The following is a 115343-nucleotide window of genomic DNA, read 5'->3' on the forward strand; positions in this document are numbered from 1 at the left end:
TATCCAAAAAGTGGAGCCGGCTTGGTCAGCTCCGGAGGACGGAAGTTCTTCACTCAAAAAGGCGCTTTTCGCCTTGAAGAGTGAAGGTTTTCCGACCGGAAGGAGCTAGCCGGCGGAACTAGATTCCTTACCGTAGGGTAAGGGAAGATTACATACTTTACACCCTGTTACCTAGTTTTGAAGGAACTTGCCTTCTAATAGGTCTAGTGATGATGGCGAAGAGGTCACACCCGTTCCCATACCGAACACGGAAGTTAAGCTCTTCAGCGCCGATGGTAGTTGGGACTTTGTCCCTGTGAGAGTAGGACGTCGCTAGGCTATTTATTTTATTGGGCTATAGCCAAGCGGTAAGGCAACGGACTTTGACTCCGTCATGCGTTGGTTCGAATCCAGCTAGCCCAGCCATTCTTTTATATTACAATGTTACATCTATTTAGTTATGGAGGAATACCCAAGTCTGGCTGAAGGGATCGGTCTTGAAAACCGACAGGTGGCGAGAGCTGCGCGGGGGTTCGAATCCCTCTTCCTCCTCCATTTTTACTACAAACAGAATTATAGTTTTTGATACTATAATTACATAATTATCATCTATAGGCTTATCCAAAGGTTGAATGGCCATTTTTTTATTTTCTTAGCTAATTGGTCTCGTGGTGTAGCGGTTAACATGCCTGCCTGTCACGCAGGAGATCGCCGGTTCGATCCCGGTCGGGACCGCCATTTGGCTCGGTAGCTCAGTCGGTAGAGCAGAGGACTGAAAATCCTCGTGTCGGCGGTTCGATTCCGTCCCGAGCCACCTTTATACGATAGAATTCATTTTATTATTCCGCAGTAGCTCAGTGGTAGAGCAATCGGCTGTTAACCGATTGGTCGTAGGTTCGAGTCCTACCTGCGGAGCCATGACTCGTTCGTCTAACGGTTAAGACACCTCTTATTTAATAGCGGTATCACGGGTTCAATTCCCGTACGAATCATCTTGGAAAATCAGCGTACAATTCTACGCTGATTTTTTTGTATATATAAAATTGAAATGATACAAAATGTAAAATATTTTTGTTTTGTGATAGCAAAAATATGAAATGAAATACATTCTTCCGGATATACTACTAAATGCAAGGAGGGATGTTTTTGTGACAACCATCAAAGATGTAATGAGTACAAATATCGCATACTGCACGCCTGTAGATAATGTATTTGAAGCAGCAACTAAAATGAAGCAAGAGGATGTAGGGATTATACCAGTTGTCAATAATAATCGTTTAATGGGACTGGTAACTGATCGTGATATTGTCTTACGAGGGATTGCTGAAAAGCATCCTGGATCTGAAAGCATTACATCGGTAATGAGTACAGATATTGTTAGTGTATCTCCTGATGACCCTGTTGAGAAGGCAGCTGAACTGATGTCACGTTATCAAATTAGACGTCTGCCTGTAGTTGAACATAATGAGCTAGTCGGCATGGTTTCCCTTGGCGATTTAGCTGTAGAACAATTTACAGATGATCAAGCGCAATTTGCTCTAAGTGAAATTTCGGAGGATCATCATCAAGGCTAACGAAAGAAAATAACTCATAGGATACTCTATCCTATGAGTTATTTTTCTATTTGAAATAGAAAAAAATAAAAAAATATTATGTGATATAGTAATATTTATAGAAAAGGCTGCGTAATGCTTGTATTATTAAATTATAGGAATATACAGTTACTAATAAATTTATACATATTGTATAAGAAATATATGGGCAGTATTTAAGGAGGGCCACTATGAATATAGTTGAAAATGAACCTAACTGGCTGTTGGTTACAGAAAATTATGAACCACCTTCGTCATTTTCAGATTTACTTTATTTGCTTATTCCTAATCGTACTGAAACGGGCAGATTGGATGGCCAAGTTTTATCTTGGAAGGAAAAGGAATTTTATAAAAAAGAAACAATTATTCCCTTTATACAGTTTGCTTTTAAAAAAATGATACATTTACCTAAATTCAATAAGGATGAAATGCCTACCGTACTTCGAATTGTTCGTTTATGCCAGGAAACAGGGTGGTATGGAAAAGCGTATGAGCTACTGAAGGAACAAAAAATTATCTCATTTATCTTTAATTCTTTAGACATGAATCCTTGGGATAACTTTACGAAGGCTGCTGCATGGAATTATATTATTGTAAAGCAAAAAGCACATCAATTAGAAAAATCAGATGAATTGATATGGGAAAAAATAAAATATGATTTGAGTTGGAAAACTTCCTACGATTACTTAGCATCAGAAAAGGAAATAATAGAATGTAAGCTTCTATATGTGTGCCGTAGAGCAAAAGAAATGGAACAGAGCAAGTTTGAAGAAATAGTAATGGAGCTAGCGATGTATTGTAATTCTAAAATTGCTACTTTATATACATTGGATCTTGTCGATACCTATAAAAAATGCATGAATTATTTTATTAAATACATAAAAAACCAAACGATTATAGATTGTCATTATGCAATCCTTGCACAGTTAGCTGAATTTTTCTATGAGCCTTATCAACTTATTATGGATGATTATATGGAAATCATGAAAGATATCATGACTCATATTGATTATTCTTTTTATTATAAATATAAGGAATTTATAGGAATGTTATTATCCTATATTCCATTTTTCCAAATGATTCATGTTCGAAAACAAACTGAATATTTTCAAGAAGTACTGAATGTAAGCAAAGGAGTTTCATATAAAGAAGAAATTCTACGTGAATATGTATTTTCACAAGTTATGGATGAGAAAGGTGGTTTTTTAAATACTTTTTATTACCATAATTGCAAAAGTATAATTGAGGAAATCCTTACCTATTGGTGTACGCCTGAGCAAAGAAATGCCCTTTAATCTATCATATTTTCATGTAAAGTAAAAACTCATCTGTATACGGATGAGTTTTTACTTTCATATTCCCTATTTGTCGCCAAGAATGTAGAATTATGCGGGATGATCAGAAGTACTGCAATAAAGAAGATTGCAAACATGGAAGACAAATGCATTCCATTTTCCATAAGAGCAACGGTGCTAACTGCTATAAAAAAAGATAACTTGTATGTAATGGCTAACCAAGATGCAAGTTTTACTTGAAGCCATTCCAATAAAATTTCGCATAACACAAATAAAACTAAAATAATTAAGAAAGCAAGACTCGCATTAAAAATAAATAGACAACAAATCAGTCCTACTAATGACAACGATTCTAAAAATATAGGTGTATCTTTCATTCGAGCTTCCTCCACATTACCTGACGTTATTTTTTTAAATATTGGAGAGGATCAAGGGCATTAGATTTTGCATAATTCCATTCGCCTTTATGAAGCTCAAAGTGTAAATGTTGTCCAGTAGCTTCGCCTGTACTTCCCATGTATCCGAGAACTTGTCCTTGGTTGACAGTATCTCCTTCACTAACGTAACGATTCTTCATGTGAGCATATACGGTCTCATATTGTTGTCCATTAATATTATGTTTAATAAATACAACATTTCCATAACTAGAAGAATAGTAAGAGCGAGAAACTTTACCAGAAGCAGCCGCAAGAATTTGAACATTTCCAGGTGCTGCAATATCAACTCCGTAGTGAAAACTTCCCCATCTAGGACCAAATGTACTGGTCACGGTACCGCTAGAAGCTGGCCATTTAAAAATGGATGCGCTTTGTGAAGGAGAATTGCTAGGTGGATTGGATGAAGAAGGCTTTGATGTAGAAAGATAATCTTTCGAAACATATCCTTCAGACCCATTGTATTGAATTTTATACCAATTTCCAGACTGTCCGGTTACTGCTACTTTCTCCCCGTTAGATAAAACATTAATAATGCTATAGTTCGATCCAGGACCTGATCGAAAACGTAGTGCATCTGCATTTACATAGTAGGTAGTAGTTCCTTGAATAGAGGAAGAGCCATTAGAATTAGAAGATGGAGTAAGATAAGCTTTGCTAACATAAGCTGTTTGATTGTTGTATGTAATTTTACACCAACCATTGTTCTCTGCTTCTACGGTAACCTCTTCCCCGCTACTTAATATACCTATAATAGAAGAGCTAGTGTTTGCCTCGCTGCGAACACGAAGTGCATCAGCCGTCACTTTTTGCTTGGAAGAAGATGAAGAAGATACGGTTACGAAATCTTTACTAACATATGCGTCTCGACTATTATATGAAATTTTGTACCAATTACCGCTTTCCCCAATAATGCTAATCTTAGTTTGGTTTGGAAGTGCCCCTAATCTGTCATAAGAAGTACCAGGACCGGTTCGTACATTTAAATATGTTGCATTCACAGTTCCTGTAGTATTTGCACTAGCATGCACGGAATCTGCAACAAAAGGTAACGCAGCTAATGCAACGGATGAAACAAAAAAAGTACGAGCTTTCATAGTTATTCCTCCTATTAGAAAAATAGCAAATTAAAAAACTATATATGAAAATATCATAGTTTAATTAATAAAAAAGATATATCCATATATATTATTATATTTATTGGATTATTTTTCAATGTAATTATAATAGTTTTTGTTATTTTTACTATTTTTCTGTTATTGTTTATATAAAAAACAAAAAAATATCAAAAAAATGTAACAAAACATGGTTGACAATTAACAATTGTTAACCAATAAAATAGTTTAATCGTGAATTGTAAGATTATCATCGATATGTGTAATGTTTTTCAAATAATGTTTCAAAAAATAGTGAAGCAGTTGCAGAAATGACAACATGGTGTTACAATATGGTCACAATTTAATGAAATTGCTAGGGGAGCTGGTGTAACCGGCTGAGAGGAGACCGTAAGTCTTGACCCTTTACCTGATCTAGATAATTCTAGCGTAGGAAAGCAGACTGACTTATACAAGCCTACTTTTCTATCTAGAAAATAGGCTTTTTAATTTTTATATTGTGAATCCACTAGGGGTGCGAAGAAGCTGAGAGAGGCGAAGACCTTAACCCTTATAACCTGATGTAGGTAATACTAACGAAGGGAAGTGGCGTAGAATGACAAATGATATTTGTTGTTATGCAGCCGCTTCCATTTGAGAAAGCGGTTTTTTTCATTTCGCAAAGCAGGATGCGATAAGAGCCGTATTCTTACATATGGGGTTATGCGGAAATAGGTAAGCGCTTAAGTAAAATTTCAGGGAGTGCTGATCATCCCTACTTCTGGAAAGTTTCACTTTATGAATAGCCGTTTTGAATATTTGGTTGGGATATGGCATATCGCAAGGAGATGCAGGGATTTGAAGAGCATGATTCAATTTCATAATGTAACGTTTGCGTATGAGGGAGAAAAACAGAACATACTGCAACATGTAGATTTGGATATAAAGGCAGGTGAATTTATCAGCATTATTGGACCAAGCGGATGTGGAAAAAGTACTATTTTTCGGTTATTAACTGGTCTAGAGGAGGCAACTGAAGGAGAGATTATCATCCAAGACAGTAAGGTACAGCGTGGAAGCCGTACCGTTGGTTATATGCCGCAGACCGATTTATTGCTGCCATGGCGGAATATTTTAGAAAATGCCGCTCTCTCGATTGAGTGTCAAGGAATAAAAAAGAAGGAAGCAGAAGTGAAAGCATTTGAATATTTAGAGAAGTTTGGCTTACAAGGATACGAGCAGAAGTATCCAAAGGATTTATCAGGAGGTATGCGGCAACGTGTATCCTTTCTGCGAACATTTCTAACAGGCAGTGACATTTTGCTGCTTGATGAGCCGTTCAGCGCATTGGATGCGATTACGAAAGTAAGCATGCAAGAATGGCTATACGAGCAATGGATAAAGTGGAACAAAACGATTGTATTCATTACACACGATGTAGAAGAAGCTTTGTTTTTATCACAACGTGTATTTGCAGTAACGGAAAAGCCTATTTCCTCCATACGGGAGTTTACCGTACCTTTACCTAAAGAGCGAAGCAGACATGATCTAAGCAGAATGGATATTGTTCAAATGAAGGATGCATTACTCGATCTGTTGCAAGGGAAGGTAAAACAATGAAAAAGTTAAACTATTATTTGCCTTCTATCATAATTGTGACGCTATTTTTAGTAGTTTGGGAAATTGGAGCAAGAATGGTTAATATCATGTATATATTGCCATCGCCAAGTTCTATTTTTCAGAAAATATGGGATCTTCGCTCTATTTTGTTCACGGTTCATTTAACTGCAACGTTAACTGTCGTGCTAATTGGTCTAGCCATATCGATTGTACTGGGAGTTGGTCTTGCTGTTTCGATGAGCTTACACCCTTTTGTAGAGCGGGCCTTTTATCCATTGCTAATGGCATCGCAAACAATACCTATCACTGCGCTTGCTCCGTTGTTTGTGCTCTGGTTTGGCTATTCTATTTGGAGCAAGGTAGTGGTAACGGTACTTATCACTTTTTTCCCGATTGCTGTGAATACCTTCGATGGACTCCGTTCTACAAAGCGAGAATGGGAGGAATTACTTACAACGTTCGGGGCATCCCGTGTAGATATCTTTTTAAAATTGAAATTACCGGCAGCTATGCCATACTTTTTTTCAGCCTTAAAGATAGCTGTTCCATTTAGTATTATTGGAGCGGCGATGGGGGAATGGTTAGGTGCACAGGCTGGCCTCGGCTATTTTAGTAAACGTATGATGACACAGCTTGATGGTGCAGGTGTATTTGCTCCAATTTTTATTTTATCTTTATTAGCTATTATTTTTGTATGTATTGTTTCATTACTTGAGAAGAAATTTGTAGGTTGGAGGAAAGATTCTTGAAACGATTAATGTTTGTTTTCATGATTGCTGTTGTATTTGTGGGACTCGTAGGGTGTTCGAGTGGGGCACCGAAGAAAGAGAAAGAAGTTACGATTATGCTAGATTGGTATCCGAATGCTGTTCATAGCTTTATTTATGCAGCCATTGATAAAGGGTACTTCAAGGAAGAAGGTGTGAAGGTGAATGTGAAATATCCTTCGAATCCAACTGATCCTTTAACGTTAGCAGCTGCAAACCAAGTTACACTAGGAATCTATTATCAACCAGATGTTATTATGGCAAGAGCAAATGAAGGAATTCCTGTAAAGTCTGTTGGAGCTATTGTTCAATCTCCTTTAAATAATGTTGTTTCGTTAAAAGAAGCTGGAATTCATTCTCCAAAGGATTTAGAAGGAAAAACCGTCGGGTACAATGGTACTCCTTTAAGTGAACAGTATTTGAAAACGATGGTAACACAAGCGGGCGGTAATCCCGATAAAGTAAAGATGGTAGATGTAGGGTTTGATTTAGTATCTGCTCTTGTTACCAAAAAAACAGATGCAGTCATAGGTGCGTATATTAACCATGAAGTACCGTTGCTTCGTCATCAAGGCTACACACCAGAATACTTTAGTCCTGAACAGTATGGTGTACCAAATTATTATGAGCTTGTTTTTGTAACGAGTGATCAAACGTTAAATAAAGACAGAGATGCAATCGAAGCATTCTTACGCGGTGCTAAAAAAGGATACGAATTTACGAAGAAAAATCCAGATGAAGCCTTACAAATTCTATTAAATCATCAAGAAAAGGAGAATTCTCCTTTAGTTCCTGAAGTAGAAAAAGAAAGCATGAAAGTTTTACTACCGAAAATGGAAAGCAGTAATCAACCATTTCTATCACAAACAGAAGCGTCATGGACGGAACAAAGTAAATGGTTACATGAACAAGGAATAACAAAGAGTATCGTTCCTGCAAATGAATTATTTGAAAATGTTATAAGGTAGGCGATTTCGTTGAAAAAGGATGTACATCTTATTTCGAATGGTAAGCTTTCAGCTTTAGAATTTTCACACGTACTTTCTAGCGTTAAAGATGATGTAGATTATTTTCACATACGTGAACGTGGCCGAACGTCCAGAGAATGGTATGAATTTGTAGAGTACCTGCTATCGAAAGGTATTCCGGCAGAAAAATTGGTCATTCATGACCGGATTGATATTGCTCTTCTACTTGGCATTTCACATGTGCAGCTTGGCTATAACAGCATAGATGTAGAAGTAGTAAAGAATGCATATCCATCTCTACATGTTGGATGTTCGGTGCATTCCTTTGCAGAAGCCTTTGAGGCGAAGAGAAAAGGAGCTGATTCTATCCTGTATGGTCATATTTACGAGACAAAGTCGAAGGAAAGGCTTCCTCCAAGAGGATTAGAGGAACTAACCAGAATTGTGAATGAAATAGGGATTAAGACAGTTGCGATTGGGGGTATTCTTCCCAAGAATGTAGAAGCTGTTTTAGATTCAGGGGTCAAGGGAATTGCCGTTATGTCTGGAATTATTGAGGCGAAAGATCCGATGCTTACAGCACATGCTTATCAAAACTCTATTCGAAAGTGGGAGAAACGAATATGAACCAAATGTATGACATGATCATTGTTGGCGGTGGGATTATTGGTAATGCCATTGCACATTTTCTTTCCGAAAGAGGCTATAAGATTGCAGTAGTGGAAAAAGGAAAAATCGCTTCAGAAGCGTCCTACGCAGCAGCAGGATTGCTAGGCGTTCAAGCAGAGTGGGATGAATATGATCCTCTATTTGATTTAGCAAGAAAAAGTAGAGCGATGTTTAAACCGTTATCCAATCAGCTTCGCGAAAAAACAGGCATTGACATTGGATATGAGGAAAAGGGGATTTATCGTATTGCCCAAAGTGATGAAGCAGCAGAAAAACTAATGGAAATTATGAAATGGCAGAATGAAACCGGTGAAGAATCTCATTTTCTATCAGGAGCTGAGCTCAGGGAAAGAGAGCCATTGATTTCGGAAGCAGTCGTTGCAGCCGTATATCATCCGAATGATGGACATGTTATTGCACCAGAGCTAGCAAAAGCCTTCGCACATTCTGCTGCTAGATCAGGCGCAGACATTTTTGAAGAAACAGAAGTTGTAGACATCATCATTTCAAATCATCGTGTGACAGGGGTTGTTACCTCAAATGGCGTAATGGAAAGCGAAAACATTATTATTGCTTCTGGAGCTTGGAGTACAAAGCTTCTTGGACATTTTGACAAAACGTGGGGCACGTATCCTGTCAAAGGAGAGATGATTGCTGTTACAAGCTTTAAGCCATTATTGAAGATTCCTGTGTTTGAAGATGGATTTTACATTGCTCCAAAGCGAGGGGGCCGTTATTTGATTGGTGCAACGGTTGTCCCTCATACGTATGACAAGGCAGTACATGTACAAAGTATTCAAACATCACTAGAGCGTGCTATCCACATTTTACCTGAGTTAAAGGATGCAACTTGGGATACGACATGGGCTGGACTTAGACCACAGTCAAATCACGGTATGCCGTATATAGGAAAGCATCCAGAAATTGAAGGGTTGTATACGTGTACCGGTCATTTCCGTAATGGCATTTTGTTAAGTGCAATTTCAGGTAAATATATGGCTGATTTAATTGAAGGAAAGCAATCCAATGATTTGCTCTCTTCCTTCATTCTGGAGGGAAGCAAGTGAAGCTAAAGATAAATGGAAAAGAACTGAGTGTCCCAGACGATGTAACTTCGGTTGAAAAACTGCTAACCCATTTAGGGTTAGAGAAGAAGATTGTTGTAGTTGAAAAAAATGGAGTCATCATCGAAAAGGAAAAGCATGTAGAAGAAAGCGTGAATGATTCAGATCAAATTGAAATTATTACATTTGTTGGAGGCGGTTAATATGTTACAAATTGGACCTTTTACATTTCAATCTCGGTTGCTATTAGGAACAGGAAAATTCAAAGACTTTGATGTACAACGTGAAGCGATTCAAGCTTCAGAAACGGAAATACTCACCTTTGCTGTTCGCCGTATGAATATTTTTGACAACAATCAGCCGAATTTATTGGAGAAAATTGATGTTACAAACTATACACTCCTGCCAAATACTGCAGGAGCTACGACTGCAGAAGAAGCAATTCGGATTGCAAAGCTTGCAAAAGCGTCTGGTCTTTGTCAAATGGTAAAGGTTGAGGTTATTGGAGATAGCAAGACATTGCTGCCTGATCCAATTGAAACATTAAAGGCATGTGAAGCGTTATTAGAGGAAGGGTTTATTGTTCTTCCATACGTATCTGACGATGTAATTTTGGCGAAACGACTCCAAGAAATGGGCGTTCATGCAATTATGCCGGGAGCAGCACCAATCGGTTCTGGTCTTGGTATTATCAATCCGCTTAATATCCAATTTATTATTGAACAGGCAACCATTCCAGTTATCGTTGATGCAGGCATCGGCGGACCAGCAGATGCAGCCTTTGCGATGGAACTTGGAGCAGATGGAGTTCTTCTCAATACTGCTGTTTCAGGAGCAAACGATCCAGTAAAAATGGCGGATGCTATGAAATTAGCTATCCGGGCTGGGCGACTTGGCTATGAAGCAGGAAGAATAGCTCGTAAGCGGTATGCAACAGCAAGTAGTCCAATTGAAGGAATGAGCATTCTTGAATAGCAGATATTCTCGCCAAATTTTATTTCCTCCGATTGGCGATAAAGGACAGAAGCAGCTTCATGAGAAACATGTACTAATCATTGGGGCAGGGGCGCTAGGCAGCGGTAATGCCGAAATGCTAGCAAGAGCAGGTGTTGGAAAGCTTACCATTGTAGACCGTGATTATATCGATTGGAGTAATTTACAGCGGCAGCAGTTATATGCAGAACAAGATGCCATCTTTCATATACCAAAAGCAATTGCGGCCAAAAAACGGCTAGCTGAAATCAATCATGAAATTGAAGTACAGGCACTCGTAACGGATGTAACTGCTGCAGCTTTAGAAGAATATATCCAGGGTGTGGATCTAATCATAGATGCAACTGATAATTTTGAGATTCGTTTTCTTATAAATGATATATCTCAAAAATATGGCATTCCATGGATTTATGGTGCATGTGTAGGAAGCTACGGATTGTCGTATACGTTTTTGCCAGGAGAAACGCCATGCTTGTATTGTTTGTTGCAATCAATCCCGTTAGGCGGAGCAACCTGTGATACGAACGGAATTATTGCACCGGCCGTAATGCAGGTCGTGTCTTATCAAGTGACAGAAGCGTTAAAGCTACTTGTAGGTGATCAGAAAGCGCTGCGCCGTACTCTTGTTTCCTTTGATATTTGGAACAATGAGCATACTTCCGTAAATGTACAGTCGCTAAAAAAGAAAGACTGTCCATGCTGCGGAGAGCAAGCAAGCTATCCGTATTTAAACGGAGCACATGAATCGAAAACGACTGTTTTGTGCGGGCGGGATACGGTTCAAATCCGTGATCCGCACAGAAAAGATGTGGACTTGCAAGAGTATAAGAAAACGTTACAAGAATCGGTACAGGATTTATTATGTAACGAATATGTGTTAGCTTTTTCTGCGGAAGATAAGCGACTTGTCATGTTTCGGGATGGACGAGTAATGGTGCATGGTACAAAGGATATAGCAGAAGCTCGAAGTATCTATCACCGCTATTTCGGGTGATACCTCCTATAAACAATTCTTTCCTAATTTCCTAACACATTGTTATACTAAATGTAGTGTTAATGAAGTTAAGGAGATGAACGTATGCAAGAGAATATGGGTCTCGTGCTCGAAGGCGGTGGAATGCGCGGTGTATACACAGCTGGAGTGCTTGAATGGTTTATGGAACGCAATCTGTTTTTTCCTTATGTAATAGGTGTTTCAGCCGGTGCGTGCAATGCAGCATCCTACATATCTCGTCAGCCTGGGCGGAATAAAAAAGTAAACATTGGCTATATGAATCATCCCAGATATTTATCCTATCGGAATCTATTACGTAAAGGGCAGCTGTTTGATATGGATTTCATTTTTGATGAAATACCTACGAAGCATGTGCCATTTGATTTTGCTAGCTATTTTGCAGCAAATGAGCGTTTTATTATAGGAGCAACAGATGCACAAACAGGTCGTCCGGTCTATTTTGAGAAGGGTGGAACAAAAGAAGAGGCAATGACAATGCTTCGTGCTTCTAGTTCATTGCCTTTCATCGCCCCTGTCGTTTCATTTCGAGAGAAAAAGCTTATGGATGGAGGAATTTCAGATCCTATTCCGATTCGAAAAGCAATGCAAGACGGAGCTGAAAAAGCCGTACTTGTATTAACTCGAAACGAAGGCTATGAAAAAAAACCTTCGAAATTTGGATGGATTACGAAACGGACCTATCGTAAATATCCGAAACTCGTAGAAGGCATGCTAACTCGTTATCAAATCTATAATGAAACCTTACGATATGTAGAACAGCTAGAAAAAGAAGGAAAAGTATTTATCATCCGTCCCGTTGAAACACTTCAAGTAGGACGGATGGAAAAAGATACACAAAAGTTAGAACAACTGTATAAGCAAGGATATCATGACGCAGAACATCAATCTGAAAAACTAATAGAGTTTCTCAAATAATGTGAAACTATGATTTCAAAATATAGTATGTAAAGAAGAAAACCCTTCAGAATGCTAGGTCTGAAGGGTTTTTTATACTATTTAAGATTCATTGACTGTCGATGATAAGAAGCTCATTAAATTTCTCTTCAAGTGCCTTTTCGAAGCCTTTTAGCGCTCCATGTTTTGCTTCTCTTAGTAAAGTGAGTCCTAGAATATTAACTGCTTCGTTAGCTCTTTCTATATCAAAAAGAATTAAACCATAAAAACAATCTATCGTTGCGTTGTTAGGATATTTCTCTCGTACTTGTTCAATAATCGATAAAGCTTTTTTAACTTTTCCTATGTTCCTATATGACGATGCTAAACATGTAAGTGCTATCCATTCTTTGTCATTATGTAAACCAAGTCCTACAGCTTTTTCATAAATTGGAATTGCTTTTTCTTCTTTTGAAAGTCCATCCAAAGATAAAGCGTATTCCATCCATATCTCACTATCATCTGGATTTTGATTACAAATTTCATGCATCTTCTCTAAGCCAATATCCTCTTGTCCTTTGTTTATTAACTCGCGTGCTTTGTTAATACCTAATAGTATTTTCTCGTTCACTAAAATGCACCTCCTATGTTAATCTCACATGACTATAATATGCAATATCCTAAGAGGAATTTTGGTTTATATGTGTAAGGTTTATTTATAAAAGATGGAAGGAGAGAGTAACAATGGAATTAATTTGTGAGTCATTGAATCTAGAGGAATATCTGAAGGAATTACCAGAGGTGGACTTTCGACATCCTCTTATTCAACAAAAATCAAATGAACTCTATACTAATTCAAATGCTCAACAATTGGAATATATAAAGATAGCATATGAGTTTGTTAGAGATGAGGTTTGTCATTCATGGGATATACAAAGTACAAAAATAACAAAGAAGGCTTCCGAAGTCCTACTAGAAGGGGAAGGCATATGTTATGCCAAGTCTAATTTATTAGCAGCCTTATTACGTTCTAAGGGTATTCCTACAGGGTTTTGCTATCAAAGACTTGTATTAGGGGATACACCTGATACAGGATACTGCATTCATGCTCTCAACGCTGTACATATTTCCTCTAAAAATAAATGGATCCGGTTAGATGCAAGAGGAAACAAACCTGGAGTAAATGCTGAGTTTTCGTTATACAAAGAGAAACTAGCATTTCCAGTTCATCCTGAGTTTGATGAAATTGACTATCCTGTTATTTATTCAATTCCTAATGAGAAGACCATGAAGGTATTATCTGAGCACGCAGATTGTTTAAATATGTGTTTGAATTTCTTACCAGAACGGATTGGGTAAGAGGGACTTATGATGCTATGGTCATTCAAACGTTTGATTAATTTGTAGATGGGCTTTAAATCACTAGACTTTTATCAGAATCTAGAACAAGGACAAGCCTTGTTCTGCTAGTAAAATTGAGTGAGTCATTACATCGAAACTTTTCATGTTAGACACTTCAAAAAGACAACATAAGAGAAAACCGCATTCAAATGAATTTCAAAACTATGTATAAATCTTTAAACAGAAAGACGAGATCCTGTTCGAATCTCGTCTAGTTCACATAAAATTATTGAAAGTTTATTAATTACAAATTAAGCTCATTGAAATCTGCCGATCTACAAAGCCTAATTCTTTATACAGTTTTCTTGCAAAGTTGTCTGCATGAACATTTAATCGTATTTCTTTATGTCCTTTTAAAGACAATTCGGCTATTCCTGCCTTCATTAATTTCTTTGAAAGTTTTTGACCACGATACTCGGGTAAAACGTATAATTCGTAAATGAATCCTACACTCTTTTTTGAAAAATAATCTTTAGCACTACCAATTAGAGTCCATCCCTTTAAGTTGTCATCATCTTTAAGTACTAGGTAGTATGCTCCTTGTTTTAATGCTGTTTGTACAATCTCTTTTACACGTTCTTGTGTAGGCTTAAAGGTCTTGGCTGTTCCTTCGTATAGAGCATTATCTGATTTTGCTAGAATTTCATTCAGATCACTTTTACTAGCTTGTTTAATCATATTTATCCCCCTTTTTATAGGTCTGTCTATTCAGTGATTATGTAAATGAATTTTGATATCCCCATTTTATTACATTAGCTATAAAAGTAATTAAAATATGACAATAAAAAAGATAAGAGTTCAGTATATTATTCCATCATTCGTGTTAGTAAATGTTAATGGAATCGTAAGAATAATTGTCAAATACAAAAAAAGAGCATTGGCAACTAGCCAATGCTCTTTCATTATTTTCCTTAGTGAGATAAAAACAAGAGTTGATACAAGAATAGTACAGCAAATAAGTAGATGAGCGGATGTACATCACGAAGCTTGCCCTTCGCTATTTTCATAAGCGGGTACGTAATGAATCCAAGAGATATGCCAGTTGAAATACTTGATGTAAGCGGCATACTTAAGATTACAAGAAAGGCTGGGAAGGCTTCATCAAATTCGTCCCAGCGAATATAACGAACAGAGCCCATCATCAAGCTTCCAACAATAATAAGAGAAGGTGATGTAATGGCAGCAACACCAGAAACAGCACCTACGAGCGGACTGAAGAATGCAGATAAAGCAAAAAGAATGGCAATGACAAGTGCTGTTAATCCCGTACGACCGCCTGCTCCAACGCCGGCAGATGATTCAATGAATGCGGTTGTAGGGCTTGTCCCGAATATGGCACCGATCATTGTTGAAATACTATCAGATAGCAGAGCACGTCCTCCATTAGGAAGCTTGCCATTCTTTAATAGCCCAGCTTGTTCGGATACACCAAGTAATGTACCAGTTGTATCAAATAAAGTAACGAGTAAAAATGAAAAAACAACGCCGTATAAACCGTAATGAATTACATCTGAAACAGCTGTCACAGGATTTGCGACGATTATTCCATTTGGAAGGGATGGAACAGAAATAATCCCTTTCTGAAATGATAGTTGTCCGGTAATGAGTGCGAGAATTCCTGTGAGTAACATCCCAAGGAATAAACCCCCTTTAACATTTCGGGCTAGTAAGATCAGTGTAATTGCTAAACCTGCTAGGGCGAGTAAAACGGAAGGGGAATGTAAATCACCAAGTCCTACTAAATTCGTAGGATTTTTAGTAATGATTCCCGTTAATCGTAATCCAATAAATGCAATAAATAACCCAATCCCTGCGGTAATGGCATGTTTAAGGTTTTCAGGAATTACTTCCATTAGTTTCGTACGAAATGTCGTAAGTGATAGCAGGAGAAAGATAAGTCCTGTAACAAATACTGCTGAAAATGCGATTGCATAGGTAACGCCAGCATGCGCTTTTACAACGGAATAGGCGAAATATGCATTAAGACCCATACCCGGAGCGATTGCAATCGGCAGATTTGCAAAAAGTGCCATACATAATGTTCCAGCAAAGGCAGCAATAATTGTCGCTGTAAATCCTTGTTGGAATGGAACGCCAGCATCCGCTAGAATAACTGGATTGACAACAATAATATAGGCCATGGTTAAAAATGTCGTAATACCAGCCATAATTTCAGTTTTTATATTCGTGTTATGCTTTGAGAGATTAAACATCATGAGATCCTTTCTTTTTACGAATGATACTGACAACAGTATTATATAATATTCGTCATTTTATAATTTTGCAAGTAATATTTTTGTGAAATAAATTGTACTAATTTGCTACCTCTTTTTACTATAATGGAGCCTTTGTGGTCATGCTAATGGAGAAGAACATGTAAGGAGGCTTCCAAATGAAAACGCAGACGAAGCAAGTTTTACCACCACAGCATCAAGAGAATCAACCAGGAATTGAATCCGTAATGAATCCCAAACCTATATTTGATAATTCCTTGTATAAGGGTTCAGGAAAGCTTAGCGGGAAATGCGCCCTTATAACGGGGGGAGATAGCGGTATTGGCAAAGCCGTTGCGATTGCCTTTGCAAAGGAAGGTGCTCATGTAAGCATTAGCTATTACAATGAGCATGAAGATGCAAAGGCGACAAAACAGCTCATCGAAGCGTATGGTGTCAAGTGCACACTATTTGCAGGTGATTTAAGTGATGAAATGAACTGTATCCAAGCTGTCAAGAGCACAGTTGAACAATTAGGAAATCTAAATATTATTGTGAATAATCTAGCTGTACAATATCCACAAAATAGTTTATTGGATATTACCGCGAGCCAATTAGAAAAAACATTTCGTGTTAATTTGTTTTCTTATTTTTATGTATCAAAAGCAGCGCTTCCGTATTTAAAGAAGGATGATTGTATCATTAATACTGCTTCCATTACCGCTTATGAAGGAAATGAAGGGCTAATCGATTATGCATCTACAAAGGGAGCCATTGTTTCGTTTACGCGCTCATTATCAAAATCACTTGTGAAACAAGGAATTCGTGTGAATGGGGTGGCACCTGGCCCGATTTGGACACCACTTATTCCATCGAGTTTTGATTCACAAAAAGTAGCTGAGTTTGGGAGCGATGTGCCGATGGGACGACCAGGGCAGCCGTGGGAGTTAGCTGGGTCCTATGTGTATCTTGCCTCGCAGGATTCCACCTACGTTACCGGACAAATGCTTCATGTAAATGGCGGAGTCGTAAACAATGGGTAGCATACAAGAAATGTATTTCTTACAAGCCCGATTTGTACGGGAGGAATAACTGTGCGAGTACTTATTTTAGTATGGTGTATGCTTATGATAAGCGATTTGAATGTACAAGGTGCTGACAAAAATGATCGCTTTATTTTAATAAATCTTACCAATAATCAATTATCCTATTTTGAAAATGGAATATATATAAGGAGCTTTCCTGTTACTACTGGAACTAAAAATACTCCAACACCAGAGGGACGTTTTTTCATTAGAGATAAATATAAAAATAAAGAATATCACCGTAAACAAATTGCAGGGGGAGCACCGAACAATCCGTTAGGGACAAGGTGGATGGGATTAAGCTATAAGCAATACGGGATTCACGGAACAAATAAGGAGTACTCGATTGGAAACCGAGAGTCCAATGGCTGCATCCGAATGAATGATCGCAATATACAGTGGTTGTATGATCGAGTACCATTGAATACGAGTGTAGTCATTGCCAAATTCAATGAATCGATTGAGAGGGCTGCCCACCGATTTGGGTATAATGTTATAAGTTGGAACGGAGAAGGCGTACATCCCCATCAAGTAGGGCGTTTACGTACGGTAGTGCCGACTACAGTATATTGGCAGGATTTTAACGGACAATTCATACCCGTTAGAACTGTAGGAAAAAATCAATATTTCCCTGTGTATTCTTATTCTCAGGGTAAATACGATATAGGAAATCGTACCTATATTATAGATCCTACCAATAAGGGAATATCCTATGAACAAATACCGGATTATATTATCATAAATGAATATCAACGAAGCAGAAAGTAACAAAAGCGAAATAGACCGTTATAGAGACAGATGATATGCCTCTTAACGATCTATTTTCGCAAAGATTCATTACTTTTTGTTATTCATGTGAAACTATACGTTTGGGCGAAATGTTTGGCAGCTTGTTTCTGCGCTGGTTGAGCTTGCGCTTTCCAGCTTCATGCCATCTAGAATTGAATTTTCCATCTGGTTTTGTTCCGTTGCATAGGATGTTGAATCTGGCATGACAAGAATAGAATTAGCCTGACAATAATTTTCTTGTCCCCAATAATGACAATTGGAAACGGCACAACGTATTTCTGGCATTGTATTCACCTCACTTAGAATGGATCCTCACGAGAATAATCGTGGATGTCTTGAACAAGGATGTACTCATTTTTGCTTGTTCACTATATTGTAAACATTTTAAAATTTATGTATGCATTCGTTCCCACATCGCAAAAAACCTTGGATTATTAGGGAAAGGAGCATAGTATAAAAAAATCAGAAAATAGAAACATATTACTGTCATCTTCTAGCTATAAGAAATCAATGGTATGATAAGACTACTTATTGTTCCTGTTTACATATTCTTAACGAACACAATCGAAGGATTGTCTCTTTTTTTGCAGGAAATGTATGCGCTACAAAGAAGTATTATTGTAGAAGAATGACAATTTTTGTTGTGTATCTTGAAACTTTTCACATAGGAGAGGATAAAAGGATGAGTTGGAAGCAAACATTTGAACGTTGGATGAATTCAGAAGTAATCGACGTACATATGAAACAAGAACTAGAAAAAATGAAAGATAATGAAAAGGCTTTAGAAGAATGCTTCTACAAAAATTTAGAATTCGGTACAGGTGGTATGCGGGGAGAAATTGGACCTGGTACCAACCGTATGAACATATATACTGTACGTAAAGCATCAGAAGGATTAGCACGTTTTATTGAATCATTTGGCGATGAAGCAAAAAAACGCGGGGTTGTAATTGCATATGATTCTCGTCGTATGTCGCCTGAGTTTGCTATGGAAGCAGCTAAAACTCTTGCAACGCATGCGATACAAACGTATGTATTTGCTGAACTTCGACCAACTCCTGAGCTATCTTTTGCTGTTCGTGATCTAAATGCTTTTTCAGGAATTGTAGTTACAGCAAGTCACAATCCACCAGAATATAATGGATATAAAGTATATGGTGAGGATGGCGGACAGCTTCCACCGAAAGAAGCTGATATCGTCATTGAAAAAGTAAATGAAATTGAAAATGAATTAGAAATTCATGTAGAGTCTGAAGAAGAATTAAAGGAAAAAGGGCTTATTAAAATAATTGGCGAAGAAATGGATGATAAGTATGTTGCAAAAATTAAAACGATCTCTGTTCATCCAGAGCTAGCTGAAGAAATTGGAAAAGACTTAAAAATTGTATTCACGCCGTTACACGGTACATCAAACAAACCAGTTCGTAAAGCGTTAGCTGCACTAGGATATACAAATGTAACGATTGTAAAAGAACAAGAGCTTCCTGATGGTAATTTCCCTACTGTGAAGTCTCCTAATCCTGAAGAGCATGCTGCCTTTAAGCTTGCTATTGAATATGGAACAAAGATTGATGCAGATGTACTTGTAGCAACAGATCCAGATTCAGACAGACTTGGCGTCGCTGTGAAAAATAGCGATGGGGAATATACAGTCCTAACAGGTAACCAAACAGGTGCGATTTTATTAGAATACTTACTATCGCAAAAGAAAGAAAACGGCACTCTTCCTGAAAACGGTATCGTGTTAAAGACCATCGTTACATCTGAAATTGGTCGTGCCATTGCAAAGGCTTATGGACTCGAAGTAATTGATACATTAACTGGCTTTAAATTTATCGGTGAAAAAATTAAGCAATTTGAACAATCTGGTGAATATACATTCCAGTTTGGCTACGAAGAAAGCTATGGATACTTAATCGGTGACTTTGTTCGTGACAAAGATGCTGTACAAGCTACAGTTTTTGCTATTGAAGTAGCTGCCTATTATAAAAAACGCGGTATGACATTGTATGATGGCTTGCTTGAAATCTTTAGTAAATACGGATTTTATCGTGAAGGCTTGAAATCCATCACGTTAAAAGGAAAAGATGGAGCAGAGCAAATTGCAAACCTTCTTGCAACATTCCGCAAAGAAGCGCCAACTGAATTTGCTGGCATAAACGTAAGCATTGTCGAAGATTACAAAACAAGCATGAAAACATTTTCTAATGGAAATGAAGAAACCATTCACTTACCAAAGTCTAACGTCTTAAAATATGTGTTAGAGGATGGCACCTGGGTTTGCTTACGTCCATCTGGAACGGAACCAAAGGTAAAATTCTACTTTGGAGTAAAAGGTACAAGCCTAGAACATAGTACAGCGAAGCTCCAAGAAGTATCAACAGCATTTATGGATAAAATAAATGAGGCTTTATCGAAGAAAGCGTAAAAAGTAATTATTGTTATAAAAAAGCATTCGCATTAGTGCGAATGCTTTTTTTTTATAAAGGAAAAACTACATATGCTGTTCGATTTGCTCCGTATATAATTTTTGGGAAGCATGATCGATATATTGAAACATGAGCTGCAGGTGTTTATCAACAACACGCAAATCCTTTGCGTATTTATATGCATGGAGAAAATGCTCGATTCGTTTGGAAAAAAGCTCATCCTTCGTTCGTACCATTAGAACGAGAAGATCATCCCAATCACAATTGTACGTATAAAATAACGCTTTGTCATAATCGGACTCTGTGAACATTTCATCCCTCCTTAATTTGAGGAGTTGTTACTAGTGTACGTTACCTTATGAAAAAGTAAGCATGAAAGAATTTACTAGGAGTAGATATACAATTTTCTTTTGTTACATGGTGCGCTCGTACTATTGAGTAATTTGAATAACCATGCTTCCGATACTCTCATGAAATGTCCTTTTCTCTCATACATTGTGATAAGGGGAGTAAAAGGAGGGGCATATGTTGAAGAGTGACGATTATAAAGCATTAGAATACGCAATTGATGAAATTACAGAAATCGCTAAAGGGTTTGGACTAGACTTTTACCCAATGCGTTACGAAATTTGTCCTGCAGACATTATTTATACATTTGGGGCATACGGCATGCCAACGCGATTTTCGCACTGGAGCTTTGGTAAGCAGTTTTACAAAATGAAAATTCATTATGATTTAGGTTTAAGTAAAATTTACGAGTTGGTTATTAATTCGAATCCTTGCTATGCGTTTTTACTTGAAACCAATTCGCTTATTCAAAATAAGCTAATTGTTGCCCATGTGCTTGCACATTGTGATTTTTTTAAAAATAACGTTCGCTTTATGAATACGAAACGAGATATGGTCGAAAGTATGGCAGCAACTGCAGAGCGCATTAAGCAATACGAACATCAATATGGTAAGAAAGAGGTTGAAACCTTTTTAGATGCAGTGTTAGCCATTCAAGAGCATATTGACCCTTCTTTAATGCGTGCAAAGTTATCATGGACAATGGACGAAAAGGAAGAAGAGATTGTAAAACCGGTAACACCGTATGATGATTTATGGAATTTAGATAAACGAAAAAACAAACCAGAGCTTTCTCGTCCCAAAAAGAAATTTCCACCTCAACCGGAAAAGGATCTCCTTCTTTTCATTGAGGAGTATAGTCGTGAATTGGACCCGTGGCAACGCGATATTTTAACGATGATGCGTGAGGAAATGCTGTATTTCTGGCCTCAGCTGGAAACGAAAATCATGAATGAAGGCTGGGCGTCTTATTGGCATCAACGTATTATTCGTGAAATGGATTTATCAAGTGAGGAAGCCATTGAATTTGCCAAGCTGAATGCGGGTGTGGTTCAGCCGTCTAAAACAAGCATTAATCCTTATTATTTGGGATTAAAGGTCTTTGAGGATATTGAAGAACGGTATAACGATCCGACAGAAGAAATGAAGCGTGATGGTGTGTTACCAAATACAGGACGTGAAAAAATATTTGAAGTAAGAGAAATTGAATCGGATACTTCTTTTTTACGTAATTATTTAAATAAAGAACTTGTACATCGTGAGGACATGTATCTATTTCAAAAGCAAGGGAAAGATTATAAAATAACGGATAAAGACTGGACTGAGGTTCGTGATCAGCTAGTGAATATGCGCGTAAATGGTGGATTTCCCTATCTTTCCGTATACGATGGAGACTATGCTAAAAACGGAGAGCTGTATATAAAGCATCATTTTGAAGGAATTGAGCTAGATGTAAAATATTTAGAGAAGGTGTTGCCTTACATCTATCAGCTATGGGGACGATCCGTATATTTAGAAACAACCATTGAAAATAAGGATGTGTTATTTTATTATGATGGGAAGATGACACATCGAAAATATTTATAATCCTGTTAAAACATATTGACAAGACGTAGAAGTCTAGGTAAGATGTACTTACAATTATATACCACCCTAAAGGGGAGTAGCTTTAACAGCAAAGTCGTCAGTTCAGGGAATTCACCCTCGGCTTTGTTGGCAACTTTATTTCGTTGTTAGCAAGACCTTTACCTTCTAATGGTAGAGGTCTTTTCGTTTTATGAGACCTAAACCATTTCGGTTTAGGTCTTTTTTTTCGTATCCCATAAGATTATGGCGTTATTCAGGAAAGATAGCTTTTATCCTTCCTTTTCTATAGATTGAATCACTAGTAAGAGAAAAATAGTAGGGGGCGATTACATGAATTTCTTTCAAGCAGATGTTTTTACTGCGTTGTTGTCGATTGTGCTTATTGATTTAGTATTAGCTGGAGATAATGCAATTGTTATTGGTCTAGCTGCTCGAAATTTACCGAAACAAGATCGAAAGAAAACAATCTTTTGGGGGACACTTGGTGCCATTCTCATTCGTGCAATCGCCACAATGGCAGTTGTATGGCTGTTAAAAATACCTGGATTGCTTCTTATAGGTGGTGTATTGCTCGCTAGGATTGCCTATACATTACTTGTAGATGAGAAGCAGTATAACGTAAAAGCAGGACAAAGCGTATGGGCTGCTATTCGAATGATTATTGTTGCAGATGCACTTATGGGGATTGATAATATTCTTGCAGTTGCCGGAGCTGCTAAAAGCGATCCGTTATTGGTTATAATCGGCTTATCCATTTCTGTTCCATTTGTCGTTTGGGGAAGTACGATGATATTAAAACTTGTTGATCGCTTTCCAATCATCATCATATTTGGGGCGGGAGTACTGGCTTGGACTTCTGCGAAAATGATTGTAGATGAGCCGCTTCTTTCAAATTATTTTAGCAATTCAATATGGAAGTATGGGTTTGAAGTGATTTTTGTACTTGCTATTGTTGCCTTTGGTATGTGGAAAAAGAATGCTAATAAGGGAGTTACCCAAGTGGGTAAGCAGCATTCCCTTTAGCTTATAATAAAAAACGAAGCGCTGCTGCGCTTCATTTTTTGTATTTATTCCGTAATATTAACAACGGTAACTTTTTCACGTGTCATAGAAAGAATGCTCTTCTGAATGCCTTGTACACCCATCCCAGAAGATTTCACACCTAGGAATGGGAAGTGATCGGGACCTCTTTCTGTACGTCCATTGACTTGGACAGAACCGGCTTCTATGCTATTTGCCATAGAAAATGCTCGGTTAATATCTTTCGTGAAGATACTAGCTTGTAATCCGTATTCCGATTCGTTTGCAATCCGGATGGCTTCGTCATCTGACGAGACACGAATGATTGGAAGTACAGGTCCAAATGGTTCTTCCCATGCAATACTCATTTCTTCTGTAACATGATCAAGAAGGGTCGGATAAATTAAGTTTTCTTCACGTTTGTTTCCCATAAGGACGGTTGCACCCTTAGCAACTGCATCGTCAATAAGTCCTTGTACAAAATCAGCGGATTTGTCGTCAATGAGCGGAACAATAACGCTGTTTTGCTCAGGCGAACCAACGGATAGTTTACTGATTTCTTCGTGTAAAAGCGAAACGAGTGTATCAGCAACCTTCTCATGGACTAATACGCGTTTAATCGCTGTACAACGCTGACCGGAGTAAGAAAATGCTCCACTGCAAATATGTTTTGCTGCAGCTAGTAAGTCTGCATCCTCGCGTACGATACCAGGATCTTTTCCACCTAATTCGAGTACGAGCGGGATCATTTTTACTTTTTGTGCAATGTGTTGACCCGTTACCGTACCTCCTGTGAACGATACCATATCAATCCCGTTATGCTCGACTAAATAGTCGCCAATTACAGAACCGCGACCTGTCACTAAGTTTAGTAGGCCGTTTGGAATTCCTGCTTTGTCTAATGCTTCAATCATTTTAATTCCACTAATTGCACCTTGGGTAGCCGGCTTGAAAATGACAGCATTTCCTGCCATTAGTGCAGGTGCAATCTTAGCAGCAGCTAGATTAACAGGGTAGTTAAATGGAGCAATAGCCAGCACAACGCCGAGTGGAACGCGCTGAACGACTGCTAGTTTAGATTGAGATCCTCCAGGAAAACTATCGCCCATCATACTTTCACCATTCATATGAAGAGCTTCACCAATTGTATATCGTATGAAATCAGCTGTACGGACAGCTTCTTTCTTCGCATCATTGTAGCCTTTGCCAACTTCTTTCATAATAACCGTTGCAATTTCGTCTTGCATGTTGACTAATTCATTCGCCCATTTATACAATACAGCAGCGCGTTCTTGCAAAGAAGTTTTCGCCCATTCTTTTTGGGCATGGCGAGCTGCTTGGATTGCCTCGTCAACCTCATCCTGAGTAATGGCTTGAACACGTCCAATGGTTTTATGAAGATATGGTGATCTGATGTCTATCGTCTGACGTGATTGACTTTCACGCCATTGACCATTTACATAAAACTTATACGTTTCCATATAAACCCTCCCTAAATGTAATTGTAGAAACAGTAGATATAAGTGATTGTAGTAGTCTATCAGAAATATTTCAAATGATTTCACTATATGTTGATAAATTGGCACAAACTTTACATATTTATGTGAATATATAGTGTCATTGCTATATACTATAATAGACTTACTTTAAATAAAATTTGTTAACAATCCTATTGACAGGAAAGTTTAGGAAGATATACAATTAAAAATGTTAAAAATTAGTGAAAAGGAGGTTACGTGATATGATTCGTAAGTTGATTGTTGTGAATAAAGTCCGAATTCAAGTAAAACATCATATGTTACACGTAACCGCTATTATATCATGACTAGGTAAACTGTCAAATTCCTTGTTTACTTATACAAAGCGCTCGTTTCGTGTATGAAAACGAGCGCTTTTTTATGCTTTCCTACAGCATATCGCACAAAGCTGCGATATGCTTTTTTTCGCTTTGAAACCGTTTTGTGGTTTTAAAAATATACGTTCGTTTAAGGAGAGGGAGATGTGATGATGAAAGTGTTTATTTGCATAAATGAGGATCGAGATAGTAGCAGCGATTAGACCAAGATTTTTAGGAGGGAATGGTAAGTATGTTTTCAGTATTACAAAAGTTATCTTGGTTTTTTAAACAAAATTGGAAGCGCTACACGCTGGCAATAGCCTTACTGCTTCTAATAAATATAATTGAAATGATTCCACCAAAGGCAATTGGCTTTGCTATTGATGATATAAAAACAGGTACCTTAACAATGAAAGGAATCCTTTCCTACATTGAATTATTATTTGCCGTTACAATAACGGGATATATCGTATCTTATTTTTGGCAATATTATTTATTCGGCGGTGCTTTCTTGCTAGAAAAAACGATGCGAGAAAAATTAATGAATCATCTCGTAAAAATGACCCCTACATTTTATCAACGTAATCGAACGGGTGATTTAATGGCACGGGCAACAAATGACTTAAAAGCGATCTCTGTTACAGCAGGATTTGGAATTTTAACATTAGTTGATTCAAGCATGTATATGTTAACGATTTTATTTATGATGGGGTTTACTATTAATTGGAAACTTACGATTGCTGCCATTTTGCCGCTTCCTATTATGGCTTATGCGATGAATGTATTTGGTAATAAGCTTCATAAGCGTTTTACAATTGCACAGGATGCTTTCGGGGATATGAATGATAAAGTATTGGAATCCATTGCCGGCGTTCGTACCATTCGTGCTTATGTACAGGAAAAAGCAGATGAAAGACGATTTCATGCACTCGCTACTGATATTTATGAGAAAAATATAGAGGTTGCAAAAATTGATGCATTATTTGAGCCCACTGTTAAGATGCTTGTAGGGTTAAGTTACTTAATTGGTCTCGTGTACGGAGCCATTCTAGTGTTTCAAAATGAAGTTACACTTGGGGAACTCGTTTCCTTTAATGTATATCTCGGTATGTTAATATGGCCTATGTTTGCAATCGGAGAATTAATTAATGTCATGCAGCGCGGAAATGCTTCTATTGATCGTGTTAATGAAACATTATCGTATAAATCGGATGTAGTCGACGATCAGGAGCCTATACATGTAGCTAAACCATCCATCATTACATTTGAGAATGTTTCATTTTCCTATCCTTTCTCAAATTTAGATAGCCTTAAGAATGTTACATTTTCACTAAAAGGTGGGCAAACATTAGGTATTGTAGGAAAAACGGGGAGTGGGAAGACTACGCTCATCCGTCAGCTTTTAAGACAATATCCTACTGGTAAAGGGAGTATTTCCATTTCTGGTATACCTATTGAGAAAATGAAAACGGAAGATGTTCTAAGTTGGATAGGATATGTTCCTCAGGAGCATATATTATTTTCAAAAACTGTGAAGGAAAATATACTCTTTGGTTCTCAGCATGCAGGTGAGGCAGATCTTTCTCATGCTATTCAACTGGCGGCTTTGGAAAAAGATATTGTTTTTTTACCGCAAGGGTTGGAAACGATTGTAGGAGAAAAGGGAGTTTCATTGTCAGGAGGACAAAAACAAAGAATTTCCATAGCAAGGGCAATGATTGGTCATCCTGAAATTTTAATATTAGATGATTCCCTCTCAGCCGTTGATGCACGTACAGAAGCTGCCATTCTTGAAGGAATGAAAAGAGAACGGAAAGGGAAGACAACCATCATCACGACTCATCGATTATCGGCGGTTCGACATGCTGATTTAATTCTCGTGATGGATGAAGGGCAGATTGTAGAGAAAGGAACACATGCTACATTAGTAGCGGAAAATGGATGGTACAAAGAGCAATATGAACGACAACAATTGCATGGAAGCGAACGGGAGGGGAGCCTATGAATACAGGACGGCGTCTTATTCAATATACGATGATATATAAAGGAATTGTCCTCACAGCTTTACTTATGCTAAGCATTTCAGTTGCCGCAGAGCTAGCGGGTCCGTTTATTGCCAAGCAGATTATTGATCAGCATGTTGTTGGGATTGAAAAACCATGGTTTCAAACAGAGCAAACGAAAGATGCAGTATATTTTAATGGAAAGTACTACAAGCGTAGTGACCGGTTTTTACCAGGTGAGCCAAAAGGAAAGGAAATGCATATCCTACAGGTGAAACGAGACTTCTATATAATTAATGGTCAGCTTTTATTTGAAGGAACTCGCACTGCCTCGAATCAAGAGGTTACAATCCAAAATGGAAATGCTATTCAATCCTATTCTGCGCAAAAATTATCAGCAAATGAGCTATATTCTTTTTATAAGCCAGAAATAACAAGTATTCTGCTATTTGGAGTAGGCTATCTGGGACTTATTATTATTTCAGCTTTATTTGCTTACGGACAAAAGCTCTATATGCAGAAGGCCGCGAATCTCATTATTCAAAAAATGAGGGAAGATGTGTTTGCTCATATTCAAAGGCTTCCCATTTCCTATTTTGATCGTCTTCCTGCTGGGAAAATTGTGTCGCGAGTTACCAATGATACGGAAACGATTCGTGAGTTGTATGTAACCGTGGTAGCTACTTTTTTCTCAAGCAGCATTTATATAGCAGGCATACTCCTAGCACTCTTTTTTCTTAACGTGAAGTTTGCGAGTGCATGTTTGCTTATTATACCGATTTTATATGGATGGATTGTACTGTATCGTAAATTTGCATCGCAGTACAACCATAAGATTCGTTCGAAACTATCGGATATTAATGGGATGATTAATGAAAGTATTCAAGGAATGGCTATTATTCAAGCATTTCGCCAAGAAAAACAAATCAAGGGAGAATGTAAGAAGCATAATGATGAGTATTATTATTATCAGACGAAGCTTCTTAGCTTAAATTCAGCTACTTCACATAATTTAGTGGGAATCTTACGTAACATCTCCTTCGTTTCCGTAATCTGGTATTTCGGCGGTGCTTCATTAACTGTGAATAACGCGATATCACTTGGTGTATTGTATGCATTCGTTGATTATTTAACGCGGTTGTTTGCTCCTATTACTGGTATGGTCAACCAGCTTGCAAATTTGGAACAATCGCGGGTTTCTGCTGAGCGTGTGTTTCAATTGCTGGATGAAGAAGGCGAAGAGGTAAAGGTAGAAGAAATACCTCGTCCAAAGGGAGATGTCGAGTTTCAACATGTTTCCTTTGCTTACAATGGAAAGGATTATGTGTTAAAAGATATATCCTTTCAAGCGAAGCAGGGGGAAACAATTGCTCTTGTCGGTCATACTGGTTCAGGAAAGAGTAGTATTATGAATATTTTATTTGGATTTTACGACTATCAAAAAGGAATAATCAAGATTGACGGACGTGATATATCGAGTATGTCAAAGCAGGCGCTTCGTACTCATATGGGCATCGTGTTGCAGGATCCGTTTTTGTTCACTGGAACAATTGCAACAAATGTTAATTTAGAAAACGAAGCGATTACGAAAGACATGATACAACGTGCGTTAGAATCAGTTGGAGCAGATCGATTTCTTGCTCATTTACAAGATGGATTGGATGAGCCGGTTATTGAAAAGGGAAGCACACTTTCGACGGGAGAAAGACAGCTTATTTCATTTGCAAGGGCGTTAGCCTTTAATCCAGCTATCTTAATTCTCGATGAGGCAACTGCTAATATTGATACGGAAACAGAAGCGCTCATTCAACAGGCATTAGAAGTGTTGAAAAAGGGAAGAACAACCTTTGTAATTGCTCATCGATTATCAACCATAAAAAATGCAGATAAAATTCTTGTTTTAGAACGAGGAGAAATCGTCGAATGCGGTACACATGAGGAGCTTATGGAGCAAAAAGGACGCTACCATCAAATGTATGTAACGCAAACCACTCAAGCAGCAGTAGGATAAGCAAACGAAAAGATGACTCAAAGGAAAAAAACTTTGAGTCATCTTTTTTTATCCCGCTTTAACGGGCAGTAAGACCCCCACTTCAAGGCTTAGAGAGATCGGAGAAGGCTAAGTGGGGGACAACTGCCCGTAAAAGTCCGATTGGTTCAACTAACCCTCGGTGGGGGATGAGAGAAAACCCCCACCGAGGGAAGTTTCACTTTATCGGAAGTATCCTAAAAGGGGATACTTCCTGCAGTTGAAAAGCTTCACTTTATTTAGAAGTGTTGCCCATTTGTTGTTGAGCCATTGTAACAAGACGTTTTGTAATTTCTCCTCCCACAGAACCGTTTGACCGTGATGTAGCATCAGGGCCTAATGTTACTCCGAATTCCTGTGCGATTTCGTTCTTCATTTGATCCATTGCAGGTTGTGCACCTGGTACGACGAGCTTATTAGAAGATTGTTGATTTGGCATGCTCGTTCCTCCTTATAAAAAAATAAGTTGAGTAAAAGCTGGCTTTTACACTTTTAGTATGGATGAAACAGTTTGTTACATACTGTATACTCCAATGTAAATTTTGTAAGAAAAACAGGTATAATACCAAAACTTACATGTTTGTCAAATACATAGTTCTGTTTGTTTTTCACATAATAGAATTACATCATCTAAGGAGGTGATAGAAGATGGCAAATACAAATAACCTTGTAGTACCTGGATCACAGTCTGCAATCGATCAAATGAAATATGAAATTGCACAAGAGTTTGGCGTAACGCTTGGACCAGATTCAACATCACGTGCGAATGGATCTGTTGGTGGTGAAATTACGAAACGTTTAGTAACTTTCGCGCAACAACAATTTTCAGGATATCCACAACGTTAATAGCATGGCTTATAGGGACGGATAATATCCGTCCCTTTTTGGAGGAAGATGCAAGAATGAGTATTTGTCCTTTTTGCAATGGATTGGATACAGTTCAGCTGCAGTGCTCATTTTGTGGGAATATACTGCTTGATTATGGAAAAAGTATGGATTATTTCGATACATATAGTCCGTATGAGCCGCAAGAAGTTGTTGAATGTGTGGATGGACTTTCGCACGAAGACAATGAAATCTATTGCATGCATATCCTGTATTGTCAAACATGTTTACAGGAATTTGAAATCCCACTGCTTACGAAATAGAGAAAAGAAAAAGGCCGATGTCGCAAGGAGCGTACATCGACCTTTCTTATTATTTTACAACTTTGCTAACCATCAGTGCGTAACTTCTACTGATAGAAATTTCTCTTTAATCACTTTCTCCATGGATACGTACTTCTGTAGCTTCATCAAAGAAGTGAACTTTATTCATATCAAAGGCAAGTGTAACTTTCTGCCCTGGTTTATATTCGGAACGAGCATCTACACGAGCGACAAAAGTTTGACCATCAATATGTGAGTAAAGCATTGATTCTGCACCAAGTAATTCTGCAACTTCGATAGTTGCTTCTACTGTTGATTTTTCAGCAGCTTGAAGGAAAATCGGTTCATCATGAATTTCTTCTGGACGAATTCCCATCATTACTTCTTTTCCAATATATCCTTGTTCACGTAAATATTTAAGCTTTCCTTCAGGAACTTTTACCGCTAGCTTGCCGATAATAAACATATCTTGTTGTAATGTTCCTTTGAAGAAATTCATTGCAGGAGAGCCAATAAATCCTCCAACAAATACGTTTGCTGGTTTTTCATAAACTTCCTTAGGTGAGCCGACTTGTTGAACGATGCCATCCTTCATTACGACAAGGCGAGTAGCCATTGTCATTGCTTCTGTTTGATCGTGTGTAACGTAAATGGTTGTCGTTCCTAAGCGTTGGTGTAATTTTGAAATTTCTGCACGCATGCTTACCCGAAGCTTAGCATCTAAGTTTGATAAAGGCTCGTCCATTAAGAATACTTTGGCATCACGCACAATCGCACGTCCTAATGCTACACGTTGACGTTGACCACCGGAAAGGGCCTTTGGTTTACGATCTAAATATTGCTCTAAGCCAAGGATACGTGCAGCTTCTTTTACACGTTTGTCGATCTCATCTTTAGAGAACTTACGAAGTTTTAAGCCAAATGCCATATTTTCAAATACACTCATATGTGGATACAATGCATAGTTTTGGAAGACCATCGCAATGTCACGATCTTTAGGAGCAACATCATTTACACGTTTTCCATCAATATAAAAATCACCTTTTGAAATTTCTTCTAATCCGGCGATCATGCGGAGCGTCGTAGACTTACCACATCCAGATGGACCTACAAATACGATAAATTCTTTATCAGCAATCGTTAAATTAAAGTCTTCTACAGCTGTTACATTATTATCATAAATTTTATAAATATGGTCTAATTTTAATTCAGCCATTGTACAGCCTCCAGTCATTTTATGTGGTTGTTCTTATAGTTGAAGTGTAACCGTTAACATGGGTTGGCGTAAATGGACAGGCTGAATAAAAAAAAGGTTTCTATTTGTGCAAGATGTACATATGCCTATCAGGTTGTTTCATTTAAAAGTAGAGCCATGTATATGGAAACGGCACCTGTAAATGTTTTAATATCGATTCTTGTTTTTTCGATGAATTTATCGACACGATATTGCACACTGTTTCGGTGCATATATAATTTTTTTGCTGTTAAGGATATATTCATATTACATTCTAAATAGGTACGAATCGTTCGAAGTAGTTCGGTATCAGATTCTACTTGTGATAGAACCGTCTTTATTAAATTCGAATGATTAATTAGTATATAGGGCAGCACATCTTCTAATTGATAGACGGATTGCTTTGTCATATATGACGTGGTAAGTTCAAAAATGTTCTCTTCCCATGTAAAAGAAGAGGATAGGGATTGATCTATAGTTCGGAGTTTCCCAGCAAGCATATGCAAGGAAATAAAAAAATCACTCGTTAATGTCGCAATCATTTCGTGATTAAGTGATTCAGGTGTCGTTTCGAATGGATACATTTCAATAATGATACCATGGCGATGGTCCTTCCATAGTACAACAAATGAATTAGATAGAAATCCACGTAATGCCTCTTCCCATGTCTTCTTTTCGAAAAATGGTTGCTTCATGGAAAAGTGAAGAAAGCGTACAAACTTGATTTCATGCGGTAATGGAGGAATCGGAGTTCTTCCTTGAAATAATAGTTCTTTCCACATACGCTGTTCAGGAGTTATGGAAAATTCCTCTGCAGAAACAGAGGTTAAAAAAATAGACAGCAATTCTTTATCTTTTTTCGTAAGCTGTTTTTTTGTTATGCCAATCATTCGATTATTTTCATCTGCATACCATTCGTATTCCCCATATTGTTCTGGAATTACATCAATTAGAACATCGTCATAATATTGTAGCAGTTTTTCAAGCATTCCGGCATCTCCTTGTAACCTGTGTTACCGTTATTCTACCATACTTATCCGTAGGAAATTGCATTAAGAGTCAGGGTAAAATCCTGCTTCTTGTTCACATATTGTAACGATGTTTTGTATCGCTTGTACTTCTATCTCACGTTCATCAAAAGTCATGGGCTTTGCATTGCATTCATATATAAAATAATTGCCATTGGTATCGACACCAATATCCATCGAAAATTCTCTAACTTTTCCAAAATAGGTGCATAGACTGTTTCCGCATTGCCGGGCTAGTTCTGTTAAGGTGTCGTATTGGATGGGCCTTGCAAGCTCGTTAACATGTATTTGTTCTCCGCCGTAATGAACATGCGTTACCACGCCGCCAACGGGTGCAACACGAATACCTATACCAGTAATAGAAAAGGATCCAGAAAGGTAGTGAACAAGAATCCGCAGGTCGTACTTATGATTGTTATGCGAATCATGTTGCAAAGCGGGTTGAGCTAGATAGAGCTTACTTTCTTCGAAAAGTCCTCGGAAATCGTGATGCTCTAAGTATTGCGTAGCACCTGTAGGGGATGTAATGGTAATCTTATCTTTCATAAGCTGCATAACAAACAAATGCTTGCCTTTCGATGACGCGCATCGTTTTACATATAATTGATGATAAGATTGGAGCATTTCGATGAGATGTTCTGGGCTATCAAGAAGAACGGTTGGGAGTAAAAAGGATCTGATTTTTTCATTACGATACAATGCCTGATGGACATCCCATTTTGAGAAAAAATGAGGGTTGAACAGTGGAATGTCAGCCTTAGCAAAAAGAGAGAGTGCATGCTTGCAGCTCTCACCGTTTTCATGGGATCGATAGGGAATCCGATTATAGATGACATCTGGGTAGGGAAAATCACACGCTATCCATGTACCATTCGATAGAAGTACATATCCTGTAATACTGGATGTTTGTATATCTTCTGGGGTAAATACGAAGCTAATGCCTCCTCGTATGCGGAGTTCTCTCTGCATTGCTGCAAAGCGTTTCCAATCACCGCATATATTGCCGGAGGCATTACGGCTCGTCAAAATTCCGATTAGCGGTCCGACACGATCGCCGCTTTGCTGCACAAAACAGGATAGCGATGAAGAATGAGCGATTGCTAAGACCCTACCATGACCAAATTTGAGACTTTTTTCATGATGCGTCCAGGTTTTATGGAGTCTGCTATACCGAATAATGGTCATGAAAACAGTTCCTCAGGAGACAGTAGTGTTTTTTTAGTTAAATAAATCGCATATTGAAGAAACAGTTCCTTTGTTAATTGATCGCTTTGCTTTAGCTTTGGATGATCAAAAATGGAGCGGCCTGGTTTGGAATTTGCTTCAAATAACCAAATCCGATGATCTAGATCGATTCCAATATCAAAACCAATTTCCCCGATATAGCCATCCATCCTTTCATCGATTTTTTCACTGAGCAGGAGGGTTGCATGTTGAATTTTAGCTATAATTTGCGATCGCTCGTCACTATTTGGAAATATATCTTCCATACATTTAATGTCGCCCCCGTTGTTTATATGAGTGGTCATACTTCCTTGTCCGGCAACCTTAGCAGCTATTGCACTCATTTTCCAAGCTCCATTTCTATCTTTATTCGTATGAACACGAAAATCGACAGGCTGGCCGTGTATACGCAGCAATGAAATTCCTTGCTGCAAGATAAAGGAATGTAAATCATGCTGCGCAAGTAAATGATTGATGAGTACTTCAAGTGAATGATATTTTCGCAGCTTATTACCGCCTTCATCTCGAAATCGACAATAGTACTCGTTTTGTACAGTGGAGTAGCGAATTTGATAGATACTTTTTCCTAAGCTGCCGTTTATAGGCTTCATATAGATATGTTTATATTTTGCAAGAAGAAGCTCAACTTGCTCAAAGGAATGGAAAAGCGCCGTTTCAGGTAAGTATAACGAAGCCTGAGGATCGTGCTGAAGCAATCGGTACACATCCCATTTATTGAAAAATCCAGGATTAAACCATGGAATTAAGTACTCATTTTGGAGCCGGCTTTTGACACGAGCGATGGCACGGTGATTTTCTGTTTTCCGATTGGGAAGCCGATCATAGACAACATGAGGAAAGGGAACTTTATGTAGCACAAAGCGTTTTTCATTGTAGAAATAGCCGGATATATAACCTTCTCTCCAGTTAATTTGATGGGAGCCAAATACAAATATGTAAGCACCATAGCAGGAAGAAAGTAAATTGGCGAAAAATAACGAACGCTCCCCGATCGGACGTAAAGGGGATTCTGTAAATCCGGCGGTGAAAATCCCGATTAACGGTCCAATATGAATGCTTTCATCCTGAAGAAAAATATGGACATCCGCTGAAAAAGGAAGTCCAAGCTCCTCAGAAATTTCAGAACCAATGGTAACGGTATTGTCCGATAAATAGTCGGTTACGAAATTACAAGCAACGACACGAGTACCAAATGAAATCTCCTTTAAATTAGAGGTAGATGGAAAAACGAAGGGCAGATACACAGTTTGGGGATGCTGATTGCTAATGCGAAGAGAAAATACATTTTTCTTCATTTTACATCAGCTCCTTTCCTTACTTGTTCTACATAATGACAGTATGCTAACGGTGCTAGGTATAGCTGGTCTGTGCACTGTGGATTACAGGTTAACAGTACCTTTCGTCCTGGTTTTGAATTTATATCAAGTAGCCAAACTGCTTTATTACGATCTAATGAAATATCAAGACCAAGCTCGAACAATGGTGGAAGTTCTTTTTCTAATGTTTTAGGTACTTCTTCTATAAGTGTTGGGATTGCGTCTTCGAGCATACTCTGTTCATATTTGGAAAGGGATTGCTTCCATATATCATACGAAACAGTTTGACTTCCAGCAGCCAGGTTCGAGACAAGCGTATTCGGCGAACCAATACGAACACCACGTCCTGCTTCCATCCATATTCCTTTCTCGTTTTTTTGCAATAAAATTCGTATATCAAATGGATGACTTTTTTCTTGGATAGAAAGAAATGGTTGTTGTACGTAAGGTCTGTTATGTAGAAGCTGTGATAACCAAGTCTTATATTCTTCCTTTGAGGAAAAAGTAAACGTTTGTATGCCTTTCTGCCAAACCATTGCTTTTCTTTCATTGCGGCGCAGTGAAAGATAACAATACCCATTTCCTTGTGAGCCGTTGGTTGGCTTTAATACAAGCTCACGTGCTTTTGTAAGTGTATTCCAAACGTGATCTACTTCTGCTGGCTCTGTTATAGGGAGGTAAGGAGAAATCCTCGGATTTTTTGATAAAATGGAATAGAGCGTAAGCTTGTCTGGTAACCCGTAGCCGAGAAAAATAGTTTGTGGTCTTTTCTTTAGCCAATCTACAATTGGTTTGGCTGCCTTTGAAGTAAGAGATTGATTGTAAAAGCATCTGTCATATAGAAAGTTAGGAATGGGGAAGGTATCTTTTTTCCAGGATTGTGTTTCATCATCAAACAAAAGACCTGTAACAAGCTCAGTACCAGGCTGAATGAGAGCAGGAGTAAAGCGAACAACTTTCATATTATAATGTTTCCCTCGCTTTGCAATTTCAGTAAAGTACTCCTGTTCCTGATGTAAGTGAAGAGATAGTAAGCCTAGCATGAATCATTCCTCCTTAATGGTTGTTTCGCACAAGCGATACAATAATGAAGCAAAGCACGTGCAGATGGCCGAGGTATAGAAGTAGAAGACACCATATTTTTAGATGGCTTTACATTTACTTCTAATAGCCACGGATTTCCTTGCTGATCAAGTGCTACATCCATTCCAAATTCTGCATATACCCCTTCATAGGCTTGACTAAGACATTTTGCTGTTTCAATAGAAAGCTCTATTAATAGTTTTTTCATATGCTTCACTTCGCTAGCTTCAAATCCAGAAAGTAATACTTCATCAATTTTAAGTATGCTCCCACCCATCGCTATATTGGAGACGAAATCACCACTTGATACACGAGCAACGGCAGAGGTTACATTCCATGTATAACCATTACTTTTCTGGCAGAGCATTCGAAAGTCAACAGGTCTTTCATCATACGTATAAAGAGGAAGCCCTTGCTGCACGATATAGGGACGCTTGCCGATGTTTTCCTTTAATGTTGCAAATAGTTCAGGTAGCGAAGAATACTCTTTCGATATTTCTCTTTGAAACGTAGTATAGTCTACGAGTAATTTATGGGGTTCTGATTTTATTTTGAAAATATGTTTACCCTGACTTCCATAAATGGGTTTTACAAATACACATGGAAATTCACGTAGAGATTGCTCTAATACAGAACGGCTAGTGAATAGATAACTAGTAGGTAGGAATGGCTTCATATGTGGATAGGAAAGCAGCTTCTGGTATACCTCCCATTTATTTAAAAACCGATCATTAAAATGTGGAATCTCGTATTCCTGTAATAGCTCCACCCATTCTTGAAATAAATTACTTTGTTCTATTGCACGAGAATGGATTCGATTGTAAACGATAGAAGGAAAGGGCATTTCTTCTTTTCTCCATTCGCTATCTTGTAAGGAGTAGCCGTAAATGGTTTCTTTGTCCCATAGAGAAAGAGAGGTCACATAAAAGAAGCAGCTGCTTTTTTCGCTAAGGAGGGTAACTTCCTCACAAAAGTCAGAAATAGAACCGAATGTAACGGGCTTTTGCTGCTGTATTTCTGTTATAATGGCAATAATTGGACCAAGAAAAAGCTTCTTTTGCGAAGAAACATAATGGTAGCGAATCTGTTGAACATTAGAAAGCTTAAGATAGGAAAGAAGTGATGGGGAAGCAGAGATTGCGTTTTCTTTATCGCCTATTGAAGTAATATTCACGATAACGCTCATTAGACCAAAAAAAATAGTGAATGTGTCTCCTTTCTTCGCTTTCCATTTCTCTGCTAAGCTAAGAGTGAGACGAATATTATGATGCTCTAGCGTGTGATCACTTTGGATTTTTAACAATGATGTAAACATAGTACCCCTCTTCGCAGAAAGATTTTCCGGTCGACATTGTAATGTATTGTATGAACATCCCTGTGGGCTGGTGAATAAGTAGCTTAAAACGCTGTAATATTTCATTTAAGGCATAATACAAAAGCATTATACATATGTTACATAGTCTGGTATAGTTAGAAAGGCTAGTATAAAGGAGGAAGAAAAATGGCAGCAAATATGTATGATCAAGCGTATGCACTACAAAAAGCGATCATCGAAAACTCCGATTTTCAAAATTTACAACAAAGCTATCAAGCTGTGGAAGCTGACCTACAATCAAAGCAGCTTTTCGAACAGTTTCGTCAAGTACAAATGGAATTGCAGCAAAAAATGATGCAAGGACAACAGCTTTCTGAAGCTGATAATATCAAAGCTCAGCAAATTGTTGCACAGGTTCAGCAAAATGCGAAAATTGCAAAGTTAATGGAAGCAGAACAACGTATGAACTTACTTATTACAGATCTAAATAAAATCATATTAAAGCCTTTAGAAGATTTATACGGGACTATAATGCCGGCATAGAGTGAATTTTCTTTAAGGAGTAAGTGTCTGCATGAAACATATCTTTATACAAAAACGTCCGCACATTTTGCTGCGGACGTTTTTTGTATTGTGGTTTTCTTTGGAGTCATGGTGAGAATACAGCATCGTTTGCGTGTATTCTTATTTTGAAACATATTCATTTCCTTTCAAATAAAAGCGCCACGGATAGTGTATGGCTTCTTGTGCGTAGCCAATATTGATTCGAGGTCCTATCGCAATTTCATATTGATTCGCTAAGTTCTCCTTCGAAGTAATTTCTTCGATGTATAATGTATCGCTTATGAGAGATTCTCCATTGTTTGCGATTGTGATACCCATTGCTTTTGTTAGCTTTCCAGGACCATTTGTTACATTGCGTAGCTGTTGTTTTGTAACCTTAGTAGTTCCATAGCGAGCAAGGAGCATATCCTCATGTCCATCGGCTGGCATGAGTGCCCGAACAAGAATGGCATGCGGAATATTAGCAGGTGCTGTAACGATGTTAAAACAGTAATACATGCCATAGATCAAATAGACATATGCATGGGCAGGAGGTCCGTACATTATGCTTGTCCGCTTTGTTGGCTTTCCTCCGTAGCTATGTGCTGCTTTATCTGCAGGGCCTTGATATGCTTCTACTTCTACAATATAACCGCTTCTTTTCTGCCCATCCACTATATGTACAAGCTTATGCCCAAGTAAACGCTTTGCAACTTCGAGTGTGTCTCCTTCGTAAGCAGATGCGGGTAACTTCATCGTATCATCTCTTTCTTTTGGATTGGTTTTGGACGCATTACGAACGTATCGTTCTAATATTGTCTTCTGACTCATACGCTAAAAATAGGTTATGACTGAAAAAAAGGAGGCGTGTTATGATTTATCGTTTGTTAGCTATTAATATAGATGGGACGTTGCTACGTTCTAACGGTAGATTACCGAAGGGAACGAAAGAAGCTATCGATTTTGTTCGGGAAAAGGAAGTATACGTTACATTATACACGAGCCGTAATTTTCAATCAGCAGAACGAGTGGCAAAGTCATTAAAGCTAGATTCCATTTTGATTACACATAGTGGATCATTTCTCTCCTCCTCGCTCGACACACCTTTTATTCAACATCGATTGTCAGAAGAAAAAACGTTCAATATAGTGCAGGTTCTGGAACATTTTGATTGCAATATACGTATTACGCATGAACGATTTTCACTAGGCAACCGTCGAAAGCTTTCTTCAAACGTTATAGCACGTGCTGTCCTTTCTAACGCGGATCCTGTATTTTATCCGATGCAATTTGTAGAATCACTAGGTGATACGCTCCGTGATGAGCCAGTTGCACCGCCAAAGATAGATGTGTTCTTCTCCAATAAAGAAGAAAAGGAACGTACACTTCAAACGATTCAAGAAGCATTTGAAGACGTGAACATCAGTGAAAGCTCAGATTATCACATTGAAATTCTTCCGCCTGGGGTTTCTAAGCTTCAAGGTCTACGCCTTCTCGGTGAACATTTAAATATCCAATTGCACGAGATGGTAGCGATAGGCGACAGTATGGATGACATTGATGTACTAGAACATGCAGGATTAGGTGTTGCAATGGGGAATGCTCCTCTTGCTGTGAAACAGGCAGCAGACTGGATTACACGTTCTAACAATGAAAATGGTGTTACCTATATGATTAAAGAACACTTTCGTAAGCAATTTCCACTTACATTTTTAAAAGGCTACACAAATAGTAAAAAATCGTAACCAAAACTCCTCAGGACTTGTGCCGAGGAGTTTTTTTTTGATAAAATCCACTCGGTTGACCAGTCTAAAACGTTACAGTACACTTAAGGAAGTCTGAATATGAAAAGGTGATAATTGTTGCTTATTTCCATACAATCATTACGAGATGATCGATTTTTACGACCGCTTCGTTTAATAAGTAGTTTGTTTTTTGAAGAATGTGAAGTAGCATTTGATCAAGATGCTGCCGATATAGTTGTAGATATTGCAGTAGAGGGAGAAAATATTGTTACGGCAACAGCCAAGCTAATTAGCGACGGTCAACACTTTGATGCAACCTTTCGAAAGGATATTACAATCTATCCTACAGAAAAAGAACAATTGAAACAAATTAAGAATATAGTTTCCTATGTTTATGTAACCGTACTGCAGAACTATACAGGTATAAAGCAACCTTGGGGCATTTTAACAGGAATTCGTCCTACGAAGCTGTTTCATAAAAAATTACAAGGTGGTATGCCAAAGGAAGCAGTGCATAAAGAATTACATGAGTCCTATTTAATCTCAGATGAAAAAATTAATCTAATGCAGCGTATTGTGGATCGCCAGCTTTCGGTACTTCCAGATTTATATGATTTAAAAAACGAAGTGAGTATTTACATTGGCATTCCGTTTTGTCCAACGAAATGTGCCTATTGTACATTTCCCGCCTATGCTATTAACGGAAAACAAGGTTCAGTTAATTCATTCTTAGGTGGATTGCATTATGAGATGCGTCAGATTGGAGCATTTTTAAAAGAGAAGGGGATTCGGATTACAACAGTATATTACGGCGGTGGAACACCGACGAGTATTACTGCTGAAGAAATGGATATGCTGTATGAAGAAATGTATGCGTCTTTTCCTGACGTAGAGAATATTCGTGAAGTGACAGTAGAGGCTGGGCGACCTGACACAATTACTCCTGAAAAACTGAACGTGTTAAAGAAATGGAATATTGATCGAATTAGCATTAATCCGCAGTCATACAATCAGGAAACGTTAGTAGCAATCGGTCGCCATCATACTGTAGAAGAAACGATTGAAAAATATCAATTAGCTCGTTCTATGGGTATGAACAATATTAATATGGATCTAATAATTGGTCTCCCAGGAGAAGGAGTAGATATTTTTCAGCATACGCTTAATGAAACGGAAAAACTAATGCCAGAATCATTAACAGTTCATACGTTATCATTTAAGCGCGCCTCTGAAATGACGAAAAATAAAGAAAAATATAAGGTGGCAAGCCGTCAAGAAATTACAGAGATGATGCACATGGCAGAGAAGTGGACAAATGAACATGGCTATGGACCGTATTATTTATATCGACAAAAGAATATTCTAGGAAATTTAGAAAATGTAGGCTATTCAGTTCCTGGACAAGAGAGCATCTATAACATTGTCATTATGGAAGAGGTGCAAACAATAATTGGTCTTGGCTGTGGTGCTGCTAGTAAATTCATTCATCCGAAAACAGGTGTAATTACGCATTTTGCCAACCCGAAGGATCCAAAATCGTATAATGAAGGATTTAAACAATATACAGAAGAGAAGATTGCACTTTTACAAGAGATGTTTTCATCTTAAAATATACTAAAAGAAAAGGAGGCTTCCATTTAAAGGAAGCCTCCTTTTCTTACTTCATGTAAATTGATTTCAATCGATTTGTTTAAGCACTTTTCCGTTCTTTTTTTATTTGCTGAATCGTTACCATGAGACCAGTAAATCCTGCAGGAAAGGCAGGGAATAAACTGTATATAAGATACTTCCATTGACCTGTTTGCAAGGAGATAAACAGAAAAATGATTGGAAAACCAATTAACGCAAATAATGAAGCCCATAGTGCAATTCGGGTGCTCTTTTTCAAGTTTTAGCTCCTCCTTTCGCCTAATAGAATCCATTAAAATTGGTAAATTATGATAATTTTAATGTATCATACGTTACAGCTGTTTAGAACAGACAACGATCAACCATTCTTCATACTAATCGTCGTATTTTCTTTTCCATGTCTGATGAAGTTAAAGAGAGAGAAGTATATAGACAAAAATTTTGAAAATTTTAGTAGATAGTAGAGAAGGAAGCTGATAGGAAGAGAGAGAATGTATATAATTGTAAAAAAATAGGAGGTGTATTGTATCATGTATATGACTTTAGGAAGAATTTTTGATCTAGCTGTGCGAAATTATCCAAATAAGGAAGCTCTCGTCGAAGCAGCAAAAGGCATCCGCTATACGTTTCGGGAATGGGATGAACAAGTAAGTAAAGTAGGTAATGCACTATTAGAGGCAGGAGTAAAAAAGGGAGATACGGTTTCTGTCTTTCTTTATAATTCAAGTGAATTTGTAACCGTTTACTTTGCTTGTGTGAAAATAGGTGCGATTTTTAACCCAATCAATTATCGCTTAAAAGCAAAAGAATTAGCTTACATTTTATCCGATGCCAATCCTAAGGTTGTTGTCTTTGAAAAGGCGGTTGAAGCTGTTGTTGCTAGTATTGAAAGTGATTTTCCATCTGTCTCATTTTGGTACATTGAAGAAGATAAACCAGCCTATTCACACTCCTATCATGATATCGTCTCAACATCACCTTCTAACTTACCAATTATTGAAGTAGTAGAAACCGATTATTGCTCGATTATGTATACAAGTGGCACGACAGGACGACCGAAGGGAGTACTCCATCGTCACCGTGATATGGCAGAGCATAGTTTAATTTGTACGTACTATGAAAAATATACAAGAGATAGTGTAGGTCTTATTGTAGCACCACTTTATCATTGCGGTGAGCTGCATGCTGGCATATTGTCACGCGTCCATGCAGGAGCAAAAAATGTAATTTTGCATCAATTTGATGCAAAAGAAGTATTACGCACCATTGAAGAGGAGGGGATTACGACCTTCTTTGCAGCGCCTACAATGTGGAATATGCTATTGCAAGAGAATGTAAGTGAATATAATTTATCTTCTATGAAAATAGGTGTATATGGCGGCGCAGCAATGGCTCCATCGCTCGTAAAGGAATGTAAGGAACGATTGTATATCGATCTCGTTCAAATATATGGCATGACAGAAATGGGACCAGTCGTTGCATTTCTAGTAGAAAAGGATCAATTAGCAAAACCGGGATCTGCAGGTACACCATGCTTTAACCATGAAATTCGAATTGTGGAGCCTAATGAGGACGAACCGTCTGATCCGGAAGATATCCTACCTCCTTATGAAGTAGGAGAAATTATTATGCGCGGTCCGACGATGATGGCAAAGTACCATAATCAAGAAGCTGCAACTGCAAAATCATTGTATAAAGGATGGTATCACTCAGGAGATCTTGGCTATATGGACCGCGATGGCTATCTATTTGTAGCTGATCGTGTCGATGATATGATTATTAGCGGAGGAGTGAATGTATATCCGCGTGAAATTGAAGATTTCTTGCATAGCCATGATGGTGTTCTCGATGTTGCAGTTTTAGGAGAACCTGATGAACTTTGGGGAGAACGAGTCGTCGCAGTTGTCGTCAAGAAGGATTCGAATATTACGGCAGAAGATTTAGACTCCTATTGCAAACATAGCGATGAACTAGCTGATTATAAACGCCCTCGTCATTACATTTTTGTAGATGAATTACCGCGAAACGCGAGCGGGAAATTGCAGAAGTTTGTGTTACGCCAAAGTTTTGAAAAACCAGTAGTATGAATGGAATAAATCTAGGTAAATAAGTAAAGTTGGTGGAACTACCCCAAAGTAGGGGGGGATGAAGAATCTCCTCTACTTTGGAAGTTTACCATTGAAACGAAAATGGTAAACTTTTTTAATATAACTTATATGAGTCGTTAGGAAGAACGCTTGACAGCTCCTAAGCTAATAACGAAGTAGTCAGTAAGCAATTCGGCTATGTATTATCTTATTTTTTACATGGAAACTTCTTCAAAATAAGTTGGATCATGTATTGTAATTTTTTTATCTAGGACTGTGACAATACTATCATTTTTCAGTTGTTTTAATACCCCGCTAACTGTTTCACGAGATGTCCCAGATATTTTAGAAATTTCAATTGTTGTAAGGGGACATGAAATTACAATTTCTTTTCCTTCCTGTTCTCCTAAATCGTTCATCAAATAACCTAATGTATGAATAACGCGATCTTGCGCATTTGAAATTGTAATATTTTGGACTCGTTTTTCATTTTCTTTCAATAGATAAGAAAGCTGCTGAACAGTATATAAGAGCTGTTTACGATCTGATTTCACCATATCCTCAAAAATAGAAGTAGGAATATAGTAAACATTGACATCTGTCATTGCCATAGCTGTATGATTGTATGACTTATCAATAAACATACCACCGTAGGGGAAAATAGAAAAATGCTTTACATAATCTTCATATACTAGATTTCCACTTTGACTAACTCGCTCTAATTTTACATAACCATCTAGCAGGAGATAAATTCTTTCTCTTGCATCCCCCTCTAAAAATAAAAATTGACCCTTTTTATAGGACCGCCAATAGACAAGCTCTACTAGACTTTTCAATTTTTTATCTGATACATCGGCAAATTGTTCAAACTGCTTCAAGTTTTCAATTATGTTTCGGCACTTCATGAAATTCCCTCTTTCTTTCTATAAAAGTGAAATGTAAAGATAGTGTCCTTGAAATTATTTCATCATAATTATTTTATCATATATTTCCAATAGACTAAAGAGAAATCGTAGAAGGTTAAGTGGAGTCGAGATGCCCATAAAAGAAAAGGGGTTAAGCACTATCCTAAAAATAAGGGGACCCTACTTTTGAAAAGTACTAATTTTACTGAAAAAGTGATTTGCGCATAAAAAGAATGAAACAAGTTACTTCATTCTTTTTTATTACCCTAATCCCTCCCGTTATTTAAGGGTCGCACTTCAAGGCTAAAGAGAAATCGGAGAACCTGGCTGCTTGTAAGCAAAGGTTGGGCGGACTAACCCAAAAGCAGGGGAGAACCCTCTACTTTTGGGAAGTTTCACTTTATATACATACACATGTATTCTGCTTCGAAATAATGGTACCGCTCTTTTCTTCTAACGCCTCATATACTTTGTCTAATGAAGTAATAATCGTTTTTCGGTTTGAATCTGTATTAACAAAATTAATGGCTGCTTTAATTTTCGGAAGCATGCTTCCTGCTGCAAATTGGTTGTCGAGAATATATTGTTCTAGTTCATCTACTGTAACATTTTCTAATTTCTTTTGATTAGGTGTATTGAAATTTACATACACATTTTCAACTGCAGTTAAAATAACGAGAATGTCGGCATTTACTAATTCAGCTAATTTTTGCGCAGCAAAATCTTTATCAATAACAGCCTCGGTTCCCTTTAATCCATCCTTAGATTCAATAACTGGAATACCTCCTCCTCCAACAGCAATGACAATATCGCCATCCTCTACTAATGAATTAATTATTTTATATTCATGAATACTTACTGGTATTGGCGAAGGGACCACACGACGCCATCCACGCCCTGCATCTTCTTTAAATGTCGCTTTTGTTGTTTCCATTAATTCTCGTGCTTCTTCTTCCGTATAGAAGGGACCAATCGGTTTTGTTGGATTTTGGAACGCTTCATCCTTTTCATCTACTACAACCCGAGTGATAACTGATACTACATCTTTGTGTATATTCCGCTTTATCAAAGCATTTTCAATTGCATTCTCCATCCAATATCCAATCATTCCTTGACTCATTGCACCGCAAGTATCTAATGGCATTGCAGGAGTTTTTTCCGTTTCCGCTGCTTTTTGTTGCAGTAAAATATTACCAACTTGTGGACCGTTTCCATGCGCAATGACAATATCTATATTATTTGTTTCGACAAGCTTAACTAGTTGTTCTGCTGTTCTATCTAGCGCTTCCTGTTGTGCTTGTGCAGTTGCCTTTCCATTTCCAGTTTGTATTGCGTTTCCTCCTAATGCAATGACGACTTTTTTTCTTTTCATCTTTCAACCCTCCGATTCATTTTTATGAGACTTGTTAAAAGGTTATCTTGCCTATAACCATTTCATAAACTGCGTATACTGCTAAAACTCCAATAACTATCGCGGAAATAAGCTCAACTCGAGTAAATATTTTCTTTGACTTTGTTTGCTTTTGAACATAATAAAAGATAAAAATTCCTGGCGCATATAGTGTCATGGTCATTAACAAATAATCTAAACCAGCTGCATAAACTAGCCAAACCCCGTATATACTAGCAATTAAACCAATTATAATATTCTTTGTTCGATCTATTTCTGTCGACTGTATACTATGCTTAAATTGATAAAATGCTGAGAAAGCATAAGGAATCAAGATTGCAGAGGAAGCAAGAGAATAAGCAAAATGATATGCTTGATCTGAAATAAGAAATGTCAACAAGAATATTTGAATCAAACCATTTGTTAACCATAATGAATTGACAGGAGCTTTGTTTTTATTTTCTTTTGCAAACCATTTTGGAAATACACCATCTTTTGCAGCCAAATAAGGAATTTCAGAAGCTAAGAGCGTCCAACCTAACCAAGCACCTAATACAGAAATAATTAAGCCTATATTAATAAATATAGCTCCCCATTTTCCAACAACACTTTCAAATAAATATGCCATTGATGGATGTTTCAAATTTGCTACATCAGCCTGATGCATAATCCCTAAAGATAATAGTGTAATTAGAATATAAATAATGAGAGTCCCAAGTAATCCTATAACAGTTGCCTTCCCAATATCACTTCGATTTTTTGCACGACTGGATAAGACTACAGCTCCTTCAATGCCAATAAATACCCAAAGAGTTACTAGCATTGTATTCTTAACTTGGCTTCCTACATCTGCCCAAGAAAAAGAAGCTCCTTGTCCCCAGAATCCATCTAAGAAAATATTCATGTGAAAAGCACATATCCCTACAACAATAAATACAAAAACAGGAACTAATTTCGCTATTGTTGTCACTAAATTTACAAGCGCTGCTGATTGTACGCCGCGTAAAATCAACATATGAACACACCAGAGTAATATACTTGCTCCAATAATCGAGGCTACGTTTTGGCCGCCTTCAAAAGTCGGAAAAAAATAACCGATTGATGCGAATAATAATGTACAGTAGGCAATATTTCCAAGCCAAGCAGATAACCAGTATCCCCATGCACTATTAAAGCCCATAAAATTACCAAATCCAGCTTTTGCATAACTGAAAATTCCGCCATCTAAATCTGGTCTTTTATTTGTTAAGTTTTGGAATGATAATCCAAGAGCAATCATTCCAATACCCGTTATAATCCAGCCAATAATAATGGCACCTGCACCTGCACCTTGTGCCATATCACTTGCTAAGTTAAATGCACCGCCGCCAATCATGGAACCTACAACAAGACCTGTTAAAGTTAATAGTCCTAACTTCTTTTCTTGACCCATTTCACTCACCACTCTTATATTAGATAGGAATAAATGACAGTAGAGAATCATTATATTAAAGAAGGATAAAGAAGGAGGAGTCTCCTCCTTCTTTATTTATTGCATTATCCCAAAGTAGCCGCCATTACAGCTTTAATTGTATGCATTCTATTTTCAGCTTGATCAAATACCTTCGCATGTTTACTGCGGAATACTTCATCAGTTACTTCCATTTCTTTCAATCCATATTTTTCATATACATCTTGTCCGTATTTTGTTTCTATATCATGAAAGGCAGGTAAACAATGTAAGAAAATCACATCTTTATTTCCAGTATTTTCAATCATTTTCATATTTACTTGATATGGTGTAAGAAGTGCAATACGTTCAGCAAATTTATCTTCTTCTCCCATTGATACCCACACATCTGTGTAAATGACATCTGCACCTGCAACAGCTTCTTTCACATCGCTTGTTATCATGACATTGTCATTATATTTTTTAGCTAAATCAATTACTTCCTGGGCAGGGAATAATGATTCTGGTGTACAAATCCGTACGTCCATTCCTACAATAGATCCACCAACTAACAAGCTATTTGCTACATTGTTACGTCCATCTCCAACGTAAACCAACTTAACATTTTTTAACTTTCCTACATGTTCTTTTATTGTTAACAAATCTGCAAGAGTTTGTGTTGGGTGCCAAAGATCTGTTAAGCCATTCCATACAGGTACACCTGAATTTTTTGCTAGAGAATCGACTGTTGAATGTGCAAATCCACGGAATTCAATGCCGTCAAACATACGTCCTAAAACTTTCGCTGTGTCTTCTACAGATTCTTTCTTTCCAAGCTGAATATCATTTTTACCTAGATATTCAGGATGTGCACCTAAATCTGTACACGCTACTGTAAATGCACAACGAGTACGAGTTGAAGTTTTTTCAAATAAAAGTGCAACATTTTTACCCTCTAAATAACGATGTGGAATACCATTTTTCTTTTTTTCTTTTAATTCTGCTGCTAAATCAAGAAAATATAATAACTCTTCTTCTGTAAAATCTTTTTCTGCAAGAAAACTTTTACCTTTTAAGTTTGGTTTTGTCATTAACATCATGTATCCCTACTTTCTCTATTATTCTTCCTAAATATCTTTACGAACAATTGGCATACTCATACAACGTGGACCCCCACGACCGCGAGACAATTCCGCACTTATTACTTCGATAACCTCGATACCATTTTCTCTTAACAAAGCATTTGAAACATAATTGCGATCATATGTAACAACTACTCCTGGTGCAATGGCTAATGTATTGGATCCATCGTTCCATTGTTCACGAGCAGAAGCAATAATATCTCCTCCACCGCAAGGAATGAGAACTAATTCACTTAAGCCTAATACTTCTTTTAGAGCTTCGGTTAAAGATGTACGGTGTGTAATGTTTAGAGTCTCTTTATCCTGTCCTTTTTCTAGAATATAAATATTCATATCTCCCTTTGGACTTTGAATGGTTGGATGAATGGTAAATTTATCATAATCAACCATTGTAAATACTGTATCGAGGTGCATAAACGCACGACATTTTGGAATCTCTATTGCTAGTACTTTTTTAATTTTATCTTGACGACTAAATAACTCTTTTGCTAAACGTTCAATGGCTTTAGCTGAAGTTCGAGAAGATACTCCAATCGCAATCGTTTCTTCATTTAAGATAAGTTCGTCGCCGCCTTCAATTGGAAACTTATAATCACGATTTAACCAAACCGGTATATTGTGAGTAGCAAATCGTGGATGATGCTTAATAATATATTCCATAAACAAAGATTCACGTCTTCGTGCAGGCTCTCTCATTTTATTAATCGTTAAGCCATTCCCCATTGATGCTGCTGGATCACGTGTAAAATATAAATTTGGCATTGGATCTAAGTAAAATGGATAATGTTCCTCCATTAATTCGTAAAGATGTGCTTTCTTATGCGTTTCAATTTCACTCTTACGCACGCCACTCATAATTTTTTGAATCATTTCTTCATTTGAAAAGGAAAGTAAATATTCTTTTAAAGATTGATGTGCAACATTTACATCTGCTTGTCCTTCTTTTAAAATACGATCAACAAATTCTTCTCGAAGTTCTTTGTTAACTAATGCTTCGGCCATTAATTTCTCTAAATATAGGACTTCAACCCCTCTATTTCGCAAAGTGTTTGCAAAATAGTCATGTTCCTTTTGCATAGTTGGCAAGAATGGGATATCGTCAAATAATAATTGTTGTAAATACTCTGGTGTTAGATTTTCAATTTCTTTACCAGGACGTTTTAGTAAAACCGTCTGTAATTCTCCAATTTCTGATGTAATGTGTATCGGATGCTTCATGAGTAGTACCCCCTTTTAAATGTTCTTTCTTTATCTCTTACAAGTACATAATAACCCGTATGTATGTGCACTTATGTGAAAGCGTTGACATTTATAAGTGAAATATTTCACAAGTTGATTTTTAAAAAGTATAGGTAAGCGTATTTTTATAAGCTATTCTAATTCAGGAAATCAATAATTTGCTATGTATGGTGCATATTTCGTGCATGATAGCTATCATTTTGTATAAAAAATTTTCATTAAAGATTGCAGAAGGGAAAACTTCTTATACGGTTGATGGGGAGAAACGAAAAAAAGGGATAGCCGCAGGCTATCCCATTAAAACCAGTTAAACTTTACAAATCAATTTTAATCTTTCTTTTATAATTTCGCTATCTGCTTTGGATGGAGCAATGACAAGACATGTATTATTTCCACAAACACTCCCTATTTTTTCTTTCCAGTCTAAAGAATCTAATAAAGCACCAATAACATGAGCATTACCAGGCGCAGTTTTAATAATAGTAAATCGATCAACGTAATCAATCTTTACAACGATTTCTTTTAATTTTTTCTTTAATTGCATATTAACATTCGGACTATTTTCTGTGAAAATTGTATAAATGGTTACTCCTGAAGGAGAGGTTACCTTTGTTAAATGTAATTCCCGAATATCTCGAGAAATAGTCGCTTGTGTAACTAATACACCATGACTCTTTAATAACTCTACTAATCTCTCTTGTGTACCTATTTCATTCTCTTTTACCAATTGTTTAATTAGCTGTTGTCTTTTCTCTTTCTTCATAAAAGACACCCTTTCTAATATTCTATTGTTATTATATCTTGATATAATTTTTAACGAAACGGGATAAAGCTGAATGTTGCGGAAACGTTCATAGTTTTACAACTGGTATTCCGTTTATTAAATTATGCTAAAAAAATTAGTATGCCTATATCAATCATTTTTCGTGACAAAAGGGAATAGGAACATAAGGGAATATAAAAGAAGGATTTTTTAATTTCTTCCTTAAATTGTATAGAAAGCTATAAATAGAGGGAGATGAGGATATGAATATATCGGAAAGTACAGAAAATGTTGTTGTTACCTATGAAGGTAGAATGGTAACTATTATGCTAAATCGTCCGAATGTACTAAATGCGTTAGATGTGCCGACCATAAAGGAGCTTCTTCGTGTATTTCAAGTTGTTGCTAATAGCAATGCTGATGTTGTGGTTCTTTGCGGGATGGGCCGAGGATTTTCAGCGGGCGGAGATATTAAATCAATGCTCGCTGAACTTGATGAAAGTAAATTTGATCCGATTATAAATCAAATTTCTGAGTTAGTGTTAACCTTATATACGATGCCAAAGCTTGTCCTTGCAGCTATACATGGACCGACGGCTGGACTCGGGCTTAGTTTAGCGTTAGCTGCTGATTATGTCCTTGCAGATGCTTCATCACTCATTGCGATGAATTTTATTGGCATTGGATTGATTCCAGATGGAGGTGGACATTTCTTTCTCAAGCAACGAGTAGGAGAAAATGCAGCTAAGCAAATCATTTGGGAAGGAAAACGAATGACAGCAGCCGAGGCATTGCAAATTGGAATGATCGATGAGGTTGCACAGGAGGATTTCCAAGAAACCGTAAAGAAAAAAGTAGGGAGTTGGCTGAAAAAGCCGGTGCAGACCATGCTACAGACTAAGCATATTTTCACAGAATTACACAAAGCTACGTTGCAACAGGTATTAGCATTTGAAAAAGAAGGACAAATGCGCATGCGAAAGACAAAAGACCATGCAGAAGGAATCCGTGCTTTCCTAGAAAAACGACCGCCATCTTTTACAGGAAAATAGGCAGGAATCCAGTCTTTACTGAGTTTGCAACCCCCTTTAGGGGGAGGAAGATTTTCGCACTAACAGATAACCTCGCCCACATAAATCTAAACAGCTCTTGTGGGACGAGGAACATCTGCCCTTTAGAGCCAAGGCACTAGCTTTATTAGGAATGAAATAATAGTAACTTCCCGCTTGAACTGATGCAGCGATGTGTTAGCTCCATCATATTGTTGTCGATTAGAAGTTGTTCCCCTTGTGTCTTTGCCTCAATTTCACTAGCAGCTGTAAATTGCTTATTTAATAAGATATTCCCGCCTTTATCAAATGCAGTTACCGTATACGTTTTCATTTCTATCTATCTCCTTCTATTTGAAATAATTAGAATCTTTCTACTATTTTTACATATATATGGATTTTATGCAAAAAGAAATTACGAGAATAACGTGATAAAATAAGATACACGAAATGGTAGGGGAGTTGTGCAATGGAACGGTTACGATTTATACATGCAGCAGATTTGCATTTAGATAGTCCGTTTAAAGGAATGGAGAATGAAATACCGCAGGATCTCTTTACGAGAATGAAGGAAAGTACGTTTCGTTCCTTTTCACGAATTGTACAAGTAGCAATTGAAGAAAAGGTCGATTTTATTCTCTTAGCGGGGGATTTGTACGACTTAGAGACGAGAAGTTTGCGGGCTCAACTTTTTCTTCGCAATGAATTTCAGCTGTTAGATGAACATAGAATTCCTGTCTATATTATTCATGGTAATCACGATCATCTAGGTGGACACTTCGCCGAAATGAAGTTTCCGCCTAATGTAGCTGTGTTTGAGAAGGATAGAGTAGAGTATAAGCCTTTTTATAAAAACAATCAGTTACTTGCATACATATATGGATTTAGTTATTTACAGCAGGCAGTGCTTGAAAATATGACCTCACAATATGAAAAGACCGAGCAAGCTCCTTATCACATTGGGATGCTTCATGGAAGTGTAGAGGAAGCGAGCGATCATAGTCGCTATGCTCCGTTTCTAGTACGAGAATTACTAGACAAACAATTTCATTATTGGGCGCTTGGTCATATTCATAAGCGAAATGTGCTTAATGAGCAGCCGCCGATTATATATTCTGGAAACATTCAAGGAAGACACCGCAAGGAAACGGGAGAGAAAGGGTGCTATCTTGTAACACTGGAGGGGTCTTCTGCTTCTCATACGTTCATTCCGACCGCAGATGTGATTTGGGAGGAAGCTTCTATTTCTATAGAAGGTTTGCAGCATGTAGATGAGCTGCTTGCGCGCAGTTACTCTATGAAAAATGAGCTGCGGAGAAAGGATGAAGGAACGCTTGTCGTGTTAACCTTTACCGGATGCGGAGAGTTGTCTACCTATTTACAAGATCAAAAGCAGCTTGAGGAGCTTGTTCAGCAATTGCAAACGGAGGAAACGGGCGAGCAGTTTGTTTATGTAGTAAAGTGTTATAATCATACACTATCGAATGATGCGCTCGAAACAATGAAACAAGAAAGTCATTTTATTGGGGAGCTGTTACAAGAAGTAGAATCGTATTCTTATTTGGATTCTATTATGAGACCACTCCGGCAGCCTGCATCAGCAAAAGGGATAGAAGAGTTTACTGAAGAAGAAAAGGATGAAATTGTACAAGAAGCAAAACGGATTATTTTACGTGAATTAGTAGCAGAAAGAGGGGATATGCAATGAAGCTTGAAAAGCTCCATATATATGGATATGGAAAATTGCAAGATGTGCAATTGTCTCTCTCTTCCATTACGATACTGTACGGAGAAAATGAAGCGGGAAAATCGACGATCCGTTCGTTTATAAAAAGTATCTTGTTCGGATTTCCAACGAGAGGGCAGCTTCGTTATGAACCGAAAGAAGGCGGTGCTTATGGCGGTGCCATTACTATACATAGTGAGCAATATGGAAGGGTTCGCGTAGAACGAATTCCTAAAACAGCCGCCGGAGAAGTCACAGTTTACTTTGCTGATGGCTCAAAAGGCGGAGAACAAGAACTAAAGCAGCTACTACAAGGACTTGATGTTTCTTTATTTGAATCTGTGTTTTGTTTTGACATGCATGGACTTCAAAATATACATCAAGTGAAAAAGGAAGAGCTCGGAAGCTATCTTTTTTCTGCGGGAGCAGTAGGAACTGATACGCTACTAAAAATGGAGAAAAAACTCGATCGAGAAATGGAAGCCTTGTTTAAACCGAATGGGAGAAAGCCTTCTATTAACATCGGCTTGTCTGATTTAAATAAATTGAAAGACTCCTTTCAAAAATGGCAGCAAAAGCTAGGGATGTATGAAAAATGGCAGCGAATGAGGAAAGATAGCGAACAAAAATTAGAAGAGATGCAACTGGAAAAGAAAAGACGAAATCGATTAATAAAAGACTATGAAACGATGAGTACACTAGTGCCTCTATTAATAGATAAACAAAAGCATGAGGATTTTCTTACTACGTTGAAAGAAACATCATTTCCTGCTGAAGGTATTCCTCGGTATGAGCAATTGCTCGCTGCATGGAAACCTATGCAGCATCGGTTAAACGTACTTTCAGATAAGATAGCCTTAGGAAAGAAGGAAGCAAGCCAGTGCTCCATTAATGAAGAGCTCCTTCAAAGGGAATTTCAAATCGAAGAAAGCCGTCTGAAGCAAATGTCCTATGAACAGGCGTTAAAAGAACAAGTTGTTATCGAACACAGAATGGAACAAATGCAGGAAGAAATAGACGGTCTGCAAAGCAGCATAGGGGTAGTGCAGGATAAAGCTTTCTTTTTACAATTGGATACGAGTTTGTCCGCAAAGGAGTATCTTACTGAAATGGTGCAGCATGCACAGCGTTTAGAAGAGCAAAAACTGCAATTAGATGAACGATTTTCACATGCTAAGGACGAGCTAGAGGAGCAGGAACAGCAGATTAGTCGCGTGAAGGGGCAACTACAGTCTACTGAAAAACGATCTTCTAGTCATGTGAAGCAAAAAAATGTTCCACTCCTATTTTTTATTCTCGCAATTGTTACTGCCAGTCTAGTTGCATTTGTTACGAATCAAATTCTATACGGAGCAATTGCTTTCTTACTTATCATCGTTGTGTCGTTTGTATACAACAGAAAGCCTTCAGAAGCTGCGCAAAATATGGAACTACGACAAATAGCGGAACGAGAAGCCTTTAAACTAGAGCAAGTAGAAAAAAACTATGATCGGATTCTTAAGCAGTATGAGGAGTGGGAACAGCTTTCATACCGTATAGAGAAAAACGTAAAAACATGGAAAATTCGGTACGGAATTGCTGATTCTTTATCCTACAGACAGCTAATCGTTGTTTTTGAAAGAGTAGAGAAAATCAAAACTTTAAATAGAGAGTATGCAAAAGCTGCTGATAGAAAAGAGTATTTACAAAGAGAAATTCTGCAGTTTCAAAGTAAGCTAGATGAATTACTAGGCTTTTTTCACATTCAGGAAGAACGAACGAGCGACAATCTTTATCGAATGAACGAAGCTGTCAAGCAAGAACAACAACGTAAGGCAGAAAACGAGCAGCTACTTGAAAAAATTAGCGAATGGGAAGAGGAACAAAAGGAGTTGCTTCATCAAAATAAGAACTTCCAAATGGAAAGAGATGCTTTATGGGATGCAGCGCATGTGCAAACCGAAGAGGAATTTTATACACATGGGAAACAGCAAGAGGAAAAGCAAGCGATTCAAAAGGAATTATCGTTTTTAATGACACAAATTCAGTTGTTACAGGAACAGGTAACAGAAATAGATATAACAGATCATCATACATGGACAAAGGATTATCACAATTTGTTGCAGGAACAGCATAATCAGTTGGACACATTGCAGCAGGATGAGCAAAGATTGCAGCAGGATTTAGCACAGTATCGCGTGGAAATTGCAGGACTAGAGGAAGGAAGTTCCTATTCTGATTTGTTGCATGAATGGGAAGCGAAAAAATCGATTGTACGTGAGCAAATAAAGCAATGGGCTGCTTATGCCACTGCAAAGGATGCGCTAATACGAACGAAGGAACGATATCATCAAGTAAAGCTGCCGCACATGCTGGAAAGAGCAGAGCAATATTTTCACCATGTGACAAACGGACAGTATGTGAAAATCTTTGCACCAAATCAGGAACAGTCGTTTGTTGTAGAAAGAAGGGATGGGATGCGCTTTTTTTCCTGCGAGCTTAGTCAAGCTACAGCAGAACAGCTATACCTATGCTTAAGATTTTCGTTAGCAGACACGTTTGAGGGAAATATTCCATTAATCATAGATGATAGCTTCGTGCACTTTGATAAGGCTCGAACCAGACAGACATTATCCTTACTGCGGGATCTTTCTAGCACAAGACAAATTATATTTTTCACATGTCATGTAGAGTTTCTTTCTTACTTTGCTGAGGAGGAAACCATACAATTGCAAGAGCAGAGAAATGTCATCTAATTGTCATCTGGAAGTTTCTTGTATGGTATACTATTCATAATTGGTTACGTTGGAGGACTACACATGAAAAAGAAAATTATGCAATATGACGTCGGAGAACAAGTGGATGTTTTATTGCTTATTAAATCATCAGTACGGGGAATTGCTAGCAATGGAAAACCGTTTTTAACGATTATGCTCCAAGATCAAAGCGGAGAAATTGAAGCGAAAGTATGGGATGTTTCGAAAGAAGACGAACAGCGCTATGCACCTGAGAAAATCGTGAAGGTTGCTGGCGACATTTTAAATTATAAAGGGCGGATACAATTAAAGCTTAAGCAAATTCGTGTGCTTCAACCGAGCGAAGCACCGGACATTTCAGAATTTGTAGAACGTGCTCCTCTTCCAAAGCAGACGATGCATGAGACCATCACACAATATGTATTTGAAATGACTAATCCAAACATTCAACGAATAACAAGACATTTGTTGAAGAAGTATCAAGATCAATTCTTGGAATATCCTGCTGCGACCAAAAATCATCATGAATTTGTATCAGGTCTAGCCTATCACGTTGTTTCCATGTTGCATTTAGCAAAAGGGATTGCAAGCTTATATCCATCACTTGATACAGATTTATTATATGCAGGTGTTATATTACATGATCTTGGCAAGGTTATTGAGTTATCAGGTCCTATTTCAACTACGTATACGGTCGAAGGAAATTTATTAGGTCATATTTCTATCATGGTTAGTGAAATTTCGAAAGCTGCAGACGAACTTAAAATCGAAGGAGAAGAAGTAGTGATTTTGCAGCATATCGTTCTCAGCCATCATGGCAAAATGGAATGGGGCAGTCCAAAGCCGCCAATGATTCGTGAAGCTGAAATTCTGCATTACATAGATAATTTAGATGCGAAAATGAATATGATGGATCGGGCACTTAGCCGTGTGAAACCTGGTGAATTTTCGGATCGTATTTTTGCTCTTGATAATCGCTCCTTCTATAAGCCAACATTCCACGAATAATGCATAAATACTGTTTTCCTTTCATATAGTGAAGTATAAAGCTTGTCTAGAAAGGAGAACAAAGCGATGCCTTTATGGGTGTATGTTGTTATTATTGGGATTGCCATAAGCGGATTTATGACATTATATACAACGAAAAAAGAAGAGGAGATTGATCAAGAGTTTATCGAACGAGAAGGCGAAATATACTTAGATCGGATACGCGCAGAGAAACATCGACGTATGGATGACGAGGATGATCACTCAGTAATGCTATAAAGTCACTACGTACAGAAAAAGTGAGGTTTCTTTTTCTGTACGTTTTTTGTGTATACAAGGAAGCTAACTATTTCTTAAGACAAGGTGGTTTTTTCTGTTTCAAATCTATCACTGTACTTTTTCTTGTTGTTACATATACACTAGGAAAAAGAGAAAGTAAAAATCCGAGCTTAAGGAGGCTTCTTTCATGCAAACCTATATTTTATCGATTGATCAAGGAACGACGAGCTCGCGGGCTATGTTGTTTAATAAGCAAGGAGAAATTGTACATAGTGCACAGAAGGAATTTACGCAGCTTTTTCCAAAGCCTGGCTGGGTAGAACATAATGCTAATGAAATATGGGGATCGGTTCTTGCTGTAATTGCGAGCTGTTTGAGCGAAGCAGATGTACAGCCTTCGCAAGTAGCTGGGATTGGGATAACAAACCAACGGGAAACAACGGTCGTTTGGGATAAGCATACGGGGAAACCGATATATAATGCGATTGTTTGGCAATCTCGTCAAACAGCAGCTATTTGTGAAGACTTAAAATCACAAGGCTATTCATCAGTAGTAAGAGAAAAGACCGGTTTACTTATTGATGCGTATTTCTCAGGAACGAAAGTGAAATGGTTATTAGATCATGTAGAAGGAGCTCGTGATAAAGCAGAGCGCGGGGATTTATTATTTGGAACGATAGATACGTGGCTCGTATGGAAGCTAACAAGTGGGAAAATGCATGTAACGGATTATTCCAATGCTTCTCGTACCATGATGTACAATATTAAAGATTTAAAGTGGGATGAGGAATTGCTTGCTATGCTGACAATTCCTAGTAGTATGCTTCCGGATGTTCGTCCTTCTTCTGAAATTTATGGATATACAGCAGAACACCATTTCTTTGGTAGACGAGTACCGATTGCGGGTATCGCAGGGGATCAACAGGCTGCTTTGTTCGGGCAGGCATGCTTTAAGGAAGGTATGGCGAAAAATACGTACGGAACGGGCTGCTTTATGCTGATGAACACAGGGAAACAGGCAGTTATTTCTCAAAGCGGGCTTTTGACAACCATTGCGTGGGGATTAGATGGAAAAGTAGTTTATGCATTAGAGGGAAGTATTTTCGTAGCAGGCTCTGCTATTCAATGGCTTCGTGATGGAATGCGTATGATTAAGGAAGCGAAAGATAGTGAACTTTACGCAGAACGGGTCGATTCAACAGAAGGAGTATATGTGGTTCCAGCTTTTGTTGGATTAGGTACACCTTATTGGGATAGTGAAGTTCGCGGAGCAGTATTTGGAATTACCCGTGGTACAACAAAGGAGCACTTTATCCGTGCAACGCTTGAAGCATTGGCCTATCAAACAAAAGATGTGTTACGTGCAATGGAGTTGGACTCCGGAATTGCTTTACAGGCGCTTCGTGTTGATGGTGGTACAGTGAAAAATAATTTTCTAATGCAATTTCAAGGAGACATGCTAGGTGTACCTGTTCAGCGGCCGGTAGTAAATGAAACGACAGCACTTGGCGCAGCATATTTAGCAGGGTTAGCAGTAGGATATTGGAGCAATCAAGAGGAGATTGCTCGTCAATGGCAGATTGACCGAACGTTTACACCAGCAATGACAGAAGAGCAAAGTACAAAATTGTATGCAGGCTGGAAAAAAGCAATTGAAGCAACAAAAGTTTTCAAATAAGTAATGATATCGTATACTAAAATTAAATAAACTGGCTGGAATGAGAGAGACCGCAATGCGCTATAAAAGCATATTTTATAGTGTCTATCGCGGTCTTTTCTTTTTTTAAAAGGAGGAAAAACGGATGAGCACGTTATTTTCAACAATACAAAGAAAAGAATTGCTAACAAATATGAATAAGATGCAGGTCGATGTAATTGTTATTGGCGGAGGAATTACAGGATCAGGCATTGCACTAGATGCTACTACAAGAGGAATGTCTACTGTTTTATTTGAAATGCAGGACTTCGCTGCTGGTACATCAAGTCGTTCTACAAAGCTTGTTCATGGAGGATTACGTTATTTAAAGCAGCTTGAAGTGAAAATGGTAGCAGAAGTAGGGAAAGAACGAGAAATCGTATATGAAAATGGGCCGCATGTCACAACTCCAGAATGGATGTTACTCCCGATATATAAAGGAGGAACATTTGGTAAATTTAGTACGTCACTTGGGCTTCGTGTGTATGATTACTTAGCAGGTGTAAGGCGGAGCGAACGTAGATCTATGCTAAATCGTGAACAAACGCTGAAGAAGGAGCCACTTATAAAGCAAGAGCATTTGAAGGGCGGCGGCTACTATGTAGAGTATCGAACTGATGATGCAAGGTTAACCATTGAGGTGTTGAAGGAAGCTGTAGCACATGGTGCAAAGGCAGTGAACTATACAAAGGTAGAAGAACTCCTTTATGAAGGAAAAAAATTGATTGGCGTTCGTGTTATAGATGTACTGGATCAGAAAGTGTACGAAGTATATGCCAAGAAAATTATTAACGCTACTGGACCATGGGTAGATACGTTACGTGATAAAGATCATTCGAAAACAGGGAAAAGATTGCAGCATTCTAAAGGAGTTCATCTCGTCATTGATCAAAAGCGTTTCCCTCTAAGTCAAGCGATTTATTTTGATACACCAGATGGAAGAATGGTATTTGCTATTCCAAGAGGCGGGAAAACATATGTAGGTACAACAGATACATTTTATGATCAAGATGTCCAAACACCTAAGATGACGAGGGCTGACAGAAAATATATAATGGATGCTATTCATTATATGTTTCCATCTGTAAATATCACAAAGCAAGATATAGAATCGAGCTGGTCAGGCGTTCGGCCGCTTATCTATGAAGAAGGGAAAAACGCTTCTGAAATATCACGTAAAGATGAAATATGGCAATCTGAAAGTGGACTTGTGACGATTGCTGGCGGGAAATTAACTGGATATCGAAAGATGGCTGAAGTGGTAGTAGATTTAGTCGCTTCTCTTCTTAAAAAAGAAGGACATGGATCATACAAAGCTTGTCAAACGAAGCATATGCCGATATCAGGGGGCCATGTGGGCGGATCAAGGGAATTTGAAACATTTATAATGAAGAAAATAAAGGCAGGCATAGACTGTGGATTAACGAATGAACAAGCGGATCACATTGCTCGTTTCTATGGATCAAATGCTGATATTTTATTTAAATTAGCGAAAAAGTATAGCAAAGAAAATAATGGCATGCCGTTAGATGTATTTCTTCCGCTTATCTATAGTATGGATTACGAAATGGCCACGAAGCCAATTGATTTTTTTATTCGTCGAACAGGCGCATTATTTTTCAATATGAATTGGGTACATGAATGGAAGGATACGGTTATTACCTATATGGCAAAACGGTTACACTGGAATCCAGACGTTAAGAAGAGATACACAGAAGAACTGGAACAGGCGCTGCGAGACGCGGTTATACCTGTTGATGAAGGTATTTCTGAGAGGGCATAAAAAAAAGGGAGTGATAATCACTCCCTTTTCTTCTTGCTATTTTAATTATTGACCAGCAGGAGTTTGTCCAGCTTGTGGCTGTGCAGGCGCTGGATTTAAAGCATCCTTTAAGTCTTTATCTTCTACAGTTGCATGAACTTTCTTAAATTCTTTATCAATGAAGTCGTTCATAAAGGCAGAATCCTGCATTTTCTGATCAACGAGTTGTGAACGAATGGTTTCTTTTACTTGATCAAATGGTTGCAGTGGTTTAATGTCAGTCACCTTGATGATGTGGTAACCGTATTGTGTTTTAACAGGGTCACTAATTTGACCTACTTTCAATTTATAGGCAGCATCTTCAAATTCTGGTACCATTTTACCAGATGTGAAATAGCCTAAATCTCCGCCTTTATCCTTCGATCCTGTATCTTCTGAATATTGCTTAGCTAAATCTTCGAAAGATTGACCTTGATTTAATAAATCCTTAACCTTTTTAGCAGTCGCTTCATCTTTTACAAGAATATGGCTAGCTTTAATTTCAGGTTTGTAATGGTCTTTTAATTCTTGATCTGTAATGCTAGCTCCAACTGCCTTTTTCAATGCTAAGCTTGCACGAATTTGGTTTTTGAAAGAATCTTGTGTCATGCCGCTTTGCTTAAGAAGGCTATCAAATTGATCGCCGTATTGTTGTTTTGCTTTATCAAATTCATCATTTACTTCTTTATCCGTTACATTGTAATTTTTTGTGAATACCTTTTGGATTGTAAGTGCTTTTAAAACGTTTGCTCCAGCTTGCTGCTTCATAGAATCGTAAAATTCTGTTTTTGTTACATTTCCTGCATCTGTTTTAACAACTACATCAGAATTACCGCAAGCAGAAAGTGCAAGTACGCTGGTAGCTGCTAGCGCAATTAGTGCTTTCTTCATTCAATAACACTCCTACACATTTTTTTTAGTACAAGTATGGTCAAATGGTACAACAAATAATATAACATACTTCCTGATGTTTTCATATGGACAAGCCAAATTATTCCTAATTCTTAACGGTAGCTTAAAAAATTGAGACATAATATTTTTTGCTGATAGGTGCAATATGGATTATGAAAAATTCGAATAGGTAAATGCCTACTCCTTTATTTCAAGCTATGCATAGAATATGTTACAGAGCATAAAGGAGGTGTCAGTAATGAGTGGAGGATTCGGAGTCTTTGGTGGCTTTGCGTTAATCGTTGTATTGTTTATTCTATTAATTATTGTGGGAGCGGCTTGCTTCTGTTAATATGCCATGTAAGGGAGAAAAACTATTTCGGTCAGCAAAACGCTGACCGAATGCTTTTCTATCGTACATAATGGAGATTCACCGTTAACAAGCTTTCATTTCGAAATGTATTTCATCTCCTAGATGTAGGATTTTTGTGGAAAAAAATTCGTAGATGAAGAGATCGAAGGAAAGTATTGGTGAAGAGACTTTACGTATGTAAAAGAGCGCTTACAAGGAAAGGTAAGAAGGATAGTGCCTACTTCTTTATAAGCTTTTTGTCCTTCTCAATAAAATTTTCTTCGATATTCTCTAAGGATTTTTCGAAAATATCAATGAAATCCTGGCCATAGATGTTTCTTAAAATGGCAATTAATTCAATGTTTTCTGGAAATTTACCGTAAAATTCACGGAGTGCAAGGGCGCCATTTAATACGGAGTTTTGTTCAGGTACGTATTCTTCCAAAAGGTTAAGAATAAGTTCTTCGCCTTTTTCTGTTATTTCAATATACGTGTTTCGTTTGTCGTCTTCTTTCTTAGAAAATACAAGTAATCCACGTTCCTCAAGCTTTTTGGAGAAATTAAATGCAGTAGAAACATGCATCACTCCAAATTTAGCAATTTCAGAAATAGAAGCCCCCTTTAAATGATAGGCAATGGAAAGAATATGATGTTCATTTATGTTTAGATCATAGGGCTTAATCCATTGCTGCCAATCTTTTTCTACACTTTTCCACAAGGCCTTCGATAGTTGACAGATACGTTGGTTGAAAATAAGAGCTTCTTTTACTGAATAGCTTTTTTCCCCATTATTCATTGATTCACCTACTTCCTTCGTTTTCTATAATATTATATCTATTATGCCAGTAAAATAAAAATTAATAAAGTACTTTTGTAAGAATTGTCAAAAAATTTTTTATAAGCCAGAACTTACCAGTTCTGGCTTATATGTGATGTTCTTATTCTTTTGGTGAAACATTTTTCTGAAGCGATTCAATGGATTGTTGAATCGCTTGGATTTCTTTTTGGATATTTTCTTTAGTGGGTTCTATTTCTTGTTTCCAAGAAGAAAATGTTTTTTGTATATCATTTTTAAGTTCAATAAATACATCTTTGCTTTCTTCGGCAGTTTGGATTATTTGGTTCTTAAGTTGAATCGAATCTATTTTCATTTCATCGATGGATTGTTTCAAATCATCACTTTTTCGCTTAATGGTAGAACGCATTTCTTTTCCAGAAGATGGTGCTGAAAGTAGAACAGCAACAGCTGCAGCGGCTCCTCCGCAAATAAAGCCAGTAAGAAACGTTTTATAATTTGACATTATTCTACCTCCTTAGGTTTAAGATGGCTTTGTTATCAAGACTTTATAGATGACTAGCAACGGAATCTGCCATAGCTTTTAATTCTTCTGATGTATAGGCATCATAATGTGTCTTCCATATAGAACCGAAGCTGTCGTCATTTTCATATCTTGGAATAAGGTGCATATGAAAATGGAATACGCTTTGACTAGCTTTTTCTCTATTATTGTTTAGTATATTTAAACCAACTGGTTGAAATTGTGCATCAATCGCGTTTGCAATTTTAGGTACCACACTGAATATGCTTGCTGCAATTTCAGGTGTTAAGGCAAAAACGTCTTGTTTATGTACTTTTGGGATTACAAGCGTATGACCTTTTGTAACCTGACTAATGTCTAAAAAAGCGAGAACATGTTCATCCTCGTACACTTTTGCACATGGAATTTCTCCTTTAATAATTTTGCAAAAAATACAATCTTCCTCTGAATGATGCATATCGTTCACCCTTTCTTTTTCGTCTTACCCGTATCTTACCATAATTACACATTAGACAAAACAAAAAGAAAGGCGGAGCTGGCTCGTACTGCTCCGGAGGGCAGAGGTTTCTCCCGCACAAAGGTGCTTTTTACCTTTGAAAGGGAGAGTTCTCTGACCGGAAGGAGCAAGCCTGCGAAGCTAGACAAGAAAAGCGGAGCTGGCTACTGCCTAAAATAAAAAACAGGAAGCAAAGCTTCCTGTTTCATGAAGAAGGAGGTATGTTGAATCAATTCGCTTGGTTACCTTTAGGAAACACCTCATTTACGGAAAAATTTGGCATTGTTTCTTCGCTATTCTGCTAGAGACACCCCATTTGTTATGAAGTATATGCTATTTTCCTGTGAATCCTTTTTGTTCTATTTTCGTCTTACGGAAGAATGCATCTAACTCTTTTTGGAGTACAGATTATCTAATCTCCGATAGACACCTCATTTCGAACAAATTATGTCATTATCGTTGACTTGGTCCAATACAGACACCCCATTTCATGATAAAGAATGAAACATTCGTTTTTCATTACATTCTGGGATTTTTGTTCAACAACTTCCTTCTTCCTTTATTAATGTAACCAATTCTAAATAGACTATACGTATAATTTTTCTTTTTGCTCCGTATTCGAAATGCTATGTAGCTCGGTCTTTTTTTGGTAAGATAAGGATAGTATCCCTAAGGAGAAAGGATGGGACTATGGAATCATTATTAGAAGTACAGCATGTAACAGGGGGCTATTCGAAACGGCCTGTATTACAAGATGTTTCATTTTCTGTAAAGCCTAATGAACTTGTAGGGTTAATTGGATTAAATGGTGCTGGGAAAAGTACAACAATTAAACATATTATCGGACTTATGACACCAAAACAAGGAAGTATTACGATTCAAGGGAAAACATTTCAAGACAATCCAACATTCTATCGCAGTAGTTTTACATATATACCGGAATCACCGATTTTATATGATGAATTAACGTTGGAAGAACATTTAAAGCTGACTGCTATGGCATATGGAGTGAGCGAAAAGCAATATGAAGAAAGAATACAATCGCTTTTAACAGAATTTCGGATGAACAATCGTTTAAAATGGTTTCCTTCTCATTTTTCAAAGGGAATGAAGCAAAAGGTAATGATCATGTGTGCCTTTCTTGTGCAGCCATCTCTTTATATTATTGACGAGCCTTTTCTTGGTCTAGATCCTCTTGGCATCCAATCTTTACTTGAACTAATGGGACGTATGAAAAAAAGTGGAGCCGGTATTTTGATGAGTACACATATATTAACAACGGCTGAGAAATATTGTGATTCGTTTATCATTTTACATCACGGGAAGGTTGTGGCAAAGGGAGGCTTACAGGATCTGCAGGAGCAATTTTCAATGCCAGGTGCGTCGCTTGATGATCTATATATTGAACTAACAAAGGAAGAAAATCATGAACACAGTTGAATTGTGGAAGAAGCGATTTGAGCTTTTTGTGAAGGAAATGAGAACATACGGGAAATATATTTTCAATGATCATCTCAAGTTTGTGCTTATATTTGCGATTGGAATCGGCGCTTATTATTACAATCAATGGCTGCAAACATTGTCTCCTTCCTTTCCGACTTCTTGGCTAATGGCTGCTAGTTTTGCTTTCGTTGTAATAAGTGGAGGTGTTCAAACGTTTGTAAAGCGACCAGATATTGTATTTTTACTTCCTTTAGAAGAGAAAATGAAGCCTTATTTTAAAAGAACGTTTCTTCTTTCCTATTTTGTTCATTTGATGATCGTCTTATTGACAGGGTTGGTACTGGCCCCGCTTTATAGTCATCAATATAAGGAAGGAATGTCTACCTATATAATATTGCTTGCTTTGCTTGCAATTGTTACATGGTGGAATTTGCTTATCGTATGGGAACGAACCTATGCAATGGATGAGCGGGTGCGAACCTTTGATTATATCGTTCGATTAGGTCTGACGTTTGCCTTTGTATTTAGTCTTCTAAGTAGATTGTCGATTATGTACACAGTAGTCATAGTGGCAGGTATGGGTGTGTATTTGTTTTCCCTTTATCGTAAGAAAGAAAGACAAGGGTACAATTGGGAGCAGCTAATCGACGAAGAAGAGAAAAAAAAGCTACGATTGTACCGGTTTGCAAACCTATTTACGGACGTACCGCAATTAAAGGAACGTGTGAAGAGAAGAAAGTGGCTTGATGTATTTACCACAGCTGTTTCCTTTTCGCAAGCGAATACGTATTCGTTCTTGTATATTCGATCGTTTTTACGCTCAGGTAGCTATTTCGGTATGTTTGTAAGACAGCTCATTCTTGGAGGTATACTTGTTTATTATGTACCGTTTTTATATGCAAGAATGTTTATAAGCCTGTTATTTATTTATGTTATCGCCTATCAATTGATTAGTTTGGCTAAGCGTTATCACGTAATGTTATGGACAAACTTATATCCAATACCAGTAGAAACGCAAAGACGAGCATTTTCATCTCTGCTTATCCGCTTGCTCCTTCTACCATCTGTTGTATATTCAGTGTTATTTGCAATTGCTACCTATAATTGGCTGATGGCAGTAATTATTCTACTATGTAATCTGTTTTTCAGCTATGGATTTACCTATGTATATGGAAGTAAACGAATAAAAACCATTATATCTTAAAATAGGAAGTTGACTGACGACGTCTACAAGCGAAAGGAGAGTAGTTTTTTACTCTCCTTTCGCTTGCTTTTTGTGCATAAACGAATATTTTCTTCTAATACTAATACAAACCATCATTTGGTAAAGGAGACGCGATTGCCTTGAAGAAGGGACTCATCTTAGCAGGAAGCGTGGCAATTGTATGTGTAGTCGCACTTGTTGGTTATTTATGTATTATATTTTTGGGGAATTTTGTTATTGATGACAAAAAGCTTGTGTTCCAATCTACCTCACGCATAGTAGATGAACAAGGAAATGAAATCACTAAAATGTATGATGAAAATAGAGAACTTGTTTCGATAGATGAAATTCCTCAGTATGTGCAGCATGCATTTGTAGCAGCTGAGGACACGAGGTTTTACGAGCATCACGGGGTGGATTTCACATCTATTTTTCGTGCATTATATAGAGACATTCTTGCTGGTTCTAAGGTCGAAGGTGGAAGCACCATTACACAGCAATTGGCGAAAAATATATTTTTAACGAACGAAAAAACCTGGCTGCGAAAAACACAGGAGTTAATTATTGCGGTTAACCTAGAACAAAGATATACGAAGCCGCAATTATTAGAAATGTATGCAAACCAAGTTTATTTTGGTCATGGCGTATACGGGATTGAAACTGCTTCCCAGTTTTATTTTCATAAACATGTAAAGGATTTAACTGTGTCAGAAGGTGCACTATTAGCAGGGTTAATGAAGGCTCCTACTACATATTCGCCCATTATGCATCCTAACAAAAGCAAGGAGCGCCGTGATTTAGTTCTTTCATTAATGAATAAGCAAGGATTTTTAAATGCTGAAGAAACGGTACGACAACAAGGAAAAACATTGGGGCTCGATGTGCTGTCTGATAAGGAAGAACAAGCTTTTCTACCTTTTATTGATATGGTATTTCAAGAAGCCGCAGATACATACAAGTTATCCTACGAAGAAGTGTTGCGTGGCGGTTATACGTTTGTCGTTACACTAGATCCAACTATACAGAAAAATGCGTACAACCTCTTTCAGGACAATCGTAATTTTCCAGAGGGCAGCAATGATATAGAAGGTTCGTTTGTACTTATGGATAGTAAAACAGGTGGAATTAAGGCGGCGATTGGGGGACGACACTACGTTTTGCGAGGCTATAATCGCTTGTATATGAAAAGGCAGCCTGGATCGGTAATGAAGCCAATCCTTGTTTATGCACCAGCTCTTGAAACGAAGAAATATCAGCCGTATTCGATGTTATCAAATGAAAAGCAATCGTTTGACGGTTATATTCCTCGCAATTATCACGATATCTATTCAAAGGAAATTACCATGTTTGATGCCATTAAAGACTCAGCTAATGTACCTGCTGTTTCGCTTTTAAATGAAATTGGTATAGACGCAGCGAAATCTTATTTGAAAAAAGCGAATGTGAACATTAGTGATTCTGGCTTGAGTGCAGCATTAGGGGGATTAAAGGAAGGGGTATCTCCGCTAGATTTAGTTAAAGTGTATCGTTCGTTTTCAGCAGATGGCAATGTTGTGGAACCACATGTGATTGAGCGCATTATCAATCAAAAGGGTGCTATTTTAGGTCAGGCTTCACAAAAAGAAACGAATATATTTTCAAAGCAAACGGCTTGGTATATGACTCGTATGTTAGAAGGAACAGTAAAGGATGGCACGGCACAATCGGGTACATATAATGGTGCACTTGCTGGGAAAACAGGAACTACTTCGCTCCCAAATCGTGATAAAGGAGCAAGAGATACGTGGTTTGTCGGATATACACCTCGGCTCGTAGGTGCTGTGTGGATGGGGTATGATCGCACTGACGAAAGCCATTATGTAACAGCAGGTAGCGATTTTCCGACGAAATTATTTAAGAAAATTTTAACCTCTTCTCATGTTGAGACGGATACGGCATTTGCTATGCCTGATGGGGTAGAAAATATAGGAGAGCCAATCCGGCTTGCAAAGGTAACGAATGTACACGCAAAGCTTACTTTTACCCCATTTGGATTATTTACGGTAAAGCTTACATGGAATCCGCTTTCGGATAGTCGTGTACAATACCGTATTTATAAGAAAGAAGGAGATTCAAGTACGTTACTTACAACAGTAACCGGACAAGGTGAGTATGAAATGGAATATGTGAATGTATTTGCTGTTCCAAGTTTATATATCGTACCATTTAATCCACAAACGAATCGTGAAGGGGAAAAAACAGAGTGTGTCAAGTCCTAAGCGAATGAGCAATATGGTATAATGCGAAAGAGAATGAGTCATAGCTTGAAATAGACAATAGAGAATTGCAAAAGTGTCAATTTGTTGAACTTAAGTATTCTACTGTACAACTTTTTAGGTAAGAAGGTATAGTTAGGAAAAGATATGATATAAGAATACGCTATCATTATGGAGATTGAAGGGAGTTAGGGGTTGTGGTACGACAATTCAACGAAACGTTTCTAAGAGCATGCAGAGGAGAAAAGACAGAATATGTCCCAGTTTGGTATATGAGACAAGCGGGACGCTCTCAGCCGGAATATCGTAAAATTAAGGAAAAGTACTCTTTATTTGAAATAACGCATCAGCCGGAATTGTGTGCATACGTTACGAAGCTGCCGGTAGACCAATATGGTGTAGATGCCGCCATCCTTTATAAAGATATTATGACACCGCTCCCATCCATTGGAGTAGAAGTAGAAATTAAATCAGGTGTTGGTCCTGTTATAAATAACCCTATTCGTTCATTACAAGATATAGAAATATTAGGAGAAATTCATCCTGAACAAGATATTCCATATGTACTCGATACGATACGATTATTAACGAAAGAAATGCTAGATGTTCCACTCATCGGTTTTTCTGGTGCTCCGTTTACGCTTGCAAGCTATATGATTGAAGGGGGACCATCTCGAAATTATAATAAAACGAAAGCGCTTATGCACGAGGATGAAGCAGCATGGTTTGCGCTTATGGATAAATTAGCAACGATGACGATTGCCTATGTTAAGGCTCAAGTAAATGCTGGAGCAAAGGCAATTCAAATTTTCGATTCTTGGGTAGGTGCCTTGAATGTGGCAGATTATCGAACCTATATTAAGCCAGTGATGCAACGTATTTTCTCCGAGCTTCGTCCATTGAACGTTCCGCTTATTATGTTTGGAGTAGGAGCAAGTCACTTAGCAAATGAATGGAATGAACTGCCACTTGATGTTGTAGGATTAGATTGGCGCCTGCCGATTGCAGAGGCACGAGCTCGCGGTATACATAAAACAGTTCAAGGAAATCTTGATCCAGCTATTTTACTTTGTTCATGGGATGTAATTGAGAAAAATGTGAAGATGATCTTGGATGAAGGTATGAAGCAACCGGGCTATGTATTTAATCTTGGCCACGGCGTATTTCCTGAAGTAAAGCCAGAAACATTGCAACGTTTAACATCATTTATTCATGAGTATACGGCACTCCATCAGTAACATTAGAATGATAGAAGGCGGGATTTAAAGCATGAAAAAGAAAATAGGTATACTCGTAATGGCGTATGGCACACCATACAAGGAAGAAGACATTGAACGATATTATACGCATATTCGTCGAGGAAGAAAGCCAACTCCTGAAATGCTAGAAGATCTAGAAAGACGATATCGCGCAATTGGCGGCATTTCACCACTTGCAAAAATTACAGAAGAACAAGCCACTAAGCTAGAAGCAAGACTAAATGAAATACAGGATGAAATAGAGTTTCATATGTATTTAGGATTAAAGCATATTGAACCATTCGTAGAAGATGCCGTTTTGCAAATGCATAAAGATGGCATTGAGGAAGCGATTAGCCTTGTGCTAGCTCCTCATTATTCTACATTCAGTGTTAAATCGTATAACGGCCGTGCGAAAGAAGAAGCAGCAAAGCTTGGCGGTCCTGTTATTTATAGTATAGAAAGCTGGTATAAGGAGCCTAAGTTTATTGCTTATTGGGCAACAAAGATTAAAGAAACGTATGCATCTATGCAGCAAGAAGAACGTGAACATGCTATCTTAATTGTTTCAGCTCATAGCTTGCCAGAAAAGATAATTGCAGCAGGGGATCCTTATCCTGAACAGTTGAAAGAAACAGCAGAGCTTATTGCGAAAGCTGCGGGTATAACTGATTATGCTATAGGCTGGCAAAGTGCAGGTAATACACCTGACCCATGGATTGGACCAGATGTACAGGATTTAACGTTAGATTTATATAATAAACATGGCTATAAGGCATTTGTATACGCTCCTGTAGGATTTATTGTTAATCATCTAGAAATTTTATACGATAACGATGTGGAGTGCAAGGCAGTTACCGATAAAGTCGGTGCAAGCTACTATCGTCCAGAGATGCCTAATGCCAAGGCCGAATTTATTGATTGCTTAGCCCAAATCGTTATAAATAAAACAGTCGCGATCTCGAAATAGATGCAGCAAGAGGAGGAACCATCATGGAACAACAGATTGTGATTATCGGTGGCGGGATTGCTGGACTCACAGCCGCTTACTATTTACAAAAGGAGATACATAGCCTGCAGTTGCCTTTACGAGTGTTACTTATCGAATCCACTGCTAAGCTAGGCGGAAAAATTAAAACGGTACATAAGGATGGCTTTGTCATTGAAAGAGGACCGGATTCCTTTTTAGAGCGAAAGACAAGTGCAAGCCGTTTGGCTAAGGAAGTGGGATTAGAAGGTGAGCTTGTAAACAATGCAACAGGGAAATCTTATGTGTTAGTGAATGGAAAGCTGCATAGTATTCCGCAAGGCAGTATGATGGGGATTCCAACACAAATACAACCATTTCTGTTTTCTGGAATGTTTTCTCCTCTTGGAAAATTGAGAGCAGGCTTTGATTTTATTCTCCCTCGTTCTAAAGCTGCAGATGATCAATCTCTCGGTCATTTTTTCCGTAGACGACTTGGTAATCAAGTAGTAGAAAATCTAATTGAACCGCTTCTTTCCGGTATTTATGCTGGTGATATTGATGAGATGAGCTTAATGGCAACCTTCCCTCAGTTCTATCAGGTTGAGCAAAAACATCGAAGCATCGTATTAGGTATGAAAACACTTGCTCCGCCAGTTCGTAAAACGAGCAAGCCAAAGGGAATATTCCAAACGCTGCGCTCTGGTTTGCAAACTCTTTCAGATGCTGTTGAACAGCATCTTGAAGAAGGATCTGTGCTAAAGAGTACACGGGTAGAACGAATAGAAAAAAAGGACGATGGTTATGTATTGCAGCTTAGTAATGGGAAAGCGATAGAAGCAGTATCTGTTATTGTTGCTGCACCACATCAATCATTAGCAAATCTATTGCCGCAATATGAGGGGTTTCAATTTCTTCATACCATTCCATCTACTACAGTAGCCAATGTAGCGCTAGCCTTTTCAGAAGAGGCAATTACACGTGATATAAAGGGAACGGGATTTGTTGTATCACGAAATAGTGATTTCAGGATTACAGCATGCACATGGACACACAAAAAATGGCCGCATACCACGCCAAAAGGAAAAGCATTACTTCGTTGCTATGTAGGAAGACCGGGCGATGAAGAAATTGTAGAGAAATCGGATGAAGAAATTGTAAGTATTGTGATGGAAGATCTAAAGAAAACGATGGACATTGATGCAAATCCTGAATTTGCGATAGTATCTCGTTGGAAACAAGGAATGCCGCAATATACGGTTGGACACAAACAACGTTTGGCACAGCTAACCGCTTTTATGGAGAAAGAACTGCCCGGTATTTACGTAGCAGGAAGTTCTTATCGCGGTGCCGGCGTACCAGACTGTATCGATCAAGGAGAAGCAGCGGTAAAGCAAGTTCTGCAATACATTTCAAAGGAACAAAAACCACTTTAACTGTTAGGGATGTCCCATAAGTCAGCGAACTGGCCTATGGGACAAATTTTCTGTACGTTACAATTTGTGAGTTCAACAAATATCCTTTCCTAAGTTCCTCTAGTAAAATCATCCTATATTGATTTCGTCTTTTTCTTGTGCTATTTATTTTACTATGTTATGATTCATTCGTACCAATTGACCGGATTGTTCATATGGTCATTTTTGAAGGGGGTGAGAAGTTGGCGATAGATCGAAAACGATCAATTTTAGAAGCAGCTTCAAAATCGTTTGCATCCTATGGCTATAAGGCGACAACCATGGAGCAAGTTGCTAGGTTAGCAAATGTAGGAAAGGGAACGATTTATACATTTTTCAAAAATAAGGAGGAATTGTTTGGTGAAATCACTTCCCGTCTTATTGAAGAAATGAAGCAAGTTGCAAATGAAGCAATTGATCCAGATAAACCTTTTTTCGAGAACGCGCATCGTGCTCTTTATAGTATTCTTGAATTTCGCAAGGAACATCAATTGATGATTAAGCTTGTTCAAGAAGAAAAAGAAATAGGCACTCCAGAAGTACGGGATGTAATGCGACAACTTGATGATGCAATGATTACATTTATTCAAGCTAAGCTGGAGAAAGCGATTGAAAAGGGCGAGATTCAAGAATGTGAAACTGAGATAACGGCTTTTATTATGATTCGCCTATACATTGCTCTTATATTTGATTGGGAACAAACCCATAAGCCGTTAGAAAAGGAGCATATCGCTCAGTTATTCGAGAAATATTTGCTGAAAGGATTGTCAGAATAGATAATCCTTCTTCTTACGACAAGAATGACTAAATGGACATAATGGTCAATCGTTTTAGACAGGAGGAGATAGAAACAATGAGAGGATTCACGCTGCTAGGAAGAGAATTCTTAGCCATTTTGAAGAATAAAAGATTATTAATTCCAATTATTGCGGTGCTGTTTGTACCTATATTGTATGCGGGGATGTTCCTGTTGGCGTTTTGGGATCCATATAGCCATTTGCAGGATCTTCCAGTAGCGGTTGTGAACTTGGACAAAGGCGCAGTAGAGGATGGCGAATCGTTTCACGTTGGAGACGAGTTTATCAACAATTTAAAAAAGGATAATAATTTTAAATGGGAATTTGTTGATGAAAAAACAGCCATGGATGGATTGCATAATCGCAAGTATTATATGATGGTACGTGTACCAGCTAATTTTTCAGAAAATGCTACTACGCTGCTAAAGGATCATCCAGAAAAGCTTCAATTGGAATATGTTCCGAATGAAAGCGCCAATTTCTTATCCTCACAAATTGGAGGATCCGCAGTTGAAAAGATAAAAGAAGAAATAGGAAGTACCTTATCTGCAACCTATGCAGAGAAAATGTTTGCAAATTTGCAGAAGGTCTCTACTGGATTTGAAGATGGAAGCAAGGGAGCAAGTCAATTACATGATGCAACCAGTCAATTAAAAGATGGATCACAACAGCTATCTGATAATTTAAATAAAATAAGCGACGGAGCACCACTCTTATATAATGGATCATCTAAGCTACTAACAGGTTCACAGCAGCTATCAAGTGGTCTTAATGAGATGAGTTCAGGAGCACCACTTTTATACGACGGCTCACAAACGATTACAAATAAGCTAGGAGAATTAGGTAACGGAGCTTCTCAGTTATTAGCAGGTTCGGAGCAACTATCAGGTAAACTTAACGAAATGAGTTCAGGAGCACCATTGTTGTATGCAGGCTCGCAAAAAATCACAAATGGTTTAGGTGAGCTAAACAGTGGGTTGCCAAAATTATATGATGGTTCTTTACAGTTATCAGATGGATTAAATACATTAAATGCTAACGCACCGAAGCTTTATAAAGGTGCTCAAGGCATAAGTGGCGGAGCAACTTCGCTTGCGGATGGAGCATCTCAGTGGAAAGCTAAAGCCGACCAAGCTAGTAGCGGTGCTAAAGCAGCATCTGATGGTGCCCAGCAAGTTAGTGATGGACTTTCGCAAATCAATCAGCAACTAGATGCACTGCCAGAACCATATAAAAGTCAATTAAAAGCAGCTATGCAAAAAGCAATCGATGGAAATAAAAAGGTTGTTGCTGGTACACAGCAAGTAGCAGATGGTACAAGTGCGTTAGCTGCTAAAGCAGGTGATATTAGCAAAGGTGCTTCTTCCCTTGCAGCAGGCGCTGATCAATTAACAAGTGGACTAGATGACTTAAAGACAAATGCACCAGTATTAGCAAAAGGAGCAAGTGACTTAAGCATAGGTCTTGAACAAGCGAAAACAGGAGCAAGTCAATTAGCAGAAGGATCAGGTCAATTAACAGATAATCTGAGTACGATAAAAGACGGAGCACCGTTGTTAGCAGACGGATCGAATATGATCACAACAGGTCTTGGGCAAGTGACAACCGGAGCAAATCAATTAGCAGCAGGCTCAGGTCAATTAACAAGTGGTATTGGTAAAATGAAGGATGGAGCGCCATTATTAGTAAATGGAGCAAACCAAATTACAGATGGACTTGGTCAATTAACAAGTAATCTTGGTGAAATGAAAGATGGGGCACCGTTATTAGCAAATGGTTCAAGACAAATTACAGATGGCCTAACGAAAACAAATGATGGAGCAGGGGAACTAAGTAATAAGCTAGGCGATGGAGCCAAAGAAACAGGAAGTATTAAAGCCAATCAGGACACCTATCAAATGTTTGCAAGTCCTGTACAATTGAAAACAGAAAAAGTAAACGAAGTTCCTAACTATGGAACTGGATTTGCACCATATTTTCTATCACTAGGCTTATTTGTCGGAGCACTTCTTATTAGTATTGTGTTCCCAATGCGTGAAACAGTAGGTATACCAAAAACAGGATTTAGCTGGTTTGTTAGCAAGTTTGGTATATTAGTAGGTGTCGGTATTTTCCAATCACTTATAGCCGACTTGATCTTGCTGGCGGGATTAAAAATTCACGTCCAAAGCATTCCAATGTTTATCCTAATAAGTATAGTTACAAGCATTACGTTCCTTGTACTTGTACAATTTTTCGTAACAGCTCTTGGCGATGCTGGTCGCTTTATGGCGATTATCATTTTAATTTTACAGCTTACAACGAGTGCTGGAACATTCCCACTCGAATTACTTCCAGCTTCCTTACAGCCGCTAAATGCATGGTTGCCAATGACGTATAGTGTATTTGGATTTAAGGCTGCTATTTCAAGTGGAGATTATAGCTTCTTGTGGCAAAATATAGGTATTCTTATGCTGTATATTGTACTGTTTACAGCAGCAACCGTTGCCGCTTTATCTGTACTTCATAAACGTCAATTTACGAGAACAGAAGAAGAAAAATAATACAAATTCAAAAAAACTTCTAGGGGGAAACCTTTAGAAGTTTTTTTATATGTGTATAAATTAAGTAGAACATTTACAAAAAATTGATATTTACTGTTGAAAATTCAAACTAGCTGCTATATAATGTTAGAATGGTAAGCGCTTTCAGATTATAAGGGGGAGAGATTGGTGTCAACAATTGAAGACGTGGCAAAATTGGCCGGTTTATCCCGGACAACCGTTTCACGAGTCATAAATGACCATCCGTATGTTTCTGAGGACAAGAAGAAAAGGGTAATCGTTGCTATGAACACGCTAGGTTTTGTCCCGAATTCTGCTGCACGAAGATTACGTAAGCAGAAGACGGAAACGATTGCAGTGTTAGTTCCTCGGGTGACAAATCCCTTTTTTAGTAAATTAATAGAATCACTCGAAATAGAAGCATCAGAATATAAATATAAGCTCATCATTTGTCAAACTAGATATTTACCAGAAAAAGAAATGGAATATTTACAGCTTCTCTCTTCTAAGCAAGTGGACGGAATTATTTTGTGCTCTTTACAAAATAAATGGGAGAAGGTAGAGCCTTATTTAGAGTATGGACCCATTGTCTTGTGTAATGAATATGCAGAAGAAGCAAATATCCCAACGGTGAAGTTTAATCAAAAAGAAGGGGCGTACATAGCTACGAAGCATTTACTTGAACAAGGCCATCGTCGTTTATTATTTTGTAGCGGCAGCGAAGAAAGCATGGTTGTGCAGCATCGAAAGGAAGGGTTTGTCCAAGCCGTTTCTGAGTATAAAAATCAAGTCGATACGATCGATTTTCTAGATAACGCTTACGACATTGAAGATGGTAAAAAGGTCTTTCAAGCTATTATAAAAATGCCAAAACCTTCTACCGCTGTTTTTGCAGGTGGAGATGAAGTAGCCGCAGGTATTATTTCAGAAGCAAAGCGAAATAAATGGAGTATTCCTAACCAACTTGCGATTGTAGGATTTGATAATCAAATTCTATCTGATATTATGGACCCAGCTATTACGACGGTTTGCCAGCCAGTAAATAAAATGGCAAAGAAAGTAATGGAACTTATGTTGGAAAAAATTAACACTCGAAACTATCGAAAAAAAGAAGTATTTGAATTTGATCTTGAACTTCTTGTGAAAGAATCCTCAACATCAAAAACTATGATTCGATTAGCCTAGCAAACGGTTTGCTAGGCTTTTTTTTATTGATTATCAGACTAGTACAGAAAAATAGCCCCCTATATAAGGGAGCTTATATTTTAACATACTATGTGAATCTCCTAGATTAATGAAAGCCGCAAGTATTAAACCTCTTTGTGATTGCAATCTTCGCATTTATTGTGGTAAGCCTCAGCTTGCTCGTTAATTTCCTTCCCACATTCCGTGCATTTTTTAGCAGGTAAATTTCTAAAGAACTCCATTGGACTTTGTAGCATATTGTCCCTTCCCCCTTTGTTATTGCACTACTAGTCTGCTACTCATGAAGAATAGCAATCTGGTAGAACACTTGTAGTATTTACGTTCCTTAACATTATATGCTCTGTATCACTTATTGTAGTAGTACAAATAAACAAAGTCAATAACTGTTTTATAACAATCATAAAGAAAAATGAAAATTTCATAAAAATCGATTATAGTTAAAGGGAAATGAGAAACTAGCCTTAAAGAAAGGATGATGACGAATGAAAGTAACAGTAGTAGGATTTTGGGGCGGATATCCAGAAGCAGGCGGAGCAACATCAGGTTATTTGTTTGAACACGATGGATTTCGATTACTAGTTGATTGCGGTAGCGGTGTTTTATCACAATTACAATCTTACATAGATGTGAAGGATTTAGATGCAGTACTTCTTTCTCATTATCATCATGATCATGTGGCAGATATTGGGGTATTGCAATATGCTCGTCTTATTCAATCGGTTACAGGAACACCATTACATGAATTACCTATTTATGGTCATGTAGAAGATGAGAAGGGCTTTCAATCGTTAACCCACGAGAAATTTACGAAGGGTATGGGATACGACCCAACAAAATCACTGCAAATTGGTCCTTTTTCCATTACATTTAGAAAAACCATTCATCCTGCACCTTGTTATGCGATGCGTATCGTAGCAGGAGAAGATACAGTCGTCTATACTGCAGATACGAGCTTTTTCCCTGAGCTGACTCCATTTACAAGCGGTGCCAATCTTTTCATATGTGAATGTAATATGTATGCAGATCAAGATGGTGCGAGAGCAGGGCATTTAAATAGTACCGAGGCAGGAATGATAGCCAAGGAAGCAGGCGTGGATACATTGTTGTTAACACATCTGCCTCATGTTAGAGAGCAATCTGATTTAGTGAAGGAAGCGAGCAAAACGTTCGATGGTCACATCGTTTTAGCGCATGGAGGATATACTTGGAATAATTGAGGTGAAAGTATGCGTTTTATTGACAATAGAGGAATTACAGATCCAACCATTAACTTAGCTATCGAGGAATATTGCTTAAAAAACCTAAATATAGACGAAACGTATTTGCTTTTTTATAGTAACGAACCGTCAATTATTATCGGGAAAAATCAAAATACAGCCGAAGAAATTAATGCAGACTATGTGAAGGAGCATGGTATTCATGTTGTGCGCCGCTTATCAGGCGGAGGAGCTGTTTATCACGACCTCGGAAATTTAAATTTTAGCTTTATTACGAAAGATGACGGGGAAAGCTTTCATAACTTTAAGAAGTTTACCGAACCTGTAATCGATGCGCTGCACGGTCTTGGTATACAAGCAGAGTTAAGCGGACGAAACGATATAATGGCCGAAGGACGGAAAATATCAGGGAATGCACAGTTCTCAACAAGAGGAAGAATGTTTAGCCATGGGACCCTTTTGTTCGATTCGCATATGGATGATGTGGTAGCGGCTCTTAATGTAAAAATGGATAAAATTCAGTCGAAAGGGATTAAATCTATTCGTAGCCGCGTAGCAAATATTCGGGAGCTATTAGATCAAGATATGACTATAGAGCAATTCCGACAATTGCTGCTGCAATCCATTTTTAATAACGAAGCAGTTCCAACCTATGAGCTTACCGAGAATGATTGGACTGCTATTTATAAGTTGTCCGAGGAACGCTATCGAAATTGGGATTGGAACTATGGAAAATCACCGAAGTTTAATTTGCGGCATTCTCATCGTTTTCCGGTTGGGCAAATCGATGTACGTTTAGAAGTGAATAAAGGGATTGTAGAAATGTGCAAAATTTACGGTGATTTCTTTGGCGTAGAGGATGTAAAGGATATTGAAGCGGCTATTGTTGGTGAAAAATTCGACAAGGATAGTTTCTTAGCTGCACTAGGCCATATTAACGTGAAAGAATATTTTGGTAGCCTTACAAAAGAAGAGTTTCTAACGCTGTTTTTCTAATTTGACATGAGAGAAAGAGGTCATCATGTAATATGAAGATGATCTCTTTTTTTCTTCTATGAATATAGCTTGCTTCTTTATTTTTCTATCGATTATAATGAAATTGTAATTTATGGAAAAAATTGAAAGGGGGGCTTTTCTAGTGAATCTTGTTTATTCTCTAGGAAAAACGGCAAGAGAGAAAGGGAGTAAAACGGCGTTTGTTTTTGAAGATAAGGAAACATCCTATGCTGATTTATACGATGCGGTTACGAAATTTGCAAGTGGATTATTTGATCTTGGCATTCGTAAAGGTGATCACATTGCTTTGCTTGTTGGAAATTCCCCGTATTTTATCATTGGGAGCTACGGTGCTATGCTTGCTGGTGCAACTGTCATTCCAATTAATCCTTCTTATACTGTAGACGAGCTTCAATATATTTTACAAAATGGGGATGTAAAAGCAATCATTGCTGTTGATTTACTGCTGCCAAAAATCCAAGAAATTGAACATCAATTGCCAGCATTGGAATATATCATCGTATGTGCTACTTTATCTACAGAGCTACCATGTAACGAAAAAATGAAAACGTTTACAAGTTTAATAGCGGAAGGAAACCTAACTGTAAATATACCGAGTATTGATGATGATGATCCAGCGGTTATTTTGTATACATCTGGTACAACGGGAAAACCGAAGGGTGCTGTCCTTACCCATTATAATTTATATAGCAACGCCCGTGATATTGCAGCTTATTTGCAATTTAGCGAGCAGGAAAAGATAATCGCAGCCCTTCCAATGTTTCATGTTTTTTGCCTTACGGTTGTAGTAAATGCTCCAATTGTCAGCGGTGCAACGATTATAATCCTTCCGAAATTTAGTCCAAAGGATGTATTTCGTGTGGCAAGGCAATATAAGGCTAACGTATTTGCTGGTGTCCCGACGATGTACAACTTCTTATATCAACTACGAAACGGTCATGAGGAGGATTTTCAACATATACGTCTTTGTATATCAGGAGGAGCTTCTTTGCCAGTTGCCCTTCTTGAAAATTTCGAGAAAACTTTTCATGTTCGAGTTTCTGAAGGATATGGTCTTTCGGAAGCTTCACCTGTTACATGCTTTAATCCGCTCGACCGTCCTCGAAAACCAGGATCCATTGGTACAAGTATTTGGAATGTAGAAAATAAGGTGGTTAACGAGCTAGGGGAAGAGGTGCCATTAGGAGAAGTGGGCGAGTTGATTGTTCGTGGTCCCAATGTAATGAAAGAATATTATAAAATGCCAGAAGAAACTGCTGCAACAATACGTGATGGTTGGCTGTATACAGGCGATCTTGCGAGAATGGACGAGGAAGGCTATTTTTACATTGTAGATCGCAAAAAGGATTTAGTCCTTGTGGGAGGCTATAACGTATATCCGCGGGAAATTGAAGAGGTACTGTACAAGCATGAAGCTGTATCGGAAGCAATTGTAATAGGTGTACCAGATGAAAGCTATGGAGAAGTAGCAAAAGCCTACGTAGTAATGAATGAATGTTCAGCCAGTGAGGAGGAACTCATTCATTATTGCTCCGCCCATCTAGCTAAGTATAAAGTACCATCCTCGATTACATTTTTAGAAGAACTCCCTAAAAATACGACGGGGAAGATATTACGACGCGCGCTTCGAGAATCGTTGGCACATAATAAAAAAGGATAAGCAGGTAAAAACTATCAGAAGGCTTTTCTTCTGATAGTTTTTTACATTCTGCGAACGTTCTGTTCTAATTTAATGGACAGGGACCTAAAATAGTAATAATAGGGTATTGTTGGGACATCGAGGAGGGTAAGGCATGAAGAAAGTTATAGGTTGGTCCTTGCTGTTTTATGTGGTGTTTGAGCTGTTTATGTATTGGTACTTATTTTACGGAACGAATGGAGCCATTCCAGCGGGATTTAAGGGAACGAATGCAGATCCTGCAACATTCATGAATGCAAGAGAGCTTCTGCTTAGTCAGGAGTATTCGAGTATTAAATACTTCTTATATTTTGTATCGGCTCCATTAGAATGGATTTTTCTGTTGTTTATCCTTGTCATTGGTATTTCAAAACGATTTGAAGCATGGGCAAAACAAGCAACGAAAATCAAGATCTTACAGCTATTTCTATACTATTTTCAACTTTCTCTCCTAACGACATTGCTTGCTCTTCCACTGAAAGTAATCGGGTATGAGATATCGAAATCCTATCATATTACGACACAGTCCATGGCTAGCTGGATAAGAGATCAAGTAATAGATTTTTGGATAAACTTCGCTCTTATGTTTGTTGTACTAGGTGTACTTCTATGGCTTATCAAAAAAAGTGAAAAGCGCTGGTGGGTCTATGCATGGGCGCTCTCGATTCCCTTTACGATATTTCTAACGTTTATTCAGCCAGTCTTCATTGATCCACTTTATAATACATTTACTCCTTTACATAATAAAGAGCTAGAGCAGAAAATATTAACGATGGCTGCAAAGGCAAATATTCCTGCAAGCCGTGTGTATGAAGTGAATATGTCAGAGAAAACAAACTCTCTTAATGCCTATGTAACAGGGATCGGTAAAAATTCACGAATTGTTCTATGGGATACGACTTTGAAACAACTAAATGATAATGAAATCCTGTTTATTATGGCACATGAAATGGCCCATTACGTTAAAAAGCATATTTATTGGGGAGTCGCCGGATATATTGTCTTATCATTTGTTGGTTTATATATGCTTAGCCGTATTCTCTCTTGGATGCTAAGGAAATGGAAGCATATTCTGCAAATTCCATCGTTAAGAAGTTTTTCGATTATTCCACTTTTCTTTCTGATTTCATCTGTATTATCATTTGCAGTTAGCCCATTGACGAATTTCGTCTCGCGAGTCGAGGAGAGAGCTGCTGACACCTATGCAATGCAGATGACGCACGACAAAGTTGCTGCTGTTGCCACATTTCAAGATTTATCCAAAACGAGCTTAAGCCAAGTAAATCCGCCTCCTGTAGTGAAATTCTTTCTGTACACACATCCAACAATTTTTGAACGGATTGAATATTTAGACAATTATGATGTAGGGAAATAATATAAAAGTGATGTAAAACAGTGCATTTTGCACTGTTTTTTTTGTTATTTTGTCAAATCATGTAAAAATATGTAGGATTCTTTTGTTAAAAAATTCAAAAAAAGACTTTATTTCTGTGATTGTTGTTATATAATATAAACATAAATAACAAATGTGTTATAAAACAGGTGAAGTGGAGGAGAGTAAAGATGGCAATAGAAACGTCAGGCGTAACGATTACAGGAAATCTTTCATTAGCATATTCTGAAATCGTAACTCCCGAAGCACTTAATTTTGTGAGAGCTTTACATGAGCGTTTTAACTCGCGTCGAAAAGATCTATTGCAAGCAAGAAAAGAAAAGCAAGAACGAATTAACAATGGTGAAACGCTTCGATTTTTGCCAGAAACAGAAAGTATTCGCAATAGTGAATGGACAATTGCTCCGATTCCAACGGATCTGCAAGATAGACGCGTAGAAATTACAGGACCTGTTGATAGAAAAATGGTTATAAATGCCTTGAATTCAGGTGCTAGTCTCTTTATGGCAGACTTTGAAGATGCAAATTCTCCAACTTGGGAAAACAATATCGAAGGACATATTAACTTACGCGATGCAGTTAACGGAACGATTTCCTACACGAATCCAAATGGGAAAGAATATAAGTTAAATGAACAAACTGCTGTACTTAAGGTAAGACCGAGAGGCTGGCATTTGAATGAGAAGCATGTTCTCATCAATGGAGAAGAAATTTCCGGCGGCTTGATGGACTTTGGACTTTTTGTTTTCCACAATGCGAAGACATTAATTGAAAAAGGAAGCGGTCCTTACTTTTACCTTCCAAAGCTGCAATCTCATTTAGAAGCACGATTGTGGAATGATGTATTCACATTCTCCGAACAATATGTTGGCATTCCATATGGAACAATTAAAGCGACCGTGTTAATTGAAACGATTCATGCAGCATTCGAAGTAGATGAAATCTTATATGAATTACGCGATCATTCTGCTGGACTGAATTGCGGACGCTGGGATTACATTTTTAGTTACATTAAAACGTTCGCAAAACGTCCGGATGTTCTTCTTCCTGACCGTGCACAGATTACGATGACAGCGCCGTTTATGCGTGCTTACTGTCTACGCGTTATTCAAACTTGTCATCGTCGCAATGCACCGGCAATCGGCGGAATGGCTGCACAAATTCCAGTTAAAAATAATCCACAAGCAAATGAAGATGCATTTGCAAAAGTACGAGCTGATAAAGAAAGAGAAGCAAACGACGGTCATGATGGAACTTGGGTTGCTCATCCAGCGCTCGTTCCAGTTGCGAAGGAAGTTTTCGATCGTATTATGAAAACTCCAAATCAGATTGATAGAAAACGAGAAGATGTTTCGGTTACAGAACAGGATTTACTAGAAGTACCAAAAGGAACAATAACTGAACAAGGATTGCGTACGAACATTAATGTTGGTATTCAATATATTGCATCTTGGCTTGGCGGAAGAGGGGCCGCTCCAATCCATAATCTTATGGAAGATGCTGCTACTGCAGAAATTTCACGTGCTCAAGTTTGGCAATGGATTCGCCATCCAGAAGGTAAATTAGAGGATGGAACGAAGATTACATTCGAACTAGTTGATACATTTCAAGGGGAAGAAATGGAAGCAATTCGAGTTGAAGTTGGGAATGAAGCGTTCGAGAATGGAAGATTTGAAGAAGCATCGAAACTATTTACTTCATTAATTGAAAACAATGAGTTTACAGAATTCCTTACACTGCCTGGGTATGAAATGCTTTAAGAATAGGTAAAAATTTACGACTTATAAAACATTAAAGGGGATAAATAACATGACAAATGAAAAAGCGAAACAATTACAAGAACAATGGGAATTAAACGAACGTTGGAATGGGGTAGAACGTCCATATTCAGCAGAAGATGTACTTCGTCTTCGCGGTTCAATTGACATCGAATACACACTTGCTAAGAGAGGAGCAGAAAAGCTATGGAATCTTCTTCATACTGAAGACTACATTAATGCATTAGGAGCTCTTACTGGTAACCAAGCAATGCAACAAGTAAAAGCTGGATTAAAAGCAATTTACTTGAGCGGATGGCAAGTAGCAGCAGATGCAAACCTTGCTGGTCAAATGTACCCTGACCAAAGCTTGTACCCTGCAAACAGTGTTCCTGCTGTTGTAAAACGTATTAACCAAACGCTTCAACGTGCTGACCAAATTCAACATATGGAAGGCAGCGGAGATGTTGATTATTTCGTACCAATCGTAGCTGATGCAGAGGCAGGCTTCGGTGGACAATTGAATGTGTTCGAATTAATGAAGGGCATGATTGAAGCTGGAGCAGCTGGTGTTCACTTCGAAGATCAACTTTCTTCTGAGAAAAAATGCGGTCACTTAGGCGGAAAAGTATTGCTACCAACACAAACGGCTGTTCGTAACCTAATTTCAGCTCGTCTTGCAGCTGACGTTATGGGAGTACCAACTATTATTGTTGGAAGAACAGATGCAGATGCTGCAAACCTAATTACAAGTGATATCGACCCTACGGATCATCCGTTTATCACAGGCGAAAGAACAACAGAAGGATTCTACCGTACAAAAGCAGGTATCGACCAAGCAATCGCACGCGGATTATCTTATGCTCCGTATGCAGATTTAATCTGGTGCGAAACTTCTGAACCAAACCTAGAAGATGCAAAGAAATTTGCTGATGCTATTCATGCTAAATATCCAAACAAAATGCTTGCATACAACTGCTCACCATCATTCAACTGGAAGCAAAAGCTTGACGATGAAACAATCGCAAACTTCCAAAAACAAATTGCATCATACGGCTACAAGTTCCAATTCGTAACACTTGCTGGATTCCATGCATTAAACTACAGCATGTTCGACTTAGCACGCGGCTACAAAGATCGTGGCATGGCTGCTTATTCTGAATTGCAACAAAGAGAATTTGCTGCAGAAGAACACGGCTACTCTGCAACTCGTCATCAACGTGAAGTAGGAACTGGATACTTCGACCAAGTAGCACAAGTTGTTACAGGTGGAACATCTTCTACAACAGCATTGACAGGTTCAACAGAAGAAGCACAATTTACAAAATAAGAGAATATGAGAATAAAAGATGGATGGGAGCGAGTTATAATCTTGCTCCCATCCATCTTTTCTTATGCGCATAATCTTTTGTAGTAAAATATTGGTAGGATTAGTGTTTATTTATATACATACTTTAGACGAGAAAGATCTGCATTTGTATTATGTTATAAAAATGTAAAAATATTGAAAATAACTATTCTTGATAGAATATAAAATAGTATAATCCAAATGTAAGATTTAATAGTAAATATTCTGTAAAAAGGAGTGAAAGGATTGAAAGGAAATATGGAAAAGTTTTTGAAGGAGTATATTCTCAATCGAAGGACGATTGCCATTCTTCCGCTAGTCGGTAAGGATGAACGTATTATTTCTCGTGTTATGGAGGAAGAAGATGAGTTTCTTGTATTAAAGAGGCCATTTGAAGTAATTGAACAGAGCTGCCGCTATTATGGTAGTAGTTTTTCTGGTAGAAAAGAAGGAACGAAGGAACTCATTGGCGTGACACACAAAGCCCCGATTTGTATCAGTCCTACTGATAATTTATATTTTTTCTCAACATTGTCATACACAAGGAAAGAATGTGCATGGTTATCCCACTTTCATATAACAGCAAGTAAACCTCTTCCACATAATACCCTTCTTATTAAATTCAGTAATCATAAAATGATTAAAATGGAAATTTCAAAAGTCTCATTTGACAATCAGCTTCACCGAACTGCACAGCTTCGTTCAGCATTCGAAGACCGCAAGGACAGACGGGAGGTAAAGTCATTTCAGTTTGCGAACCAGAATGAGCTATTTGAACACACATCGGAGCATGAAAAAATGTATGTTGCGGAGTGTGACGAATAGGATTTCTTGTTTTAAAGAGAGTGTTCCACTAAGCATTGTGTCTTTTTGGAACATTCTTTTTTATGTAGTATTATGTATGTAACCTGCATGAAGTACGGCTGGATCATGCTTAGAAAAACTCTCAAATGATGGTACAATAGATAAAAGCTGAATAAGGAGAATGTGAGTTGTATGGATGTGGAACTTTGGAAGGATACACTTTCTACCGAGAGTATACAACATATTTTCGAAACGTATCGTGAATGGATTCCGTTTTTTAGTATGGGATTGCCGTTTTTAGAAGCATTTTTACCGTTTTTACCGCTGCTTGCCTTTGTAATGGTAAATGCTGCGGTTCATGGGCTTTTCATTGGCTTTTTGTATTCATGGATTGGCTCTTGCACGGGTGCCATGCTATTATTTCTACTCATTCGACACTTCGGACAACATCAATTTTTCGCATTTGTTCATCGACATCCCAAAATGCAAGCTGCTATGCATACAATGAAAAGGAAAGGCTTTGCTCCGATGTTTATTTTTTATTGTATCCCCTTCTCTCCTTCAGCTTTATTAACCGTTGTAGCAGGACTTTCGATTATAAGTAAAAAACAATTTCTACTAGCACTGCTGCTTGGAAAAGCTGTCATGATATTTGGAATGAGTGTCATTGGTAATGATTGGGAAGCGTTTTTTCAAAAGCCATTCAAAGCTTTACTTTTCTTAGCTATTATCGGTATATTGTGGCTTGCTGGAAAAAGGATAGAGGCAAAGATGGTTGTAGAAGAATAAGCTCTTTAGGCTTGTTTGTAAATGGGATGAGGAGGAATCATTATGAAGCGTGGTTATCTCTTTTGGGTTAAGACGATAGGAGTATCTATTATTTTAGCAGCATCCATTCGAACCTTTTTCTTCTCAACGTATGTAGTACAAGGGAAATCCATGATGCCAACTTTACAGGACGGAAATTTAATCGTTATCAATAAAGCACTTCATCAAGTTGGAGAGCTGCATCGTTTCGATGTGATTGTCTTTCATGCAAATCCGCAGGAAGACTATGTGAAACGTATTATTGGCTTACCGGGAGACCGTATTGAATATAAACAGGATAAACTTTATATAAATGGCGTGTACGTAGATGAACCGTTTTTACAATCTTATAAAAACCAACTTTCTGAAGGATTTCTTACGGAAGATTTCACACTAACACAAGTAACAGGGAAAAAGGTAGTTCCGCAAGGTTGTGTGTTTGTCCTCGGTGATAATCGATTAGATAGTTGGGATAGTAGAAAATTTGGGTTCGTAGATATTCATCAAATTGTTGGGAAAGTAGATTTACGCTACTGGCCAATTAATGAAGTACAAGTTCGGTTTTGATTCAAAGCCATAATTGTAAAATTAAAATAAAGTTTGAGCAAAATCCTGTATTCATTCATACAGGATTTTACTTCGTGTTGGTATTGTAAACCTCCGTCAAGTTATACCATCTAAGGGTCTATTCTTGAATAAGAGAAGATTATAATACTATAATATAGGAAATAAATTTGAAGATGAAGGTGTGTAAATATGTCTAAAAAACAAGAAATCATCTCAATTGCCAGAGCGATTATTTATTCTAAGGGTTATCAAGCAACATCTATAAGTGATATTCTTCTTGCTGCTAATATTGGAAAAGGTCAGTTTTATCATTATTTTTCCTCTAAATACGATCTAGGTTTAGCCGTTGTAGAGAGTATAGTTCAAGAGTGGGATCAACAGTTAATTATCGGTATTTTTCAATCACCAATTGAACCTACAGCTAAATTAAACAAGATGCTTGATAGAACACTCAATTTTCATACTGAAATGGTAAATAAATCAGGTTGTCCTGTGGGTAATTTAGCTATTGAAATGAGTGAACATGATGAAACCTTTTGTTCGAAAATTCAATATATTTTTGAACGTTGGATTGGAGCTGTAGAAGAAACTTTAGATGAAATGGTCAAGCAAGGTCAATTAGATTCCACAATCGATACAAAAAAAAGTGCCAGGGCAATGATAGCTATGATTGAAGGTGGAATTTTATTAATGAAAAACCAGAAAGACATCGATTATTTAATCAACGTCATCGATGTAATTCGTAAGCAGTACAACCTTTCTTAATGGCATGTAATTTTTTACTTGCCAATTTTTTAATCGGTATGATAAACTACTTTCTGTACCGACCGGTAGGTACAGAAAGAAAAAAATAAATATGTACGGAGGTGTTCGTGTGAAAATTGAAGTTTGGTCTGATATTGCTTGTCCGTTTTGTTATATTGGGAAGCGCAGATTAGAAGAGGCATTGGCCCAATTTCCCCATAAAGATCAAGTAGAAGTTGAATTTAAAAGCTTTGAACTAGATCCAAATGCTTCATTAAACAATGGAAGAAGTATTTATGAGGAATTTTCAATGAAGTATGGCATGAGCATTGAACAAGCAAAGCAGACTACCAAGGGAATTGCCCAGCAGGCAGCTACTGTTGGTCTAACTTTTAACTTTAAGGAAATGAAACCAACAAATACTTTTAACGCCCACCGCCTAATAAAGTGGGCAAAGCGTAATGGAAAAGAAGCAGCTATTATAGAAAAACTGCTCTATGCATATTTCACTGAATCAAAGGATTTAGGTAGTATTGAAACACTTGCAGATATAGCAGAAGAATCATGTTTAGATAGGAAGGAAGCTTTAAGAGTTCTTAATGATAAGAAACTTAATGCAAATGATGTAAGACAGGATGAAGTCGCTGCTGAACAATTCGGTATCAGGGGAGTTCCATATTTTATTATTAATCAAAAATACGGCATTTCAGGCGCACAGCCAACGGAAACATTTGCTGGTGCACTTCAAAAGGTGTGGGAAGAAGAGAACCCTGCACCGAAATTACAAGACCTTTCATTAGACAGTGGAGACGATGCATGCTGCGCTGATGGCAGATGCATGGCTTTGCGACAATAACTACTTTTTAAAAGAAGCAGTTAAAAGCAGATTCTTTATAAGAAATTACCCCCAAAAGGGAACGAACCTATAAATTTAGTATTGAAATGAAAAGAAGGAGAGAGCAAAATGAAAAATTTAAATGGAATCGATATGAGTGTTATTCAAAATTTAGTGGAGCAGTATAAAAAACAACCTGATGAAGCCGTTACAAACTGGTCTTCTACAGTAAAATGGAATAATGGATTTCACGCTCAAGCTGAAGTCCGCGATCACACACCTATTCTTGTTGATGAACCAAATTGGTTATCAGGTTCCAATAAAGGGGCAAATCCAGTCGAGCTTTTATTAAGTGCACTCGGTTCTTGTATGTCAATCGGGTTTATTGCAGCGGCAAGTACAATGGGAATTCAATTAAATTCATTAGAAGTTGAAGTTTCAGGGGATTTAGATCTAAAAGTATTTTTAGGATTACGAGAAGGAAATTCTGGATTTGATGAAATCCATGCTCATTTTAAGGTTGATAGTGATGGAGAAGATCTTCAAATTGAGGAAATTATTTCACAAGTTATGAAACTTTCTCCTGTAAAGAATTCGTTAGAAAGAAACGTTCATGTGAAATCAACTTTTAACCACAATAAGTAAAGGTCCGATTGGGTGTGACCTGCATGATGCAGGCCACAAAAGTGTACAATAGGATGTTATTATTCTAGCTTTCTTTTAACTATCAGTGGGGAAAATGATACAGACTAACTTCGCGACGTCAAGCGTGCAACGTCTGCGCTAGTACGTCTTGTGCGTCGAAAATCTCCACTGATAGAAGTATTACTTGATTAATATTTGTGATAGGAGAGGAGAAAAGCATTATGGTTTTGATTAGTGCAACCTCCAAAAATAAGCGCGTTAATCGATGGCTGGCTCTATTTTGGATTGCAATAGCTGAATTATTCGCTTTAAGCCTCTGGTTTAGTGCTTCGGCTGTTCTCCCTCAATTGGAAAAAGAGTGGGGGATGGATGCTGTACAAGGATCTTGGCTTACATCATCAGTACAAATTGGATTTATTTTTGGAGCTATCATTAGCGCTTTCCTAGGCCTTGCTGATCGCGTTAATCCAAGAAAGCTATTTGCTATTTCTTGTGTAATAGGGGCTGTCGTAAATGGTTTGTTTATTCTAAGTTCCGGGATGAAAATCGGATTGATCTTACAATTTTGTACTGGAATTACAATGGCTGGTGTCTACCCAACTGCAGTAAAACTATTATCCATGTGGTTTCAAAATAGACGAGGATTTGGAATTGGAGTTTTGATTGCTGCACTTACATTAGGTTCATCATTGCCGCATTTTCTCCTTTTATTCACTTCAGATGTTAGTTGGAAGGTAATGATGGTAGTTAGTTCATTGTTGGCACTAGTTGCGGCTGCGATTATGCAGTGGGCACTTCCAGAAGCTCCGGTGTCATCTAGAAAATCAGTCTCTGTTTCACTTGGTATACTCAAAAAGGTAATTAAAAATCGGCCTGTTATGTTAGCGAACTATGGATATTTCGGACATATGTGGGAATTGTATGCTATGTGGACGTGGATTCCTTCTTTTTTAACAGCCAGCTTCAAAATATCGTTGATCGGAACCTCCTTACAAGAGATGAGCACGTTGTTTTCTTTTTTAACGATAGGACTTTCGGGTGCAATCGGATGTATCGTCGGTGGAATATATGCGGACAAGATTGGGAAGGCACGCCTTTCGATGATAGCCATGGCAATAAGTAGCGTTTCTTCTATATGTATTGGTTTTACTTTTGGACGTTCAATTTGGTTTACTGTCATTGTCGCAGTAATCTGGGGAATGTCGGTCGTTGCTGATTCAGGTCAATTTTCAGCAGTGGTAGCAGATCTCGCAGAATCAGAGTATGTGGGAACTGCTCTTACTTTTCAAATGGCCATCGGATTTCTATTTACGGTGATTTCAATCTATTTAATTCCTGTTTTAGAACCTCTATTAGGATGGCAGTTGGTATTTTCCATTCTCGCTATTGGTCCGATAGCAGGAATTTGGGCTATGATTTTGCTTAGACGTGATGAAAAGCTTAGGGTTGAATAAAACCTTGAACATCAGTTCATAGTTATTAGTTGAACATACATCAGAACACGGAAGTATCTATATCGCTGAATTAGATGAATCCGTAAAACTGTTATCTTCAACGTAGAAGGGAAAAAGATTTACTTCAAAGCCGCAGAATTAACAGGCCTGTATTACCTTTATCAGTATATAATCAAAAAACAGAAGGGTGTTCAAAGAGAGGACATTGCAATCTCTTTGACACCCTTTTACTTATGAAAAGAATACTTTTTCCTCTATCAAATAGGATTTCTCCATTCCCTAGGGGGAATGATATTCATAAAGTAGGTATGCAAATGTTTCAATTAGATAATTCCATAAATGATGGTACAATAAAAAGAAGTGAAAGACTAGAAGGACAATATTGGCAGATTGAAGAAGTACAAGTTAAATTTGACAGGTAATTCGATTTCATCGAGTTACCTTCTTTTTTCAAGGAAGGTGAAGATATCATGTCGCTTCGCTTTATAATTGGACGAGCTGGCAGTGGGAAAAGTGAAACAGTATTATCTGAAATACAATCAGAATTACAAAAAAGTCCGAAGGGAGCTTCCATACTCTATCTTGTGCCGGATCAAATGACTTTTCAGGCGCAGCAAGCTTTGCATCATAAGGTTCGAAGCTCTATACGTGCTCAAGTGTTTAGTTTTTCTCGGCTTGCTTGGCGTGTACTGCAAGAGGTAGGAGGCTCAAGTCGTCTTCATATTGATGGTGCTGGTGTAAATATGCTTCTTCGTAAAATCGTGGAAGCGCGAAAAGGAGAGCTAACTGTTTTTCAAAAGGCGTCTGATCAAAACGGTTTTTTTGATCAATTAAGCGCCATGATAGCCGAATGGAAACGCCATAATGTAACACCTTCAGACATTTATTCGCTTTCACAGGAACTAGACGGAAGCAAACAAATGCTGCTAGCTAATAAGCTACACGATTTACAGCTTCTATATGAGGATTTTGAACGAGCGCTAGTCGGAAAATACTTAGACGGAGAAGACTATATTCAGCTATTAATCGAAAAAATACCAGAGTCGCAATATGTAAAACAAGCAGAGGTGTATGTAGATGGCTTTCATACCTTTTTGCCTCAGGAGATAGATGTGCTAAAACAGCTTTTGCGAAATGGCTGCCAGGTTACGGTAACATTAACGATTGATCAGGTGAATGAAGCGAAGGATGAACTTCATCTTTTTTATCAAACCTGGAATACATATGATCGTTTGTTACGTGCTGCGAAAGAAATTGGGATACAGGTGGAAGCACCCATCATACTAACAGGGCAGGCGCGCTTCCAATCAAGCCGTTCCTTAGCTCATCTAGAGAAAAATTATGATGTTCGTCCTTATCCGTATTTCGGAGAGACACCGGATATTACCTTACTTGCAGCAGCAAATCGTCGTGCTGAAGTGGAGACCATTGCTCGGGAAATAAGGGAACTAGTACGAAGCGGCTATAGATACCGAGATATTGCCGTTATGGTTCGAAATGGTGACAGTTATTACGATGTGATTCAAACCATGTTTCAAGATTATAATATTCCTTATTTTATAGATAAAAAGCGTTCGATGCTGCATCATCCGCTTATTGAGCTGATTCGTTCGTCATTTGATGTGATAAGAGGAAATTGGCGATATGATGCTGTTTTTCGTTGTGTAAAAACAGAACTTTTGTATCCGCTACGCTCCCATACGGAGAAGCTAAGAGAAGATATGGATGAGTTCGAAAATTATTGCCTTTCATACGGAATACAAGGGAGCCGCTGGACATCTGAGGTAAGATGGACGTATCGTCGATATCGTTCCTTGGACGGGAATATTACAGGGCAAACCGATTATGAAAAAACGATGGAAGATAAGATTAACAGCCTTCGTGATATGATTGCAAAACCAATCCTCACATTGAAAAATCGCTTAAAGCGTGCGAAATCTGTACTTTCTATGTGCGAGGCAGTGTATCTGTATTTAGAAGAATTACAAATTCCTAAAAAGCTAGAAGTACTTCGAAAAAAGGAAGAAGAAAAAGGGAATTTCTTATTTGCCAAAGACCATGAACAAGTATGGGATGAGGTGATTCACCTATTCGATACGTTTGTTGAAATGCTAGGGAACGAAAAACTGTCTCTTGATATGTTTACACAAGTGGTGTCGACCGGATTGGAATCTTTGCAATTTGCAAATATACCTCCGTCACTCGATCAGGTGCTTATTGCAAATATAGATACGTCTCGCGTAACAAACATATCGGCTCTCTTTTTCATTGGAGTGAATGAAGGGGTTATCCCGGCTGCTCCTGCTGATGAAGGTGTTCTGTCAGATGAGGAGCGAGAATTACTATTGCAAAGCGGAATGCAGCTCGCGTCTACGAGTAGACAAGCGTTACTAGAAGAGCAGTTTTTAATCTATGAAACCCTTACAAAGCCATCCCATAAGCTTATGATTTCCTGCCCTTTTGCTGATGAAGAAGGAAAAACATTGCTTGCATCCAGTCTATTTAAGAAAATAAGAGGGATGTTTCCTCTCGTTCATGAAGCATTTGTGACGAATGATGTGAATGATGTACCGAAGGAAGAACAGCTTTCCTTCGTGGAAACGCCAGCTGCTACTTTAACGTATGTAACGCAGCAACTGCAAACATGGAAAAGATACCGATATGAGAGTGATTTGGCGTTTTGGTGGGATGTATATAATTTCTTTGTTACAAATGACGCTTGGAAGGAACAGAGCAAGCGAGTTTTTTCTAGTTTGTTTTATCGAAACGAAGCTCGTAAGCTGGATCAATCAATCAGCAAGGAATTGTATGGGGATGAAATCATCGGAAGTGTTTCACGTATGGAGTTATTTCAACGCTGTTCCTATGCTCATTTTATTCAGTATGGCTTAGGTCTTCGCGAGCGAGATATTTTTAGAATGGAAGCACCTGATATGGGTGAGCTCTTTCACGCTGCTCTAAAAAATATTGCAGATCAGTTGCTCGCACATAAACGAAGCTGGGGCGATTTAACGAAGAAGGAATGTGAACATCTGGCTGAGGAAACGATTGAAACGCTCGCACCTCTTTTACAGAAGGAAATCTTGCTTAGCTCCAATCGTCATCATTATTTAAAACGTAAATTGCAGCAGATTATTTACCGCGCTTCCGTCGTGTTAAGTGAACAGGAGAAGGCGAGTGGATTTGTTCCTGTTGCCTTAGAAGTACCGTTTGGAATGGGAAATGGCGCTTTGCCACCTGTTGCTTTGCAGCTAAACAATGGGACGAATATGAAGATTGTCGGTAGAATTGACCGAGTAGATCGTGCAGAAGGAGATCAGGGCACGTTTTTACGTATTATTGATTATAAATCAAGCAGCAAAGTATTAGACATAGCGGAAGTATACTATGGACTTTCCCTGCAAATGCTTACGTATCTTGATGTAGTTGTAGAAAATGCAAAGCAATGGATAGTCTCTGGGAAACCAGTACAACCAGCTGGTGTTCTTTATTTTCACATTCATAACCCGATTATTGAAGTGAATAAAAATTTGTCAGAGTTAGAAATTGAGCATGAAATAGTAAAGCAGTTTAAAATGAAAGGCCTGATGCTTGCAGAACGGGAAGTGATGCAGCTTATGGATAAAACGCTAGAAACAGGTTCATCTCATATCGTTTCAGCAAGCTTAAAAAAGGATGGCAGCTTCTATAGCAATTCATCCGTGGCAAGCTTACAGCAATTCGATGTACTACAAAATCATGTACATCGTAAGTTTGAAGTAACAGGAAATAACATAACGGATGGAATCATTGGCATTGATCCTTATAAAATAAAAAACAAAACAGCATGTGCCTTTTGTCAATTTCGTTCTATTTGTCAATTTGATGAAAGTCTTAAGGAAAATAGCTATCGTTTGCTTACTCCGCTGAAGAGCAGTGAAGCGTTAGAAAAAATGAGCGAGGAGGTATCCAATCATGACAATGATTCCGAAACCGGCAGAGAGTAAGTGGACAGATGAACAATGGAAGGCGATAACAGAGGATGGACAAGATATTCTCGTGGCAGCAGCGGCGGGATCAGGAAAAACGGCGGTTCTCGTTGAACGCATCATAAAAAAGATTGTCACAGGCAAACAAGATGTGGATCGTCTCCTCGTTGTAACGTTTACAAATGCTTCTGCACAGGAAATGAAAAAGCGTATTGGAGAAGCGTTAGAAAAGGAATTATCCTCCCATGAGGATTCGTATCATCTTAGAAAGCAGCTTACCCTCTTAAATCGTGCATCGATTTCAACGCTGCACTCCTTTTGCTTGCAGGTGATACGTTCCTATTATTTCATGATTGATATTGATCCAGGTTTTCGTATTGCAAATGAAACGGAAGTAGAACTAGTAAAGGAAGAGGTGCTCGGTGATTTACTAGAAGAACAGTACGGGACGAGGCACAATGATTTATTTTTTGAAGTCGTAGATATGTACACGAGCGATCGCGGTGATGATGACATACAAACGATGATTCTTCATTTGTTTAAGGAAGCGCGTGCGCATCCGAATCCAAATGCATGGCTCGATCAACTTGTTTCGATGTACGACGTAACAGATAAGACAATTGAGGATTTACCATATACAAAAGCACTTCTTGATGACGTAAAACGTACCTTACAAGGTGCCTATGAATGTATAAACAGAGCTCTTCTACTTACTGCTCTGCCGGATGGTCCAGCTCCGCGAGCCGCTGTATTTGAAGACGATCGGAATGTAATACATGCCTTACTTGATGCAGCGAATCATTCTTGGGAGGCTATCTATGAGAAGATGCAGCAAGTAAAATGGACAACCTTGCCTCGAATTAAAAAAAGCGACTACGATGAAGAATTGCTAAATCGAACGGATACGCTTCGTAAAAAAGCGAAGGAAATGGTGGCAAAGCTAAAGGAGGAATGCTTTAGTCGAACGCCAGACCATTTTGTTCAAGATTTATCGAAAATGAAGCCAGTTTTAGCAAAACTCATCGAGCTTGTAAAAGAATTCAGTGTTAGATTTCAAGCAAGTAAGAGTGAAAAAAGCATCGTTGATTTTACTGATCTTGAGCATTTTTGTTTGGAAATCTTGTCTGATTCTACCGATGAAACAAAGCCGTCGTCTGTTGCACTGCAATATCGAGAGAAATTTATGGAAGTTCTCGTAGATGAATATCAGGATACGAATATGGTGCAAGAACGTATTCTTCAGCTTGTAACAAAGGAATCGGAGAATGGCGGAAATTTATTTATGGTTGGCGATGTGAAACAGTCCATCTATCGCTTCCGTTTAGCAGAACCTGGTTTATTTTTAAGTAAATATAAACGATTTAGGGCAGACGGGTTGAATAACGGAATGCGTATTGATTTGGCAAAAAACTTTCGGAGCCGTAATGAGGTGTTAGCGGGGACGAATTTCATTTTTCGGCAAATCATGGGTGAAGCGGTAGGAGAAATCGAGTATGATGCAGATGCTGAGCTAAAGTTAGGTGCCAATTATCCAGAATCGAACAGTACAGCAGCGGAATGGATTATTATCAATCAGCACCAAGAGGAGACGAGTGAAGAAGAGGATGAGCGTATGGAATGGGAAGCATCGCAGATTGAGGCACGCTTCCTTGCAAAGCGGATTAAAGAAATGGTCGCATCCGGCTATGAAGTGTATGATCGCAGTGCGAATACGATGCGTCCGGTTTCCTATCGTGATTTTGTTATTTTGCTTCGCTCTATGCCTTGGGCTCCTACAATGGTAGAAGAGTGCAAGCAGCAAGGTATTCCCGTATATGCAGAGCTTTCTACTGGTTATTTCGAAGCGACCGAAATTCATATCATGATGAACGTGCTTCGCGTGATTGACAATCCAGCTCAAGATATTCCCCTTGCTTCTGTACTTCGTTCACCAATCGTTGGTATAACGGATGAAGAATTAGCGAAGCTGCGCATATTTAAAAAAAGAGGTACCTTTTATCAAGTTCTTCTTTCTTATTTAAACGATGGGGATAAAGGGGAGCCATTGTATACCAAAATCGCATCCTTTTATGAGCTTCTTCAAGAATGGCGCAGTTTTGCGCGTCAACAACCGCTATCTGATTTAATTTGGAAAGTGTACCGTGAAACGGGCTACTACGATTTTGTTGCAGGATTGCCTGGAGGAAAGCAGCGTCAAGCAAATTTGCGAGTGCTGTATGATCGTGCTCGTCAATATGAGTCAACGTCTTTTCGTGGGTTGTTTCGATTTTTACGCTTTATTGAGCGAATCATCGATCGCGGTGATGATATGGGAACAGCACGTGCTCTTGGAGAGCAAGAAGATGTTGTGCGGATTATGACGATTCATAAAAGCAAAGGATTAGAGTTTCCTGTGGTATTCGTTGCAGGTCTAAATCGTCGTTTTAATATGCAAGATTTAAACAAACGTTATTTGCTTCATAAAGATTTAGGATTCGGTTCACCGTTCATTGATCCAAATAAACGTATTCAATATAAAACGTTGCCGCAGCTAGCAATCAAGCGAAAAATGAAATTGGAGCTGATAGCAGAAGAAATGCGAGTGTTATATGTTGCGTTAACACGTGCAAAGGAAAAACTCATTTTAATTGGAACGGTGAAAGACATGGAAGCCTCTCTTAGCAAATGGAGCGATATGCGTGAGCAAGAGGACTGGTTGCTTCCAGACTATGTTCGAGCAGGCTCGTCTTGTTATATGGATTGGATTGGAGCTGCACTGCTTCGCCATAAAGCAAGTAGCTCACTTATGGAAGGGATAGAGCATCTTAACGGGGTTGTGGCAAATGATCCTTCATCTTGGACGATACATCCGGTTGAGGCAGCAACTTTATCGCCATCTGAGCAGCTTGATGACGTACAGCGTTCTTTACTCGATTCCCTTCAAAATCATAGTGAGGTAGATATTATCTCAGATAAACATGAAGAAGTGATAGAAAGGCTCACTTGGACGTATCCATTTCAAGAGGCAACTGAACATCGGGCAAAACAGACAGTTACGGAAATTAAACGAAATTATCAAATTGAAGAAGAAGGCCATACACATAGAAAGGCTATGACTCCTATTGGAACGAGACCGAGATTTATGGAGCGTAAAGGATTAACAGGTGCTGAATATGGAACGGCAGTTCACCTTGTTATGCAGCATGTGCCGCTTATAGAGAATATGTCAACGGAGAGTATAGAAGAATTGCTAGCAAAAATGGTAAATGATGAGCTTCTCACTTACGAGCAGGCTATGTCAATTATTCCGCAAGATATCATTGCCTTTTTTCATTCCCCACTTGGTCAGCGTATGCTAAAAGGTAAAACCGAACGGGAAGTTCCATTTTCTATGACGATTGCTGCTAGTGAATCCTACGCAGATTGGAACGGGATAGAAGAAGAGGTACTGGTGCAAGGGGTTATTGACTGTATGATTGAAGAGGACGATGGCATCGTGCTTATCGATTTTAAAACGGATCGCATTACAGGGAAATTTCCCGGCGGCTTTGAGCAGGCAAGTTCAGAGCTGCTAAAGCGCTATGAAATGCAGCTTACTCTTTATAGTAAAGCGATTGAAGAAGGACTTCATACTAAGGTGAAGGAAAAATACCTGTACTTTTTTGATGGCCAGCATAGTTTAAAAGTAGAATAGCACGCAAAAGCAATGGTTGGTCCTGGCTTCCTAGAAAGTAGAGGGATGAAGAAACTCCCTATTTTTTAGGAAGTTTCACTTTAGATTCATAAAGATATTTTCAATCATTTATATAAAATTGCTTGTTATGATGGTTTTGGGTTATTTGGGGTATGATCGATTTTAGATTAGAATTAGAGAGTTCCTGCAGTAGTTTGATCGTTCACATCTGGATCAAATGTATTGGTTGCATTAATACCGTTAAATGTATTGACGACAAAGCCTACATTTGACGAACCTGATCCATTAAATGCCTTGGAATTTTCCTTTGGAGAGACGTTATAGAAATCACCTAAATTAAATTGACCAGAACTCGTTTGTACAATTACATTTCCGACAAATGATGGTATTGTCCTCACCCTCTTATCGTATATTCCTGTAAGTAATATATGCCTTGATTTCGGATAATGTGTTATTTAATTAAATGTCGTATTTGTAATAGGCGATTATTGCTAAATGTATATTCTACATTTCCGATATGGAAAACAGCGGCGCCTTGGATGTAGGTCATATTAATTTGATTAATATGAATAAATGGACATTCCTGAATCGTATGCATTCGTACTTCTTTTCTTCGAGTGGGTATCGTAATCTCAGTATCTAAAAAGAGCGGATAGGATGCTAGCGGTGGTGTCTCATCTATAGAATATTGATCTGATTCCTGTTGAATCGCAATACCTCTACTCTTTGCATGAATGGTATTCGTATCGCCTAGCTGCGCAACCGCATCAATACCGAGTGAAGAGATATTGATTTCGTCCACTACTGAAAATCGTTTCATCATGCTAAACCTCTCCTCTACCTCGGTGTTGTAGGTACGGCTAAAACGGGAGGAACGAATGGCCCCTTTGCTAATGATTCGGGCGGTGTATCTAAAATAGAGGACAGGATAATTAAATCTGCATCCCCTACTAGAAATAAGGATGCAGCAGAAGTACCTATCGATTTAATTGTGCCAACCTTGAGTTCACAATTGACAACTGTAAAATTCATGTTACTCACTCCTTTCGGACATGATGAGGTAAATGCTGAATGAATGCTAAAAATGCTTTGTCAATGTCTTGCTTCATATTTTGTATAATGACCTCTTTCATATACTCTGGATTGGATGTAATCTCAGGATATGGCTGTATCTGCGATAGATAATAGGGAAGCCGATGCTCGATTTGTTTTTTAATATCATCTATCATCATTTGGCGGTACACATCATCTAGTGGAGTTCGTTCATTCGTTTCTAGCTGAATAATTCGTTCATAGGCTTCATGAGATAAGTAACGATTTATTTCTTGAATCAAGTCTTGGTAAAGATCAGGGCTTACTCCTGTTTCAGGATTAACAGTTAGTTTTTCTGTGTCTATATCAAAATCCTCAATCATATGTTCTTTTTTAGCAAAAGGAGAAAGACCGATGTTTAATGTGCCACTCAAATTCTCGACCTTTAGTTGATCAAATTTGTATTCTACTTTCCCGATAGAGGAGGGAGGATTTCGTTTTAGTCCTTCAATTTCTTCCTTTAATAACAGAACGGCAGCTTCAAGCTCCTCGATTCTTTTTTGTTGCTGCATGAGGGTTTGCTGAAGCTGCGTAGTAAAGGCAATCCAATCTTGATTCATAACCTACCCTCCTAGCGGTAATAAGTTTACATACTTTAATCACCTGTAGGGACAACAGAAATAATTTGGCCCTTTGCTTTTAATGGGCGAGCTGGTTCTGTAAATCCCCCTGTATTGGAAAATTTGGAAAGGGCTTTTATCGTTCCAGCACTACCTATTTGAAAGACGGAGGCAGATGTAACGCTTCCTACACGAAGATTATGGATGATAATACTTTGTTGAACATAAAGATTCACGATCTTTTCCCCCTTAGTACGTAAAGGATATTGGCTGATCGATGTAATCAGTATCAGATACATTCGTTGCATTTTGATAATTATAAATAGCTACAGTTTCCCCTACATTAAAGGACCCTGATCCAGCAATTGTCTTGGCAAAGGAAATCGGACGAATCACGAATACATCGCCAATATGAAATACTCCGCTCGATCCTATATTTACAATATTTACACTTCCAACAATAGCAGGCATGGATGTACACCTTTCATCAAAGTGATTCTTATAGGTATTGTATGGGCATTTTCCTAAGAATGTGTATAAAAATTTGAAAAAGAAAAGAAGATGACGGAACTGAAGTACGATGTACTCGTTCCGTCATCTATCCTTTTATAGAGAAATACAATTGTTACACTTAAATATCTATATAATTAGTTTGGTTAAGAGGAAGAGCTTTGTTTTATTTTTTACTGTTTTTCGACTCGAGTTGTGTAAGTAATAGCATATTTAAGAGCTTGTCTAATTCTTGACTGCAACTAATGGTTACATCAGCTGACATCCCATATTGATTAACCAAGTTCCTCATCATTTCTCGTTTTTCTTCAATTGCTTGTAGTAACATGTTATTGGCTCCATCTCTTTGTGATAATAAAGAGTCGTTTTTTTCATTCTTTGGTACTTATATACTCTATTATACAAGTTTACCTTCAAAAGAAAATAGTTTCGCTAAAAGCGGATAGGATTCTACATCTTTTAGCAATATAGTGATTTAAGATAATGTAAAGTAGCAACTACTGACGAAACAAGCAGGATTTTGTGTCATCTCATTCGAAGATTAATAAAGTAAAACTTCCCCAAAGTAGGGGTTCTTCTGTCTATAAATACAGGGAAAGAATAGCATGAGTTATCGAATGAAAGAAAGATCATGGGGGTGTGATTGATGAGATTTGTAACAGTTAAAAAGGGTGAAACGACATTTGTAGGGGTAGTAGACGATACAGTAACAAAGGTGGTTTATTTACAAGAAGCGCAGCAGGAAATGATGGGAAAAGTTCGTATTCCAAATACGATGATTGAATGTATAGAAGCGGGTGACGATTTTCTTACGCAAGCAGAAGAAGTAGTGAAATGGACCTATGAGCAACCACAGCCAATTGGTTTGTATAATATAGAAGAGATCACGCTGCTGGCACCGATCCCGTATCCACGGAAAAATATTATGTGTATTGGTAAAAATTACCGAGAACACGCTATTGAAATGGGAGGGGTTACGGATATCCCAGAGTATCCTCTATTTTTTACGAAGGCACCTACAACTGTAATTGGACATGGCAGCTATATTGCAAGTCATCAAGCTGTAACGGATCAAGTGGATTATGAGGGTGAGCTTGCTATTATTATTGGAAAACGTGGAACTGCTATTTCTAAGGAAGATGCTTATTCCTATGTATTTGGTTATACCATCATTAATGATGTAAGTGCACGTGACTTACAAAGTCGTCATAAACAATATTTTCTAGGAAAAAGCTTAGATACATTTTGTCCAATTGGACCGGTCATCATTCACCAATCTAGCATTGCAAATCCACACGATTTGACAATTGAAACAAAAGTGAACGGAGAGGTTCGGCAATCCTCTCATACATCGAAAATGATGTTTGACATTCCAACTATTCTATCGGTCTTAAGCCAAGGCATGACATTGGAGCCAGGTGATATTATTTCAACAGGAACACCAGAAGGAGTTGGAAAAGGATTTCAACCACCTCGATATTTAAAAACGGGAGATGTAATTGAAATAACGGTAGAAAATATCGGGACATTAGTAAACGAAGTAAAATAGGATTCAGTAGTAGTGAGGGATAAAAAAGAACGGGTTTTGACCGTTCTTTTTTATCCCTCTACTTTTGAGAAGGTTCACCTTATTCATTTTCAATCATTTTCGTTTCTCCATCAGCACGTGTAAAGATAAAGGTATCCTTACCTTCGTTACTATGGTGAACATAATGATGATGAAGAGAACAAACGAGATCTCCATTATCGTAGAGTATAAAATTAACTCCTTGATTTGGAATTTGGTTACGTATAAATTGCATACTATTATGACAGAATAAGCAATCATATAGGGAATATTCAAAAGCTTTAAGAGAACTTGCAAGTGCAAGAAAGGATGAATCGGATAGCCCTTTCAACCATTCTTCATAGGAATAGAGAAGCTTTTTTGGAACGCGAAGAGTATCTCTGTTTTGCAGCTTATACAGTATATTTTCTATTTTTATCATGTCATTTTCATAGATATGGGCAGGTATCCAATGATGTTCATATAATATTTCAAATCCATCCTGTACGATTTCTGACAATAAGCTTGCTTCCTCACTTTCTTCTTCAAAAAAAATCCATTCTGTATTTATATGTTCAATACTGCCGATTGTATAGGCACGATGTTGATTTCGCATGATTTGATAACGATTTATCATATATGATCCTCCTTTGACATTATTTACTGGTATCGACAGTTTTTCAATAATTTATAACGTGTGTGAACGTTTGTATGGATGTGGGCATACAATGGAACCAACTTGCAAGGTGATGCTGCCGTTACGTGAAACAACCTTCTTTTAGCAATTTACGGGTGGCCGGATTTTTCTATAGTGAATACCTAAGTAGGGACTGGCTGCCGTAAAAGAAAAGGTTAGCCCTAGCCTCCACATTGGGAAAACAACTTACTTAAGGAAAGTTAAAATAAAAATAGAAAGGATGAAGGGTATGTGTGGCATTACAGGTTGGGTAGAGTATACACGTTCTGTTTTAAATGAACGGGAAACGGTAGAAAAAATGACACAGACGCTTTCAAAACGGGGGCCTGATGATACAAACATACAGGCATTTACACACGCCATATTTGGTCATAAACGTTTAGTCGTTGTGGATCCAGAGGGTGGAAAGCAGCCGATGACAAGAGGCGAAGATGATTTCTACACGATTTGTTATAATGGTGAGCTATATAACACCGAGGATATTCGTAGTGAGCTTCTAAAAAAAGGATATACATTTCAAGGACATTCCGATACAGAAGTATTACTAGCCTCGTATATAGAATGGAAGGAAGATTGTGTAGATTATTTAAATGGCATTTTTACATTTGCCATTTGGGATGCAAAGAGAGAGCAAATATTTCTTGCTCGTGACAGACTTGGTGTAAAACCGTTATTTTACAAACAAGATGGAGACCGCTTGCTATTTGGTTCTGAGATAAAAGCTATTCTAGCCCACCCGGATGTGCGTGCAGAAGTAACTTATGAAGGACTAGCGGAAGTGCTCGGCTTAGGACCTTCTCGTTCTCCGGGGCATGGTGTATTTCGCGGGATACATGAGCTTCGTCCCGGGCATGCTCTTTCATTTTCGAAAGAGGGCTTACGTATTTGGCGTTATTGGAATGTTGTAAGTCGAAAGCATACAGATACGTTTGAAGAAACGGTATTCAATGTTCGTTTCTTATTGCAAGATGCAATTACAAGACAACTCGTATCTGATGTGCCTCTATGTACGTTTCTGTCCGGCGGGGTTGATTCGAGCGCTATTACAGCAATTGCAGCGAAGGCCTATGCACGTGATGGGAAAGGTCCTCTTCATACGTATTCTATTGATTATGAAGGAAATGATATGTACTTTAAGTCAAATTCCTTTCAGCCAAACAGTGATGGATATTGGATAGATATTATGTCAGATCGTTTTCAGACGAATCATCATCGCTGTGTGATTCATAATGAAGAACTGGCCGCTCATTTAACGGAAGCTGTTTTGGTTCGAGATCTACCTGGAATGGCTGATGTTGATTCTTCACTGCTATGGTTTTGTAAAGAAATAAAGAAGGACTTCGTTGTCGGGTTGTCTGGAGAATGTGCGGATGAAATATTTGGCGGGTATCCGTGGTTCCATCACCAAGATGCCAGAGAGATTCATTCCTTTCCGTGGATGCGATCTACAGAGGCGAGGGAAGCATTGCTAAACCAAACTTGGCGAAAGAGGTTGAAATTGCGTGATTATGTGCTAGCGCGCTATGAAGAATCGGTGAAGGAAACGCCTCAGTTAGACGGAGAAACGCCGCTTGAGGCGAAGCGCCGTGAATTATTTTATATAAATATGATTTGGTTTATGACAACGCTTCTTGATCGAAAGGATCGTATGAGCATGGGGGCAAGCTTAGAAGTACGCGTTCCTTTTGCTGATCATAGATTGGTTGAATATGTATGGAACGTCCCATGGGAAATGAAAATGCATCAGGGCAGAGAAAAAGGGTTGCTTCGAAAAGCACTCGAAGGAGTGTTACCTGATGAAGTGTTATATCGTAAGAAAAGTCCGTATCCGAAAACGCATAACCCCTTTTATACAAAAGCAGTTGTTAATTGGCTGAAGGAGGTTCTTTTAAATAAGAGCAGTATGCTGCATGAGCTGTTTGATTCTAAGCAGCTGCAAAATCTTATCGATTCAGAAGGAACTGCCTTTTCTACTCCGTGGTTTGGCCAGCTCATGACCGGCCCGCAGCTGCTTGCTCATCTTGCACAGCTAGATGTATGGTTTAACCAATACAATATTTCGATTATAGAATCATAATAAAAAGAGCTGTGGTTTCCTGCCACAGCTCTTTTCTCGGAACTTTATGGGTTTCACTTTATTTTTCGTCTTGCAGAGCGTCACAGCCTTCTTCGCCTGTGCGAATTTTAATTGCGTTGTTAAGCTCATAGATAAAGATTTTACCGTCGCCAGGTTTACCGGTATTTAATACACGTTTTGCTGTATCGACAACATCCTTTACCGGTACCTTACATACAACGATTTCGATTTTTAAGCGTTCATGCATTGTTATTTCACGCTGAACACCACGATATACTTCAGTGAATCCTTTTTGTAAGCCGCAGCCTAGTACATGGCTTACGGTAATACCACTAACTCCAATTTTCGCTAATTCTTGTTTGAATTCCTCAAATTTAGTTGGACGTGTAATAATTTCGATTTTAGTAAGTGTTTCACTCATCGTATATCACTCTCTTCTTCATAATAGATTATAGACTTTCATGATAAGCTTTTTCACCATGAATCGAGATATCAAGACCAAGAGCTTCTTCTTCTTCCGTCGTACGAATCGCTGTAAACAGTCCAATTACTTTGATAATAATAAGTGTTCCAATAGCTGCGAGAGCGTATGAAGTAACAATGGCAATAAGCTGTTTTACGACTAAGGAAGGATCACCATAGAATAGACCGTTAGCACCAGCATCATTTACTGTTTTTGTAGCGAATAATCCTGTTGCTATTCCTCCCCAAGTTCCGCCAATACCGTGAACACCGAATGAGTCAAGTGCATCATCGTATCCTAATTTTTTCTTTAAATAAGATACCCCGAAGTAACAAACAACACCTCCGACCAAACCAATTACAATGGAAGCCATTGGTGTTACATACCCACAAGCTGGAGTAATAGCGACTAAACCGGCGATAACACCGCTCACTGTCCCAAGTATAGTCGGCTTCTTTGTTAGACTCCATTCACAAGCAACCCAAGCAATTGCTGCAACTGCAGCAGCTGTATTTGTATTAATAAATGCTGTTAATGCAACGTTATTGAAAGTTAGAGCACTGCCTACGTTAAATCCAAACCAACCGAACCAAAGTATAGCTGCTCCAAGTACAGTAGTAGGAAGATTATGCGGTGCAATTGTATTTAATTCCTTACGTTTACCGAGCAGGATAGCTAAAACTAATCCAGATACACCGGAAGAAATATGAACGACGGTACCACCTGCAAAGTCAAGTGCACCTAGGTTGTGAAGCCAGCCGCCTGCACCCCATACCCAGTGAGCAAGAGGGTCATATACAAACGTTGCCCAAAGGAAGGTAAATGCTACGAAAGGCCCGAATTTCATTCTTTCAGCAAATGCTCCTGAAATAAGGGCTGGTGTTATAATTGCAAACATGAGTTGGAATAGCATGAATAATCCGTGAGGGATTGTAGCGCTATAATCGGCATTTGGATTGAATCCCACTCCATTTAAGCCGACGAAGTTAAATCCTCCGATTAGTCCATGCCAATCAGTACCAAAAGCAAGCGAGTAACCGAATAAAATCCATTGAACAGAAATAATTGCTAATGCTGAGTAACTGTGCATTGTGGTACTTAATACGTTTTTTCCTCTCACCATACCACCATAGTAAAGTGCGAGTCCAGGTGTCATCAGCATGACGAGGATGGTTGATACAAACATAAAGACTGTGTCACTTCCATTTAAACCTTGCATGTGAAATCCTCCCTTTCATAAATAAAATGAGACCATGAAACTATATTTTGTGTTAGTATTTCTAACACTATATGTTATATACGAGTATCATATTAGTTAATTATCATTTTGACAAGATGAAATAGGAGGAAAAATGTAAATATTATATCAATTTAAAGCATTATAAAATGAAACCGTATCCAAATGCAAGAAGATATAACATGATGTAGAGGAAAGCAAGAGAACAAAGAAAGAGCTGTAATCACAGCTCTTTCTGAGTGAAATATGGAATGGTAAACGTATTACTGTTCACGAAGCATTAGAAGTTACAAATGATTTTGTCTCCCATATGCGAGATCGCCATCTCCATAACATACATAATCCTCGAAACCATTCATCTATAATGTAGGCAATCCACACCCCTACGAGTCCCATTCCAAAATGAATCCCAAGCATATAGGCTACTGGAATGCTAATCCCCCACATAGAGAGAATCCCCATCATGACAGGAAACTTTACATCTCCTGATGCGCGCAAAGAGGAAATAATGACTAAATTAAAAGCGCGCCCAGGCTCTAACAGCAATGTAAGCATAATGAGTATACTTCCAGTTTCGATAATGTGATGGTTGTGAGTGAATATTGAAAACAAGGGTTCTCGAAAAAAGGAGAATACAGCTGCCATCGATATGGAAATAGCAATTGTGATTTTCAATGCTCGTAAGCAGCTATGGTACGCAGTGTCTAAGCGCTTAGCACCGACCAATTGTCCTATAATAATTTGTTCTCCTTCACTTATGGCTACAGAAAATAGAAAGATAAACATCGTCAGGTTTTGGGCATATACCTTTGTTGTTAATGCTTCGGTACCGAGCAATGTAACAAAGAAGGTAATAACTACTTGGGATGCGTTGTATGAGAGCTGCTCTCCCGCTGCTGGAATTCCAATTTTTAATAGGTTTCGCAGGTGAATAGAAGGAAGATGTAAGAGAGAGACACTTGTAAACAAATTTCTAACTCGTCGCAGTAAGACCATGCTAATGAGGATAAGTCCAATTATTCTACTAATAGTAGTAGACATAGCAACGCCTGCTTCACCTAAAATAGGGAACCCAAATGGACCGAATATAACTAGAAAATTTCCAATCACATTTAATATATTCATCGTAATCGTAATAAGCATCGTATCTCTCGTATAGCCATTGCTTCGCAAAATAGCCCCAATCGTCATAATAAGCGCTTGAACAAATGAAAAGCCACCAACAATTTTCATAAACGCATTGGCTCTCGGTAAAAGAGTGTTACTCAGTCCCATCACATGTAATATTGGCTCAGAAAAAAATAGCATACAGGCACTCACTGCTAATCCAAACAATGCGTTAGCTACAAGTGATACGACTGCGATTTCTTGAGCAGAAAGCTCTTCATTTGCACCGATATGCTGTGCGATTAACACGGCAGTTCCGGTTGTGACGAAACCGAACATAACGATGATAATGCTAAGTACTTGATTAGCAACTCCTACCGCTGCTACCGATTCGTCTGAATATTGACTAAGCATAAGTGTATCAGCATTACCCATTAGCATATATAACAAAATTTCTATAAAAATAGGCCAAGTAATGGTAAATAATGAAGGTATTTCTGTCGCTTTCATTATGTGCTCCTTTGTAAAAATCCGACATAATAACAATCACTAGTTTACTTTGCAAATGCTATAATAGGAAAGAGATAGAAACGGATTAAATAAGACAAAACCGACTTATGGGAGAAAGAAATGAGAACGCTACTATTCCAAATACCGCCATTCCCCACTTTTATCACTGGGGGGAGAGGGACGTTTCGAAAAGGAAAACGTCATTTCCGTCGAATCTATACCGTATTCGATTGTCTGTATGTACAAAAAGGTAAGCTTTATATGACAGAGGATGATCGGGAATATGAAATTAGTGAAGGGCAATATATGATTCTCGTTCCGGAATTTGAGCATTTCGGACATAAGGATTGCATAGAAAATACGGAGTTTTATTGGTTCCATTTTGAATCGAATGGAGGTTTTTCTATTCAAGAGAAACAGCAGCTAAATTGGACGGATGTTTTGCAGAGTGAGGAAACATTTACTGAACCAGCGCAGTTTTTGCTGCAAATACCACAGTACGGGCAAATTCAAAACCGAGAAATGGGGGAAAGGCTGTTAGAGGAGCTTGTTCATGGAAGAAATTCAACCTCAGTAGAAGAAAAACTCAAGCAGCCTCTAACGTTTTACCAATTTTTATTATTTGTACAAAAAGAAGCATTAGTCATTCCAAGCGCTGCTGAAAAAGTGAGTGAGCTTACAGCATCCTATATTCGACTCCATTACAAAGAAGATCTTAAGATGGTGAATGTTGCAAAGCATCTTCATTATCATACAGATTACATAACACGATGTATGCAAAAAACGATGGGTATTACCCCATTGCAATATGTAAATGAGATACGTCTGCTTGAGGCGAAAAGAAAGCTAGCATTAACAATGGATAAAATAAAACATATCGCATATGAATCTGGGTTTCATGATGAAGCGTATTTCTCGAGATTATTTCGTAAAAAGGAAGGGATGAGTCCGCAGGAATACAGACGTATGATGCAGCGTGAAGGATGGGTAGAATGAAGTCAAACAAAAAGTAGGGGGAAAGACCCCCTACTTTTTGTTTACCGATAGAAACGAGTTTGAGAAAAAAGCAATAAACCATCTGTAGTAGAAAGTCTACTTAGCATTCCCCAATTACTAATCCATGCGGTTCTAAAGTAAATTCAGTTGATTTTATTTTGTCCTTTACTGGTTGATCAACGTAAAGATATTGACGGATGCTGTAATCTGAAGGTATAGCGACATGTAATGGCTTAGCTGAATTATTAAAGGCAAATAGAATCGTTTGCTCTTCAAACGTTTTTTTATACATGACTAGTGATCCTTCGGCCTTTATGAAATCAATTGTTCCTTTGTTTCCGAATGCAGGAACTGTTTTTCGGAGTGTAATGAGAGACGAAATAAATTGAAACATGTTACGATCTTGTTTACTTTCGTCCCATCTCATACATTCACGACAGCCTGGATCCATTTCTCCATTCATGCTAATCTCATCTCCGTAATAAATGCAAGGAGCTCCAGATGAGGAAAGAAGAAATGCATACAATTGTTTTACTATTTCCTTGTTATTGTTACATTCAGTTAAAATACGCGGTGTATCATGACTTCCTAGTAGATTGAAAATAACTTGGGTTGCATTGGCTGGATACATAAGCATGGCCTCTGTCGTTTTGTAGATGAATTCCTCTGCAGTAATTGCATTTTTAGCGAAAAATTGAATCGCTGCGTTTGTATATGGATAATTCATTACCGCATCAAATTGGTCTCCTTGCAGCCATGGCATGGCATCGTGCCATATTTCTCCCAGAATATATACATCAGGATTAATTCCCTTTACCTCTTTGCGGAACGCTCGCCAAAAGTCATGGCTAACTTCATTGGCAACATCAAGACGCCAGCCGTCTATGTTAAACTCACGTACCCAGTAACGACCAACTTCTAGCAAATAATCGCGTACGGCAGGATGAGCAGTGTTTAGCTTCGGCATTGTATAAGTGAATCCAAATGTATCATAGGAAGGGATCGGCTCGGTTACAATCGGAAATTCGTGAATGTAGAACCAGTCTTTATAAGGTGAAAGTTCTCCGTTTTTCAACACATCTTGAAATGGTGGGAAATTGAAACCGCTATGATTAAAGACAGCATCGAGCATGACTCGTATCCCGTTTTGATGGCATACTTCAACGAGACGCTTAAATGTTTCTTTATCGCCAAACTGTGGATCAATTTCCATATAGTCAATCGTATCGTATTTGTGATTCGAGGTCGCCTTAAATATAGGGGTAAAATAAATACCTGTAATACCTAATTTAACGAGATAGTCGATATGCTGAATAACTCCCTCAAAATCACCACCGAAGAAATTGGTAGGTGTTGGATCAGTACTTCCCCAATCAAGCGTACCCTTTGGATTTATAGAAGGATCCCCGTTAGCAAAGCGTTCAGGGAAAATTTCATACCATACCGTATCCTGCACCCAGGCAGGAGCTGTAAATACATCTTCAGGATTGATAAATGGAAAGCAAAAATAAGGTGCTACATCTTCAGTTGGAGGTTCATCATAGAATCCTTTTTCTGTGTAAATTGTCTGTTCGTTTTGATCGCGGAGTAAAAAGGCATAGCGTAACCGACGAAAATCGGGTGTAATGGCGATAAACCAATAATCGTAAAGCTCAGTGGTTCCTACCTTTTTCATAGGACTTGTTTCATATTTCCATTCTTTGTCTTTCCAATCATATGGATCTCCATGAATGAGGGAAACTATTTCAAGATCATCTTTTTTTGTACGTAACCGAATGTGAAGTGTTTTTTCATTGTAAGCGTATGCAAAGTTGTTTTTCGGACGGTGATATACAGCTTCTTTAAACATATAAGATTCCTCCTAATTGTGTGTTAGTATGCTGCCATTCTAATATAGCGAAGACTTAGTGTTAATAAAAAGGGCAAACGTTTGCCTTTTCTTTTAAGGGTAGTATTCTAGAAATGGAAAGTCAATGAAAAATAAGGATAGTATTTCGATATATACATATATGAAGAAAAATATAATGTTCATAAAATATTAAAAATTGAGAAAGAAACTCTTTTTTTGATAAAAAAAGAGTTGAATAAGTAGAATTGAGGGTTGTATAATAGGGTCAAGTGAGATGCAAACGTTTCCACAAAAAAGAGATATAAAGCAAAAAAATTTGTGCAAACGTTTGAACAGATTTCATGGTGTTTCTCTTTCAGATATAGTTCAAAATAGGATTTCACCTTAAAAGGTGTTTTCGTATAGAAAGTGAGAGAGACAGAGTGTTATGAAGCTTTGCGATATTATAAGAACGATGAGAGGGGTCTTATCAATGAAGAAAGCGAAAACGTTATCATTATTAACCGTACCTGTTTTAGCAGTTGGTATGCTAGCAGCTTGCGGACCAAAGGACAGCGGTACCTCAACAAACACAGCATCGAAAGGCGATGGAAAAACATTAGTTGTTTGGGAGGATAAAGATAAGGTACCAGGATTACAGCCAGCAGTTGATTCCTTCGAAAAGAAATATGGTGTAAAGGTAACCGTTAAAGAAATCCAAATGACAGATCAACTTAAGCAGCTTCGCTTGGATGGACCAGCTGGAACCGGCCCTGATGTTATCACACTTCCTCATGACCAAATAGGCGGGGCAGTTACGGAAGGTCTTATTAGCGAATTAAAAGTAGATGACTCAGTGTTAAGCAAATATACAGATGTATCGGTTGCAGCAGAAAAATATCAAGGTAAATTATATGGTCTTCCAAAAGCAGTAGAAACAGCAGTCTTCATTTACAATAAAAAGCTTCTTCAAAATCCACTATCAACAATGGATGAAGTATACAATTACGCGAAGGCGAATACAAAGGATGGTCAATACGGCTTCTTAGCTCCGTGGGATAATTTATATTTTGCAGAAGGTATATTAGGAGGATACGGCGGTTATATATTTGATCAAAAAGACGGTAACTATGATGCAACAAAATTAGGATTAAATAATGATGGCGCTGTGAAAGGTGCAGATTACATCCAAAAATGGTACAAGGAAGGCTTATTCCCTGCAGGTATTATCGGTGAAAAGGGAGGCGCACAACTTGATGGCCTATTCACGAGTGGAAAAGCAGCTTCTGTTATTGCTGGACCATGGGCATTCGGGCCATATAAAGATGCAGGCATTGATTATGGTGTAGCACCGCTTCCAACATTGCCTAATGGCGAACATATTAAATCCTTCATTGGTGTAAAAGGATGGCACGTAACATCTTTCTCTAAAAACAAAGATTTAGCAAATCAATTTGTTCAATGGGTTACAAACGAAGAAAATGCAAAAATTCGTTTTGAAAAGACAAAGGAAATTCCGCCAGTAAAAGCATTTGAAAACGATCCAGAATTTACACAAGATCAAGGTGCAAAAGCAGTAGCTGAACAAGCTAAATATTCTGTTCCAATGCCGAACAATCCTGAAATGGCAGAAGTTTGGAAACCAGTTGGAGATGCATTACAACTTGTTGTAACTGGAAAAGCCGATTCAAAAACAGCTCTAGATGGTGCAGTTAAACAAATTAATACAAATATTCAAACTAACTATAAAAAATAAGACAGCTCAGTCGGTTATACCTCTCATAAGAGAGGTATAACCACCTATTTCCTAACAGGTAATGAGTGACAGAAGGGGGAACCCAAGAAGATGGATACAATACCTGCTTCTAATATGAAACATCGTCGTACAGCGACTCTCTTGTCCATTGTTCCTGGAGTTGGTCAGCTATATAATCGACAATTTGTAAAAGGAATTATTTTTCTCGTATTATCCGCATCTTTCTTTATCGTATTTTCCGATTTAATTAACATGGGTCTATGGGGCATTGTAACACTGGGTACAGAAGTTCCTCGTGACCATTCTATTTTCCTACTTGTTAAAGGGATTATAGCGATTATTGTCATTGCATTTGGACTAGCGATTTATGCCTTTAATTTACGCGATGCCTATGTAAATGGTAAGAAACGTGATCAACATGAACCATTAAATTCGATTCGTGCGCAGTATAAAAATCTTGTCGATAATGGTTTTCCTTATTTAATGATTACTCCTGGTTTTCTTCTACTTGTTTTTGTTGTTATTTTGCCCATTATTTTCGTCATACTTATTGCATTTACGAATTATGATTTATTTCATTCTCCTCCTGCAAAGCTTGTGCAGTGGGTTGGTATTCAAAACTTTATTGATATCTTTTCATTAGATCTGTGGAGAAAAACATTTTTAAGTGTATTGGGTTGGACGATTGCTTGGACATTTATTGCGACTACCCTTCAGGTTGCACTTGGTATTTTCTTAGCAATTTTAGTAAACCAAGCCGATTTAAAAGGGAAAGCGATTATACGTACCATCTTCATTCTCCCTTGGGCCGTACCTGCTTTCGTATCGATTCTAATATTTTCAGGAATGTTTAATGAATCATTTGGTGTGATTAATACACAGATTCTACATTTGTTTGGAATCGCTCCCATGCCGTGGATGACAAATGCATTTTATACAAAAATAGCGCTAATTATGATTCAAACCTGGCTTGGTTTTCCATTTATCTTCGCCATGGTAACAGGTGTTCTTCAAGCTATTCCAACAGACTTGTATGAAGCTGCGACGATTGATGGTGCAAGTGTATGGCAAAAGTTTAGAAAAATTACACTTCCGCTCGTACTGTATTCAACTGCACCAATTATTATTACGCAATATACGTTCAACTTTAATAACTTCAACCTTATTTATCTCTTTAACAATGGGGGTCCGGCTATAGAAGGGCAAAATGCCGGCGGTACTGATATTCTAATTTCATGGATTTATAACCTAACGATGAATTCTTCTCAATACGGAAAAGCAGCAGCTATTACGATGCTCCTTTCTACTATCGTTATTACGGTTGCAATATGGCAATTTAGAAGAACAAAATCATTCCAAGAAGAGGATATGATGTGATATGAGTCCAAAATCAAACAAAATTCTACGTTTAACTTTGTCGTATCTTGTTATTGCGTTTATGTCTATCATTATAATCTATCCTATTTTGTGGGTTATTGGATCTTCCTTTAATCCAGGGAATAGTATAGCAGGGTCTTCGATGTTTCCGAAACATGGAACCTTGAAGCACTATCAAGACTTATTTGATTTATCTAAGAGTAAATATTTACTTTGGTATATAAATTCTATTAAAATCAGTGTTTTAACTATGATATTCTCTGTTCTTGCGGTTAGTTTTACTGCCTATGCCTTTTCACGTTACCGTTTTGTAGGTCGAAAAAATGGCTTACTTACATTCCTAATCTTACAAATGATTCCTAACTTTGCTGCTTTAATTGCACTATTTGTTTTGGCGCAAATAACAGGGCTTATTGATACTCATCTTGCGCTAATATTGGTGTATGTTGCCGGTGCGATTCCAATGAATACGTATTTAATGAAGGGATACTTGGATACAATTCCGAAAGAGTTAGATGAATCAGCACGGATGGACGGGGCAGGACATTTTCGGATTTTCTGGCAAATTATTATGCCATTAGCGAAGCCAATCATTGCCGTTATAGCATTGTTTAACTTCATTGGACCTTTCGCGGATGTAATTGTTGCTAAGATTTTAATTCGTTCTCAAGAAAATTACACATTAGCTGTTGGTTTATCAGATCTTGTTGCGAAACAATTTGGTAACGAATTTACGAAATTTGCAGCGGGTTCTGTACTGATTGCTGTCCCAATCGCGATTCTATTTTTATCTTTACAAAAATACTTTGTTTCTGGTTTAACAGCAGGAGGAACAAAAGGCTGATTGGAATCATGTTTCATGCATAAAGCTTTAATATAAGTACAGGAGGCTGCCAT

Annotated in this window: 104 protein-coding genes, 5 tRNA genes, 1 rRNA gene, 1 pseudogene and 2 riboswitches (1 of these 113 running past the window's edge); of the genes and pseudogenes, 70 read left to right on the plus strand and 41 right to left on the minus strand. The window is 38.0% G+C overall.

The genetic code is table 11. From position 1 onward, the window contains the following. Nucleotides 1-202 precede the first annotated feature (202 nt). From rrf to ACM5BR_RS14045, 8 genes are all read left to right on the plus strand, one after another. Nucleotides 203-318: ribosomal RNA gene (gene rrf / locus ACM5BR_RS14010) — 5S ribosomal RNA — on the plus strand. A gap of 12 nt (nt 319-330) precedes the next feature. After that, nucleotides 331-405, plus strand: a tRNA-Gln gene (locus tag ACM5BR_RS14015). Between the two features lie 36 nt (nt 406-441). Further along, nucleotides 442-534 (plus strand) — tRNA-Ser (locus tag ACM5BR_RS14020). 107 nt (nt 535-641) lie between these two features. Further along, nucleotides 642-717, plus strand: a tRNA-Asp gene (locus tag ACM5BR_RS14025). Nucleotides 718-720: 3 nt separating this feature from the next. Then, nucleotides 721-793, plus strand: a tRNA-Phe gene (locus tag ACM5BR_RS14030). 29 nt (nt 794-822) lie between these two features. After that, nucleotides 823-897, plus strand: a tRNA-Asn gene (locus ACM5BR_RS14035). A 251-nt stretch (nt 898-1148) separates the two neighbouring features. Beyond that, nucleotides 1149-1553, plus strand: coding sequence for a CBS domain-containing protein (locus tag ACM5BR_RS14040; protein WP_416828844.1), 405 nt, complete (start codon nt 1149-1151; stop codon nt 1551-1553). Nucleotides 1554-1762: 209 nt separating this feature from the next. Continuing rightward, the gene (locus ACM5BR_RS14045; RefSeq protein WP_416828612.1) at nt 1763-2866 is read left to right on the plus strand and encodes a DUF3965 domain-containing protein; all 1104 of its coding nucleotides are present in this window, start codon (nt 1763-1765) and stop codon (nt 2864-2866) included. A gap of 29 nt (nt 2867-2895) precedes the next feature. Here the strand turns inward: ACM5BR_RS14045 and ACM5BR_RS14050 are convergent, their stop codons facing one another. Together ACM5BR_RS14050 and ACM5BR_RS14055 are read right to left on the minus strand one after the other, a co-directional pair. Continuing rightward, a complete protein-coding gene (locus ACM5BR_RS14050) occupies nt 2896-3243 on the minus strand; it encodes a hypothetical protein (protein ID WP_416828613.1) in 348 nt (115 codons plus the stop codon). Nucleotides 3244-3269: 26 nt separating this feature from the next. Further along, a complete protein-coding gene (locus ACM5BR_RS14055) occupies nt 3270-4397 on the minus strand; it encodes an SH3 domain-containing protein (protein WP_416828614.1) in 1128 nt (375 codons plus the stop codon). A gap of 365 nt (nt 4398-4762) precedes the next feature. Next, a riboswitch (TPP riboswitch) is annotated at nt 4763-4868 on the plus strand. 47 nt (nt 4869-4915) lie between these two features. Further along, nucleotides 4916-5016: riboswitch (TPP riboswitch) on the plus strand. A 245-nt stretch (nt 5017-5261) separates the two neighbouring features. Between ACM5BR_RS14055 and ACM5BR_RS14060 the strand changes: the two genes are divergently transcribed. The 9 genes from ACM5BR_RS14060 to ACM5BR_RS14100 all read left to right on the plus strand — a co-directional run bounded on the left by ACM5BR_RS14060 (nt 5262) and on the right by ACM5BR_RS14100 (nt 12405). Next, complete coding sequence (locus ACM5BR_RS14060; protein WP_416828845.1) at nt 5262-6014, plus strand: ABC transporter ATP-binding protein; 753 nt, start codon at nt 5262-5264, stop codon at nt 6012-6014. Then, nucleotides 6011-6763 (plus strand): ABC transporter permease, encoded by a 753-nt coding sequence (locus ACM5BR_RS14065; RefSeq protein WP_416828615.1) that lies wholly within the window; start codon nt 6011-6013, stop codon nt 6761-6763. The genes ACM5BR_RS14060 and ACM5BR_RS14065 overlap by 4 nt, the downstream gene beginning before the upstream one ends. A gap of 8 nt (nt 6764-6771) precedes the next feature. Then, nucleotides 6772-7749 carry an ABC transporter substrate-binding protein gene (locus ACM5BR_RS14070; protein ID WP_416828846.1) on the plus strand — a complete coding sequence of 326 codons (978 nt, stop codon included), beginning with the start codon at nt 6772-6774 and terminating at the stop codon, nt 7747-7749. 9 nt (nt 7750-7758) lie between these two features. Then, on the plus strand, nt 7759-8376 hold the full coding sequence (gene tenI, locus ACM5BR_RS14075; RefSeq protein WP_416828616.1) for a thiazole tautomerase TenI: 618 nt from the start codon (nt 7759-7761) through the stop codon (nt 8374-8376). Beyond that, nucleotides 8373-9485 (plus strand): glycine oxidase ThiO, encoded by a 1113-nt coding sequence (gene thiO, locus ACM5BR_RS14080; protein ID WP_416828617.1) that lies wholly within the window; start codon nt 8373-8375, stop codon nt 9483-9485. The genes tenI and thiO overlap by 4 nt, the downstream gene beginning before the upstream one ends. Continuing rightward, nucleotides 9482-9685, plus strand: a complete 204-nt coding sequence (thiS, locus tag ACM5BR_RS14085; protein WP_416828619.1) for a sulfur carrier protein ThiS — start codon at nt 9482-9484, stop codon at nt 9683-9685. Before thiO ends, thiS begins: the two co-directional genes overlap by 4 nt. 1 nt (nt 9686) lies before the next feature. Then, nucleotides 9687-10457, plus strand: coding sequence for a thiazole synthase (locus tag ACM5BR_RS14090; protein ID WP_416828620.1), 771 nt, complete (start codon nt 9687-9689; stop codon nt 10455-10457). Continuing rightward, the gene (locus tag ACM5BR_RS14095; protein ID WP_416828621.1) at nt 10450-11469 is read left to right on the plus strand and encodes a thiazole biosynthesis adenylyltransferase ThiF; all 1020 of its coding nucleotides are present in this window, start codon (nt 10450-10452) and stop codon (nt 11467-11469) included. The genes ACM5BR_RS14090 and ACM5BR_RS14095 overlap by 8 nt, the downstream gene beginning before the upstream one ends. 84 nt (nt 11470-11553) lie before the next feature. Then, nucleotides 11554-12405, plus strand: a complete 852-nt coding sequence (locus tag ACM5BR_RS14100; protein WP_416828622.1) for a patatin-like phospholipase family protein — start codon at nt 11554-11556, stop codon at nt 12403-12405. A gap of 88 nt (nt 12406-12493) precedes the next feature. Here the strand turns inward: ACM5BR_RS14100 and ACM5BR_RS14105 are convergent, their stop codons facing one another. Beyond that, complete coding sequence (locus ACM5BR_RS14105) at nt 12494-12994, minus strand: tetratricopeptide repeat protein (RefSeq protein ID WP_416828623.1); 501 nt, start codon at nt 12992-12994, stop codon at nt 12494-12496. A 113-nt stretch (nt 12995-13107) separates the two neighbouring features. Between ACM5BR_RS14105 and ACM5BR_RS14110 the strand changes: the two genes are divergently transcribed. Beyond that, nucleotides 13108-13722 (plus strand): transglutaminase-like domain-containing protein, encoded by a 615-nt coding sequence (locus tag ACM5BR_RS14110; RefSeq protein ID WP_416828624.1) that lies wholly within the window; start codon nt 13108-13110, stop codon nt 13720-13722. A gap of 282 nt (nt 13723-14004) precedes the next feature. Here ACM5BR_RS14110 and ACM5BR_RS14115 read toward each other — a convergent pair whose 3' ends face one another. Both ACM5BR_RS14115 and ACM5BR_RS14120 read right to left on the minus strand, forming a co-directional pair. Further along, a complete protein-coding gene (locus ACM5BR_RS14115; protein WP_416828625.1) occupies nt 14005-14442 on the minus strand; it encodes a GNAT family N-acetyltransferase in 438 nt (145 codons plus the stop codon). Between the two features lie 233 nt (nt 14443-14675). Further along, nucleotides 14676-15977 (minus strand): NCS2 family permease, encoded by a 1302-nt coding sequence (locus ACM5BR_RS14120; protein WP_416828847.1) that lies wholly within the window; start codon nt 15975-15977, stop codon nt 14676-14678. A gap of 179 nt (nt 15978-16156) precedes the next feature. Between ACM5BR_RS14120 and ACM5BR_RS14125 the strand changes: the two genes are divergently transcribed. Together ACM5BR_RS14125 and ACM5BR_RS14130 are read left to right on the plus strand one after the other, a co-directional pair. Beyond that, a complete protein-coding gene (locus ACM5BR_RS14125; RefSeq protein WP_416828626.1) occupies nt 16157-17020 on the plus strand; it encodes an SDR family oxidoreductase in 864 nt (287 codons plus the stop codon). A 78-nt stretch (nt 17021-17098) separates the two neighbouring features. Further along, nucleotides 17099-17830, plus strand: a complete 732-nt coding sequence (locus ACM5BR_RS14130) for a L,D-transpeptidase (protein ID WP_416828848.1) — start codon at nt 17099-17101, stop codon at nt 17828-17830. A 93-nt stretch (nt 17831-17923) separates the two neighbouring features. On the opposite strand, the gene ACM5BR_RS14135 is transcribed toward ACM5BR_RS14130, so the two are convergent. Then, complete coding sequence (locus ACM5BR_RS14135; RefSeq protein WP_416828627.1) at nt 17924-18136, minus strand: DUF1540 domain-containing protein; 213 nt, start codon at nt 18134-18136, stop codon at nt 17924-17926. A 397-nt stretch (nt 18137-18533) separates the two neighbouring features. Between ACM5BR_RS14135 and ACM5BR_RS14140 the strand changes: the two genes are divergently transcribed. After that, nucleotides 18534-20279, plus strand: coding sequence for a phospho-sugar mutase (locus tag ACM5BR_RS14140; protein ID WP_416828628.1), 1746 nt, complete (start codon nt 18534-18536; stop codon nt 20277-20279). 66 nt (nt 20280-20345) lie between these two features. On the opposite strand, the gene ACM5BR_RS14145 is transcribed toward ACM5BR_RS14140, so the two are convergent. Further along, nucleotides 20346-20591 carry a YhdB family protein gene (locus tag ACM5BR_RS14145; RefSeq protein ID WP_416828630.1) on the minus strand — a complete coding sequence of 82 codons (246 nt, stop codon included), beginning with the start codon at nt 20589-20591 and terminating at the stop codon, nt 20346-20348. A gap of 214 nt (nt 20592-20805) precedes the next feature. On the opposite strand from ACM5BR_RS14145, the gene ACM5BR_RS14150 reads away from it, so the two are divergent. Next, complete coding sequence (locus tag ACM5BR_RS14150; RefSeq protein WP_416828632.1) at nt 20806-22215, plus strand: SpoVR family protein; 1410 nt, start codon at nt 20806-20808, stop codon at nt 22213-22215. A gap of 330 nt (nt 22216-22545) precedes the next feature. Further along, nucleotides 22546-23238 carry a TerC family protein gene (locus tag ACM5BR_RS14155; protein ID WP_416828633.1) on the plus strand — a complete coding sequence of 231 codons (693 nt, stop codon included), beginning with the start codon at nt 22546-22548 and terminating at the stop codon, nt 23236-23238. 44 nt (nt 23239-23282) lie between these two features. Here ACM5BR_RS14155 and ACM5BR_RS14160 read toward each other — a convergent pair whose 3' ends face one another. Continuing rightward, complete coding sequence (locus ACM5BR_RS14160; RefSeq protein ID WP_416828634.1) at nt 23283-24716, minus strand: NADP-dependent glyceraldehyde-3-phosphate dehydrogenase; 1434 nt, start codon at nt 24714-24716, stop codon at nt 23283-23285. A 606-nt stretch (nt 24717-25322) separates the two neighbouring features. On the opposite strand from ACM5BR_RS14160, the gene ACM5BR_RS14165 reads away from it, so the two are divergent. Together ACM5BR_RS14165 and ACM5BR_RS14170 are read left to right on the plus strand one after the other, a co-directional pair. Then, nucleotides 25323-27077 carry an ABC transporter ATP-binding protein gene (locus ACM5BR_RS14165; protein ID WP_416828635.1) on the plus strand — a complete coding sequence of 585 codons (1755 nt, stop codon included), beginning with the start codon at nt 25323-25325 and terminating at the stop codon, nt 27075-27077. Next, nucleotides 27074-29086 (plus strand): ABC transporter ATP-binding protein, encoded by a 2013-nt coding sequence (locus ACM5BR_RS14170; protein ID WP_416828636.1) that lies wholly within the window; start codon nt 27074-27076, stop codon nt 29084-29086. Before ACM5BR_RS14165 ends, ACM5BR_RS14170 begins: the two co-directional genes overlap by 4 nt. 253 nt (nt 29087-29339) lie before the next feature. Here ACM5BR_RS14170 and ACM5BR_RS14175 read toward each other — a convergent pair whose 3' ends face one another. After that, nucleotides 29340-29543 carry a small, acid-soluble spore protein, alpha/beta type gene (locus ACM5BR_RS14175; protein WP_416828637.1) on the minus strand — a complete coding sequence of 68 codons (204 nt, stop codon included), beginning with the start codon at nt 29541-29543 and terminating at the stop codon, nt 29340-29342. A 209-nt stretch (nt 29544-29752) separates the two neighbouring features. Between ACM5BR_RS14175 and ACM5BR_RS14180 the strand changes: the two genes are divergently transcribed. Next, entirely contained in the window at nt 29753-29950 is a 198-nt protein-coding gene (locus ACM5BR_RS14180; protein ID WP_416828638.1) for a small, acid-soluble spore protein, alpha/beta type, read from the plus strand. A 56-nt stretch (nt 29951-30006) separates the two neighbouring features. Next, nucleotides 30007-30252, plus strand: a complete 246-nt coding sequence (locus tag ACM5BR_RS14185) for a hypothetical protein (RefSeq protein ID WP_416828639.1) — start codon at nt 30007-30009, stop codon at nt 30250-30252. Nucleotides 30253-30358: 106 nt separating this feature from the next. Here ACM5BR_RS14185 and ACM5BR_RS14190 read toward each other — a convergent pair whose 3' ends face one another. The 6 genes from ACM5BR_RS14190 to ACM5BR_RS14215 form a co-directional block, all read right to left on the minus strand. Further along, nucleotides 30359-31468, minus strand: coding sequence for an ABC transporter ATP-binding protein (locus ACM5BR_RS14190; protein ID WP_416828640.1), 1110 nt, complete (start codon nt 31466-31468; stop codon nt 30359-30361). A 128-nt stretch (nt 31469-31596) separates the two neighbouring features. Then, nucleotides 31597-32475 (minus strand): PucR family transcriptional regulator, encoded by an 879-nt coding sequence (locus ACM5BR_RS14195; protein WP_416828641.1) that lies wholly within the window; start codon nt 32473-32475, stop codon nt 31597-31599. Between the two features lie 63 nt (nt 32476-32538). After that, nucleotides 32539-33699 (minus strand): YheC/YheD family endospore coat-associated protein, encoded by a 1161-nt coding sequence (locus ACM5BR_RS14200; protein WP_416828642.1) that lies wholly within the window; start codon nt 33697-33699, stop codon nt 32539-32541. Continuing rightward, nucleotides 33696-35054 (minus strand): YheC/YheD family endospore coat-associated protein, encoded by a 1359-nt coding sequence (locus ACM5BR_RS14205; RefSeq protein ID WP_416828643.1) that lies wholly within the window; start codon nt 35052-35054, stop codon nt 33696-33698. Before ACM5BR_RS14205 ends, ACM5BR_RS14200 begins: the two co-directional genes overlap by 4 nt. After that, on the minus strand, nt 35051-36118 hold the full coding sequence (locus ACM5BR_RS14210) for a YheC/YheD family endospore coat-associated protein (RefSeq protein ID WP_416828644.1): 1068 nt from the start codon (nt 36116-36118) through the stop codon (nt 35051-35053). The genes ACM5BR_RS14205 and ACM5BR_RS14210 overlap by 4 nt, the downstream gene beginning before the upstream one ends. Continuing rightward, nucleotides 36112-37473: a YheC/YheD family endospore coat-associated protein gene (locus ACM5BR_RS14215; RefSeq protein ID WP_416828645.1), complete on the minus strand. Its 1362-nt coding sequence runs from the start codon at nt 37471-37473 to the stop codon at nt 36112-36114. The genes ACM5BR_RS14210 and ACM5BR_RS14215 overlap by 7 nt, the downstream gene beginning before the upstream one ends. 186 nt (nt 37474-37659) lie before the next feature. On the opposite strand from ACM5BR_RS14215, the gene ACM5BR_RS14220 reads away from it, so the two are divergent. Continuing rightward, complete coding sequence (locus ACM5BR_RS14220; RefSeq protein ID WP_416828646.1) at nt 37660-38016, plus strand: YlbF family regulator; 357 nt, start codon at nt 37660-37662, stop codon at nt 38014-38016. Between the two features lie 141 nt (nt 38017-38157). Here ACM5BR_RS14220 and ACM5BR_RS14225 read toward each other — a convergent pair whose 3' ends face one another. Beyond that, complete coding sequence (locus ACM5BR_RS14225; RefSeq protein WP_416828648.1) at nt 38158-38772, minus strand: DNA-3-methyladenine glycosylase; 615 nt, start codon at nt 38770-38772, stop codon at nt 38158-38160. Between the two features lie 116 nt (nt 38773-38888). Here ACM5BR_RS14225 and ACM5BR_RS14230 point away from each other — a divergent pair, with 116 nt between their 5' ends. Together ACM5BR_RS14230 and ACM5BR_RS14235 are read left to right on the plus strand one after the other, a co-directional pair. Beyond that, nucleotides 38889-39761, plus strand: a complete 873-nt coding sequence (locus tag ACM5BR_RS14230) for a Cof-type HAD-IIB family hydrolase (RefSeq protein WP_416828649.1) — start codon at nt 38889-38891, stop codon at nt 39759-39761. Between the two features lie 114 nt (nt 39762-39875). Beyond that, nucleotides 39876-41369: a coproporphyrinogen III oxidase gene (locus ACM5BR_RS14235; protein WP_416828650.1), complete on the plus strand. Its 1494-nt coding sequence runs from the start codon at nt 39876-39878 to the stop codon at nt 41367-41369. An 82-nt stretch (nt 41370-41451) separates the two neighbouring features. Here the strand turns inward: ACM5BR_RS14235 and ACM5BR_RS14240 are convergent, their stop codons facing one another. Further along, nucleotides 41452-41649 (minus strand): hypothetical protein, encoded by a 198-nt coding sequence (locus ACM5BR_RS14240; RefSeq protein ID WP_416828651.1) that lies wholly within the window; start codon nt 41647-41649, stop codon nt 41452-41454. Between the two features lie 271 nt (nt 41650-41920). Between ACM5BR_RS14240 and ACM5BR_RS14245 the strand changes: the two genes are divergently transcribed. Then, nucleotides 41921-43477 carry a fatty acid--CoA ligase gene (locus ACM5BR_RS14245; protein ID WP_416828652.1) on the plus strand — a complete coding sequence of 519 codons (1557 nt, stop codon included), beginning with the start codon at nt 41921-41923 and terminating at the stop codon, nt 43475-43477. A gap of 215 nt (nt 43478-43692) precedes the next feature. On the opposite strand, the gene ACM5BR_RS14250 is transcribed toward ACM5BR_RS14245, so the two are convergent. The 6 genes from ACM5BR_RS14250 to argR form a co-directional block, all read right to left on the minus strand. Continuing rightward, nucleotides 43693-44382 carry a Crp/Fnr family transcriptional regulator gene (locus ACM5BR_RS14250; RefSeq protein ID WP_416828654.1) on the minus strand — a complete coding sequence of 230 codons (690 nt, stop codon included), beginning with the start codon at nt 44380-44382 and terminating at the stop codon, nt 43693-43695. A 400-nt stretch (nt 44383-44782) separates the two neighbouring features. Continuing rightward, nucleotides 44783-45754 carry a carbamate kinase gene (gene arcC, locus ACM5BR_RS14255; RefSeq protein ID WP_416828655.1) on the minus strand — a complete coding sequence of 324 codons (972 nt, stop codon included), beginning with the start codon at nt 45752-45754 and terminating at the stop codon, nt 44783-44785. Between the two features lie 34 nt (nt 45755-45788). Continuing rightward, nucleotides 45789-47204 carry an arginine-ornithine antiporter gene (gene arcD / locus ACM5BR_RS14260; protein ID WP_416828656.1) on the minus strand — a complete coding sequence of 472 codons (1416 nt, stop codon included), beginning with the start codon at nt 47202-47204 and terminating at the stop codon, nt 45789-45791. A 104-nt stretch (nt 47205-47308) separates the two neighbouring features. Continuing rightward, the gene (gene argF, locus ACM5BR_RS14265) at nt 47309-48298 is read right to left on the minus strand and encodes an ornithine carbamoyltransferase (protein ID WP_416828657.1); all 990 of its coding nucleotides are present in this window, start codon (nt 48296-48298) and stop codon (nt 47309-47311) included. 30 nt (nt 48299-48328) lie between these two features. Then, nucleotides 48329-49561 (minus strand): arginine deiminase, encoded by a 1233-nt coding sequence (gene arcA, locus ACM5BR_RS14270; RefSeq protein WP_416828658.1) that lies wholly within the window; start codon nt 49559-49561, stop codon nt 48329-48331. 328 nt (nt 49562-49889) lie between these two features. Then, nucleotides 49890-50345: an arginine repressor gene (argR, locus tag ACM5BR_RS14275; RefSeq protein WP_416828659.1), complete on the minus strand. Its 456-nt coding sequence runs from the start codon at nt 50343-50345 to the stop codon at nt 49890-49892. A gap of 263 nt (nt 50346-50608) precedes the next feature. Between argR and ACM5BR_RS14280 the strand changes: the two genes are divergently transcribed. After that, entirely contained in the window at nt 50609-51397 is a 789-nt protein-coding gene (locus ACM5BR_RS14280; RefSeq protein ID WP_416828660.1) for an enoyl-CoA hydratase, read from the plus strand. A 145-nt stretch (nt 51398-51542) separates the two neighbouring features. Here the strand turns inward: ACM5BR_RS14280 and ACM5BR_RS14285 are convergent, their stop codons facing one another. Beyond that, a complete protein-coding gene (locus ACM5BR_RS14285; protein WP_416828661.1) occupies nt 51543-51728 on the minus strand; it encodes a YhzD family protein in 186 nt (61 codons plus the stop codon). 135 nt (nt 51729-51863) lie between these two features. Between ACM5BR_RS14285 and ACM5BR_RS14290 the strand changes: the two genes are divergently transcribed. The 6 genes and pseudogenes from ACM5BR_RS14290 (at nt 51864) to ACM5BR_RS14315 (ending at nt 60600) form a co-directional block, all read left to right on the plus strand. Next, a complete protein-coding gene (locus ACM5BR_RS14290; RefSeq protein ID WP_416828662.1) occupies nt 51864-53102 on the plus strand; it encodes a metallophosphoesterase family protein in 1239 nt (412 codons plus the stop codon). Next, a pseudogene (locus ACM5BR_RS14295) lies at nt 53099-53851 on the plus strand (AAA family ATPase); the annotation flags it as partial. The gene ACM5BR_RS14290 and the pseudogene ACM5BR_RS14295, both read left to right, overlap by 4 nt. 2067 nt (nt 53852-55918) lie before the next feature. Continuing rightward, on the plus strand, nt 55919-56863 hold the full coding sequence (gene yhaM, locus ACM5BR_RS14300) for a 3'-5' exoribonuclease YhaM (RefSeq protein WP_416828663.1): 945 nt from the start codon (nt 55919-55921) through the stop codon (nt 56861-56863). A gap of 66 nt (nt 56864-56929) precedes the next feature. After that, nucleotides 56930-57121, plus strand: a complete 192-nt coding sequence (locus ACM5BR_RS14305; protein ID WP_416828664.1) for a sporulation YhaL family protein — start codon at nt 56930-56932, stop codon at nt 57119-57121. Nucleotides 57122-57308: 187 nt separating this feature from the next. After that, nucleotides 57309-58799 carry a glycerol kinase GlpK gene (glpK, locus tag ACM5BR_RS14310; protein WP_416828665.1) on the plus strand — a complete coding sequence of 497 codons (1491 nt, stop codon included), beginning with the start codon at nt 57309-57311 and terminating at the stop codon, nt 58797-58799. 124 nt (nt 58800-58923) lie between these two features. Next, complete coding sequence (locus ACM5BR_RS14315; protein WP_416828666.1) at nt 58924-60600, plus strand: glycerol-3-phosphate dehydrogenase/oxidase; 1677 nt, start codon at nt 58924-58926, stop codon at nt 60598-60600. Nucleotides 60601-60645: 45 nt separating this feature from the next. Here ACM5BR_RS14315 and prsA read toward each other — a convergent pair whose 3' ends face one another. After that, nucleotides 60646-61509: a peptidylprolyl isomerase PrsA gene (gene prsA, locus ACM5BR_RS14320; RefSeq protein ID WP_416828667.1), complete on the minus strand. Its 864-nt coding sequence runs from the start codon at nt 61507-61509 to the stop codon at nt 60646-60648. Between the two features lie 259 nt (nt 61510-61768). Between prsA and ACM5BR_RS14325 the strand changes: the two genes are divergently transcribed. Further along, nucleotides 61769-61861, plus strand: a complete 93-nt coding sequence (locus ACM5BR_RS14325; RefSeq protein WP_416828668.1) for a YjcZ family sporulation protein — start codon at nt 61769-61771, stop codon at nt 61859-61861. Nucleotides 61862-62099: 238 nt separating this feature from the next. Here the strand turns inward: ACM5BR_RS14325 and ACM5BR_RS14330 are convergent, their stop codons facing one another. From ACM5BR_RS14330 to ACM5BR_RS14340, 3 genes are all read right to left on the minus strand, one after another. Next, on the minus strand, nt 62100-62657 hold the full coding sequence (locus tag ACM5BR_RS14330) for an HTH-type transcriptional regulator Hpr (RefSeq protein ID WP_416828669.1): 558 nt from the start codon (nt 62655-62657) through the stop codon (nt 62100-62102). Between the two features lie 142 nt (nt 62658-62799). Continuing rightward, nucleotides 62800-63162: a YtxH domain-containing protein gene (locus tag ACM5BR_RS14335; RefSeq protein WP_416828670.1), complete on the minus strand. Its 363-nt coding sequence runs from the start codon at nt 63160-63162 to the stop codon at nt 62800-62802. A 43-nt stretch (nt 63163-63205) separates the two neighbouring features. Beyond that, nucleotides 63206-63637 (minus strand): HIT family protein, encoded by a 432-nt coding sequence (locus ACM5BR_RS14340; RefSeq protein WP_416828671.1) that lies wholly within the window; start codon nt 63635-63637, stop codon nt 63206-63208. 729 nt (nt 63638-64366) lie between these two features. Between ACM5BR_RS14340 and ACM5BR_RS14345 the strand changes: the two genes are divergently transcribed. The 9 genes from ACM5BR_RS14345 to ACM5BR_RS14385 all read left to right on the plus strand — a co-directional run bounded on the left by ACM5BR_RS14345 (nt 64367) and on the right by ACM5BR_RS14385 (nt 76762). Next, the gene (locus ACM5BR_RS14345; protein WP_416828672.1) at nt 64367-65116 is read left to right on the plus strand and encodes an ABC transporter ATP-binding protein; all 750 of its coding nucleotides are present in this window, start codon (nt 64367-64369) and stop codon (nt 65114-65116) included. After that, nucleotides 65103-66323 carry an ABC transporter permease gene (locus ACM5BR_RS14350; protein WP_416828673.1) on the plus strand — a complete coding sequence of 407 codons (1221 nt, stop codon included), beginning with the start codon at nt 65103-65105 and terminating at the stop codon, nt 66321-66323. Before ACM5BR_RS14345 ends, ACM5BR_RS14350 begins: the two co-directional genes overlap by 14 nt. Nucleotides 66324-66463: 140 nt before the next feature. Next, entirely contained in the window at nt 66464-68581 is a 2118-nt protein-coding gene (locus ACM5BR_RS14355; protein WP_416828674.1) for a transglycosylase domain-containing protein, read from the plus strand. 194 nt (nt 68582-68775) lie between these two features. Continuing rightward, the gene (gene hemE, locus ACM5BR_RS14360) at nt 68776-69816 is read left to right on the plus strand and encodes a uroporphyrinogen decarboxylase (RefSeq protein ID WP_416828675.1); all 1041 of its coding nucleotides are present in this window, start codon (nt 68776-68778) and stop codon (nt 69814-69816) included. A gap of 31 nt (nt 69817-69847) precedes the next feature. Further along, entirely contained in the window at nt 69848-70786 is a 939-nt protein-coding gene (gene hemH, locus ACM5BR_RS14365) for a ferrochelatase (RefSeq protein WP_416828676.1), read from the plus strand. 23 nt (nt 70787-70809) lie between these two features. Continuing rightward, the gene (gene hemY, locus ACM5BR_RS14370; protein ID WP_416828677.1) at nt 70810-72219 is read left to right on the plus strand and encodes a protoporphyrinogen oxidase; all 1410 of its coding nucleotides are present in this window, start codon (nt 70810-70812) and stop codon (nt 72217-72219) included. Nucleotides 72220-72440: 221 nt separating this feature from the next. Then, nucleotides 72441-73013: a TetR/AcrR family transcriptional regulator gene (locus ACM5BR_RS14375; RefSeq protein WP_416828678.1), complete on the plus strand. Its 573-nt coding sequence runs from the start codon at nt 72441-72443 to the stop codon at nt 73011-73013. Between the two features lie 77 nt (nt 73014-73090). Then, complete coding sequence (locus ACM5BR_RS14380; protein WP_416828679.1) at nt 73091-75577, plus strand: YhgE/Pip family protein; 2487 nt, start codon at nt 73091-73093, stop codon at nt 75575-75577. 168 nt (nt 75578-75745) lie between these two features. Further along, entirely contained in the window at nt 75746-76762 is a 1017-nt protein-coding gene (locus ACM5BR_RS14385; protein WP_416828680.1) for a LacI family DNA-binding transcriptional regulator, read from the plus strand. A gap of 125 nt (nt 76763-76887) precedes the next feature. Here ACM5BR_RS14385 and yhfH read toward each other — a convergent pair whose 3' ends face one another. Further along, the gene (gene yhfH / locus ACM5BR_RS14390; RefSeq protein WP_416828681.1) at nt 76888-77019 is read right to left on the minus strand and encodes a protein YhfH; all 132 of its coding nucleotides are present in this window, start codon (nt 77017-77019) and stop codon (nt 76888-76890) included. A 246-nt stretch (nt 77020-77265) separates the two neighbouring features. Here yhfH and ACM5BR_RS14395 point away from each other — a divergent pair, with 246 nt between their 5' ends. The 15 genes from ACM5BR_RS14395 to addA all read left to right on the plus strand — a co-directional run bounded on the left by ACM5BR_RS14395 (nt 77266) and on the right by addA (nt 98690). Continuing rightward, entirely contained in the window at nt 77266-78000 is a 735-nt protein-coding gene (locus ACM5BR_RS14395) for an MBL fold metallo-hydrolase (protein ID WP_416828682.1), read from the plus strand. A gap of 9 nt (nt 78001-78009) precedes the next feature. Then, a complete protein-coding gene (locus ACM5BR_RS14400) occupies nt 78010-78996 on the plus strand; it encodes a lipoate--protein ligase (RefSeq protein ID WP_416828683.1) in 987 nt (328 codons plus the stop codon). A gap of 142 nt (nt 78997-79138) precedes the next feature. Further along, complete coding sequence (locus tag ACM5BR_RS14405) at nt 79139-80677, plus strand: fatty acid--CoA ligase family protein (protein WP_416828684.1); 1539 nt, start codon at nt 79139-79141, stop codon at nt 80675-80677. Nucleotides 80678-80810: 133 nt separating this feature from the next. Further along, nucleotides 80811-82070: a M48 family metallopeptidase gene (locus ACM5BR_RS14410; RefSeq protein ID WP_416828685.1), complete on the plus strand. Its 1260-nt coding sequence runs from the start codon at nt 80811-80813 to the stop codon at nt 82068-82070. Nucleotides 82071-82258: 188 nt separating this feature from the next. Beyond that, nucleotides 82259-83848, plus strand: a complete 1590-nt coding sequence (gene aceB, locus ACM5BR_RS14415) for a malate synthase A (protein ID WP_416828686.1) — start codon at nt 82259-82261, stop codon at nt 83846-83848. 49 nt (nt 83849-83897) lie between these two features. Further along, nucleotides 83898-85175 carry an isocitrate lyase gene (aceA, locus tag ACM5BR_RS14420; RefSeq protein WP_416828687.1) on the plus strand — a complete coding sequence of 426 codons (1278 nt, stop codon included), beginning with the start codon at nt 83898-83900 and terminating at the stop codon, nt 85173-85175. A 264-nt stretch (nt 85176-85439) separates the two neighbouring features. Then, nucleotides 85440-86018, plus strand: a complete 579-nt coding sequence (locus ACM5BR_RS14425; protein ID WP_416828688.1) for a competence protein ComK — start codon at nt 85440-85442, stop codon at nt 86016-86018. Between the two features lie 171 nt (nt 86019-86189). Beyond that, complete coding sequence (locus ACM5BR_RS14430) at nt 86190-86786, plus strand: TVP38/TMEM64 family protein (RefSeq protein WP_416828689.1); 597 nt, start codon at nt 86190-86192, stop codon at nt 86784-86786. Nucleotides 86787-86828: 42 nt separating this feature from the next. Then, entirely contained in the window at nt 86829-87371 is a 543-nt protein-coding gene (lepB, locus tag ACM5BR_RS14435; protein WP_416828690.1) for a signal peptidase I, read from the plus strand. A 189-nt stretch (nt 87372-87560) separates the two neighbouring features. Continuing rightward, nucleotides 87561-88136 (plus strand): TetR/AcrR family transcriptional regulator, encoded by a 576-nt coding sequence (locus ACM5BR_RS14440; RefSeq protein WP_416828691.1) that lies wholly within the window; start codon nt 87561-87563, stop codon nt 88134-88136. 109 nt (nt 88137-88245) lie between these two features. Then, entirely contained in the window at nt 88246-88971 is a 726-nt protein-coding gene (locus ACM5BR_RS14445) for a DsbA family oxidoreductase (RefSeq protein ID WP_416828693.1), read from the plus strand. 108 nt (nt 88972-89079) lie between these two features. Continuing rightward, the gene (locus tag ACM5BR_RS14450; RefSeq protein WP_416828694.1) at nt 89080-89595 is read left to right on the plus strand and encodes an OsmC family protein; all 516 of its coding nucleotides are present in this window, start codon (nt 89080-89082) and stop codon (nt 89593-89595) included. A gap of 221 nt (nt 89596-89816) precedes the next feature. Then, nucleotides 89817-91049: an MFS transporter gene (locus ACM5BR_RS14455; RefSeq protein WP_416828696.1), complete on the plus strand. Its 1233-nt coding sequence runs from the start codon at nt 89817-89819 to the stop codon at nt 91047-91049. Nucleotides 91050-91519: 470 nt separating this feature from the next. Further along, nucleotides 91520-95035 (plus strand): helicase-exonuclease AddAB subunit AddB, encoded by a 3516-nt coding sequence (gene addB / locus ACM5BR_RS14460; protein WP_416828697.1) that lies wholly within the window; start codon nt 91520-91522, stop codon nt 95033-95035. Beyond that, nucleotides 95004-98690, plus strand: a complete 3687-nt coding sequence (gene addA, locus ACM5BR_RS14465) for a helicase-exonuclease AddAB subunit AddA (protein ID WP_416828698.1) — start codon at nt 95004-95006, stop codon at nt 98688-98690. The genes addB and addA overlap by 32 nt, the downstream gene beginning before the upstream one ends. Nucleotides 98691-98863: 173 nt before the next feature. Here addA and ACM5BR_RS14470 read toward each other — a convergent pair whose 3' ends face one another. The 7 genes from ACM5BR_RS14470 to ACM5BR_RS14500 all read right to left on the minus strand — a co-directional run bounded on the left by ACM5BR_RS14470 (nt 98864) and on the right by ACM5BR_RS14500 (nt 101180). Continuing rightward, nucleotides 98864-99079, minus strand: a complete 216-nt coding sequence (locus ACM5BR_RS14470) for a spore germination protein (protein WP_416828849.1) — start codon at nt 99077-99079, stop codon at nt 98864-98866. A 62-nt stretch (nt 99080-99141) separates the two neighbouring features. Next, complete coding sequence (locus tag ACM5BR_RS14475) at nt 99142-99513, minus strand: spore germination protein GerPE (protein ID WP_416828699.1); 372 nt, start codon at nt 99511-99513, stop codon at nt 99142-99144. A gap of 14 nt (nt 99514-99527) precedes the next feature. Beyond that, nucleotides 99528-99722, minus strand: a complete 195-nt coding sequence (locus ACM5BR_RS14480) for a spore gernimation protein GerPD (RefSeq protein WP_416828700.1) — start codon at nt 99720-99722, stop codon at nt 99528-99530. A gap of 5 nt (nt 99723-99727) precedes the next feature. After that, nucleotides 99728-100342, minus strand: coding sequence for a spore germination protein GerPC (gene gerPC, locus ACM5BR_RS14485; protein WP_416828701.1), 615 nt, complete (start codon nt 100340-100342; stop codon nt 99728-99730). A 35-nt stretch (nt 100343-100377) separates the two neighbouring features. Beyond that, nucleotides 100378-100578, minus strand: coding sequence for a spore germination protein GerPB (locus ACM5BR_RS14490; RefSeq protein ID WP_416828703.1), 201 nt, complete (start codon nt 100576-100578; stop codon nt 100378-100380). 13 nt (nt 100579-100591) lie between these two features. Beyond that, a complete protein-coding gene (locus tag ACM5BR_RS14495; RefSeq protein ID WP_416828705.1) occupies nt 100592-100813 on the minus strand; it encodes a spore germination protein in 222 nt (73 codons plus the stop codon). Nucleotides 100814-101018: 205 nt separating this feature from the next. Next, nucleotides 101019-101180, minus strand: coding sequence for a Spo0E family sporulation regulatory protein-aspartic acid phosphatase (locus tag ACM5BR_RS14500; protein WP_416828706.1), 162 nt, complete (start codon nt 101178-101180; stop codon nt 101019-101021). A gap of 318 nt (nt 101181-101498) precedes the next feature. Here ACM5BR_RS14500 and ACM5BR_RS14505 point away from each other — a divergent pair, with 318 nt between their 5' ends. Further along, nucleotides 101499-102401, plus strand: a complete 903-nt coding sequence (locus ACM5BR_RS14505; RefSeq protein WP_416828707.1) for a fumarylacetoacetate hydrolase family protein — start codon at nt 101499-101501, stop codon at nt 102399-102401. A 79-nt stretch (nt 102402-102480) separates the two neighbouring features. Here ACM5BR_RS14505 and ACM5BR_RS14510 read toward each other — a convergent pair whose 3' ends face one another. After that, on the minus strand, nt 102481-103035 hold the full coding sequence (locus ACM5BR_RS14510; RefSeq protein WP_416828708.1) for a DUF2777 family protein: 555 nt from the start codon (nt 103033-103035) through the stop codon (nt 102481-102483). A 289-nt stretch (nt 103036-103324) separates the two neighbouring features. Between ACM5BR_RS14510 and asnB the strand changes: the two genes are divergently transcribed. After that, nucleotides 103325-105172, plus strand: a complete 1848-nt coding sequence (asnB, locus tag ACM5BR_RS14515; protein WP_416828710.1) for an asparagine synthase (glutamine-hydrolyzing) — start codon at nt 103325-103327, stop codon at nt 105170-105172. A gap of 58 nt (nt 105173-105230) precedes the next feature. Here the strand turns inward: asnB and ACM5BR_RS14520 are convergent, their stop codons facing one another. The 3 genes from ACM5BR_RS14520 to ACM5BR_RS14530 all read right to left on the minus strand — a co-directional run bounded on the left by ACM5BR_RS14520 (nt 105231) and on the right by ACM5BR_RS14530 (nt 108489). Further along, nucleotides 105231-105593, minus strand: a complete 363-nt coding sequence (locus tag ACM5BR_RS14520) for a P-II family nitrogen regulator (RefSeq protein ID WP_416828711.1) — start codon at nt 105591-105593, stop codon at nt 105231-105233. Between the two features lie 28 nt (nt 105594-105621). Then, on the minus strand, nt 105622-106854 hold the full coding sequence (locus ACM5BR_RS14525) for an ammonium transporter (protein ID WP_416828712.1): 1233 nt from the start codon (nt 106852-106854) through the stop codon (nt 105622-105624). Between the two features lie 288 nt (nt 106855-107142). After that, on the minus strand, nt 107143-108489 hold the full coding sequence (locus tag ACM5BR_RS14530) for an MATE family efflux transporter (RefSeq protein ID WP_416828713.1): 1347 nt from the start codon (nt 108487-108489) through the stop codon (nt 107143-107145). A gap of 120 nt (nt 108490-108609) precedes the next feature. Between ACM5BR_RS14530 and ACM5BR_RS14535 the strand changes: the two genes are divergently transcribed. After that, the gene (locus ACM5BR_RS14535; protein ID WP_416828715.1) at nt 108610-109485 is read left to right on the plus strand and encodes an AraC family transcriptional regulator; all 876 of its coding nucleotides are present in this window, start codon (nt 108610-108612) and stop codon (nt 109483-109485) included. Nucleotides 109486-109585: 100 nt separating this feature from the next. Here ACM5BR_RS14535 and ACM5BR_RS14540 read toward each other — a convergent pair whose 3' ends face one another. Then, nucleotides 109586-111334, minus strand: a complete 1749-nt coding sequence (locus ACM5BR_RS14540) for a glycoside hydrolase family 13 protein (RefSeq protein WP_416828716.1) — start codon at nt 111332-111334, stop codon at nt 109586-109588. Nucleotides 111335-111806: 472 nt separating this feature from the next. On the opposite strand from ACM5BR_RS14540, the gene ACM5BR_RS14545 reads away from it, so the two are divergent. The 4 genes from ACM5BR_RS14545 to ACM5BR_RS14560 all read left to right on the plus strand — a co-directional run. Next, on the plus strand, nt 111807-113069 hold the full coding sequence (locus ACM5BR_RS14545; RefSeq protein ID WP_416828717.1) for an extracellular solute-binding protein: 1263 nt from the start codon (nt 111807-111809) through the stop codon (nt 113067-113069). A gap of 90 nt (nt 113070-113159) precedes the next feature. After that, the gene (locus ACM5BR_RS14550; protein ID WP_416828718.1) at nt 113160-114446 is read left to right on the plus strand and encodes an ABC transporter permease subunit; all 1287 of its coding nucleotides are present in this window, start codon (nt 113160-113162) and stop codon (nt 114444-114446) included. Nucleotide 114447: 1 nt separating this feature from the next. Then, a complete protein-coding gene (locus ACM5BR_RS14555) occupies nt 114448-115290 on the plus strand; it encodes a sugar ABC transporter permease (RefSeq protein ID WP_416828719.1) in 843 nt (280 codons plus the stop codon). Between the two features lie 51 nt (nt 115291-115341). After that, nucleotides 115342-115343, plus strand: a 2-nt sliver of a protein-coding gene (locus ACM5BR_RS14560) for a glycoside hydrolase family 31 protein (protein WP_416828720.1). Its footprint extends 2347 nt past the window's final position; a 2-nt sliver of its 2349-nt coding sequence is all that appears in the window; the start codon is cut by the window's right edge — 2 of its three bases fall inside, at nt 115342-115343; its stop codon lies off the right edge, out of view.

Origin of the sequence: Ectobacillus polymachus (assembly GCF_048159605.1) — a bacterium.
Classification (GTDB): Bacteria; Bacillota; Bacilli; order Bacillales; family Bacillaceae_G; genus Ectobacillus; species Ectobacillus polymachus.

Bases quoted from the DNA above. Each gene is read 5' to 3' on its own strand.
- ACM5BR_RS14040 (WP_416828844.1), top strand. From the start codon at position 1,149: ATGAGTACAAATATCGCATACTGCACGCCTGTAGATAATGTATTTGAA.
- ACM5BR_RS14045 (WP_416828612.1), top strand. From the start codon at position 1,763: ATGAATATAGTTGAAAATGAACCTAACTGGCTGTTGGTTACAGAAAAT.
- ACM5BR_RS14050 (WP_416828613.1), bottom strand. From the start codon at position 3,243: ATGAAAGATACACCTATATTTTTAGAATCGTTGTCATTAGTAGGACTG.
- ACM5BR_RS14055 (WP_416828614.1), bottom strand. From the start codon at position 4,397: ATGAAAGCTCGTACTTTTTTTGTTTCATCCGTTGCATTAGCTGCGTTA.
- ACM5BR_RS14060 (WP_416828845.1), top strand. From the start codon at position 5,262: ATGATTCAATTTCATAATGTAACGTTTGCGTATGAGGGAGAAAAACAG.
- ACM5BR_RS14065 (WP_416828615.1), top strand. From the start codon at position 6,011: ATGAAAAAGTTAAACTATTATTTGCCTTCTATCATAATTGTGACGCTA.
- ACM5BR_RS14070 (WP_416828846.1), top strand. From the start codon at position 6,772: ATGTTTGTTTTCATGATTGCTGTTGTATTTGTGGGACTCGTAGGGTGT.
- thiO (WP_416828617.1), top strand. From the start codon at position 8,373: ATGAACCAAATGTATGACATGATCATTGTTGGCGGTGGGATTATTGGT.
- ACM5BR_RS14090 (WP_416828620.1), top strand. From the start codon at position 9,687: ATGTTACAAATTGGACCTTTTACATTTCAATCTCGGTTGCTATTAGGA.
- ACM5BR_RS14100 (WP_416828622.1), top strand. From the start codon at position 11,554: ATGCAAGAGAATATGGGTCTCGTGCTCGAAGGCGGTGGAATGCGCGGT.
- ACM5BR_RS14110 (WP_416828624.1), top strand. From the start codon at position 13,108: ATGGAATTAATTTGTGAGTCATTGAATCTAGAGGAATATCTGAAGGAA.
- ACM5BR_RS14115 (WP_416828625.1), bottom strand. From the start codon at position 14,442: ATGATTAAACAAGCTAGTAAAAGTGATCTGAATGAAATTCTAGCAAAA.
- ACM5BR_RS14120 (WP_416828847.1), bottom strand. From the start codon at position 15,977: ATGTTTAATCTCTCAAAGCATAACACGAATATAAAAACTGAAATTATG.
- ACM5BR_RS14125 (WP_416828626.1), top strand. From the start codon at position 16,157: ATGAAAACGCAGACGAAGCAAGTTTTACCACCACAGCATCAAGAGAAT.
- ACM5BR_RS14130 (WP_416828848.1), top strand. From the start codon at position 17,099: ATGCTTATGATAAGCGATTTGAATGTACAAGGTGCTGACAAAAATGAT.
- ACM5BR_RS14135 (WP_416828627.1), bottom strand. From the start codon at position 18,136: ATGCCAGAAATACGTTGTGCCGTTTCCAATTGTCATTATTGGGGACAA.
- ACM5BR_RS14140 (WP_416828628.1), top strand. From the start codon at position 18,534: ATGAGTTGGAAGCAAACATTTGAACGTTGGATGAATTCAGAAGTAATC.
- ACM5BR_RS14145 (WP_416828630.1), bottom strand. From the start codon at position 20,591: ATGTTCACAGAGTCCGATTATGACAAAGCGTTATTTTATACGTACAAT.
- ACM5BR_RS14150 (WP_416828632.1), top strand. From the start codon at position 20,806: ATGTTGAAGAGTGACGATTATAAAGCATTAGAATACGCAATTGATGAA.
- ACM5BR_RS14155 (WP_416828633.1), top strand. From the start codon at position 22,546: ATGAATTTCTTTCAAGCAGATGTTTTTACTGCGTTGTTGTCGATTGTG.
- ACM5BR_RS14160 (WP_416828634.1), bottom strand. From the start codon at position 24,716: ATGGAAACGTATAAGTTTTATGTAAATGGTCAATGGCGTGAAAGTCAA.
- ACM5BR_RS14165 (WP_416828635.1), top strand. From the start codon at position 25,323: ATGTTTTCAGTATTACAAAAGTTATCTTGGTTTTTTAAACAAAATTGG.
- ACM5BR_RS14170 (WP_416828636.1), top strand. From the start codon at position 27,074: ATGAATACAGGACGGCGTCTTATTCAATATACGATGATATATAAAGGA.
- ACM5BR_RS14175 (WP_416828637.1), bottom strand. From the start codon at position 29,543: ATGCCAAATCAACAATCTTCTAATAAGCTCGTCGTACCAGGTGCACAA.
- ACM5BR_RS14180 (WP_416828638.1), top strand. From the start codon at position 29,753: ATGGCAAATACAAATAACCTTGTAGTACCTGGATCACAGTCTGCAATC.
- ACM5BR_RS14185 (WP_416828639.1), top strand. From the start codon at position 30,007: ATGAGTATTTGTCCTTTTTGCAATGGATTGGATACAGTTCAGCTGCAG.
- ACM5BR_RS14190 (WP_416828640.1), bottom strand. From the start codon at position 31,468: ATGGCTGAATTAAAATTAGACCATATTTATAAAATTTATGATAATAAT.
- ACM5BR_RS14195 (WP_416828641.1), bottom strand. From the start codon at position 32,475: ATGCTTGAAAAACTGCTACAATATTATGACGATGTTCTAATTGATGTA.
- ACM5BR_RS14200 (WP_416828642.1), bottom strand. From the start codon at position 33,699: ATGACCATTATTCGGTATAGCAGACTCCATAAAACCTGGACGCATCAT.
- ACM5BR_RS14205 (WP_416828643.1), bottom strand. From the start codon at position 35,054: ATGAAGAAAAATGTATTTTCTCTTCGCATTAGCAATCAGCATCCCCAA.
- ACM5BR_RS14210 (WP_416828644.1), bottom strand. From the start codon at position 36,118: ATGCTAGGCTTACTATCTCTTCACTTACATCAGGAACAGGAGTACTTT.
- ACM5BR_RS14215 (WP_416828645.1), bottom strand. From the start codon at position 37,473: ATGTTTACATCATTGTTAAAAATCCAAAGTGATCACACGCTAGAGCAT.
- ACM5BR_RS14220 (WP_416828646.1), top strand. From the start codon at position 37,660: ATGGCAGCAAATATGTATGATCAAGCGTATGCACTACAAAAAGCGATC.
- ACM5BR_RS14225 (WP_416828648.1), bottom strand. From the start codon at position 38,772: ATGAAGTTACCCGCATCTGCTTACGAAGGAGACACACTCGAAGTTGCA.
- ACM5BR_RS14230 (WP_416828649.1), top strand. From the start codon at position 38,889: ATGATTTATCGTTTGTTAGCTATTAATATAGATGGGACGTTGCTACGT.
- ACM5BR_RS14245 (WP_416828652.1), top strand. From the start codon at position 41,921: ATGTATATGACTTTAGGAAGAATTTTTGATCTAGCTGTGCGAAATTAT.
- ACM5BR_RS14250 (WP_416828654.1), bottom strand. From the start codon at position 44,382: ATGAAGTGCCGAAACATAATTGAAAACTTGAAGCAGTTTGAACAATTT.
- arcC (WP_416828655.1), bottom strand. From the start codon at position 45,754: ATGAAAAGAAAAAAAGTCGTCATTGCATTAGGAGGAAACGCAATACAA.
- arcD (WP_416828656.1), bottom strand. From the start codon at position 47,204: ATGGGTCAAGAAAAGAAGTTAGGACTATTAACTTTAACAGGTCTTGTT.
- argF (WP_416828657.1), bottom strand. From the start codon at position 48,298: ATGTTAATGACAAAACCAAACTTAAAAGGTAAAAGTTTTCTTGCAGAA.
- arcA (WP_416828658.1), bottom strand. From the start codon at position 49,561: ATGAAGCATCCGATACACATTACATCAGAAATTGGAGAATTACAGACG.
- argR (WP_416828659.1), bottom strand. From the start codon at position 50,345: ATGAAGAAAGAGAAAAGACAACAGCTAATTAAACAATTGGTAAAAGAG.
- ACM5BR_RS14280 (WP_416828660.1), top strand. From the start codon at position 50,609: ATGAATATATCGGAAAGTACAGAAAATGTTGTTGTTACCTATGAAGGT.
- ACM5BR_RS14285 (WP_416828661.1), bottom strand. From the start codon at position 51,728: ATGAAAACGTATACGGTAACTGCATTTGATAAAGGCGGGAATATCTTA.
- ACM5BR_RS14290 (WP_416828662.1), top strand. From the start codon at position 51,864: ATGGAACGGTTACGATTTATACATGCAGCAGATTTGCATTTAGATAGT.
- yhaM (WP_416828663.1), top strand. From the start codon at position 55,919: ATGAAAAAGAAAATTATGCAATATGACGTCGGAGAACAAGTGGATGTT.
- ACM5BR_RS14305 (WP_416828664.1), top strand. From the start codon at position 56,930: ATGCCTTTATGGGTGTATGTTGTTATTATTGGGATTGCCATAAGCGGA.
- glpK (WP_416828665.1), top strand. From the start codon at position 57,309: ATGCAAACCTATATTTTATCGATTGATCAAGGAACGACGAGCTCGCGG.
- ACM5BR_RS14315 (WP_416828666.1), top strand. From the start codon at position 58,924: ATGAGCACGTTATTTTCAACAATACAAAGAAAAGAATTGCTAACAAAT.
- prsA (WP_416828667.1), bottom strand. From the start codon at position 61,509: ATGAAGAAAGCACTAATTGCGCTAGCAGCTACCAGCGTACTTGCACTT.
- ACM5BR_RS14325 (WP_416828668.1), top strand. From the start codon at position 61,769: ATGAGTGGAGGATTCGGAGTCTTTGGTGGCTTTGCGTTAATCGTTGTA.
- ACM5BR_RS14330 (WP_416828669.1), bottom strand. From the start codon at position 62,657: ATGAATAATGGGGAAAAAAGCTATTCAGTAAAAGAAGCTCTTATTTTC.
- ACM5BR_RS14335 (WP_416828670.1), bottom strand. From the start codon at position 63,162: ATGTCAAATTATAAAACGTTTCTTACTGGCTTTATTTGCGGAGGAGCC.
- ACM5BR_RS14340 (WP_416828671.1), bottom strand. From the start codon at position 63,637: ATGCATCATTCAGAGGAAGATTGTATTTTTTGCAAAATTATTAAAGGA.
- ACM5BR_RS14345 (WP_416828672.1), top strand. From the start codon at position 64,367: ATGGAATCATTATTAGAAGTACAGCATGTAACAGGGGGCTATTCGAAA.
- ACM5BR_RS14350 (WP_416828673.1), top strand. From the start codon at position 65,103: ATGAACACAGTTGAATTGTGGAAGAAGCGATTTGAGCTTTTTGTGAAG.
- hemH (WP_416828676.1), top strand. From the start codon at position 69,848: ATGAAAAAGAAAATAGGTATACTCGTAATGGCGTATGGCACACCATAC.
- hemY (WP_416828677.1), top strand. From the start codon at position 70,810: ATGGAACAACAGATTGTGATTATCGGTGGCGGGATTGCTGGACTCACA.
- ACM5BR_RS14380 (WP_416828679.1), top strand. From the start codon at position 73,091: ATGAGAGGATTCACGCTGCTAGGAAGAGAATTCTTAGCCATTTTGAAG.
- yhfH (WP_416828681.1), bottom strand. From the start codon at position 77,019: ATGCTACAAAGTCCAATGGAGTTCTTTAGAAATTTACCTGCTAAAAAA.
- ACM5BR_RS14395 (WP_416828682.1), top strand. From the start codon at position 77,266: ATGAAAGTAACAGTAGTAGGATTTTGGGGCGGATATCCAGAAGCAGGC.
- ACM5BR_RS14400 (WP_416828683.1), top strand. From the start codon at position 78,010: ATGCGTTTTATTGACAATAGAGGAATTACAGATCCAACCATTAACTTA.
- ACM5BR_RS14410 (WP_416828685.1), top strand. From the start codon at position 80,811: ATGAAGAAAGTTATAGGTTGGTCCTTGCTGTTTTATGTGGTGTTTGAG.
- aceB (WP_416828686.1), top strand. From the start codon at position 82,259: ATGGCAATAGAAACGTCAGGCGTAACGATTACAGGAAATCTTTCATTA.
- aceA (WP_416828687.1), top strand. From the start codon at position 83,898: ATGACAAATGAAAAAGCGAAACAATTACAAGAACAATGGGAATTAAAC.
- ACM5BR_RS14430 (WP_416828689.1), top strand. From the start codon at position 86,190: ATGGATGTGGAACTTTGGAAGGATACACTTTCTACCGAGAGTATACAA.
- lepB (WP_416828690.1), top strand. From the start codon at position 86,829: ATGAAGCGTGGTTATCTCTTTTGGGTTAAGACGATAGGAGTATCTATT.
- ACM5BR_RS14440 (WP_416828691.1), top strand. From the start codon at position 87,561: ATGTCTAAAAAACAAGAAATCATCTCAATTGCCAGAGCGATTATTTAT.
- ACM5BR_RS14450 (WP_416828694.1), top strand. From the start codon at position 89,080: ATGAAAAATTTAAATGGAATCGATATGAGTGTTATTCAAAATTTAGTG.
- ACM5BR_RS14455 (WP_416828696.1), top strand. From the start codon at position 89,817: ATGGTTTTGATTAGTGCAACCTCCAAAAATAAGCGCGTTAATCGATGG.
- addB (WP_416828697.1), top strand. From the start codon at position 91,520: ATGTCGCTTCGCTTTATAATTGGACGAGCTGGCAGTGGGAAAAGTGAA.
- addA (WP_416828698.1), top strand. From the start codon at position 95,004: ATGACAATGATTCCGAAACCGGCAGAGAGTAAGTGGACAGATGAACAA.
- ACM5BR_RS14475 (WP_416828699.1), bottom strand. From the start codon at position 99,513: ATGATGAAACGATTTTCAGTAGTGGACGAAATCAATATCTCTTCACTC.
- ACM5BR_RS14480 (WP_416828700.1), bottom strand. From the start codon at position 99,722: ATGAATTTTACAGTTGTCAATTGTGAACTCAAGGTTGGCACAATTAAA.
- gerPC (WP_416828701.1), bottom strand. From the start codon at position 100,342: ATGAATCAAGATTGGATTGCCTTTACTACGCAGCTTCAGCAAACCCTC.
- ACM5BR_RS14495 (WP_416828705.1), bottom strand. From the start codon at position 100,813: ATGCCTGCTATTGTTGGAAGTGTAAATATTGTAAATATAGGATCGAGC.
- ACM5BR_RS14500 (WP_416828706.1), bottom strand. From the start codon at position 101,180: ATGTTACTACAAGCAATTGAAGAAAAACGAGAAATGATGAGGAACTTG.
- ACM5BR_RS14505 (WP_416828707.1), top strand. From the start codon at position 101,499: ATGAGATTTGTAACAGTTAAAAAGGGTGAAACGACATTTGTAGGGGTA.
- ACM5BR_RS14510 (WP_416828708.1), bottom strand. From the start codon at position 103,035: ATGATAAATCGTTATCAAATCATGCGAAATCAACATCGTGCCTATACA.
- asnB (WP_416828710.1), top strand. From the start codon at position 103,325: ATGTGTGGCATTACAGGTTGGGTAGAGTATACACGTTCTGTTTTAAAT.
- ACM5BR_RS14520 (WP_416828711.1), bottom strand. From the start codon at position 105,593: ATGAGTGAAACACTTACTAAAATCGAAATTATTACACGTCCAACTAAA.
- ACM5BR_RS14525 (WP_416828712.1), bottom strand. From the start codon at position 106,854: ATGCAAGGTTTAAATGGAAGTGACACAGTCTTTATGTTTGTATCAACC.
- ACM5BR_RS14530 (WP_416828713.1), bottom strand. From the start codon at position 108,489: ATGAAAGCGACAGAAATACCTTCATTATTTACCATTACTTGGCCTATT.
- ACM5BR_RS14535 (WP_416828715.1), top strand. From the start codon at position 108,610: ATGAGAACGCTACTATTCCAAATACCGCCATTCCCCACTTTTATCACT.
- ACM5BR_RS14540 (WP_416828716.1), bottom strand. From the start codon at position 111,334: ATGTTTAAAGAAGCTGTATATCACCGTCCGAAAAACAACTTTGCATAC.
- ACM5BR_RS14545 (WP_416828717.1), top strand. From the start codon at position 111,807: ATGAAGAAAGCGAAAACGTTATCATTATTAACCGTACCTGTTTTAGCA.
- ACM5BR_RS14550 (WP_416828718.1), top strand. From the start codon at position 113,160: ATGGATACAATACCTGCTTCTAATATGAAACATCGTCGTACAGCGACT.
- ACM5BR_RS14555 (WP_416828719.1), top strand. From the start codon at position 114,448: ATGAGTCCAAAATCAAACAAAATTCTACGTTTAACTTTGTCGTATCTT.